Here is an 80,956-nt window from a genome sequence, read left to right as displayed (position 1 = left end):
GGGCTGGGGTCGGGGCGGGGCTGGGCTGGGGTCGGGGCGGGGCTGGGCTGGGCTGGGCTGGGCGGTTTCGGGCGCACCTGGTCGAATCGGGCGTACCTGGTCGGATGTTCTGACCCGGTACGCCCGAATCCACCAGGCATCGCACGCGTTCTGGGAAAGAACGGACAGGTTGCTGGGCGCGCCGACTCTGCACCGGGTCAGATCGGGCGTACCTGGTCGAATCGGGCGTACCTGGTCGGATGTTCCGCCCCGGTACGCCCGAATCCACCAGGCATCGCACGCGTTCTGGGAAAGAATGGACAGGCCGAGGCGCCCGCCGACCCTGCGCCGGGTCAGATCGGGCGTACCGGGTCGAATCGGGCGTACCCGGTCGGATGTTCCGCCCCGGTACGCCCGAATCCACCAGGCATCGCACGCGTTCTGGGAAAGAACGGGCAGGCCGCCGGGAGGCCCGGCGTAGCGTCCGGCGCATGACCCGCGCCGTCCTCGTGTCCAGTACAGCCCCGCCCACCGTCACCGACGTCGACCTGCCGGATCCGGCCGAGGGCGAGGCCCTCGTCGACGTCACGTACTCGAGCGTCAACTACAAGGACGGCCTGGCCCTCGCACGGAACCCCGGTGTCGCCCGGCTCGATCCACTCGTGCCGGGGATCGACGTCGTCGGCACGGTGTCGGGGCTCGGGCCGGGCGTGCACGAGGTCGCGATCGGTGACCGGGTGGTGTTGAACGGCGCTGGCCTGGGTGAGACCCGGCACGGGGGCTGGGCAACGCAGGCCGTGGTGCCGTCCGGGTCGCTCGTCGTACTGCCCGAGGCGATCGACGACTCGTTCGCGGCGGCCATCGGCACCGCGGGGTTCACGGCGATGCTCAGTGTGCTGGCGTTGGAGCGCTTCGTCGCGCCGGACGACGGGCCGGTGCTGGTGACCGGGGCATCCGGCGGGGTCGGCACCGTGGCGATCGCGCTCCTCGCGGCGCGCGGGTACCGGGTCACGGCGTCGACCGGTCGCGCAGCCAACACGGACTCGCTCCGCCGACTCGGGGCCACCGAGGTGGTCGACCGCGGCACCCTGTCCGAGCCGGGCAAGCCGATGCAGCGTGCCACCTGGGCCGGAGCGGTGGACAGCGTCGGCGGGGCCACGCTGGCGAACGTCCTGGCATCGACCCGGTGGGGCGGTGCGGTGACCGCGTGCGGGCTGGCGCAGGACTCAGTGCTGCCGACGACCGTGCTGCCGTTCATCCTGCGGTCGGTTTCGCTGCTCGGGATCAACTCCGTCGATGCCCCGCTCGAGCTCCGACGTCGAGCGTGGGACCGGCTCGCGACCGACCTCGACGCGGCGCTCCTGGCTGACGTCACCCGCACGGTCACGCCCGAGCAGGCCATCGAGGTGGGGGCCGAGGTCGTCGCAGGCCGGGTGCACGGCCGGACGGTCGTCGCCGTGGCGGGCTGATCCGGGATGTTTCCCGAGCGGTTGATTTAGCAAACGTTTGCATATTGGCACGCTAGGATTTCGAGTGTCGATTTCGTCCTCGAGGAGATGACATGCCGGTCCCCAAGTCCACCGTGGAGAGCTCTCCCCGGAAGCTCCTGCGCGACGTCGTCTACGACAAGATGCTCGCGGCCCTGCGCGATGGCACGCTGCAGCACGGCGAGCGCCTGAACGACGACGAGCTGGTCCAATGGCTGGGTGTGAGTCGCACCCCGATCCGCGAGGCGATCGCGAAGCTCGTCGACATCGGCCTGGTCGAGATGGAGGCGAACCGGTACACCCGTGTCGCCACCCCGACCTTCGAGGACTGGGTCATCGCGACCCGCGCGACCGCCGGGTTCTTCGAGCTCAGCCTGCGCTGGGGCGTCCCCGAGTACAGCGACGAGGACGTCGAAGCCCTCACCGTGCTGCTCGACAAGGCCGACCGCATGCGCAAGGTGCGGGACTACGGCTTCAGCGGTGCCCTCACCGAGATCATCGAGTTCGCCGTCGAGCACTCCGGGAACCCCCTGGTGCAGAACGCGGCCGTCGGCGCCATGGAGCGGGTCCGCTTCACGCTCAACCCCACGCCGGCGTTCGAGCAGTACGGGTCCGAGGCGTTCTTCTCGATCCTGCGTGAAGCGCTCACCGAGCGCGACGGCGAAGGCGCTGCCGAGGCCGGACGAGCCCTCACCCGCAACTTCGAACAGCACATCGAGGCGGTCCGCGCCGACCGCGGCTGACCCGTGGCCGCCGGCGAGTGGGGTGACCCGTGGGCGTCGGTGAACGACGACGCCTACGCCGCCTTGCTCGCCCACGTCCGATCCGGTCCGGGGGATGCCGTCGTGGTCGACGTCGACCACCTCGCCGTCACGCAGGCGGCGCCTCGAGCACGACTGCGTGCCGCGGCCGTCCGCCTGCAGGACCTCGGGCTGTTCACGCTCCGGAGCGACGGGTCCTGGGAGTACGACGGACTCTCCGACGAGGACATCTCGGACGGGTACGACCTCTGGGTCGCCCTGATGGGTCCGGCGATGCGGGCGACCCTGCCGGTGCTGGCGGACGACCTCCTGCAGCGCCTCGGCACCGCCGTCGCCCGCACACGATCGCTCGCGGCACTCCGGCAGCCCGAGTACCGCGCGGCGTTCGCGACCACGGCCCAGTTCTGGTTCGAGCACTGCCCGAACGGCCTCGTCCGATCGTTGGGCGTCCAGGCGTTCGAACGGCTCCGGTGGGCGAGGTTCCCGAACCAACCCTGGACCGTCCCGCAGCTCGACCCGTGGCTGGCCGCGGTCGAGCGTGTCGCCGCGGGCCGTGGGACCGACGACGTGGACACGGCGGTCGACGAGCTCTCCGCGCTCTTCGAGGTGCAACGCCGAAACGCCGGGATCCCGCGATCCTCCGGCCTCGCCGCATCCGCCACCGGGCACCGTCGGTCGGCTACGGAGCGGTCGCTCCTGCGGGACATCCGCACCGGTGCCCTCCCCGTCGGCTCGACGCACGCGTTCCGGAGCCTGGTCACGCGGACCGGCTCGCCCCCGGCCAGGGTCACCGACGCCCTGAGGAGCCTCGCCGACCTCGCCCTGGTCGAGGACGACCACGGGCTGGTGCGGATCGCCGAACCGTCGCTCACGGCGTGGCGGGACGCGATGGAGCTGCTCGCCGGACTGTTCACCGCAGCTGCTCGCCGACTGCTCCCGGCGCTCGACGGTGAGGCGCTCGAGGAGTTCCACGACCTCGTCGAGCGTGCCCGTACCGACGGCGAGGTCCGAGACCACCGCTACACGGACAGCGCCTTCGCCGTCAGCCGGTTCTTCGCCGAGCGCTCCGGCAACCGGTGGGAACGAGGAGCCCTGCGCCTCGCGATCGGCCGGCTCGTGTACGCGCTGCCCGAGGCCCCCGCGTTCCGGCAGTGGGACGCCGGAGCGCTCTGGTCCGCCCTCGACGCCGCTGCGGGCAGCGGTGAACCGGTGGCCGCCCGGACGGCCGCCGAGCTCTTCGTCGACGTCGCACGGGCGCACGTGGACGACGTCACGGCGCGGTGGGGCACGATGGGGTCATGACCGACGCGCACGACGACGTCCTGATCCACGCCACCGGGGTCCGCGTCACGCGCTCCGGCCGCGACCTGCTGCACGACGTCGACCTGACCGTCCGGCGCGGGGAGCACTGGGCGCTGCTCGGACCGAACGGTGCCGGGAAGTCCACGCTGCTCGCCGTCCTCGGCGCGACCGGACACCCCACCGCCGGCACGGTCGAGGTCCTGGGCCGCCGCCTCGGACGCGTCGACGTCCGCGAACTCCGGGAGCACATCGGCCACGTCGACCCCCGGCACCGGATGCTGTCGCCGCTCGCGGTGCTCGAGACGGTGCTGACCGGGCTGACCGGCACGACGGACCTCATGATGCGGTGGGAGCCCTCGGCCGAGCAGGTCGCGCTGGCCGAGCAGCACATCGCCGACGTCGGGCTCAGCGCACGACGGGACGCCCGCTGGCCGGTGCTGTCGCAGGGTGAGCGGGGACGCGCCCTCATCGCCCGCGCTCTGATGTCCGAACCCCAGCTGCTGCTGCTCGACGAGCCGGCGACCGGCCTCGACGTCGCCGCACGGGAGCACCTGCTCGAGACCGTCGACGCGCTGCGGCACCGGCACCCCGAGCTGGGGAGCGTCATGGTGACCCACCACCTGGAGGACCTGCCGGCCTCGACGTCGCACGCGATGCTGCTCCGTGACGGCGCCGTCGTTGCCCAGGGCACCTCGGACGAGGTCATCACGTCGTCGGCGGTGTCGCACGCGTTCGACTTCCCGCTCGCGATCCTGCGGTCGGAAGGGCGCTGGGCGGCACGCCGATCCGCCTGACGCGTGCTTGAATGGCCGTTCAGTGTCCGCGGCCCGTGTCGGGGAGGGACCCCGGCACCGCACCACGGTGTCACGCCGCGGACCGTCACCAGGGGGAACCATGACGAACACGCCGCCGCCCTACCCGGGGTCCGAGCCGCAGCCGAACGACGGGCAGCCGAACACGGGCCAGCCGACCGGCCAGCAGTACCCGCAGCAGCCCGCCGGCCAGCCCCAGCAGCAGCCCGCCGGCCAGCCCTACGCGCAGCAGCAGCAGCAGCCGCCCGTCGGCCAGCCGTACCAGCAGCAGCAGCCCGCCGGCCAGCCCTACCAGGCCCCGGCCGGAGCCGCTCCCTACGCACCCCCGCCCAAGTCGTCGTCCCGCGGCAAGCGCGTCCTGATCTCGGTGCTCGGCGTCGTCGTGGCCGTGGTGGTGGCGTTCCTCGTCCGCCAGGGCCTCAACGCGGCCTTCAGCGACTCCACGGAGGAGAAGGTCTCGAAGGCCGTCGAGCAGATCCGCGAGCAGAGCGACCTGCCCAAGCAGGTCGACTCCGTCACGACGTGGACCGGGATCGAGGCCGAGGGCGCCGCGATCCACTACGACTACACGGTGTCGTCGAACGTCGACCCGGCCTCGATCACCGAGGGGGCCATCCGCGACGCCGTCGGGCCGAACCTCTGCTCGAACAGCGAGACGAAGAAGCTGCTCGACGAGGACGTCGACATGCGGTACACCTACAAGTTCGAGGGCTCGTCGAAGACCGTCGACACGACCTTCACGAAGGCCGACTGCTCCTGAGCCCCGACGCCCGTCACGCGGTCGCGGCGGCAGCAGCCTCCGCGCCCGTCACGCGGTCGCGGCGGCAGCAGCCCTCGCGGCCGCGGGCAGGGCGTCGAGGATCCGTCCGACCGCGCGGTCGTCGTGTGCGGCCGTGACGAACCACGCCTCGAAGACGCTCGGTGGCAGGGTCACCCCGGCGTCGAGCATCGCGTGGAAGAACGGCGCGTAGCGGAACACGTCCTGCGCCCGCACGTCGTCGTAGTTCCGCGGTGCCTGCTCGGTGAACGCGAACGAGAACAGGTTGCCGGCGCGCTGCACGGTGTGGGCGACGCCCTCGGCCGACAGGGCGTCCGACGTGGCCGCGGAGATGACCGCAGCCGTGCGGTTCAGCGACTCGTACACGGACGGCGTCGCGGCCCGCAGCGTGGCGATGCCGGCGGCGACGGCCAACGGGTTCCCCGACAGGGTTCCCGCCTGGTACACCGGACCGAGTGGGGCGAGGAAGTCCATGACCTCACGCCGACCGCCGAGTGCGGCGAGGGGCATGCCACCGCCGATGACCTTGCCGAACGTGATGAGGTCGGGCTTCCACCCGGCACCGTCCGGCACGACCTTCGACGCCTCGAGGCCCCACCAGCCGGCAGCACCGACGCGGAACCCGGTCAGGACCTCGTCGACGATGAGCAGGGCCCCGTGCGACCGGGTGATCTGCGCCAGGGCACGGTTGAAGCCGCGCTCCGGTGCCAGGACGCCCATGTTCGCGGCGGCGGACTCGACGATGACGGCGGCGATGCGCTCGGAGTGCTCGTCGAAGGCCCGGCGGACGGCGTCGAGGTCGTTGTACGGCAGTACGAGGGTCTGCGCCGCGGTCTCGGCGGTGATGCCCGCACTGCCCGGCATGGCCAGGGTCGCGACGCCCGAGCCGGCCTCGGCCAGCAGGGAGTCCGAGTGCCCGTGGTAATGCCCGGCGAACTTCACGAGCAGGTCGCGACCGGTGTAGCCGCGGGCCAGCCGGATCGCCGTCATCGTGGCCTCGGTGCCGGTCGACACCATCCGGAGCTTCTCGATGGGGCCGTCGCCGTCCACCGACACCCGCTGCTTCACCAGTTCGGCAAGCTCGGTCTCACCGGGGGTCGACGCCCCGAACGACAGCCCGCGCGCGGCGGCCTGCTGCACCGCCTCGACCGTGCCGGGGTGGGCGTGCCCGAGGATCGCGGGGCCCCACGACGCGACGAGGTCGACGTACTCGCGACCCTCGGCGTCGGTGACGTAGGCGCCCTTCGCGGACACCAGGAACCGCGGGGTGCCACCGACCGACCCGTAGGCGCGGACCGGGGAGTTCACACCACCCGGGATCGCGTTCTTGGCACGGCCGAACAGCTGGTCGTTCGTGGTCATTCGGGGGCCTTCCCGGTCGAGGCGATGCCGGCGACGTCCGCGGTGCTGCCCGAGGTGCGGAGGCCCGCTTCCTCGTTGAGCTTCCGCGCGATGTCGACGGCGAAGTAGGTCAGGATCGCGTCGGCACCGGCGCGCTTGATGCCGACGAGCGACTCCATCGCGGCGGCGTCGCGGTCGATCCACCCGTTCTGCGCTGCTGCGGTGATCATCGCGTACTCGCCGGAGATCTGGTACGCCCAGACCGGGACCGGCGAGGTCGCAGCGGTCTCGGCGAGCACGTCGAGGTAGCTCATCGCGGGCTTCACCATCACGATGTCGGCGCCCTCGTCGACGTCGAGCTCGACCTCGCGGAGCCCCTGCCGACCGTTCGCGGCGTCGATCTGGTACGTCCGGCGGTCGCCGACGAGCGACGACGACACGGCCTCGCGGAAGGGCCCGTAGAACGCCGAGGCGTACTTGGCGGCGTAGGCGAGCAGCGCGGTCCCGCTGTGTCCGGCGCCGTCGAGGGCGTCACGTGCGGCGGCAATCTGGCCGTCCATCATGCCGCTCATGCAGACGAGCTCGGCACCGGCTTCGGCCTGCGCGACCGCCATGTCGCGGTAGCGCAGCAGGGTGGCGTCGTTGTCGACGGAGCCGTCGGCTGCCAGCACACCGCAGTGTCCGTGGTCGGTGAACTCGTCGAGGCACAGGTCGGACTGCACCACGAGGGCATCCCCCACCTCTTCCTTGGCCACCCGGATGGCCACGTTGAGGATGCCGTCGGGGTCGGTCGCGCCGGAGCCGGTGGCGTCCTTCGTGGTCGGGACGCCGAACAGGTTCACGCCACCCACACCGACCGACGCGGCGTCGACCAGCGCGCGGCGGAACGAGTCGAGGGAGTGCTGCTGCACCCCCGGCATGCTCGAGATGTCCACGGCGTCGGTCGCGCCTTCGCGGATGAACATCGGCAGCACGAGCTCGGCCGGGTGGAGCCGGGTCTCGGCCACGAGTCGTCGCATCGCGGGGGTGGCGCGGAGCCGACGGGGGCGGACCTGGGGGAAGCGTCCAGTCACGGGTGACCTTCCTGGTGGGGGGTGGTTGGGTTCAGTGCCTCGACGACGGCGTCGAGCAGGGCTTCTGCGGACCTGGTGCCTCCGACCGCGTGCACGGGCAGTCCGGCCGCACGGGCGTCGGTCGCGGTCCCGGGGCCGATGCAGGCCACGATGGTGCGGGGGTCGAGCGGCGTCATCCGGCGGGCGATCTCGCGGGCGACGCTGCCGCTCGTCACGAGCACCGCAGCGGGCGTCGTCTCGAGGGTGATCGGCTCGTCGCCGGTCCCCACGGTACGGTACGCGACCACGTCGTCCACGTCGATGCCGCGGGCACGGAGGCCGTCGACGAGCGTGGGTGCGGCGATCTCGGAGCGGGGGAACAGCACGGTGCCGTCGGTGTCCGGCAACTCCTGCACCAGGCCGGCGGCGGACGTCTCGGTCGGCACCAGGTCGACGACCCAGCCCGCAGCGCGCGCGGCACGGGCGGTCGGCTCGCCGACCGCAGCGACGCGCACCCCGGCCGGGAGGCCCGCCACGCGTTCCGACAGGACCGTCACGGCCGTCGCACTGGTCACCACCACCCATGCGTAACCAGCCACAGGGGTTCGGTTACCGACAGCAACGGGCGATCCGGGCCTCCCGACCGCACCGGAGGCGACCAGGCGGCGGACCGCAGCGTCGAGTGCGGAGGGGTCGGACGGCGGAACGTCCGTGATGAGGGGGACGACGACGGGCGCGAGCCCACGGGCCCGCGCTGCTTCGGCGACCCGGTCCCCCCACGCACCGCCACGCGGGACGAGGACGACCGGGGGTCGCGCCTCGTCCGTCGCGGTGGTGGAGGGTTCCGTGGTGACCGCCTACTCGGCCGGCGTCGCGAGGCCGGGACCCGCGGTGTACGGCCCGTCCGTGGTGTCCTCGGCGACGGTGGTCGCCAGGTCGGCGAGGTCGGCAGCGCCGTTCTCGAGCAGCTCGGTCGCCACGCGGCCGCCGACTGCGAGCGCCTCGTCGAGACGCTCCTGCGCCGACCCGTCGAGCACGGCCGCGTGCGACGCGGTGCGGTACTCGGTGCCGTCGGGGCGGTAGACGGTCGCGGACACGAGCAGCAGTTCGGCGTCCACGACGGCCGTCGCACCGATCGGGGCGGAGCAGCCGGCCTCGAGCTTGGCGAGGACCTCGCGCTCGGCCGTCACCGTCAGGCGGGTGGGCGCGTGCTCGATCTTGCGGAGTGCGGCGAGCAGCCCACGGTCGGTCTCGTCCGAGCGGATCTCCACCGCGAGCGCGCCCTGTCCGGGAGCACTCGGCCAGAAGCCGAGGTCGAGCAGTTCCGTGGCGGCCGACAGGCGGTCGATGCGCCCGAGGCCGGCGGCGGCGAGCACCACCGCGTCGAGGTCGTCGTCCACCCGGCCGAGGCGGGTGTCGATGTTGCCGCGGATGTCGACCACGTCGAGGTCGGGGCGCTGCGCACGGAGCTGCGCGGCACGGCGAGGCGAACCCGTGCCGACCTTCGCGCCCTCGGGCAGGGTGTCGACGGTGGCGCCGTTCCGGGCGACGAGGACGTCACGGGCGTCCGCACGCTTCGGCACGGCACCGATCGTCAGGCCCGGGTACGGCGCGGTCGGCAGGTCCTTGAGCGAGTGCACGAGCACGTCGACCTCGCCCGCGACGAGCGCTTCACGCAGGGCGCTGGCGAAGACACCCGTGCCGCCGAGCGACGCCAGGGAGGCACGGTTCGTGTCGCCCTCGCTCGTGACGGTGACGAGTTCGACGGGCCGACCGGCCGCCTTCGCCAGGCGGTCGGCGACGTCCTGCGACTGCGCGACCGCGAGCCGGCTGGCACGGGTGCCGAGCCGGATCGGGGTCGGGCCGTCGGGCTCGGTGGCGCTGGGGTCGTTCACGGTCGTGTCGGTCACGGAGCGACGCCCGCGGCGGCGGGCTTGAACCCCGCTCGCACGTTCTCGCAGCACCCCGGACGGCACACGTCGTACCAGGGGCCGATGTCGGTCATGTGCGGGCGCTCGGCCTTGGGCGTGCCGTTGACCCGCTCGAGCACCAGGTCGACGAGACCGGACACGTAGGCCGGGTCGATGCCGGGGGTCTGCGTGCGGAGCGACCAGAAGCCGAGCTCACCGGCGGTCTCGGTGGCTTCCTCGTCGAGGTCCCACATGACCTCCATGTGGTCGCTGACGAAGCCGAGCGGGACGATCAGCACGGCACGCGTCGGGCCGCCCTTGAGGTCCTCGTTCATGTAGTCGTTGATGTCGGGCTCGAGCCACGGCTGCGTCGGGGGGCCGGAGCGCGACTGGTAGACGAGCTTCCAGGCGGGCTTCGACGTGCCCTGCAGGTGGGCGTGCTCGGGCTGCTCGAGGAGCTCGGCCCAGGCCTGGTCGAGGACGACCTCGCCGACGGCCAGGTGCTGCGCCTCGTACGCGCCGTGCTCGTCGAACCCACGGTAGTCGGGGCCCGAGCGGGCGGCGTCGGTCGAGGGGATGGAGTGCGTCGAGAAGAGCACCTGCAGCTCGGTCGCGACGTCGAGGCCCTCGTTCTCGGCGATCGCGCGGGCCATGCCGTCACGGACGCCGTCGATGAACGGGCGGACGAAGCCCGGGTGGTCGAAGAACTGACGGATCTTGTCGATCTGGATGGTGTCGATCAGACCGGTCTCGTTGAGCACGCGGGCGTAGTCCTCGCGGTACTGCCGGCAGCTCGAGAACGACGAGTACGCGCTCGTGGCGATGGCGACGAGCTTCGTGTAGCCCTTGTCCGCCGCCTCGGTGAAGGCTTCTTCCAGGTAGGGCTCCCAGTTGCGGTTGCCCCAGAGGACCGGCATGTCGATGCCGCGCGACGCCAGCTCGGCCTCGAGCGCGGCCTTGAGCGCACGGTTCTGCGCGTTGATCGGGCTCACGCCGCCGAAGTGGCGGTAGTGGTGCGCCACCTCTTCGAGACGCTCGTCCGGGATCCCGCGGCCGCGGGTGACGTTGCGCAGGAAGGGGATGACGTCGTCCTGGCCCTCGGGGCCACCGAAACCGGCGAGCAGGATCGCGTCGTAGGCGGTCGGGGTCTCGACGTGCTCGGGACCGGACGCCGCCGCGGGGGTGGCGGCGAGGACCTGGCCGTTCGTGATCATGCTGGTGTCGGTCATGACAGCACCTCCGGGAGTTCGGCGGTCGTCACGCGACGACCCGTGAAGAAGGGGACCTCTTCGCGCACGTGCATGCGCGCTTCGGTGTAGCGGAGATCGCGCATCAGGTCGACCAGGTCGACGAGGTCCGGGCTCTCGAGCGGCAGGATCCACTCGTAGTCGCTCAGGGCGAAGGTCGCGATGGTGTTCGTGAGCACGCGGCGGTACTTCGCGCCGGCGATGCCGTGGTCGCGGAGCATCTTCGAGCGCTCCTCTTCCGGCAGCAGGTACCACTCGTAGGAGCGGACGAACGGGTACACCGTGATCCACGCCTCGGGGTCCTTGCCGCGCAGGAACGCGGGGGTGTGCCGCTTGTTGAACTCGGCCTCGCGGTGCATGGCCATCACGTGCCAGACCGGCTCGGCGTCCTGGAACAAGCCGGTGCGACGGATCTCGCGCAGCACGGCCTGGATGGCCTGCGCGTCGTCGCCGTGCAGCCAGACCATGACGTCGGCGTCGGCACGGAAGGCCGAGACGTCGTAGAAGCCACGGGTCGTGACCCCACGCTCGGCGGCGCTGGCGATCACGGTGTCGAGTTCGGCCACGGCGTCGTCGCCGACGCGGTGGACCGGACCGAGGGGCCGGCGGAACACTGCCCAGAGGGCGTAGGCCGTCAGCAGGTTCGGGTCGATCCCGGAGTCCGGGTGACCGGTCTCGGCGGGTTCCGTGTGTGGGTGGTCGTGCGCGGGCACGGGCCCGGTGTTCGTGGGCGCGTCGGAGCTCATGGATCCATTGTCCTATCGGTTGCCAGGGTGTTGGCCGCCCCGCATCCGGTGGACCGCGCTCGGGCGGTCTACCGCCGTCGGAGCACCATCACGACGATACCCCCGACCACCGCCACGCCGGCTGCGAGACCGGCCAGGTAGGGCACCGGCTTCTCGTCGAGACCACGCTTGAACTTCGACGCCGCGATCCCGATCTGCTTCGGGACGTTGAGCTTGTCCTCGATCGCGTCGAGGGTGTCGAACAGCTGGGCGCGGGTCGCGGCGACGCGAGCAGCGAGATCGTCGTGCGGGTCGGTCACGGTTCCTCCGTCGGTGGTGCGGCTGTCGGGGCTGTCGGCGCTCAGGAGCGGCCGTCGACGTCCGGCTTGCGGCTGCCGTACTGCGTCGGCGGGGTCGGCTTCTTGCCGAGGCCCTTCACCGCGTTGATGTCGTCCTTGACGCTGGCGATCGTGCGCTTCGGCGTGATCGGCAGGCCCTTCTTCAGGCGCTTCCAGCCGACCAGGCCGAGGATCGCGGCGATGATCAGCATCACCACGGCCACCACCAGTGCAGCCAGCCACGCCGGCATCACGGTCGCCAGGCCCATCACGGCTGCGGTCAGCAGGACGCCGATCGCGTAGAGCACGACGACGAGCGCACCGACCAGCAGACCGGCTGCGAGACCGAAGATCTTCGCCTTCGCCAGCATCTCGGCCTTGAGCAGGTCGATCTCGCCCTTGACCAGGCCCTTGACGAGCTTCGGGACGTCACCGACCAGGCCGAACAGCGAACGCGACTTGCGATCGCGGGTGTCGGTCATGAGGTGGTGGTGTCCTTCTTCTGGCCGACCTTGCGGACGGCCTTCTTGGTCGTCTCACCGATGAACTCGGCGACGTCCGGGGTCTTGTCGGCGATGAAGTCCTCGGCGACGTGCACGCCCTTCTGGACGCCGTTGCTGTTCCAGACCTTGCCGCTGACGGTCTTGATCTGCTCGTACCGCGCCCGTCCGGCTCGCGATCCCAGGACGTACCCGAGTGCGGCGCCGGCGACGAACAGGAGCTTTCCGCGCATGTGCGATTCCTCCGTGCATTGGTTGTGCGGTGGTCATGCACCGAACGGAATACGTCCGGCGGTCTGACCAACAGTAGCCCTCGGGGGCTGCGCGGTCCGCTCAGGAACCGAGGATCTCGTCGGCTGCCGTCCGAGCGGCGGCGATGATGCCCGCCAGGCCCCGTCCGGTCGAGGCCTCACCGATGCCGACGACGCCGTCGGCCAGCCCTGCCGCGGTGAGGTCCGGTCCGTACCAGCCGACGCGTGCGGCGCCGCTGACGCGGTCAGCCGTGATCGGCACACCGAGCAGCGTGGACGCGTCCTGCAGCGCGCGGCTGCCGACGGGGTCGGTCGGGTCGACCGGGAGGCTCGTGGCCCCGCCCGCAGAGTCCGTCGCGGTGGTCGCGTAGCTGAGCCGCAGGACGTGGCGTCCGTCCGCCACGTCGGCCAGCCACGGCCACTTCACCGTCGCGTGCGTGAGGGCCTTCGCCGACACCGCCTGGGCGTCGGGGTGCACGAGCATCCCCGTGCCACGCGGGGCGGCGTCGAGCTCCGGCTGGTCGACGACGAGCGTGACGAGCTGGATACCGGTCCGGTCGGGGGCGGCGGTGCGCTCCGGGTCGGCGACGGAGGACAGGGTGTGCTGGGCCGGCAGCCGTTCGGTCGTGCCGTCGGCGCTGACGATCTCGACCGCGTGCGCCTCGATGCGGGTCGCTCGGGTGTGCAGCCGGACGTCCACCCCGTAGGTCTCCATGTCGGCGACGAGCTCGTCCACCAGACGCACCGTCCCACCGCGGATCCCCTGCACCGGGGTGCCGGCGGCCGCGCGTGCCCGCAGCGACAGGACGGCCCGGGCGAGTGAGCCCTCGCGGAGCAGTGCGGCGCGCAGGCCCGGAGCCACCCGGTCGGGGTCGAGCTGGTCGGGGTGCGTGGAGTGGACGCCACCGGCGATCGGCACCACGAGGTCGTCGAGCACCCGCTCCCCCATGCGTCGACGGACGAGTTCGCCGAGCGACGAGGCCTTGGCGCCCACCGGTGCCGGCAGCAGCGAGTCCATCTGGGCGCGCAGCCCGCCCTTCTGCCCGACCACGGCCAGCACGTCGGCGGCCATCGGGGTGCTCGGGATGCCGAGGAGCCCGGTCGCCGGGATCGGGGAGGTCCGGCCGTCGCGGGTCATCAGCCAGGCGCCGCGCGGGTCGGGGGCGACGACGTCGTTGCCGAGCCCGAGCTCGATCGCCAGGCGGCCGACGGCGTCCGTTCGGGTGGCGAAGGAGTCCGCCGCCATGTCCAGGTCGATCCCGCCGACGGTGTGCCGACGGATCATGCCCCCGAGCTCGCCCGAGGACTCGACGAGCACCACGTGGGCACCGCCCTTGGCGAGGTCACGGGCGGTGACGAGCCCGGCGATCCCGCCGCCGACCACGACGACGTCGGTCACGCGTCGGCTCCGTCCTGCGCTGCACCGTCGTCCGCGCGGCCGTCGCCGAGCGAGTGGACCAGTTCGACCACCCGGGTCAGGACGGCCGGGTCGGTCTCGGGCGGGACCCCGTGGCCGAGGTTCACGACGTGGGCCCGTGCGGCACCGCCCCGACGGACGACGTCGCGGACGTGCGCTTCGAGGACATCCCACGGCGCCGAGAGCATCGCCGGGTCGATGTTGCCCTGCACGCTGACGCCGGTGCCGACGCGCTGGACCGCCTGGTCGAGCGGCAGGCGCCAGTCGACCCCGACCGCGTCGACGCCGACGGTGTCCGTGCCGAAGGTCGTCATGTCGGCCAGGACCTCGCCGCTGCCGACGCCGAAGTGGATGCGCGGCACCCCGAGCTCGGCGACGTGCGACATCGCCTGGGCGGAGTGCGGGGCGACGGACCGGACGTAGTCGGCGCGGGACAGCGACCCGACCCACGAGTCGAAGAGCTGCGCGGCCGAGGCCCCGGCGAGCACCTGTGCCCGGAGGAACATCCCGGACACCTCGGCGGCCCAGGCGAGCAGCCGCGACCAGGTCTCGGGGTCGGCGTGCATGAGCGTGCGGGCGCGGATGTGGTCCTTGGACGGGCCGCCCTCGACCAGGTAGGCGGCGAGGGTGAACGGCGCCCCCGCGAAACCGATCAGCGGGGTGTCGCCGAGCTGCTCGACCGTGCGTCGGACGGCCTGCTCGATGGGGGCGAGGGCCGCGGGGTCGAGCTGCTCGAGGGCGTCGACGTCGGCGGGGGTGCGGATCGGCGACGAGAGCACCGGGCCACGACCGGGGACGATCTCGACGTCCACACCGGCGAGCTTGATCGGCACGACGATGTCGCTGAAGAAGATGCCCGCGTCGACCCCGTGCCGACGGACCGGCTGCAGGGTGATCTCCGACGCCATCTCCGGGTCGAGGCACGCGTCGAGCATGGCTGTGCCGATCCGAAGCTCCCGGTACTCCGGAAGGGACCGTCCGGCCTGCCGCATGAACCACACCGGGAGCGTCTCCGGACGGTCACCCCGCAGGGCCCGTACCAGGCGGGAACCACTCGTCCGCCCTGATGCCAGGGGGTGGGAGTCGGGGAGGGATGTGGTCGTCGCTTCGGTCACCGGATGATTCTCCCATCGAGCGCGTTACCATTGACTACGTGCTCATCTGTCTCACGGCGTCGCATCGCAACGCCAGCTTCGATCTCCTGGAGCGACTGAGCATCGGTGCACCCGCGGCAGCCAGCCGACTCGTCACGGATGCCGGCGTCCTGGACGGTGCCGTGGTGCTCGCCACCTGCAACCGCTTCGAGGCGTACCTCGACATCGCGGGCGACGAGAGCGACTCCGCCGTCTCCGCCACCGTGCAGGCCGTGGCCGCCGCGAGCGACCTGGACGCCACCGAGGTCCTGGACTCCGTCAACGTGCTGGACGGCAAGGACGTCGTGCAGCACCTGTTCGCCGTGTCGAGCGGACTCGAGTCCGTCGTCGTCGGCGAGACCGAGATCTCCGGGCAGGTCCGTCGCTCGCTCGAGGACGCCCGGTCGAACGGCACCACCACCTCGGACCTCGAGCGCCTGTTCCAAGAGGCCGCGCACACCTCACGCGGCGTCAAGACCCGCACGCGCATCGGCGCCGCCGGCCGGTCGCTCGTGCGCCTCGGCCTCGAACTCGCCTCGTCGCGGGTCACCGACTGGGCCCGCACCCGCGTGCTGCTCGTCGGCACCGGCAGCTACGCGGCCACCACCATCGCCGCCCTGCGTGACCGCGGCGCCACGAACATCCAGGTGTTCTCGCCCTCGGGCCGGGCGCCCTGGTTCGCCGCCAAGCACGACCTCGTCGCCGCCCGCGACCTGCGCCAGGCCATCGGCGAGAGCGACGTCCTGATCACCTGCACCTCGAGCGAGGTCCCGGTCGTCGCACCGGCCGACCTCGACGACGGGGTCCGCCGCATCGTCATCGACCTCGGGCTCCCCCGCAACGTGGACCCCGCGGCCGCCGGCGTCGACGGCGTCGAACTGCTCGACCTCGAGACGATCAGCATCCACGCCCCGATCTCCGAGCTGAACGCCGAGTCCGAGGCCCGCGCGATGGTCGACGACGCCGTGTCCCGGTTCCGCGCCCAGGCGATGGAGCAGTCGACGACCCCGGCGCTCGTGGCGTTCCGCAAGCACGTGTTCGACATCCTCGACGACGAGATCGAGCGGGCCAAGCGCCGCGCGGACGCCGACGGCGAGTCCGTCGAGCACACCGAGCGGGCGCTCCGGCACCTGGTCGGCGTCCTGCTGCACCGTCCCTCGGTCCGCGCTCGTGAGCTCGGTCGCGCCGGTCGCGGCGAGGAGTTCGTCGGGGCGATCGACTCCCTGTACGGTGTCCGGCCCGCGGCCGAGCCGGAGCTACCGTCGCCGGTCGTCCCGCTGGCCGACCGCACGGCACTGGACCCGACCGCCTCGGATCGCGACGACCAGGCGGACGCGAGCTGAGCCTCCAGTCCGCTCCGCAACCACCCACGCTGCGCGTGAGTGCGCTGCTGCTGGTGCGTGACCGACGTGTCCTGATGGTGCGCGCCCGGGCGCGCGACGTGCTCTACCTGCCCGGCGGCAAGGCGGAGCCGCACGAGACCGACGTCGAGGCCGCGGTGCGCGAGGCGTACGAGGAGACCGGCCTGCGGCTCACCGCCGACGACGTCGACCCGTTCGGCGTCGTGCTCGAGCCCGCCCACGGGCAGGCTCCGGGGACCATGGTCGCGATGACGCTGTTCCTGGTCCGGCCGGGAGGCCCGCTGGACTCCGCCACGCCCGTCGCCTCGGCCGAGGTGGACGAGGTCGAGTGGGTCACCTCCGCCGACGCGGACCGCTGCCCGCCTGCGGGCGTGGAGACGCTCCGCCGTCTGGTGGCGGCGGAGCTCATCGACTGACCGTCACGCCCTGGGCGGAGCTGCCGGCACGTGCCTGGTCGGCGGCACGACGCCGGTGTCACCGGCCGGAGAGGCGAGACGGCGTTCCAGCAGTGCCAGCGCGCCGATCACGGCGTCTGCCTCGAAGACGCGGTTCCGCCGTCCCGCCGATCGTTGGGTCAGGACTCCACGCTCGACGAGGACCCCCAAGGCCGTGTTCGCGGCTTGCTCGCTCCGACCCGTCGCGGCGGCGAACGTCTGCGCGGTGAGCACCGGCATGCGGGGCGCGAGTTCGAGCGCCGACCACGCAGCGGAGTCAGAGCGGACTCCGGCGAGCGCAGATCGCCAGGACTCCTTGATCCGGACAAGCTCGTGCTCGAACTGCGTCATCCGGTCCACGACCTCGGCCATCGCCTCGGCGAAGAGCCGGACGAACTGCCCGACGGCACGCTGCGCTGGCTCCGATGCCGGCGGAGCGGTGGACCGGAACCGCTGAAGCCCCGCTTCGTAGTCGACAGCGCGGGTCGCCAGGACCAGGGACACCGGTGGAGACGACTCGACGGTCAGCCCCCGTGACCGCAGGACGGCGTGGATCAGTGCGCGTCCGATGCGACCGTTGCCGTCGGCGAACGGGTGGATCGTCTCGAACTGTGCGTGTGCAATGGCGGCGATGGCGATCGTCGGCAGCGTGCTCGAGTTCACGAACTCCACCAGGTCGTCGAGGAGCCCTGGCACCCGCTCCGGCACGGGAGGGACGAACGCCGCTGCGGCAGGCGTCGGTCCACCGATCCAGTTCTGGACCGCTCGGACGGTGCCCCCGACCTCGGGGGTCGTCGAGGCCTCCATCAGACGACGGTGCGCCTCGAGGAGCAGGTCGAGGGTCACCGGGTAACCCGGACCGACCGACTCGGTGAGGAAGGTCATGGCGTCGATGTTGCCGAGGACCTCGGTTGCGGTGCTCCACTGCCCGAACGGGCTCCGTCCGCGAGCCTCTTCTTCGAGCAGCTTCCGCGGGGAGACCTCGAGGCCCTCGATCATCGACGACCCGACAGCCTCGGCTCGGAGGAGCATCCGACCCAGTGCGTCTCCGCTGCCGAGCAGCGTGGATCTCGTCTCGGCTTCCGTCACCGCAGCGGTGGCCTCGAGCACGGCCGCTTGTTCGGTCGGTCCGAGCTCAACCGTTCGGCCCTGCAGCGGATCCGGCACGTAAGCGTCGAAGACCATCGGCATCCGGAAGGCGCGTGTCGTAGCTGCCGGGTTGCCCGTGCGCCGGATCGTCTCGTACGAAGCCATACATGGATCATCCCATGATCAAGGATGAGTGCCCATCCTTGATCATGGGATGCGTTCCGCTTGGGTTCGTCAGACCTTGTCGGTGTCGGTGTACTCGCCGACCTCGCCGTTCTGGGCCGGCTCGGCCTCGCCGGGGATGTCCGAGTCGACGTACTCGCCGTCGGGTCCGGTTCCGGTCGGACGCGTCTCACCGGGGATGTCGCTCGAGACGAACTCGCCGACGGGCTCCGTCGACTCGACGTGCTCCTCGCCCGGGATCTCGCTGTCCGTGAAGGCTCCGGCGCGGGGTTCGACCCCGTCCGCGCGACCCTCGTCGCCTCGTGCCTGTTCGTGCTTGCCCGTCATGTCCGACCTCCGCTGCTCGGGTTGCTTGCCTCGGAGTGTGCCCGTGGTCCCTGGACGCCGACCGAGCCGGATGCGGCGAGCGCCCTCAGCGACGAGCCGGGGCGTGCACGGCCTCGAGCACCTCGGTGCCCATGGTCCGCAGCGCCTCGACGACGGCCAACCGCCGCTGCAACGAGGCGTCGTCGAAGGTCACCGTCACGGCGTAGCTGACCGACGACCCGGGCCCCCGCAGGATCCCCGCCTCGGCCCGCACGCCGGTGCTCGACCCGGTGACCGCGACGACCTGCAGCCCGTGGTCGAGCGCACGGTGCGCCAGGGGGTCGAGCCCGAAGGACCCGGCGACCAGGTTCAGGTCACTCGCCAGGGACAACCAGCCGAGCACGCGGTTGGACACCGCCTCGTCGACGACCTCGCCGAGCGCCAGTCCGCGCATCACCCACGACAGCTCCCCGGTCGGTGCGACGGAGGCGTCGGGGGCGTCATCCGGGCCGCGGCGGTCCCGCACGCGGTCGATCAACGCCGTGCGCTCGATGCCCAGGGACTCCGCACGCTCCCGGACGGCGTCGATGCCCACGGTCGACAGCAGTGCGTTCATGGCCCAGGCGTCGGCGGTGGCCCCGACCAGGGTCGCCAGGTCGGGCACCTGCATGGTCGGCTCCTGCAGGAACTGCCACAGGCCGGCACCGGTCGCGGTGTCGCGGGCCATGCGCTGCAGGCGGTCACCGTGCAGGCGGCCGTCCTCGAGCTGGGCGGCGACCTCGATGAGCAGCAGGACACGGCCCAGGCTCGCGACCGGCTGCACCAGGGTGTCGTCGATCGCGAGCAGGGCCTTGCCGCTGGAGGTGTCGATCACCGAGGCGCTGACCCCGGCGCCCTCGAGCGCGAGGGCGCCGAGTGCCTCGGTGGTGGCGGTGAAGCGGTCGTCGGACCGGCCGCTGTGCCGCCCACGACCGCGGCCGCCACCTGCTGGGCGGTCGTCCGGTCGCCGGCGGCGCGACGACCGGGCCGCGTCCGGCTCCGTCATCACCAGATCGCGACGCGCTCGGCGGGGTCGAGGTACATCGCGTCCTGCTCGGTCACGCCGAAGGTGTCGTACCAGACGTCGATGTTCCGCACGACCTGGTTGCAGCGGAACTCGTTGGGCGAGTGCGGGTCGATGCTCAGCAGACGAGCCGCCTCTTCCGGGCGGATCGCCATGCGCCAGGCCTGTGCCCAGCTCAGGAAGAAGCGCTCGGCACCGGTGAGGCCGTCGACGACCGGGGGCTCCTGGCCGTCGAGCGACAGCAGGTACGCCTTCCACGCGATCGACAGGCCACCGAGGTCACCGATGTTCTCGCCGATCGTCAGGGCACCGTTCACGTGGCTGTCGGGCACCTCGGTCGGCACCAGGGCGTCGTACTGGGCGATGAGGGCCTTCGTGCGCTCCTCGAACGCCGCGCGGTCGGCCTCGGTCCACCAGTTCTCGAGCTTGCCGTCGCCGTCGTACTGCGACCCCTGGTCGTCGAAGCCGTGGCCGATCTCGTGGCCGATGACGGCCCCGATCGCGCCGTAGTTCGCGGCGGCGTCGCGGTTCGCGTCGAAGAACGGGAACTGCAGGATGGCGGCCGGGAACACGATCTCGTTGAAGCCGGGGTTGTAGTACGCGTTGATCGTCTGCGGGGTCATGAACCACTCGTCACGGTCGATCGGCTTGCCGATCTTGCCGAGCTCGCGGTCGACCTGGAACGAGGCGACCGCGCGGACGTTCGCGACCAGGTCGTCGGCACGGACGGGCAGCGCCGAGTAGTCGCGCCACTTCACCGGGTAGCCGATCTTCGGCGTGAACTTGTCGAGCTTGTCGAGCGCACGGGCACGGGTCTCGTCGGTCATCCAGTCGAGCGCGGTGATGCTCTGCCGGTACGCCTCGACCAGGTTGGCGACGAGGTCGTCCATCTTGGCCTTCGAGGTCTCGTCGAAGTGCTCCTGCACGTAGATGCGGCCGACGGCCTCGCCCATCGCGCCCTCGACCAGCGAGACGCCGCGCTTCCAGCGGTCGCGCTGCTTGGGCGCACCGGTGAGTGCGGTGCCGTAGAACGAGAAGTTCGTGGCCGAGAACGCGCTCGTCAGGTACGCGGCGGAGCCACGGATGACCTGCCAGCGCAGCCAGTCCTTCCAGACCTCGAGCGGCTGGTCGTTCAGCAGGTCGGCCAGGCCGGTGATGAACGAGGGCTCGCGCACCACGACGGTCTCGAACGCGCCGGCCGGGGCGTCGATGGCCTGCCACCAGGTCTGCAGGTCGACGCCCTTCGCGAGCGCGGCGACCTCGGCCCAGGGCAGCTTGTTGTAGGTCTTCTGGCTGTCGCGGGTCGTGACGTTGTCCCAGTGCTGGGCGGCGAGCGCCGTCTCGAGCGCGATGACGTGCTCGGTGCGAGCGCCGCCGTCGTCGAGGCCGGCGAGCGGGAACATCGCTGCGACGAACTCGCGGTACTTCTCGCGGATGTCGGCGAAGCGCTCTTCGCGGTAGTACGACTCGTCGGGCAGCCCGAGGCCGGACTGCTCCAGGAACACGACGTAGGACTCGGGGTCGCCCGGGTCGTTGTCGACGAAGAGCTGCAGGAAGCTCGGCAGGCCGATGCGCTCGAAGCGGCCGACGGCGGCGATGACCTCGGGCACGGACTGGATCTCGGTGATCTCGGCGAGCAGGTGCTCGATCGGTGCGGTGCCGAGCTCCTCGAGCCGGGCTTCGTCGGTGAACGAGGTGAAGAGGTCACCGACCTTGCGCTCCTCGGTGCCGGGGGCGGCCTGCTGCGAGCGCTCGATGATGTCGCGCACAGCGATCTCGGCGGCTTCGGCCAGCACCGTGAAGGAGCCGTACCGGGCCTTGTCGTCGGGGATCGGCGTCGCCTCGATCCAGGTCCCGTTCACGTGGCGGTACAGGTCGTCCTGGGGGCGCACCGCGGGGTCGAGTTCGTCAGTGTGGATGCCGGAGGCACGTGCGACGTCGGTCATGCGGTCCACGATAGCCACCGACCCCATGGGGCAGGTCGATCCGGGTCGTCACCGGCGCACGGCTGCCGGTACGGTCATCGCATGGGACTTCCGTGGAAGCTGCACGGAGACGGCAAGACCGTCTCCGCGACGACGATCGTGGCACCCGACGAACGGCTCACCTGGCCCCGGACGATCGGCCTCGGGGTGCAGCACGTCGTCGCGATGTTCGGCGCCACGTTCCTGGTGCCGCTGCTGACCGGGTTCCCACCGTCGACCACGCTGCTGTTCAGCGGCATCGGCACGATCCTGTTCCTGCTCATCACGGGCAACCGCCTGCCGAGCTACCTCGGCTCGTCGTTCGCGTTCATCGCCCCGATCGGTGCGGCGACCAAGATCGGCGGCATCCCGCTCGCCCTGTCCGGCATCATCGTCGTCGGTGCGCTGCTCGCGATCGTCGGGCTCGTCGTGCACCTGGCCGGTGCCGGCTGGATCGACCGGCTGATGCCCCCGGTGGTCTCCGGCGCGATCGTCGCCCTGATCGGCTTCAACCTGGCTCCGGCGGCCCGCGACAACTTCACGGCGGCCCCGGTCATCGCGCTCATCACCCTGGCGGCGATCATCCTGGTCACCGTCCTGTTCAAGGGCCTGATCGGCCGGCTGTCGATCGTCATCGGTGTGCTCGTCGGCTACGTCGCGGCGCTCATCGGCGGCCAGGTCGACTTCTCGAAGGTCGACGCAGCACCGTGGATCGGTCTGCCGGAGTTCACCGCTCCCGCCTTCGACCCGTCGCAGCTCGCGATCTACCTGGCGTTCGTGCCGGTCGTCCTGGCACTGGTCGCCGAGAACGTCGGCCACGTCAAGGGCGTCGGGCAGCTGACCGGCCGTGACCTCACGCCGCTCACCGGTCGCGCGCTCTTCGCCGACGGCATCTCGACCGTCCTGGCGGGCGTCGGCGGCGGCTCCGCCACCACCACCTACGGCGAGAACATCGGCGTCATGGCCGCCACCCGCGTCTTCTCGACCGCCGCCTACTGGGTCGCCGCCATCGCGGCCGTCCTGCTCGGTCTGTCACCGAAGATCGGCGCCGTCATCTCCTCGGTGCCGGCCGGCGTGCTCGGCGGCGCCACCACCGCGCTCTACGGCCTGATCGGCGTCATCGGCATCCGGATCTGGGTCGAGAACCGCGTCGACTTCTCGAAGCCGAAGAACCAGCTGACGGCCGGCATCGCCCTGATCATCGGCATCGCCGACTTCACGTTCCGCTTCGGCCAGGCGAGCTTCGGCGGCATCATCGTCGGCACAATCGCCGCGATCGTCGTCTACCACGTGATGGACGTCATCGGCCGGGCCCGTGGCACCGACGAGCCGTCGACCGAGGTCGCCGACCCCGCACACGCCGCCACCGGCGCCGTTCCCGCGGAACCACGCGCCGACTGACGCGAGTGGTCGGCCGGAAAGCGCGTCCGGCCTGACGACGTGGGACCACCGGACTGGAGGCCCGTGGCGGACACGGCCACGGGCCTCCAGTCCGTCGTGGCGTTGCGTCCACCCCGCCCGGCGACGACGACGGGTCGGCATCGCCGACAGAATGGGCCGGTGCACCGACCGACGCCACCCGCTGTGACCGCTGAGCGGCGCGCGGTCGACCGCGACATCGTGCGGCTGGCGGTGCCCGCGCTCGGAGCGCTCGTGGTCGAGCCGCTGTTCCTGCTGACCGACACCGCGCTCGTCGGGCACCTCGGGGCGACACCGCTGGCGGCCGTCGGGCTCGCGAGCGCCGTGCTGTCGACGGTGACCGGGCTGCTGGTGTTCCTGGCGTACTCGACGACCCCGGCCGTGGCACGGGCGCTCGGTGGTGGCGACCGTCGCGGAGCCGTGCACGCGGGCATCGACGGGATGTGGCTCGCGCTCGTGCTGGGGGTGGTGCTGGCGCTGGTCGGGTGGCCGCTCGCCGGGCCGCTCGTCGACCTGTTCGGCGCCTCGGCCGAGGTGTCGGCCGCGGCGACCGCGTACCTGACCATCTCGCTGATCGGGCTGCCGGGCATCCTGGTCGTGACCGCCTCGACCGGGCTGCTGCGTGGGCTGCAGGACACGAAGACCCCGCTCGTCGTCGCGACCATCGGGTTCGTCGCGAACGGGCTGCTCAACGCCGTCCTGATCTACGGCGCCGGCTGGGGTGTCGAGGGATCCGCCGCCGGCACCGTCATCGTGCAGTGGGCGATGGCCGTCGTCTACGTGCGCATCGCGGTGCGGGCCGCTCGGTCGTCGGGGGCGCCGCTGCGACCCGGCGCCTCGGGCGTCGCACGGGCCCTCCGGTCGGGGGCATGGCTGTTCATGCGGACAACGTCGCTGCGGATCGCGATGCTCGCGACCGTCGGGGCCGCTGCCGGGCTGGGGACCACCGGGCTGGCGACGACGCAGGTCGGGCTGACCGTCTTCTCGACGCTGGCGTTCGCGCTCGACGCCCTGGCGATCGCCGGGCAGGCGCTCGTCGGACACGGACTCGGCGGACGCGACCCAGAGCGGGTGCGACTGGTGACGCGACGGCTCGTGCTGCTCGGGATCGCCGGCGGTGTGCTGCTCGGGGTGCTGACCCTGGCGGTGAGCGGCGTGCTCGGGCCGGTGTTCTCGGACTCGCAGGCGGTGCGGGACGCCCTGCCCGTCGTGCTGGTGCTCATCGCCGTCGGGATGCCCGTCGCCGGGTACGTCTTCGTGCTCGACGGGGTGCTGATCGGCGCCGGGGACGCGCGGTACCTGGCCATCGCCGGAGGCCTCAACCTCGTCGTGTACCTGCCGCTGCTCTGGTGGGCCGGTGGGACGCTCGCGGGGTTGTGGGCGGCGTTCGCCCTCGGGTACATCGGGGTCCGGGCGGTGACGCTCGGGGTGCGGGCGCACCGGCGCGGCTGGGTGGAACAGGCGTTGGCGCGGTGAGCGGGTCTTCTCCGGCTGGGCCCGCTTCGTCTCCTGAGCCTGCTGTGTCTGCTTCTCCTGCGGCACCGTCGTCCTCGGTGGCTTCGTCGGCCGTGCTCGCCACGGTCGGCATCGGGGTGCAGGGTGTCGCGAAGCTGCTCGTGACCGTCGTCGTCGGTCGGGTGTTCGGCACCGAGACCCTCGGGCAGACCACGGCGCTGCTGTCGCTCTCGGTGTTCGTCGCGCTGCTCTGGCCGAACGCCGCGGGCAACACCGCGTCGCGGTTCCTGGCGATCGCGCTACGGGGTCGACGGTCGGACGCCGCGGTGAACCGGCTGCTCGGGGTGTCCATGCTGGTGTCGAGCGTGGTGCTCGCGGCGGTCACCGTGCCGATCGCGCTGGCCTGGGGCAACGGCCCCGGCATGGTGCTCGGTGGTGCCGCGGTCGTCGTCGGCTACGGCCTCTACTGCTACGCCCGCGGCGCGCAGCTCGGCTACGACCGGGCCCCGCGGGTCGCGCTCTGGGACTCCGTGACGAGCGTGCTGGCCCTCGGGTTGCTCGTGGTGGCGTGCGTCGCCCGCCTCGAGCCCTTCGTGCTGCTGCCCCTGGCCATCGGGTACACGGTGTTCGCGATCGCGTGCTGGCCCCGGGGCAACGGCTTCTCGCCGACTTCGCACGAACCCGCTGCGGGCGTGCTCGGGTTCGCGGCGTGGAACGTCCTGGCGGTGGTGACCTCGAACGGGTTGCTGCAGTTGACGATGATCTCGGCGCAGGTGACGTCGTCGGCGCACGACGCCGGTGTCTACGCCGCCGCGTTCACCCTGGCGACACCGGCGTCGATGCTCGGGCAGGCGTTGGGGCAGGTGCTCGTGCCGGCGTTCGCGCACCGGACCGATGGTGGATCGCTGCGCTCCCGCGGTGCGCTGCTGCTCGTCGTCGGGTTCGCTGCGGCATCCGCCGTCGTCTTCGGCCTGGTCGCACTGCTCGCCGGGTGGTTCCTGCCGATCGTCTACCCCGCCGAGGGCGCCGCTGCCGTCGCGGACCTGCGGTACCTCATGGTCGCGGTGTGGGTGTTCACCGTCGGGCTCGTGCCCGCCGCGTTGCTGCTCGCCGCTGGACGCTCACGTCAGGTCGCCCTCGCCTCGGTCGCCGGGTTCGTCGTCGGGGCTGGTCTCATGGCGGTGCTCGGACCCGTCGCAGGTGTCGCGGGTGGCACCACGGGGTTCTTGGTCGGGAGTGCGGTGAACCTGGTCGCGGTGGTGGGGCTCGGGGTGCGGCGGCGATCGCGATCTGCGATACCTGACTCCATTGATTGACAGCGTGGCACTCGGGGTGCAGTGTGTGACATGTCAGTCAACGAAGGAGATGTCATGACCGCTTTGTCACCACACGCCACCGCCGCCCGTCTCTCCCTGACGGACGCTTGGCGATCCTCCCACCCGGCCGTCCGGACGAACAGCGTCATCCCGATCATCATCGTGGTCGCGATCGTCGTGCTCCTCGCACTCGGCGCGACCGTGGTCATCGGTGCGGTCGCGCTGTGCGCCGCGAACGGCGGGGTCCTCGACTCGGTCGTCAACCTGTCCTCGTGGGAGGTGCGGGTCACATGCCACAAGCTGTAGCAGCCAAGCGTGCAGGGCTGTACGCGGCGCTCGGGGGCCTCCTCGGTCTCGTCCTCGGCGCTGTCGTCGACGGCGCGATCTGGTTGTGGGCGTTCGCGTCCGCTCTGAACGGCGACGGGCCGACGTCCTTCGGACCGATCGTCGAGGTCTCCGGATCGGCGGATGCGGTCACCGCGGTCGGTGGACCGGGACTGCTCATCCTGCCACTCGGGTTCGCGCTCCTCGGCGCCGTCGGAGCAGGGCTGGCCGCCCGACGACGCGGTGCCCGACGCACTGTCGCTCCGCTCGGGTAGGTGCTCGCAGCACGGTCCGATGCCTGGGTCGCGGCAGTGACCGCCGCGACCCAGGCCTCCTGGCGGTTGGTCGTCGCCGTGTCCGGTGTCGTCCTCCTGCCAGCGACCACGATCTCCATCATCTCCGCGGCGTCCTTCGGCAGCGGGACGGTCATCCCGTTGGTGCTGTCGTTCATGCTGTTCGCGTTGTCGCCCTTCATCCACGAGCTCGCACACGCCGCGGCGCACGTCGCTCTCGCTGACCGGGAGCGGTCGATCGTCGCGGGCGTCGGCCGGTGGGGTTCCGGGCAGATCATCCGGTGGACCCTGCCCCGGACCGACAACGGCCTCGTCGCGATCGCCGGGCCGCTCGCGGCGACGGCATCCGGGTTCTTCGTCCTCGCGCTGCCCCTGCCCTACCTCATCGCCTATCCGATCGCAGCACTGTTCCTGGTGCACCTCCTGAGCCTCACCCGCAGCGCTCCAGACGGGCACCAACTCCGTACCGCACTGCAAGGAGCTCCCGATGCTTGACCTCCAGGCCGTCTCGAAGTCGTACGGGCGGCACGCCGTGCTCAGGGACGTCTCCGGCACTGTGAACGCCGGCGAGGTGGTCGCGCTCGCCGGTCCGAACGGTGCAGGGAAGAGCACGCTCATCCACATCGTCACCGGCTTGACCAGGCCGTCCGCTGGCGTGGTCCTCGTCGGCGGCGTGCCCGTGTCGGCCGGTGGGCACACGGGCATCGGGTTCTGTCCTGACGACTTGCCGATGCCCGAGCTGCTGACCGGACACGAGTACCTGGACTTCGCAGAGGCCCTGCACGGATCCCGCGTGGGTCGACGGCACCGTGAACGACTCCTGGAGTGCTTGCACCTCGAGGACGCTGCGGCTCGCCTCGTGTCCACGTTCAGCCACGGGATGAAGCGGAAGCTCCAACTGCTCGCGGCGCTCCTGCGGGCCCCGAGCCTGCTGGTCCTCGATGAACCGCTGCGCGGTCTGGATCCGGAGTCAGCCGCGCTCCTGCGAGCGTTGATCGGCGAGTTCGCACGCCAAGGAGGCGCGGTCCTGCTCTCGACCCACGACCTGGCCTCTGCAGAGTCGATCGCCTCCCGGATGCTGATCCTCCAGCAGGGCCGGCTCCGGATGGACGAGCGCGTCGACGCCATGACACAGCACGGCAGATCGGTCGAGGACGTGTTCCTCGAGATGACCGGGATCCAGGAGTCCGTTGCCCGGTCGAGCAGGCTCTTCATCGACACGCTCGCCCGCGCGGAGCGGTCGCGGCGATGAAGGCGACCGTCGCGGTCGCGCGTACGACCGTCCTGGTCCTGCGGCGACACCTGGTGCAGAGCGTCGGCGGGCGACTGGCGGCCTGGTTGCTGGCGTCGTTGCTGGGCATCGCCGTGGTTTCGTACAACTTCTTCGCCTACGAATTCCTCACCCGGTTCCTGCCCGCGGACCTGCCGACGTCCTCCCTGATCAGCGGTGACGTCCTGGTCGACGCGTTCACCGCGGCACAGGTCACCACGGCGGGCGGCATCGCGGTCCTCGTCCTCATCGTGGCACCTGGCCACTCGGAGCTCCGGACCGCCGCGCAGGTGCTCTCGGCGAGACGGTTCCATGCACGGGTCGGGGAGTCGCTGCCGTTCACGCTCCTCGTCGTCCTCGCATCGCTGCTGCTCGCCATCGGACCGGCCGCGTACCTGACGTCCCTGGTCGGCAAGGGCACACTGTCGTTCGCCATCCTGCTCGGGGTGAACGCGGCCACCGCCGTCGCGGTGGTGCTCGTCGGTGAACTGGTGCGGCTGCTCTGCACGGGCGCCCGGCTCGCCGCCGCGACGTCGCAACTCGGGGTGGTGCTCGCGGCCGTCACCCTGGTGGCCCTCGCCGTGTACGACTCGACCGCGTCTGCCCGCGAGAACCGCACGCCGTCCACAGCGTCCTGGGTCGACGCGGTCACCGGCGGCCACGGTGTCGATGGGTCCGCAGCTGCGACGGCGTTCGCGGGCCTCTCCGTCGCGGTCCTGACGGCGAGCGTCCTCGGCACCCGGTTCGCGCAACCGACAGAACCGATCAGTCAGCCGCACCGGCTCGTCACGCTGCGGCACGCGCTGCCGACGCACGTGGGGTGGCTCGGCCGGGAAACCGCGATGGCCCTCAGGCAGCCCCTCGCGCAGATCTCCGGGACTGTGTCGTTGGCGGCGATCGTCCTCCTGGGCATCGCGGTACGCGGAGGGGCGCTGCCGCTCGCGACCGCCGTCGTCGCTGCCGGCATGGTCGCTGCCGCACCGCTGGAACTGGCATGGGCACGGGTCGCGCGGTGGGCGTGGATGTACCGGAGTACCGGGATCAGCGCGACGCACATCGTCGCGACCCAGCTCGGGGCCGGCGCGCTGCCGGCGCTGCTGCTCTCGGCCGTCTTCTACACGGCGGTCGGGGCGCCTCCGACGGCAGCGGTGCTCGTGCACCACCTCGCGGTCCTGGCAGCGGCCACCGCGATCGCGTACCTCGCCGGGGTCCTCGTCCCCGCCGACAGCACTGTGCCGGCCGCCGTCGTGGTGACGTCGACGGTCGCCGTCACGGCGGAATCCGTCCTCATCTGGGTCGGCGGGCAAGGGGACGGCGCAGGGCCGTGGTTGCCTTCCCTGCTCTTCTCCGGAGCCGCACTCCTCGCTGCCGTCGCCGCAGTGCTGCGCGTCGCTCGTCGGCTCGACGCCGACGGATGACAGCGGTCCTGCACCCCGCTGGCGGAGCGACACGGTGCCCGTGTCAGCGGGTGTCTGATCCCGGCGGCGGCCCCGTCGTGTCCCCCACCCGCAACTCCGACGTGAACGACGCCGGCTGCGGCTCCGCGCCTTCGAGCATGGCCAGGGCGGCACGGGCTGCGGCTTGGCCCTTCTGCACGAACGGCTGCACCAGGGTGGTCAGGTGCCGGATGGGCGTGCGGTGGAGCAGGCTGTCGTCCACCGTGATGCCGTCGAAGCCGACGACGCTGACGTCCTCGGGGACACGGAGTCCGGCGTCGAGTGCGGCCGAGATCACCCCGACGGCGATCAGGTCACTCTGCGCGATGACTGCGGTGGGGCGGGGGCCGTCCGGCGCGAAGAGCTCGGTGCCGGCGAGACGTCCCTCTTCCACCGAGCTGCCGGCGGTCTCGATCGCGACGGCGTCCGGGTAGACCTGGCGCACACCACGCAGGCGTTCGAGCGTGGTGAAGGCGATGCCCTCGGCCTGCCGGGCTGCGTCGATCGGGCCACGGCGGCGTGCGGCGTCGAGGGGCAGGGTCACGACGGTCACGTCCTGGTGGCCGAGCCCCTGCAGGTACTCCGCAGCACGGCGTGAGGCATCGCGGTTGTCGAGCTGGACGGGGACAGCGCCCTCGATCTCGTCCGCCTCGATCGCGACGACGGGGATCTGCCGACGGCGCAGCACCGCGACGGCGGGGTCGATCCGGACGTTGCACCCGACGAGCACGACGGCGTCCATCGGGGCATCCACCAGCGGGCCGGCGCCCTGCTCGTCGTCGAGCGGACTCCGGACGAGCAACAGAGAGGCACCGGCGGCACCGGCGACCTCGGCGATGCCGTCGAGCGTCAGGACGTTGACCGGGTCACGGAAGGCATCGCTCAGGCGCTCGTCCATCACGACGCCGATGACGCCGGAGCGACCGCGGCGCAGCGAACGGGCACGGGGATCGGGGCCGCCGTAACCGAGGTCGGCGGCGGCGGCGAGCACGCGGGCCTTGGCGTCCTCGGACACCGGGCCGAGACCGCTGAAGGCGAGCGAGGCCGTCGACGGCGCGACCCCGGCAGCACGGGCGACCGCTGCCAGCGTCGGGCGCGACGGACGGGTGGCGCCGCCGCGGGAAGGCGACGCGCCGGGTCCTGTTGCCGGTTCGTCCATCGCCCGTTAGCGTAGCCGGAACGAGCAGTCGAATCGATTCGACAGCTGTAAGACCAGCACCGACACGCACCAGAACGCGCAGCACCCCGCGCGCCGCAGCACGATGGGAACCACCATGACGACGCCGTCCACCCGCACCGTCCCGACCACCAAGGCCTGGATCATCGCGGTGTTCGTGGTGTTCACCCTGTCCGGGCTCGACATCGCGACGTGGCTGGGGCGGATCCCGAGCGTCCGGGACTCCCTGGGGGCGAGCACGTTCGAGATGGGTCTGCTCGTGCTCGGCATGGCCGTCGGCTCCATCGGCGGTCTGACGTTCGCCGGGCACATCGTCGCGAAGCTCGGTGCGAGGCGGGGCGTGCAGGTGGCCGCGGCGTGCCTGGCGGTCGGGATGATCTTCGCCGGGGTCGCGGTCACGCTCGGGTGGGGCTTCGCCGCCATCTGGATCGCGCTCATCGCGTTCGGATTCGGCAACGGCCTGTGCGACGTGTCGATGAACGTCTCCGGTGCCGCCGCAGAGAAGGCCGGCGGACGCACGATCATGCCGCTGTTCCACGCCGCGTTCAGCCTCGGCACGCTCGCTGGTGCAGGCCTCGGTGCGCTGGCCGAGCGGTTCGAGATCCCGGTGTCGTGGCACTTCATCGTGCTCGTCGTCATCACGAGCGCCGCCATGCTCGTCGCCGTCACGAAGTTCCAGGACGAGCACCGCTTCGAGCAGCCGGTGTCCACCGACACCAGCCCGGTCGCGACCCCGCTCACCCGCTGGCAGGTCTGGGCACAGCCCTCGACGCTGCTCATCGGCGTGATCGTGCTCGGCATGGCGCTGGCCGAGGGGTCCGCGAACGACTGGCTGCCCCTCGCGATGATCGACGGCCACGGGCTCGATAACGCTGGCGGTGCTGCCGTGCTGACGGTGTTCCTCGCCGCGATGACCGCCGGCCGCGTCGCCGGCAGCCCGCTGATCGACAAGTTCGGCCGCGTGCCGATCCTGCGCATCAGCGCCGCTGTCGCGGTGGTCGGCCTCGGCATGCTCATCTTCATCGACAACGTGCCGCTCGCGATCGTCGGCGTCGTGCTCTGGGGCCTCGGCGCCAGCCTCGGCTTCCCGATGGGCATGTCCGCCGCGGCCGACGACCCCCGCACCGCGGCCGCCAAGGTCAGCGCGGTCGCGACGATCGGCTACGTGGCGTTCCTGGCCGGGCCGCCGCTGATCGGGTTCCTCGGTGAGGAGATCGGCCTGCTCGGCGCGCTGCTGATCGTCTTCGTGTTCATCATCGCGGCAGGCCTGGCCTCGGGTGCGGCCCGCGAGACCGGCGCCGCCGCCCGGCCCGCCCGCGGGACCGACAAGACGAGCGGGACCACGAAGAGCGAGACCGAGAAGGCCAGCCAGACCGACAAGACGAGCGAGACCAGCCGCAGCTGACGCACCCCGGCCTCAGCCGCCGTCCCCCGCCCGCGCCCGCGTCGCCAGGTGCAGGGCGAGCCGGGTCTCCGGGTCGGACAGGTCCACCCCGAGCAGCCGCTCCACCCGCGCGATGCGGTCGGACACGGTGTTGCGGTGGACCCCGAGCACCGCGGCGGTCTCGGCGATCGACGACTCCGCGTCCAGGTAGGCGGCGAGCGTCGTCAGGAGCGCGCCGCCACCGCGCTCGAGCGGTGCGAGCAACTGCCGTGAGGCCGGCAGGAACGTGTCCGTCTGCGTCCACGCGAGCAGCAGCTGCGCGAGCCCGAGCCGGTCGACGTGCACGAAGTGCCCGGACTCCGGACGGCTCGAGGCCAGACGGGCGGCGTCGCCCGCCTCGCCGAGCGTCCGGACCAGCCCGGCAGGGCCCGCCTGCAGACTGCCGACGCCCACGTTGGTCTCCACGGTGGTGCGGAGCGTGTTCTGCGCGCGCCGCAGCCGACCGGCGATGTCGGCCACTGCCTCCCGGCCGGGTTCGTCGGGTTCCGACAGCCACAGCACCCAGCCGTCCGCCTGTTCGACGACGACCGCGTCGAGTCCCTCGGCGCGCACCGCGGCGTCGACCTGCTGGCGGAGCGCGACCAGGTCGACGCCCTGCCGCGCGACCACGCGCGCGCCGACGTGCCAGGCGTCCAGCCGCCACCCGGCGGCGATCGTCCGCTGCACGAGCTGCGGGGCGGGCGCCCCGTCGGCCGCGCGGAGTTCGTCGAGCATCGCCATTCGGTAGCGGGCGTCGCGCTCGTCGTCGAGCCGGGTGAGCAGCAGCCGGTGCCCGACGGCGACGGCGGCCACCTGCAGGGCACTCGCGACCACCTGCTGTTCGGCGGTGATCGGGACGGACAGGCCGACGGCCAGCCAGGCGCGCGGTCCGATGCCGGTGCCGACCGGGATCGCCACGAGCGTCTCGTCGACGCCCTCGGCGGTCAGCACGTCGCTGTTGCCGGCGCGGCGGCCGTGACCGTCGTGGTCGGGCCGACGAAGACCGACAGCTGGTCGATGCGCGGGACCGCGCGGCCGACCAGGTCCGCGTCGACGAGCGGCAGTCCGGCGGCGTGTGCGGTGAGGGCAGCGGCCGGTCCGGTCACGCCGCCGATCTGCGCGGCGACGACGGCGTCGGCACGGGTGTCGGTCCAGCGTTCGACCGCCGCGAGCGCGGCCGGCAGCTCCTCGCCGCTCGGCATCTTCTCCTCGAGCACGGTCGTCGACCCGATCAGCCCGACCGCCACCACCGATCGGATCGCGGGATCGTCGAGGTCGACGACCGGCACGCTGCGGTCGCCGAGCGCGAAGCGGAGCGCGCTGACCATGTGGTCGACGCGGCCGCCACCGCCGCAGCCGAGCAGGGCGGTACCGCGTCCGAAGACGGTCGCGTCGTCGGCCTGGAGGCCCGCCACACCGCCGCCCCGCCGCTCACCCTGGTCCATGGGTCCATTCTGCTGCCGTGGTCGCGTCTCGGGGCCGGGGCCGGCCGCCGGGGTCGGCGCGCGGCCCGTTCGTCAGCCGACCGCCGGGGCAGCCGGGCGGACGTGCTCGTGCAGGTCCTCGACCGGGACGAACGGTTCGTCGAGCCCGAAGCACGACGGCCCGAACACGGCGAGCGCCTCCGGGGTCCGCATCAGGTCGGGCGTCGAGATGCCGATCACCCGGACGCGCTGCCCGAACCGCAGGCGCTCGGTGGTGATCGGCTCGGCGGTCTCGGCGTCGAGGACGCAGATCAGGTCGGGCACGACGGCGACGAGCTGACCGTCCCGCCGGGCGACCAGGTTCTCGTTCTGGAACCGGAGTTCGAGCTCGGACCCGTCGGTCCCCTGCACGGTGGCACGACCGCGGGCGAACCCGTCGACCGTGCGGCGTTCGACGTCGACGACCTTGCCGTCGAACAGCTCGCGCAGGTGCGTGTAGATCGTCGTGCCGAGGGCCTCGGCGAGCGCGTCGATGGGGTCGCGGTGGGCTTCACGGGCAACTCGGATGGCCCGACCGACGGCGAGCGCCAGGGAGAGCGTGCGTGGGACGGCGGTCTCCTGCACCTGGCGGCCGGACATGGCGTACTCGGCGATGTAGGCGACGCCGCCGAGCCGGATGGTGACCCCGCGGGCGAGCCACTCCATCTTCTTGTTGTCCGTGCCGGTCTCGATGATGACGCCGTGACCGTTCTCGTCACTGATCGCCAGTGGACTACCGGGTACCCCGTAGACCGAGAACGTCTCCATCTGCAGCTCGGGGAACGCGCGGCCCATGCCGTCCGCGTCGACCACGGGCAAGCCGCCGGTGGCACCGACGAGCAGCGGGATCATCGAGTTGATGCCACCGCACTCGATGGGCATCGTCGCGGTCGCCGTCCGGCCCAGGTGGGCCTCGAGCCGACGGAGGGCGCCGAGGGGTTCCGGTCCGGCGGGGATGCGTTCGAGCACCACTGTCGGTGCGCCCATCTGCGCGGTGGGGATGACGAGGGCGTCGTCGGGCACCTCGGACGGGTCGAGGATCGTGACGGGGCCGTGCTGTTCGATCGCGGCACGGACCAGGAGCATCCCGATGGTGGGGTCGCCTCCGCCGCCGGTGCCGAGCAGCGCGGCACCGCGGGCCAGGTCGGGCAGGTCGTCGACGTCGAGGATCCAGCTCATCGGTGCGCTCCCGTGTTCGTCTCGCCCGCGCTCGTGGTGCCGTCGTGGCGGACCGCGGGGGTGTCGTAGCCGAAGTACCGCGGGCCGGCCAGGCGCAGGCCGTCCGGGGAGTGCCAGCGCTCGTCGGCCGGTGCCGTGACGATCCGGATGCGGGCGCCGAACCGCAGGGCCTCGGTGGTGATCGGCTCGCCGGTCTCGGCGTCCAACGTGATGATGAGGTCGGGAGCCGTGGTGCGGACCTGGCCGGCCACCTCGACCAGCAGGTGCTCGTTCTGGAACCGGAGCACCGCCTCCAGGCCGGTGTCGCTGCCGGAACCGGCGATGCGGGCCGTGCCGCGGGCGAACCCGGTGACGGTCTTGCGCTCGATGTCGGCGACCTTGCCCTCGAACACGACCGTGCCGCCGAGCACCTCGGTGACCGCCGTGACGGGGTCGGCGTTCTCGCTGCGTGCACGGACCAGCGTCTCGCCGAGCCGGACGCTCAGCGACAGGCTGCCGCGGACGAACGACTCCTTCACCTGCGCGCCGGACATGGCGTACTGCGCCGTGATCGCGGAGCAGCCCATCTCGACCGTCGCCGTGCGGGCGAGCCGTTCCGCCCACCGGTTGTCGACCGTGTCGAAGACGACCGTGTTGCCCTTCTCGTCGGCCAGGGCCATCGGTGTCGCGCTGACCCCGGACAGGGTCGGCAGCACCATCTGCACCTCGGGGAAGGCGCGGCCCATGCCGTCGCCGTCGACCAGGGGCAGGCCGAGCTCGGCAGCGGCGACGATCGGGGTCGTCGAGTTCACGCCACCGACCTCGATGCAGGCCAGGTGGGTGGGGGTGACCCCGAGGAACGCCGACAGGCTGCGGATGGCCTCGGCGAACTGGCCGGCGGACGGCAGCTTCTCGACCATCACCGTGGGAGCGCCGATCATCGCGACCGAGAGCACCACGGCGTCGTCGGGCAGGTCCTCGACCTGGACGATCTCGACCGGGCCGTGGGCGCGGACGGCGGCCTCGGCGAGCAGGCGTCCGATGTAGGGGTCACCGCCGCCGCCGGTGCCGAGGATCGCGGCGCCGCGGGCGAGGGCGGAGCAGTCGGCGTCGATGGCGGTGAGGACGGGTGCTGTGGGCGCGGCTTGCGCGGCTGCGGCGGCGGCTTGCGCGGCTGCGGCGCGGGGCGCGGCTTGCGTGGCGCTCATCGGACCAGCGCCCCGAGTGCCAGGTCGCCGACGGCCTTGGCGCGGATCCGTGTCGCGTTGCCCGGCAGGTACGGGATCGGGACCTCGTCGAAGTCGACGATGTCCACCGAGCCGGGGTCGGCGCCGGCCGCGATGGCACGGTCGACTGCCTCTTGCCGGGCCTCGTCGACCACGGCGGACCGGCGGCCGTCGCTGATCGCGTAGACCTTGTCGACCTCGCCGCTCACCTGCGCGATCGCCGCGCCGATGGCGTTGGCGACCGAGTAGTGCTCCGGGCGGTGCACGGTGCCGAGTCCGGACAGGGTGTCCGGCAGCAGCACCGAGCCGCCGCCGACCGCCACGACGGGCAGCGGGTCGGACGAGGTGCGCATCCGCTCGACGATGTCGGCGACGCGCTCCGCGATGACGTCGAGCGCGCGGGCGGCGACCTCGGCCGGCACCCCGGCGACGAGCGACGGGTCCCCGATCGCGCCGCGGCCACCGCGGACGGCCACGTCGGTGGCGGTCAGGGTGGTACCGCCGAAGACCAGGCCCTCCTCGGTCAGGCGGTACCCGACGGAGTCCGGGCCGACGACGCTGCCGTCCTCGCGGATGCGGGAGCCGCCGCCGATGCCGACGGACAGGACGTCGGGCATCCGGAAGTTCGTGCGGATGCCGGCGACGGCGACCTCGCCCGTGGCCTCACGCGGGAAACCCGCGGTCAGGACGCCGACGTCGCTCGTCGTGCCGCCGACGTCGACGACCGCGCAGGTGTCGAAGCCCGACAGCACCGCTGCGCCACGCATCGAGTTCGTCGGGCCCGAGGCGAACGTCGCGACTGGGTAGCGACGGGCGTACTCGACGTCCATCAGGGTGCCGTCGTTCTGGCTCAGGAAGAGCGGTGCGTCGATGCCGCTGCCCGTGATCGACCCGGACAGCCCGTCGACGATGCGGTCGGCGAGCTCACGGAGCGCCGCGTTGATGATCGTCGCGTTCTCGCGCTCGAGCAGGCCGATGCGACCGATCTCGGACGACAGCGAGAACGCCACGTCCGGCCCGAGCTCGGCAGCCATGATCTCCTGCGCGCGCTGCTCGAACTCGTCGTTGATCGGGGAGAACACCGACGAGATCGCGACGGAACGGATGCCCGCGGCTGCGATGGCGCCGGCGTGCCGCTTGAGTTCCTCGGGGTCGAGCTCCGAGATGACGCGGCCGTCGAACTCGTGGCCGCCATGGGCCAGGAACGGCTGCGCGTGCACGGCCGACACCAGGTGCCCGGGCCAGTCCGTGAACGGGGGCAGTGACGCCGTCGCAGGCAGGCCCAGTCGGACCGCGGCGGTCGGGGCGAGGCCGCGCGCCTCGACCAGGGCGTTGATGAAGTGGGTGGTGCCGATCATCACGCCGTCGATGTCCGTGGGGCCGAAGGCGTGCTGCTCACGCAGGCCGTCGAGTGCGGCGACGATGCCCGAGGTGACGTCGGGGGTGGTGGACCGCTTGACCGCCGCACGGACGGTGCTGCCGTCCATCAGGACGGCGTCCGTGTTGGTGCCGCCGACGTCGATGCCGATGCGCATGGGGTTCCCTTCGGTGGTGCGGGTGCGGTGTGCGGTGGTGCGGGCGTGGGGTGGTGCTGGGTCGCGGGGTGGTGCTTGTTCGTGGGGACCGGCCGCGCCGTCGCGCGGATCAGGGGTGCGGCGACGCGACCGGCCGTTCGGGGAGCGCTCGGGTCAGGCGGCCGGGGTGGCCGGTGCGGCGGGCGCTGCGGCGACCGGGGCGGTCGATGCAGCCGGCGCGGCCTCGGTCCGACTGACACCGACGCCGCGGATCAGCCCGACCTTGCCGGCGACCACGTAGAGCACGAAGGCGATGACCACGGAGTTGATCGACGGGATGCCGACGGCGACGAAGTACCCGATGAGCGAGGCGATCGCCCAGATGACCAGGGTGGCCGGCACCCAGGTGGGCGAGGTCGCCGGGATGTTCTCGGCGTCGCTCAGCTCGCGGCGCCAGCGCTTCACGACGAAGTACTCCGCCACCATGATCCCGGCGATGGGCGGGAAGACGACCCCGAGCACCGACAGGAACGGTGTCAGGGCCCCGAGGAACCCGACCGCGGCGAGCACCGAGCCGACGACGCCCATCACGAGCGTCACGAGCCCGCGGTTCACCTGCTTGCCGAACACCGCGTCGATGAAGTTCGTGACGCCGAGGCTCGAGCTGTAGATGTTCCAGTCGTTGATCTTGAACGTGCCGAGCAGGATCACGAGGATGCCGACCCAGCCGACGCTCGACGTGATCACGCGGGTGATGTCCGCGGAGCCGACGGCGTGGGCGAGCAGGACACCGGCCAGGCCGATGACGTACTCACCGAGGGTCACGCCGAGCAGCGTCTGCTTCACGACGTCGCCGACCGACCGGTTGAAGCGGGTCATGTCCGGCGTGATCACCGCACCGACGATGAACCCGCCGGCCACCAGGGTGGTCCCGGCCACGAAGCTCAGCTCCGGACCGGCCGGGGCACGCGCGGCGAGCTCGGCGATCGAGTGCCGGCTCAGCTCGACGATGACCGCCCAGCCGACGAGCACCAGGAACAGCGGCACGGTCACGTTCGCCAGCCACTGCATCGAGTGGAACCCGCGCAGGACGATCGCGGTGACGAGCAGCCCGAACACGAGCGACCACGCCCAGGCGGGCAGGATCGGCAGGATCGAGACCAGGCCGGCCGCCGAGACGCCCGACTGGATGCCGAACCAGCCGATCAGGCTCAGCCCGATCGCCAGCCCGACCAGCGCGGAGCCGGCCTTGCCGAACCCCGTCCAGCGGGCGATGACCGAGGTGTTCAGGCCCTCCTTGACGCCGACGACGCCGACGAGCACCGAGACGATCTCCAGGATCACGGCGCCCAGGGTGATCGCCCAGAAGGCGTCCCAGAAGCTCATGCCGAAGCCGAGCGTCGCACCGAGCAGGAACTGGGACAGGGCCGAGATCTGCCCGAAGCGCTGCACGGCGACCTGGAACCAGCCGTAGCGTGCGGACATCGGGACTCGGCTGAGCGAGTAGTCGTCGACGGCGACCGACTCGGAACGGGGGGTTCGTGGTGCTGACACTGCGGTCTCGCTGGCCATCGTGGCTCCTCGGGGAGGGGTGTCGGCGTGGGCCGATCGGGGTGTCAGCCACGGTAGGACGGCATCGGTTTGCGGTACATGTGCAGAACGTCGTTACGGGCATGTGAATCCGTGCACGGTGCACGGGCCGCGCGCCTCGTCCGGTCGACGACACCACGCCGGTTAGGCTTCCGGGGTGCGTCTCGTCATCGCCCGGTGCTCCGTCGACTACGCGGGCCGGCTCTCAGCCCACCTGCCGCTCGCGACCCGCCTGCTCATGCTCAAGGCGGACGGCTCCCTGCTCGTGCACTCCGACGGCGGCAGCTACAAGCCACTGAACTGGATGAGCCCGCCCTGCTCGATCGAGATCACCGAGCCGGACGACGAGCAGTCGAGCGCCGGCATCACGCAGGTGTGGACGGTCACTCAGAAGAAGACGCAGGACAAGCTCATCGTCTCGCTGTACGAGGTCGTGTCCGACGAGACCCACGACCTGGGCGTCGACCCGGGCCTGGTGAAGGACGGGGTCGAGGCGCACCTGCAGCAGCTCCTGGCCGAGCAGATCGAGCTCCTCGGTGACGGCCACACCCTGGTCCGCCGCGAGTACATGACGGCGATCGGCCCGGTCGACATTCTGGCCCGCGACGACGCGGGAGCGAGCGTCGCGGTCGAGATGAAGCGCAACGCCAACATCGACGCGGTCGAGCAGCTCACCCGGTACCTCGAGCTCATGAACCGCGACCCGCACCTGCGTCCGGTGCAGGGCGTGCTGGCGGCACAGACGGTGGCACCGCAGGCACGGACCCTCGCCGAGGACCGCGGTATCCGCGTCCTCGTGCTCGACTACGACGCGATGCGCGGCATCGAGGGCGGCCACACCCGCCTGTTCTGATCCGCGTCGGACCGTCCGGCCTGGAGGCACGGCACACCCCCGCCCCGCCGCCGACGGATCCCGGATGGTCGCCGCCACGGCCCGGCTAGGGTGGACAGGACATGACCAGCCCGTTCTCCGCCATCCTGTTCGACCTCGACGGCACCATCAGCGACTCCGCGCCGGGCATCCTCGAGAGCCTGACACACACCTTCCGCACCGTCGGCGTCCCGGTGCCGGACCACGACACCCTGATGTCGTTCGTGGGCCCGCCGATCATGGACACGTTCCGGGTCGCGATGGGCATGGACGAGGAGCTCGCCGACCGCACCCTCGCCGTCTACCGCGAGCACTACTTCTCGCACGGGGCGCTCGACTCCGAGATGTTCCCGGACATCGACGTCGTGCTGCGCACCCTGCACCAGGCGGGGCTGCCGATCTCGACGGCGACGAGCAAGCCGGAGACCCCGGCGACCTACATCCTCGAGCACTACGGGCTCACCGGGGACATCGACATCATCACGGGCGCGAGCGACGACGAGGTGCGGTCGAGCAAGGCCGACGTCGTCGAAGAGGCACTGCGACGACTCGAGGCCCACGGCTTCGACACCAGCCGCCCGGTGCTGATCGGCGACCGGAAGCACGACGTCGAGGGCGCGACCGTGCACGGCGTCCCGGTCGTCTTCGCCGAGTGGGGCTACGGCTCCCCCGACGAGGCCGAGGGCACCATCGCCCGCGCCGCCACCCCGCTCGACCTGCTGCCGATCCTGCTGCCGTCCGCGACGCCGTCCGCATGAGCGGCGACGTCGTCCGGCGGGGGCTCCGCGGTGCCGCCTGGCTTCTGCCGGCGGCCATCGTCCTGATCGCACTGAACTTCCGCGGCCCGATCGTCGCGACCGCCCCGGTCATCAGCGACGTCCGCGCCGACCTCGGCCTGACCGCGACGATCGCCGGGCTGCTGACGACGATCCCGGTGCTGTGCTTCGCCCTCGCGACGCCGTTCGCCAGCTGGGTCATCGCGAAGGCGGACCCCGAGCGCGCGGTCTCGCTGTCGCTCGTCATCGTGCTCGCCGGCACCGTCGTGCGCTCGATGCCCTCGTCGGCGGCGCTGCTGATCGGCACCGCGGTCATCGGCATCGGCATCACGATCGGCAACGTGGTGATCCCGGTGGTCATCCGGCGGGACACCTCGCCGGAACGCGTCGGCCTGGTCACCGGCGTGTACACGTCGGCGCTCAACGTCGGGTCGATGATCACGTCGCTCGGCACCGCTCCCCTGGCCGCCCTGTGGGGCTGGCCGGTCGCGATCGCGATCTGGGCGGTCTTCGCACTCATCGCCGCCGCCGCCTGGACCTACGCGGTCGGCGCTCGGGCCGCCTGGCGCCGCCCGCTGCCGTCCGAGCGGGACGAACCGCTGCCCGTCACCGGCCCCATCGACCAGGTGCTCGACACCGGGGCGATCCGGACCGCCCGCGCCGCCGAGGCCGCACGGGTCGCCGCCGCCGAGCCCATCCGACCGGCACGACGGCTCATCACCTGGGGCCTGACGCTCGCCTTCGGCGGTCAGGCGTTCTCGTACTACGCCCTCACCGCGTGGATCCCGACGCTGCTGCACGACGAGATCGGCTTCTCGAAGGCGTCGTCGGGCGCGAGCTCGTCGGTGTTCCAGATCCTGGCCGTCGTCGGGGCGCTCGGTGTCCCGCTGCTCGCGACCCGGTGGCGTCCGGCGGCGATCATCGCCCTGGTCGGCACGCTGTGGCTGGCGATGCCGCTCGGGCTGCTGTTCGCCCCGCAGCTCTGGTTGCTGTGGTCGGTGCTCGGCGGTGCGGCCCAGGGTGGCGGCATCACCGTGATCTTCATCGTGATCGTGCGGATCGTCTCGAGCGACGCCGACGCCCGCCGGATGTCCGCGTTCGTGCAGGGCGGCGGGTACCTGCTCGGGTCGGCCGGGCCGCTCGTCGCCGGTGCCCTGCACGGTGCGACGGGGACCTGGACGGCACCGCTGCTCGTCGTGCTCGTCGCGGTGCTCACCCTCGGCGTCGTCGGGACGTTCGCCGCGCGACGGGTGTCCTGACCGAGGACGTCGGCACGGGCACCGCGCGCGGGTCAGCCCGCGGCGAGCACCTCGCGCAGGGACATCGGCTGACGCCCGGTGATGCGTTCGACGTCGCCGGACACGTGCGCGAGCGCCCCCTCGGCGATGGCCGTGTAGGTGCTCACCCAGGCGTCGGCCTGCCACGGCTCCGGGTTCCACCGCGCACGTGATGCGTACGCCTCGTCCAGGGTCTCCGGGTGGTAGCTGACCGTGCGGCCGCGGACCTCGGACACGATCGCCGCCGCCTGGGCGAGGGTGATCGCCTCGGGGCCGGTCAGCTCGTACGTCTGGTCGCGGTGGGCGTCCGGGTCGTGCAGCACCGCGGTCGCGACACGGGCGACGTCGGCGCGGGCGACCGCGGCCATGGTGCCGTCGCCGGCCGGGCCGCGGATCACGCCGTCCTCGCCGACCAGGTCCTCGACGAAGTCCAGGTAGAAGCTGTCGCGCAGGAACGTGAACGCCATCCCGCTGTCGCGGATCGCCTGCTCCGTCGCCCAGTGGTCGCGTCCGAGCGTGAAGGTCGCGTCGGGAGCCGCGCCGAGGAACGACGTGTAGACGACGTGCCGCACACCCGCGTCGGCCGCCGCCGCGACGAACGCCCGGTGCTGGTCGAGGCGGTCCTGGGCCTCGGCCGCCGAGACCATGAGCAGCGCCTCGACGCCCTGCAGCGCCGCTCGACTTGCGTCGGCGTCGGCGAAGGTCGCGACGGCGACCTCGGTGCCCGGAAGCTCCGGCGCACGCGAGGCGTCGCGCACGAGCATCCGGAACGGCACGGCGTCCGCGGCGAGTGCCGCGCTCACGGCGCCCCCGATGTTGCCGGTCGCTCCGGTGATGGCGATGGTCATGGTCGCTCCTCGTGTCGTGTCGCGTGGTGGTGGTCGGTGGTCACGTCCACACCGTCCTGGAGGCCCGGATCACCGTGGGCGTGACCCTCGCGGCGTTCACGCCGTCCACCTCCACCGCCCACGCTCGGGCGGCGTCGTGGTCGCGGCCGTGCCGCATGTGCCGGCCGACCAGGCGGTCGAGCCGCACGTCGTCGGCGACGGCGCAGAACCAGGTCTCGGTGAAGAGTGCGGGCAGCGCCGACCACGGAGCGGTGTCGTCGAGCAGGTAGTTGCCCTCGGACACCACGAGTCGGGCTGCGCGGGGCACCGCGATGCTGCCGGCGACGGGTTCGTCCACGCGACGGTCGAAGTCCGGTGCCCACACCACGTCCTCGTCGGCGGCGACGAGTCGGCGGACGAGCGCGACGTACCCCTCGGCGTCGAAGGTGTCCGCCGCGCCCTTGCGGTCGTGCCGAGCGAGGGCGTCGAGCGCCGCGTTCGACAGGTGGAAGCCGTCCATCGGGACCTGCACCGCGGTGCCCGCACCCAGGCGTTCGTCGACTGCGGTGACGATGCGGCGGGCGAGCGTGGACTTGCCGGCACCAGGCGCTCCAGCGATCCCGAGCACGGTGCGGCGGTTCGAACGAGCCAGTTCGACGGCGCGCTCGACGGCCTGGTCGACGGTCGTGCCGGAGTCGCTCACGGCTTCATCCTCGCAGAGCGCACCGACGCCGGACCGCAGTGGTTCACTTGCCGCATGGTCGATGCGACGAAGGCGTTCAGCGGGTTCTCGGTGCGCGACGTGCCCGAGGCGAAGGCGTTCTACGAGGACGTCCTGGGGGTCGAGGTCACCGAGGACCACGGCATGCTCTTCCTGCAGCTCGGCGGCGGACACCAGGTGCTCGTCTACCCGAAGGGGCCGGGTCACGAACCGGCGGCCTTCACGGTGCTGAACTTCCCGGTGCCGGACATCGATGCCGCGGTCGACGAGCTCACCGCGAAGGGCGTCGCGTTCCTGCAGTACGAGGGGATGACCGACGACCGGGGTGTGAACCGGAAGGGCGGCCCGCTCATCGCCTGGTTCACCGACCCGTCGGGCAACGTCCTCAGCGTCATCGAGGAGTGAACATGTTGTATTCCGAAAGGTCGCGTCGGCGCTGCTGATCGTCCTACCGTCCTCTCACCGACGAGAGGACGGCCATGACGAAGGTGCTGGGACGGCAATGGACCCGCGAGGAACTCCTCGCCGAGCGCGAACGCGTCCGCGCAGAGTGGAACCTGGACGAGCGGGAGTTCGCGCCGACCGAGCAGTGGCGCGACCTGTTCACCGACGAGTACCTCACGCAGAACTGGCTTGACAGCATCTCCGCCCTGCTGGGTGAGCGATGACCGAGCAGGCCGCGTCGGCGGCGCAGCAACCGGCCGACGTCCCATCGCAGTTCGCCGTCCTGACGGCCGGGTGATGCGATCAGCGGGACAGGGCACCCGCCCAGCCGAGGGCGATCGGCACGAGCAGGCCGTGGCGGTGGTGCGGGAGCTCCGAGACGGGGATCCACCGCGACTCGTCGGTCGAGCCGTCGAGCTCGTGCCGCAGGGCTCCCCCGGTGACGGTCGCCCGGAACACCACCTGCACGGCCTTCATCGGCCGGCCGTTGGCGTGGATGCGGCGTTCCGCGGGGACGATGTGGTGCCGGACCCCGAGCAGGGCACCGGCCTGGGCCTCGTACCCGGTCTCCTCGCGGATCTCCCGCACGACGGCCTGTTCGACGGTCTCGTCGAACTCGACCCCGCCGCCCGGCAGCGTCCACGTGCCCGCATCGGGGTGGCGCAGCTTCGCCAGGAGCACGCGGTCACCGTCCGTGATCACGCCATAGGCGGCGAGCCGGGTGTCGTAGTCCGTGTACTCCATGGGCCGACCATGCCAGGTGGGTGCACCGACGTCTGCCAGCCGCGCCGGGCCTCCAGGCCGTGGACCGGGGTGGCTCGGACGCTCCACCAGCCCGCCGACCGGTCACGACCCCGCGTCCCGCACGCCGAGCGGTCACCGACCGTCGGCCCCGCCGCCCGCGAACGACGGAACGTGACCACGCGAGGCAGCACGTGCGGTGTGTCGCGACCACCCCGCGGGCCGGGAGGCGCGAGTCGCCGCCGCCACGGGCCTCCCGGCCGTCCGGCGTGCCGCCGGGACGTCCACGCCGACGCGCGGTCAGGACACCCCGATCTCTGCCCGCCGAGCGGTCACGAACCGTTCCTTGCGGCACCGCCAGACGCCGCAACACGACCACGCGACGGTGCACGCACGGGGAGTCGTGACCGCTCGCCGCTCGAGGCCCCGGGCCCGCATGGTGCCGACCGGACCCGACGTGGTCGCCCGACCCGGATCAGGCGTCGACGCGTGCCGCTGCCCAGCCCACGCGCATCCGGGCGACCGCCCGGTCGAAGGCGCTGAGCGGCTCCCCGTCGTCGCGGATGACGGACTGCAGCTGGAGCCCCTCGTACAGGGCCATCAGCTGCTCGGCGGCGTGCCGGGGCGAGGCGCCACGGGACTCCCGACCGGCGACGACGTCACGGACCAGGGCGAGGGTGACGTCCTCGAACACCCGCGTGTACTGCGCGCGGAACCACCCGGCGGCGGGGTGGTCGGGGTTCGAGGCGGCACTGAGCACCGCGACCCGGAGCCGCACGAGGGCCGGGTCCTCGACGCCCGCGGCGAGCCGGGCTCGCAGGTAGGCGACCGTGCCGTCCCGCTCCGCGATCGGCCAGAGCTGGCGCCGGCTGCCGTTGTTCCACTTGTCCATGACCGCGACCACCAGGAGTTCCCACGTCGGGTACGCCCGATGGAACTCGTCGGCGGTGACCCCGGCGTGCTCGGCGACCTCGTCGGGCCCGACACGGTGGAAGTCCCCGGCTCGGTAGGCACTGATCGCCCCGGCGACGATGCGTGCGCGGAGGTCGACGTCGGTCGTGGGCATGCTGACGATTGTGCGGGGCCGGTCAGCGGCCCGCGACCGCCAGTTCAGGGGGCGCGGCCACCGTCACCCGCTCTGGGTCAGCCGCGGTCGAACGTCAGCGTCTCGTCGTCGGGGGCCCGGACCTCGCCGGTGCGGGCGAAGTCGGCCCAGATCGCCCGGAAGGCCCGGCCGCGGCGCTCGACCTCGGGCCAGTCGCGTTCGGGGACGAACCGGGTGCCGGCCCAGGCCTCGCGGCCACCGAGCAGCAGCGGCAGGTCGCTCATGTGCACGGCTCCGGTCGGGGCGCTCGTGACACCGCGGTGCAGTCGGTACGAGGTCGCCCGGCCGCCGGCGCGTCGGTGCCGTTCGGTGAACCGTCGGGCGTCGCGCCCGTAGATGACGTCGGACAGCGGACGGACGACCCACCACCGCAGGGCCGACCGCAGCACCCGCGACCGGGTGACCCGACGCAGGCCGGGCACGAGCGGCACGTACATGCCGGCCTCGTCCGAACCGGACCCGATCAGGACGTCGACGTCGGGCGCGACCCGGCTCCACGCGGCGTCGAGGTCACGCTCGGCGGGCAGCGGCGCGAACCCGTACTGGGTGCCGAACGGCATACCGGCGGCGAGCCCGTACGGCGCGGCGGCCCGGGTGCCGAGCGCCTGACGGTCGAGCAGGTCCTCGAGCGGGGTGTCGGCGTGCACGGTGCCGACCGCCCGGACCATCGCGCGGTTCATCCGTGCCCGACGGCGGGACAGCCCGAGCGGAGCGCTCTGGATGATCGCGCGGCGGAAGAGCCCTTCGGCGCCGGCGCTGATCATCAGGTGCGCGGCCGCGTCCCCGCCGGCCGACTGCCCGAAGACGGTGACCAGGTCGGGGTCGCCGCCGAACGAAGCGATGTTCGCGCGCACCCAGCGCAGCGACTCGACCAGGTCGAGGAGCCCGAGGTTGGCCGGGATCGTCTCGCCGTCACCGAGGAACCCGAGCACGCCGAGCCGGAACGTGACCGACACCACGATGACGCGCTGCTCGGTCACCAGGTCGCGCGCGTCGTAGATCGGCAGGTCGCCGCCGCCGATGACGTACGAGCCGCCGTGGATCCAGACCATCACGGGCAGCTGCTCCCCCGGACGGACGTCGGCGGGAAGTGTGATCGAGAGCCGCTGGCAGTGCTCGTCGACCTCGATGCCCTGGATCGGGTTGAGCAGCAGGTCGACGAACTCCTCGTGCGGCTGTGGTGCGACCGGCGACGGGGTCGACGCGTGCAGCTCTCCCGCGAACGGTGGCATCGGTTGCGGCGGAGCGAACCGTTCGGCCTGCGCGTACGGGATCCCGAGCACCCGCACCACGTCGCCGTCGACCGTCCCGACGATGCGGCCGGCGGGGGTGTCGAACGGGGCAGGCGTGGCGTCGAGCATGTGGGTCACGCTATCGGGGCCCGCTGACGCAACCGGGCAGACGGACGGGAGGCCCGTGGCGGGGTCGCCACGGGCCTCCAGACCGTCCGTTTTGTCGCGTTGCGCGACGGGCGCTACCGCACCCGCTTGATGGGGATCACGACGAGTGCGCCGATGATGGCGATCGCGCCGGCGGCCCAGCACATGAGCGTGTAGTTGTCGGCGGCGTCCCCGGACCCGATCTTCAGGAAGAACAGGGCGACGGCCGGGGCGAGCGACTGCGGCAGCGCGTTGGCGATGTTGATGACGCCGAGGTCCTTGCCGGGACGGTCGGCGTTCGGCAGGACGTCGACGACGAGTGCGGTGTCGATCGCGGAGTAGATGCCGTAGGCGAAGCCCATGATGACCTCGGCGACGTAGAAGCCGTTGACCGTGTCGGCGTGCGCCAGCACGATGAGTCCGACGGCGAACATCGCCGTGGAGCCACCGACGAACACCTTGCGGCGACCGAGCTTGTCCGAGGCCCAGCCGGACAGCGCCGCACTGACCAGCAGCGCGATCGTGTAGAGCAGCACACCGAAGGCGACGGCGGCCGTCGCCTCCTTCGCGCTCTCGATGCCGAGGTGCTGCTCCATGTACAGCAGGCGGTACGTCGTGAACATGAAGGTCGCGAAGATGATGAGGAAGCGCGACCACCACGCGAACGCGAAGTCCGGGTTCTTGACCGGGTTCGTCCAGAACGACGCGATGAGGTTCAGGAACGTGAACTTCTTGAGCTTGTAGGTGGGCAGGTCGTCCCGCGCGACGACGGCGTACACGGCGACCAGGATGATCGCCAGGATGCCGGGCGCGATGAACAGCACGGGCAGGTTCGCGACGAAGAAGACCGACAGGTAGGTGCCGGCGAGCACGGCGATGTTCTGCGCGAGCGCGATGATGCTCGAGGACCGGCCACGCTGCAGCTGCGGCACGTTGTCGGCGAAGCTCGCGAGCAGGGTGGCGAGCGTGGCGTTCGCGGCGAGCTGGGCGAGCAGCCAGGCCAGCGTCAGGTTGAGGACGTCGGGCGAGTAGGCGATCCACGCGAGGGCGATCGCGAAGACCACGACACCGCTGAGCAGCCAGGGGCGACGACGGCCCCAGCGCGTGCGGGTGCGGTCGGACAGGGCACCCGCGAGGGGGTTCATGATGAGCGCACCGAATGCGCCGATCGGCAGCACCGAGCCGATGACGTTCGCAGCGTCGTCGCCGACCAGGGCCTGCGCCTTGAGCTGCATGCTCACGTAGACGGGCGCCATGAGCGCGACGAAGAGGCCGAACTGCCCGAGGAACAGGGCGATCTGGTAGCCGATGCCCACCTTGACCGTGCTGACGGGCTGGGTGATGCCCTCTTCCAGGTTGAGCAGTGCCGGGCTGCCGGGTTCGGGTGTGCTCATGACGCCTCCTTGAGTCGATGAAAACCTTGCCTGACAAGGTTTTTCCGACGCGAGCATACATCGACACGTGTTGCCTGCAACACCAGGGTCGTCACACGGGGCAGCAAAAACTACACACCGGGTGGTTTTTGGGGTAGCGTCGTCATCGATCTCGCCGCGGAGCATCGCTCCTCGACGGGCCGCGACACCCAGACAGGATCGAAGGAGCCTCTGCAATGCCCACCACTTCTGTGCAGCTGTACTCGCTGCGCGACGCCATCGCCGAAGACCTCGACAAGGCCATCGCCCGTGTCGCCGAGATCGGGTACGAGAACGTCGAGCCCTACGCGTTCGTCGAGCGCGTCACCGACCTCGAGCGTGCGTTCGCGGCCACCGGCCTCAAGGCTCCGTCCGGCCACGTCGCCGTGATCGACGCCGAGGACACCGCGCCGATCTGGGACGCCGCCGAGCGCCTCGGCATCCGCACCGTCATCGACCCGTTCATCCCGACCGACCGCTGGCAGACCGCCGACGACGTCGCGAAGATCGCCGAGCGCGTCAACGAGCTGACCGCCGAGGCCGCCGGCCGCGGCCTGCAGTTCGGGTACCACAACCACCAGTGGGAGTTCACGAACAAGGTCGACGGCCGCACCGTCTACGACCTGTTCGTGTCGCAGCTGTCGCCGGAGACCGTCCTCGAGGTCGACACCTTCTGGGCGACCGTCGGTGGCGCCGACGCCCCCGCCGTGCTCAAGGGCCTGGGCGACCGCGTCGTCGCGATCCACGTCAAGGACGGCAAGGTCGACGGTGACATCCGCACCGCGCTGCCCTCGTCCGAGAGCGCCCTCATCGTGCCCGAGGCGCTGCAGCGCGCCTTCGAGAACCAGACGCCGGCCGGTCAGGGCGACGTCGACGTGACCGCGATCCTCGCCGCCGCACCGCAGGCGATCCGCGTGGTCGAGTTCGACGCGTACAAGGGCGACGTCTTCGAGGGCATCACCGAGTCCCTCACCTGGCTCAAGGACAACGACAAGTGAGCCGTGTCGGGATCGGCATCATCGGTGCCGGCAACATCTCCACCCAGTACCTCGAGAACCTGACCAAGTTCGCCGACGTCGAGGTCCGCTTCGTCGCCGACGTGCTGCTCGAGCGTGCCGCTGAGCAGGCGGCCACGTACGGGGTCGCTTCGTCGGGATCGGTCGAGGAGCTCCTCGCCCGCGACGACATCTCGATCGTGATCAACCTGACGATCCCGGCCGCACACGCCGAGGTCGACCAGCAGATCATCGACGCCGGCAAGCACGTCTGGAGCGAGAAGCCGATCGCGACCGACCACGCGTCGGCCGCCGCGGTGCTCGAGTCGGCGAAGGCCAAGGGCCTGCGTGTCGCGACCGCTCCGGACACCGTGCTCGGCGCGGGCATCCAGACGGCGCTCCGGGCCATCGCCCGCGGTGACATCGGCGAGCCGCTGTCCGCGACGACGCTGTTCCACGTGCCCGGACCCGAGGCGTGGCACCCGAACCCGGACTTCCTGTTCGCCACCGGTGCCGGCCCGCTGTTCGACATGGGCCCGTACTACGTGACGACCCTGGTGCACGCGTTCGGCACCGCCTCGCGCGTGCAGGCCGTCTCGTCGAAGTCGCTCGACCGTCGCACGATCGCGTCCGGCCCCCGCGCCGGCGAGACGTTCCCGGTCGAGGTCCCGACGCACCACGCGGCCCTGATCGAGTTCGCTGGCGGGCAGTCCGCCCAGTCGACGTTCTCGTTCCAGCACGCCCTGCCGCGCATGGGCTTCGTCGAGATCAACGGCACGCTCGGCACGATCTCGCTGCCGGACCCGAACACGTTCGAGGGCTCGTCGCAGCTCTGGCGCTACGGGCAGGACGAGCCCGAGACGCTCGAGGCGGTCGGCTCCACCTGGGGTCGTGGCACCGGTGTCGTCGAGCTCGCCCGCGCCATCGCCGAGGACCGCCCCGAGCGTGCCTCCGGCGCCGTCGCGCTGCACGTGCTCGACGTGCTGCTCGGCATCCGTGACGCGGCCGAGTCGGGTTCCGCCGTCGACATCACGTCGACCGTGGACGCGATCCCGCCACTGCCCGAGGACTTCGACCCCGCGGCAGCCGTGCTGACCGCGGGCGCGAACGCCTAGGAGCGCCCAGGAGCGCCACGCGCACCACTTCGTGAGCAGAAATGGTCGGGTCCCGAACGGGGACCCGACCATTTCTGCTCACCAAGCGACGATCACGACACGAGCGACGCGAGCGACGCCCCCGCGCGAGCCCGCGCCCGTCAGACCAGCGCGGTGAAGGACGCGTCGCGCACGAGGAGCGTCGCCGCGTCGCCCACCACGGCCTGGTCGGGGTCGCTCGACAGCCCGAGGGACCAGCTGCCCCCACCCGGACGCTCCGGCAGCGTGAACTCCACCGTGGTGTCCGACGCGTTCAGCAGCACGGCCACGGTGTCGTCGCCCTGGTGCAGCACGAGCGTCACGGCCCGGTTGCCGCCGTCCGCCCAGTCGCCGTCCTCGAACCCGGCGGCGTCGGCACGGAGCACGGTCACCGTCGACTCCGAGTCACCCGGCGCGGTGCGGAACCACTCCGGACGCAGCGCCTGGTGCTGCCGACGGAACGCGATGGCCGCCGTGGTGAACGCGAGCAGGTCATGGTCGGCGGCGGCCCAGTCGAACCACGAGATCTCGTCGTCCTGGCAGTACGCGTTGTTGTTGCCGCCCTGTGACCGGGCGAGCTCGTCACCACCCAGGATCATCGGCACGCCGGCGGAGAGCAGCAGGGTGCCGAGGAAGTTGCGGCGCTGCCGGTCGCGGTAGTCGTTCACCGCGCCGTCGTCGGTCGGCCCCTCGATACCACCGTTGAACGAGGTGTTGTCGCTCTCGCCGTCGTTGTTGTCCTCGCCGTTCGCCTCGTTGTGCTTGTCGGCGTACATCGTCAGGTCGGCGAGGGTGAAACCGTCGTGGGCGGTCACGAAGTCGATCGAGCACAGCGGGGAGCGCCGCGAGCCCTCGTAGACGTCGGGGCTGCCCAGGACCCGCTGCACGGCGTCGCCGAGGGCGCCCTCGTCGCCGCGCCAGAAGGCCCGCAGGTCGTCGCGGTACTTGCCGTTCCACTCGGACCAGTCGGCCGGGAACCCGCCGACCTGGTAGCCGGCGGTGTCCCACGGCTCGGCGATCATCTTGACCTCGCGCAGCACGGGGTCCTGGTGGATGATGTCGAGGAACGCGGAGTGCTTCTCGGCCTCGCCGTCCTGGCGGGTGAGCGTCGTGGCCAGGTCGAACCGGAAGCCGTCGACGTGCATCTCCTCGACCCAGTAGCGGAGCGAGTCCATGATGAGTCCGAGGGCCGCCGGGTGCCCGACGTTCAGGCTGTTGCCGGTGCCGGTGGTGTCGAAGTAGTTCGCCTCGTTACCCTCGACCAGCCGGTAGTACGACTGGTTGTCGATCCCCTTGAACGACAGCGTCGGGCCCATGTGGTTGCCCTCGGCGGTGTGGTTGTAGACGACGTCCATGATGACCTCGAGCCCCGCGGCGTGCAGGGCCTTCACCATCTCCTTGAACTCGGCGACCTGCTGCCCGGCGGTGCCGGACGAGTACTCGTCGTGCGGCGCGAAGAAGCCGATGCTGTTGTAGCCCCAGTAGTTGCGGAGGCCCTTGTCTAGGAGCGTCGAGTCCTGCACGAACTGGTGCGTCGGCAGCAGCTCGACCGCGGTGACGCCGAGGTCGGTGAGGTGCTTGATCGCTGCCGGGTGGGCCATGCCGGCGTAGGTGCCGCGGATCTCCTCGGGGACGTCCGGGTGCTGCTTCGTGAAGCCCTTGACGTGCACCTCGTACACGACGGTGTCGGCGAGCGGGGTCCGCAGCAGGGTGTCACCGTCCCAGTCGAAGGACCGGTCGGCGACGACCGACTTGGGCATCGCGCTGGCCGAGTCGGTCTCGTCGATCTGCTCGGGCTCGTTCATGTCGTGACCGAAGAGCGCCTGGCCCCACTCGTACTCGCCGTCGATCGCGGTGGCGTAGGGGTCGAGCAGGAGCTTCGCGCCGTTGTGGCGGAGGCCGTTCGCCGGGTCCCACGCACCGTGCACGCGGAAGCCGTAGCGGGTGCCGACCCTCACCCCGGGGACGACGTCGTGGAAGGTGTAGCCGGTGCGGTTGCGGAGCTCGGTGCGGTGCTCGGTGCCGTCGTCGTCGAAGGTGCAGAACTCGACCCGCTCGGCGGTGCTCGAGAACAGGGCGACGTTGGCGCCCCCGTCGACGAGCGTGACGCCGAGCGGGGTGCGCGTGGAAGTGGTCATGCTGCCCTTCTACCGGCCGGTCGCTGTGCCACCGGCAGCGAGGCGTACCCCGTGGCCGCTCAGCGCACCGGCGGGACCAGTTGCTCGAGCAGCCGCAGCACCCGCTCGCCGTCGACGGCGTCCGGGTCGAGCAGCCACTGGACCTGCAGCCCGTCGGATGCCGCGATGCTCAGGCTCGCCAGGTCGACCGGGTCCAGGTCGGCGCGGATCCGGCCACTCGCCTGGTCCGCCTCGATCAGTGCGGCGAGTTCGGCGCGCAGCCGGGCGAAGCGTTCACGCATGAAGTCGCGTGTGGCCGGGTGGCCCTCCTGCACGGCGTCGGCCGCGAGGGTCGTGTACAGCTGCACCAGCCCCGGCACGGCCCGGTTGCGCGATGCGCTCTCGCGCATGTCGCCGATCGCGGACTTCATCCGGTCGGGCGCGCCCTGCTCGCGGACCTCGTGCTCCCGGTAGACGGCGAGCAGCAGTTCGTCGCGGCTCGGGAAGTAGTGGCGGAGTGCCGCGTGCGTGATCCCGAGGGCTTCGGCCACCGAGCGGAGCGACGATGCGTCGACCCCCTGCTCCGCGACCATGCGGATCATCTCGTCGAGGATCTGCGTGCGCCGCTCGGCGCCCTTGCGGTACCCGCCGCGGCGCGGCTGGGCCGCGTCGGCGTCGTCCGCGGGGTGGGTCATGCACCCAACTTACCGCTGGAAGGTTTTCTCGCCACCGTCCGGCCTGGAGGCCCGTGGCGGGCGCACCACGGGCCTCCAGTCCGTATCGGGATCGCGTCGCACCCGCCGGGTCGCGTCAGCCGGGTGCGCTCGCGTCAGTCCTGGTCGTCGACCGTGTACTCGTCGACCGGCGCGGGCGTGCCCGCAGCGAGCGCGTCGACGATCTTCGTGAGCGAGTCGGCGAGGACGGCGTTGTCCGCGTCGGGGAGTTGCTCGAGCACCTCGACGACGGCAGCATGGAAGCGCGCGTACGAGGCGTCGATCTTCTCGGCGGCCTGGTCGGTCGGGGCGAGTACCTGCGCACGACGGTCGGTGGGGTGCGCCGTGCGCGACAGCAGGCCCTTCTGCACGAGCCCGTCGACGATCTTGGTGACCGAGGCGTTCGAGACGGCGAGCATCACGGCGAGGTCCTTCGGGCCCATCGTCCGGCCGTCCCGGTGCGCCTGGAGCATGTACCGGACGGCGAGGAACTCGTTCTTCGACAGGCCGCTCTCGATGCGGGCGGACTCGATCTGCTGGTCCTCGGCGTGCTGCAGGCGCAGCAGCGCGTCGACGGCGGTCTTCGCGACCCCGGACTCGGGTTCGCGGGCGTAGAGGTGGACGTGCTCTCGACGGACGACGGTCAACGGCATGGGGTCATGCGCTCCTTGCTAAACGGCAGGCGTGCTGAAGAAGTCCGCGTAGGACGGTTCGGAACGACCGGCGAGCAGCGAGGGGTCCTGGATGCGACGCTCGACGTACGCGTCGATGATCGCCGGGTCGGTGAGACCGACGCGCGTGTGGCTGCCACCGATCCGTGCCGTCCGAGGCATCCCGGAGTACGTGCTGTGCATGTCGTGTCCCGCCCTTCTCGCTTGCCGTGTGTCCCCTGCGGACGCCTGAACTCTTTCACAAAGTGAACGATCAGTTCAACGAACCATTCGCAGTGTGTACGTTTTGCGCGCCGAACGGTTCGGCGGCATCCATCAGGGTCGTCAGGAGCTGCAGGAGCGCCGCCCGTCGCGGCTCGTCGAGCGGCGCGAACAGGGAGTCGAGCACCCCCTCGGCGATGCGGTGCCCCTCGTCGAGCACCCGCCGTCCGTCCTCGGTGACGGTGTGCTCGATCCGGCGCCCGCGCCCGGCGGTCCGGGTGATGAGACCACGGTCGAGCATCCGGTTCGCGAGCGTGCCGAAGGCCTGGTCGCTCTGGAACGTCGCGACCGCGAGGTCGTGCCCGGAGGCGCGGGGCATCCGGTCGATCGCGCGCAGGGCGTCCCACTGCACGAGCGTCACGCCGAGGTCGCGCAGGGCGGCGTCCATCGTGCGGTGGTTGCGGTACTGCGCCCGCTTGACGGCGTGGCCCAGGGCTTCGAGGTCGGTCGGCATGGTGCTACGGTATCAACACTCGTACATAAACATGTTGATACGGAGAACCCATGACCCACACCCGCACCCGCACCGCGCTCGTCCTGCACGGCGGCGGTGGCCCCCGGACCGTCGCACCGATCGTCGCGCACCTCGCACCCGCCTTCCACGTCGTCGCCCCCACGCACCCGGGCTGGGACGGCACCCCGCGCCCGGACGGGATCGACTCCGTCCCGGCCCTGGCGACCGCGTACCTCGAGCAGCTCCTCGCCGCCGGGGAGCAGGACGTCGTGGTGGTCGGGTCCTCCATCGGCGGCTGGATCGCCCTCGAGATGGCCGTGCAGGCAGCTGCCGACGACCGGTTCGCCGGGGTCGTCGGCACCGTCGTCGACATCGACGGCGTGGGTGCGGTGGTCGAGGGCGAACCGATCGCCGACTTCTTCGCCCTCGATGCCCGCGGGCTGGCCGAGGTCGCCTGGCACGATCCCGAGCGGGGGTACCAGGACCCGGCGTCCGTCACCGAGGAACAGCGCGCGGTGCAGCGGTCGAACGGGCAGACCATGGCGGTCGTCGCCGGCCGCTCGATGAGCGACCCGACGCTGGTCGGTCGGCTCGGTGCCGTGCGGGTGCCGACGCTCGTCGTGTTCGGCGCGAGCGACCGGGTCGTGACCCCGGCGTACGGTCGCGCGGTGGCGGCGGCCGTGCCGGGGGCGGTGTTCGCCGAGGTCCCCGCGGCCGGGCACCTGCCCCACCTCGAGGCCCCCGACGCGACGTGGGCGGTCATCGACCCGTTCCTGGCGCCCCTGCTCGGATGAGTTCTCGGCGTCCTCTGAGCGATCTCTTGGCACTCGCCAGGGTCGAGTGCTAAAACGGTGGCAGTTGAGTCGAGGGGACTCAACGAGAACCACGAAGGAGTTGATTTCGATGACGATGAACTTCGATCCGTTCCGCGAGCTCGACCGACTCGCGGGTTCGCTCCTCGGCACCGCAGCCGGTCCGCGCTCGATGCCGATGGACCTGTACCGCACCGGGGACCACTACGTCCTCGACGTCGACCTGCCCGGCATCGACCCGGGCTCCGTCGACATCGACGTGGACGGCTCCGTCCTGACCATCCGCGCCGAGCGCACCCTGGGCGCCCCCGAGGGCTCGCAGTGGCTCACGCGTGAGCGCCAGCCCGGCACGTTCGTCCGGCAGCTGACGCTCGGCGACGGCCTGGACGCCGAGCGCATCACCGCCGGGTACGACAACGGCGTGCTGAGCGTCACGATCCCCGTCAAGGAGTCCGCGAAGCCGCGCAAGATCGCCGTCACCGTCGGTGGCGCGTCCGAGCAGCTCGCGGTCGGTTCCGGCGCCGCCGGTTCCGGCGCCGCCGAGTGAGGAGCTGAGCGATGACGTCCGTCCTGCTGAACGCGGTGGTCGCGGTCCTCGTCGTCACCGCGGCGCTCGCGCTGACGAGCCTGGACCGGCGCACCGCCGTGCTCCTCGGGGCCACCGGCAGCCTGACCGGCACGTTCCTGACCTGGGTCGCCGCGCCCCGGCTGTTCGAGCAGTCGCTCCTGGCCCCTTGGGTCGCGGCGGTCCTCGGCACGGCCCTGCTGATCGCGGGGTGGAGCGCGGTGCGCGCCTACTCGGGCATCTTCGAGGCACCACGCGACGAAGAACCCGAGACGGGGGCGCTGATGACCGTGGGCGGGTCCGCCCCGTCGGTGCGGTGACCACCTGACGGACAGGAGGCCCGGTGCACGTCGTGCGCCGGGCCTCCTGTCGTCCGTGGGTCGCGTGGGCGACCGTCGGGACTACTCCTTGTTCAGCTTGTCCTGCACCAGGCCGGCCGTCTTCTCGACGACGTTCGGCAGCTCGGTGGTGCCGTAGAGCCGGACGTCGGGGTGCGTGGGCGGGGGCATCGGGACCGAGGTGGTCGGGCCGTCGTGGTACGAGTACTCGCCCTTGCCGTCGAACGAGGGGCCGCTCGCCCAGGGACCGTTCTTCGCCTCGGCACCGTCGGAGAAGTTGAGGTACTGGTAGTTGACCTCCTGGTTCTCCTTCGACTGCGGGAAGTTGCTCGGGACGGGGAAGCCCTCGACGCCCTTCTCGCGCAGCTCGGCGGCAGCGGTCGCCCACATGTTCTGGTGCATGGTGTCGCGGGCGATGAGGAAGGACAGCAGGTCCCGCACGCCGTGGTCGTCGGTCATGTGGTAGAGCCGGGCGGCCTGCACACGACCCTGCATCTCGGCGTTCTCGTTCGCCGTGAAGTCGGCGAGCAGGTTGCCGCTGGCGGTGATGTACGAGCCCTGCCAGGGGTTGCCGTTGCTGTCCACCGGACGGGCACCCGCACCGGCGACGATCGCGTGCTGGACGTCGGTGCCGCCGACGATCGCGGCGACCGTGGGGTCGTCCTGCAGCGCGTCCTCGGTGATGCCGAGCGGGGACTTCTCGAGCAGCTGCGCGATCATCGTCGCGAGCATCTCGACGTGGCCCATCTCCTCGGCGCCGATGCCGAACACCATGTCGCGGTACTTGCCGGGGATGTGCATGTTCCACGCCTGGAACTGGTACTGCAGCGCGACGGAGATCTCTCCGTACTGGCCGCCGAGCACCTCCTGCAGCTTGCGGGCGTAGATCGCGTCGGGCTTGTCGGGCGTTGCCGTGAACTGGAGTTCCTGCTTGTGGAAGTACAAATCGTGCTCCTTCGTGTCGATCGAGCGATTGCACGGCCGATGGTTCGCCGGGGGCACTGAGCAGCCGTCCAAGGTGGCCGGATCACGCAGAGGGTGTCCCGGATGCGCCGTTCGACGGATCGGGGTCCACCGTCGGCTTCACCCGGCAGGACGAGTCCCTTCGGTCGACCGCCCGATGCCCTCGGCCGTCCGGTTGCGCAGGCTGGGAGCATGCAGACCTCGACCAAGCACACGATCGCCACCCTGCTGCTCTGCGCGGCGATCGTGGTCGCCACCGTCATCGCACTCATGGCCATGACCCCGCCCGCGTGACGCCGGTACGGCATGGGAGGATCGCTCTCGTGACCGAACGGGGCAGGTTCCTCCGGCCGCTCGCCACCCGGTCGATCGCCGTCGACGTGGCCTGGGCGGCCCTGGCGGCGTTCGTCTTCCTGCTGCCCATCGACCTCGAGCTCGAGCACGCGAGCCTCGCCGCGGTGCTGTCGGCCTCGGTGGCGATCGCCCTGCGCCGCATCTCCCCGTCCGCCGCGATGGCGATGGTCGTCGTCCTCGGGGTGATCCAGGTCGGCGGCGGCGAGCGCCCGTCGCTGGTGGACCTCGCGCTCTTCGTCGTGATCGGCACGGCCGCCGTCGTGGGCACCCGCACCGAGGTCGTCGTCTCGGGCGTACTCGCGGTCGTCGCCGGGGCGGGTGCCACGGTCTACCTGGCGTCGACCGGCTTCCGGTTCCTCGTGCTCATCAACGGCCCGCGCGACCAGGCCTTCCTGGCGATGGCCGCCCCGGTGACCGCGCTGCTCGGGGTCTGGGCGGGCGGGGTCGCCGTCCGGGCCTTCCGCTCCCGCGACCGCGAGTCGGAGCGCCGTGCCGACGCCGAGGCCGCAGCATCGCGTGCCGAAGCCGTCGCCACCGAGGCCGAGGCCACCGCCACCCGCGCGATCGACGTCGCCGAGTCCGAACGCATCCGCGCGGACATCGCCCGCGACGTGCACGACGTCGTCGGCCACTCGCTCGCGGTCATCATCGCGCAGGCCGACTCGGTGCCGTTCCTCGACGACGAGGCGCGCATCCGCGCGGTCAGCGCCACCATCGCGAGCACCGCCCGGAGCTCCCTGGTCGAGGTCCGACAGGTCCTCGGGCACATCGACGGCTCCGCCGAGGCGACCGGCCCGGGCTCGCTCGAGGAGATCGTGCAGGGCATCCGCGACGCCGGGGTCGACGTCGACCGCACGGTGCGCGGGGTCCCGCTGGCCCTGCGCCCGGACACCGGGACGGCCGCCCGCCGCGTGCTGCAGGAGATGCTCACGAACGCCCTGCGCCACGGCGCCCCCGGCAACCCGGTCGTCGTGCGGGAGACCTGGCGGAACGCCGACCTGGTGCTCGAGGTCGAGAACGTCGCCGGCGACGGCACCACCGCCGGCTCGGGCCGCGGGATCGACGGCATGGACTCGCGCCTCGGCGCCCTCGGTGGGTCGTTCGACGCCGCCGTGCTGGACGACGTGTTCACGGCACGCGCCCGCATCCCGTTCGACGTCCAAGGGGGACCCGTCCGATGACCGAACCGATCAGGATCCTGCTCACCGACGACCAGGCGCTGTTCCGCGCCGGGCTCCGGGTGGTGCTCGACGCCCAGGACGACATGCGCGTGGTCGGTGAGGCCTCCGACGGCGCCGAAGCGCTCGCGCTCATCCCCGAGGTGCGCCCCGACGTGGTGCTGCTCGACATGCGGATGGCCGGAATGGACGGCGTCGAGACCGTCCGGCAGCTCTACTCCGGCGCCGTCCCGGGCCCACTGCCCCGCGTCGTCGTGCTCACCACCTTCGGGCTCGACCCGGCGGCGGCGACGGCGATCCGGCTCGGCGCCAGCGGGTTCCTGCTCAAGGACACCACGCCGCCGTTCCTGTTCGCCGCGGTGCGGGCCGTGCACGAGGGCAGCTCGGTCATCGCACCGAACGACCTCGCGCAGCTGTTCGGCACCGACGTGGCGCGGGCCCCCGCACCGCAGCCGCCGGAGTTCGCGACCCTGACCGAGCGGGAGCGCGTCGTGTTCGGGTGGGCGTCCCGCGGCCTGTCGAACGCCGAGATCGCCACCAGGGAGTACGTGACCGAGTCGACGGTGAAGACCCAGATCTCGAGCATCCTGGGCAAGTTGTCGCTGCGCGACCGGGTGCAGCTCGTCGTCTACGCACACGACCACGGGCTGGCGGGCGCCCGCGAGGACTAGTCCGCGGCGATCCGGTCGAGCCACTCCGTGAGCATCGTCCGCTCGGCTGCCGACAGTCGATCGAGCCGGGGCGCTGCGGCACGGAGCGTGATCGCGGCGCTCGTCACGGCGTCAGTCTCCCGACCGCGACCACCCGGGGCCGCGCCGCCGTCGTCCCTGGTCGGCCCGCTCGGCACGAGGATCCGCCCGAGCACCGCGTCGAGGACGTCATCGGCGAGTGACGGGTCCCGCTCGTCCGCCGGAGCGGCCAGGATCGCGAGCACCGCACCGGTGCCGGCCGCGTGCACGAGCTCGACCGCGCGGTGTTCCGGCACGGCCAGTCGTCCGGCCTCGGCCACCCGCCGGATGCGTTCGGCGAGCAGCGCGGTACCGGCGCGGGCGGCTGCCGACCGACGGCCGCGCTCCGGGTCGCTCAACAGCACGAACAGGTCGGGGTTCGCCAGCCCGAAGCCGATCGTCATCGACCACCCGGTGCGCAGGTCCTCGACGGGGTCGGTCGCCTCGTCACGAGCAGCCCGGACGGCGTCGGCCTTCATCGCCGAGAACGTCGCCATCGCGTGCTCGGCGACCGCTTCCAGCAGACCGTCCTTGTCGCCGAACAGCCGGTAGATGGTCGGGGCCTGGACGCCTGCGCCGTCCGCGACCGCCCGCGTGGTCACCGCCGCAGCACCGCGTTCGCGCAACATGGTGCCGGCGACCTCGACGATGCGCGAACGCGTCTCGTCGCGCTGGCTTCCCTGCTCGCTCACGGAACAACGATAACGGATCTGTGCTATCACTGTGTTACCAGCGATATTCATTCGCTGTTTCCACCGATACGGAGAAGTCATGATCGTCATCACCGGGGCCACCGGAGCCCTCAACGGCGCGACCGCCGACCACCTGCTCGAGCACCTCGCGCCGTCCGACCTGGCGGTGGTGGCCCGTGATCCGGCCCGAGCACAGCGGTTCGCCGACCGCGGCGTCGAGGTCCGCCGCGGCGACTACGCCGAACCGGAGACCCTGCCGGCAGCCTTCGCGGGCGCCGATCAGCTCCTGCTCGTCTCGTCGAGCGACCCGGCCGCCGACGCCGTCGCGCTGCACCGTGCCGCGGTCGACGCAGCCGTGGACGCCGGCGTCGGCCGGGTCCTGTACACGAGCCACCAGGGCGCCGCGCACGGTTCACCCTTCGTGCCCGCAGCGCACCACGCCGCCACCGAGGACCTGCTCCGCAACTCCGGGCTGCCGTGGACGAGCCTGCGGAACGGCTTCTACGCGCACAGCGCCGCCTGGATGACGGGCCCGTGGCAGGAGACCGGCACGGTGTCCGTCCCCGTCGACGGCCCGGTGTCGTGGACCGCCCGCGAGGACGCCGCCGAGGCAGCCGCCGCGATCCTGCTCGCCGACCAGCCGTTCGACGGGCCGGTGACGCTCACCGCTCCGGAAGCGCCGACCTTCGCCGACCTGGCTCGGCAGGCGTCCGCGGTGTCCGGTCGGACGATCGGGTTCGAGGCCCTGGGCGAGGACGAGTGGCGTGCCCGTGCGCTGGCAGCGGGGCAGGACCCGCACATGGTCGCGTTCCTACTCGGCATGTACCAGGCCGCCGAGCGGGGCCTGTTCGCCGGCACCGATCCGCTGCTCGGCGAACTGCTCGGTCGCGCCCCACGGCCGGTCCGCGACCAGCTCAGCTGAGCGCCGCGACCTCGTCGAGGATCGCGTCGACCGCTGCGGGGTCGTGGGCGAACCGTCCGAGGAACAGCCCGCCGATCCGGCCCTGCCCCCGGGTCAGCAGGCCTGGTCCGGCACTGCCGCCGTAGAGGACGGTGCTGCCGTGCAGCTCAGGCCGGGTGCCGAGGTGCTGCTCGACCCCGGCGAGCACCGCCACGATGTGGTCGTCCGGTGCGGGTGCCGGTGCGCCGATCGCCCACACCGGTTCGTAGGCGACGGTCAGGGGTCCGGCGAGACCGTCCGCGACGGCGGTCGAGACGGCCCGGTCGAGCTGCGCGGTCACCGCCGCCACCGCTTCCGTCGGATCGGAGGCCCGGTCCGGCTCCCCGACGCAGACCAGCGGACGCAGGTGGTTCCGGAAGGCCGCGTGCACCTTCCCCGCGATCGTCGCGTCGTCCTCGTGGAACAGGGAGCGCCGTTCGGCGTGCCCGATCTCGACCAGGTCGACACCGATCTCCCGCAGTTCGGCGCCGGAGACCTCGCCGGTGAACGCGCCCGCGTCGGCCCACGACAGGTCCTGCGCGGCGAGCTGCACACCGGTGCCTTCGAGCAGGTCACGCACCGGGACGAGGGCCGGGAACGTCGGCGCCACGAAGAGCGACGCTGCACCCGAGCGCACCGCGGGGTGTCGCCGGGCGATGTCGGCGACCTCGGCCGCCCACGACAGCGTCCGGGCGTGCGAGAAGTACGTCTTCAGCGACACCCCGACGGTGATCACGGGGCGACCGTCTCCACGACGAGGGCGAAGGACAGCGCACCGGGGTCCGCGGTGCCGACGGCCTGGTCGGCGTGGGTCCGTGCCCGGCCCATCTTCGGCACCAGGGACTCCGTGGCGTCCGCTGCCTGTCGGGCGGCGCGGACGGCGTCGCCCCAGGCCTCGGCGAGCGCCGCCCCGGCGTCGAGCCGGGTGCGGAGCACCTCGTCGAACGGCACCAGGGCGTCCACCATCGTCTTGTCACCGACGGTGGCGCCGAACGCGAGCACGGCCTCGGTGGCCGCGCGGACCCCCTGCGCGACGGTGGCACCCGACGGACGCGAGTCGTCCCCGACCACGCGACCCAGTGCCTCCAGGGCGGCACCCCAGATCGCACCGGACGTGCCGCCGGCCTTGTCGGACCAGGCGTCCGCGGCGACCAGCAGGACGGTGCCGGCACCGGCACCGCGGCTGACCGCGTCGGCGGCTGCGACGTCGGCGGCGTGCGATCCGCGCTGCATCCCGATGCCGTGGTCGCCGTCACCGGCCACGGCGTCGATGCGCCCGAGTTCGTCGGCGTGCTCGTCGAGGACGGCGCGGACCGCGGCGAACCCGGCGGCGACCTGCTCGGCGACCGCGCGGGACTCGTCGGTCGCCGGGCCGATGCCGACGCCCTCGGCGTCCGCCGCCACGGTGGACGGGTCGACCCGCTGTTCGGCGACCGCACCGCCCTTGCGGTAGGCGGGCGTGTCCGCGGGTGCTGCCCAGAGTTCCTCGAGCTCGTCGTCGAGCCAGAACAGCGTCAGGGAGACCCCGGCCATGTCGAAGCTCGTGACGAGTTCGCCGACCTCGGGCTCCACGATGACGACCCCGGCGTCCGTCAGGCGCCGCTGCACCGAGCGGTAGACGACGAAGAGCTCCTCGTACTTGACCGAGCCCAGGCCGTTCAGGATCGGGACCACACGCTGGCCCTCGAGTGCCACGCCGTCGGGCAGTTCGTCGAGCAGACGGGACACCAGCAGCTCGGCCAGCCCGTCGGCGGTGGGCACGTCCGTCTCGTCGATGCCACGCTCGCCGTGGATGCCCATGCCGACCGCCATCCGGCCCTCGGGCACCGTGAACAGGGGTTCCTCGGCGCCGGGCAGGGAGCACCCGGAGAACGCGACGCCGAAGCTGCGCGTCCGGTCGTTCGCCCGTTCGGCGACGGCGGTGACCGTGTCGAGGTCGTCCCCGCGCTCGGCGGCGGCGCCGGCCACCTTGAAGACGCAGAGGTCACCCGCGATGCCGCGGCGCTTCGCGCGGTCGTCGGCCGGGGCGCTCGTCACGTCGTCGGTGACGCGGACCGTCCGGACCGGGATGCCGTCGGCCTCGAGCGTGCGCGCCGCGGCGTCGAAGTTCAGGACGTCACCGGCGTAGTTGCCGTAGCTGAGCAGCACACCGCCACCGTGCTCCGCGGCCTTCGCGACCCCGGTGACCTGCTGGGCGCTGGGGCTGGCGAACAGGTTGCCCATCGCGGCACCGGCGGCCAGTCCGTGTCCGACCAGCCCGCCGAACGCGGGGTAGTGGCCCGAGCCCCCGCCGATCACGACCGCGACCGTGCCGTCGGCACTCGTGGTGGAGCGGGCGACCCCGCCGTGCACCCCGCGCACCCACCGCTCGTTCGCGGCGACGAAGCCGTCGGTCGCCTCGTCGGCGAAGTCCGCCGGGTCGTTGAACAGTCTGGTCATCGCTTGCTGCCCTTCGGGTCGGTGGTGCGGACGTGCGAGGTGTCGAGCAGTTCGTCGGCCTTGGCCCCGCGGAAGAACTTGGTGCAGAAGATCATCACCGCGGCGACGAACGCCAGGACGCCGAGCGAGACGATGCCGAACGCACCGCTGTCGGTGGGTACCACCTCGTTGATCGCGGTGCGCATGATCGGGGCGACGAACCCGCCGAGGTTGCCGAGCGAGTTGATCAGGCCGATACCCGCGGCGGCTGCGGCACCGGTCAGGAAGGCCGTCGGGTACGCCCAGGTGATCGGGCCGACGGCCAGGAAGCTCGCGACGGCCAGGGTGATGAACAGGATGCCGAGCACGGGCTGCCCGTTCGCACCCGCCCACGCCGAGCCGAGGATCGACAGACCGGTCGTGACGTAGAACAGGGTGCCCCAGCGACGACGGCGTCCGACGGAGTCCGCACGCGACCCGATCAGGTAGCAGGCGACGAGTCCGACGAGCCACGGGATCGCGGACACCAGACCGACCTGCCAGCCGACGTCCTGCCCGAGCAGCGAGGACACCTGCTGCGGCAGGTAGAACGTCGTGCCGTACACGGCGACCTGCAGGCAGAAGTAGATGATCGTGAAGTACCAGACGCGCCCGCTCGCCATCGCGCGCCAGATGCCCTTCGGGCCGTCCTCGCTGCGGGCGGTGTCCTCGCGCTCCATGGCCGCGGTGAGCGACGCCTTCTCACCCGGTTCGAGCCACTTCGCCTGCTGCGGACTGTTCGTCAGGAACACCAGGGCCGCGATGCCCGCCAGCACCGCGAGGATCCCCTCGCCGGCGAACATGACCTGCCAGCCGTGGAACGGCGTGACCTGGTCACCGACGCTGATGAGGCCGCCGGACAGCGGGGCGCCGATCATCTGCGAGAACGGCTGCGCCAGGTAGAAGATCGCGAACATGCGCACGCGCACCTTGTTCGGGAACCACTCGGACAGGTACATGATCACGCCCGGGAACAACCCGGCCTCGGTCACACCCAGGATGAACCGCAGGATGATGAACATCGTGTCGTTCGTCGTGAAGGCGAACAGTGCGGCGACGATGCCCCACGTGACGGCGATGCGGGCGAGCCAGAAGCGCGCACCGAACCGCTTGAGCAGCAGGTTCGACGGGATCTCGAAGATCGCGTAGCCGATGAAGAAGATGCCGGCGCCCAGGGCGAAGGCGGCGTCGGAGATGCCACGGTCGACGCGCAGGGCCTCTTCGGCGAAGCCGACGTTCGTGCGGTCGAGGAACGCGACGAAGTACAGGATGACGAGCATCGGCATGAGGTGCTTCGTCGCCTTGCCGATGGCTAACTTCAGGCCGGGGTCGTTCGTCGACCCGAGCGCGGGGGCAGGGGGTAGTGACACGGGTTCGCTCCTTTGCGAGCACGGTGCGGTCGTTCTGGCGTCCGGCGGTCGTTTCGGTCGTCCGGACGGGAGGCACGGATCGCGTCGCCCGGTCGGCGCGCGTTCCGTGGGCGGCTGGCCCTAGTGCATGTACAGGCCGCCGTCGACGTTGAGCGTCTGGCCCGTGACGAACCCGGCGTCCTCGCTGATCAGGTACGCGACGGCCGCGGCGATGTCCCGCGGGGTACCGATGCGCGGCAGCACGCCGTCGTCGGCCATCTCGGCCTTCCGCTCCTCGGACAGGGTGCCGCCCATGATGTCGGTGTCGATCGGACCGGGGGCGATCGCGTTGACCGTGACGCCGCGCGGGCCGAGCTCGCGCGCCAGGCCGCGGGTCAGGCCGATCACGCCGGCCTTCGCCACCGTGTACGGGGTCTTGCTGAAGGTGCCGCCGCCGCGCTGGGCGGAGACCGACGACAGGTTCACGATGCGCCCGTAGCCGGAGCGCACCATCGACTCCGCCGCCCGCAGGCTGGCGAAGTGCACACCGTCGAGGTTGATCGACAGCACCCGGTGCCACTCCCCCTCGGGCAGGTCGAGGTAGGCGTGCGCGGACGAGACCCCGGCCAGGTTCACCAGTGCGGTGATCGGCCGGAGTTCGGCCTCGATCGAGTCGAAGGCCGCACGGACGGCGGACTCGTCGGCGACGTTCGCACCGACACCGACGGCCCGCACGCCGTGCTGTTCGCGGATCTCGGCGGCGACCTGCTCACTCGCCGTCTGGTCGAGGTCGATGATCCCGACGTCCCACCCGGCCTCGGCCAGGTGGTGGGCCGTGGCGCGGCCGATGCCCCGTGGTGAGGCGGCCCCGGTGAGGACGACGGTGCGGTCCCGGTGCTGACCGGCTGACTGGTTCTGGTCGCTCATGGTGTCCCTCCCGCCTCAGTGGATCGGTGCCGGGCCGAGCTCGTCGAGGAGCTTCTGCATCGCGACGTACGCCTTGTTCCGGTAGGCGACGAGTTCGGGCGTGCGGTCGGCGGGGACCTCGAGGTACCCGGCGCCGGACTTCGTGCCGAGCTCACCGGCGTCGACGTGCTGCTGCAGCGACGGCGGGGTGGCGAAGCGCTCGGGCCAGCGGGTCTGCAGCGACTCGAAGCAGAACGCGTAGACGTCGAGACCGGCCATGTCGGCGATCGCGAACGGGCCGAAGAACGGCAGGCGGAACCCGAACGTGGTCCGCACGATGGTGTCGATGTCGTCGGGGCTCGCGATGCCCTCGTCGGCGATCTTCGCGGCCTCCTCGAACAGCGCGTACTGTAGGCGGTTCAGGACGAACCCCGTCGAGTCCTTCACCCGCGCCGACTGCTTGCCGGTCGCGGCGACGACGGTCTCGCCGACCTCGATCGCGTGCTCGTTGGTGGTCGGGTGCGGGATGAGCTCGACGCCGGGGATGAACGGTGCCGGGTTCGAGAAGTGCACGCCGAGGAACCGCTCCGGACCCACGACAGCCTCGGCCAGCGACTCGATCAGGATCGTCGAGGTGTTCGAGCCGATCACGGCGTCGGGGCGGGCGGCCTCGCTGATCCGGCGGAGCGTGGCGTGCTTGATCTCGAGCTTCTCGGGCACGGCCTCCTCGATGAAGTCCGCCGTGGCGACCGCTTCCTCGATGGAGGCGGCTGCGCTGAGGTGGGCCTCGACGCGTGCCACGGCGTCCGTGGGGAACAGGCCGTCCGCGACGAACTGCTCGGTCTCTGCGATGAGCCGGGCTCGGTTGGACGCGGCGATCTCGGCCGAGACGTCGGCGATCCGGACGGTGTGGCCGGCGAGGGCGAGGACCTGGGCGATCCCACCGCCCATGTAGCCGGACCCGACGACGGCGATGTCGAGGGTGCTCATCGGATTGCTCCTTCGGTGCTGGTTGCTGCGGTCGGGGTCGCCGTCGCGTCGAGCTTCGTCGTCGCGAGGACGGATCGGATGTACTGCTGGTTGGTCGCGCAGACGCCGAGGCTGTCCCCGCCGTACTGCTCGGTCATGACGATCCCGCGGAACCCGTCGGCGACGGCGTCGCGCAGGACCTGGCGGTAGTTGATGAGGCCCGTCTCCATGGTGCTCGGCGCACTCGTCGCCCAGCTGCCGTCGCCGGCCTCGTCACGCGTGTAGTTCTTCACGTGCAGGTAGTTCGTGTAGGGCATGGTCTTCGCGAAGAGCTCCCGCCAGTCCTCGACCGGACGGTGCAGACGGATGAGGTTCGCGACGTCCGCGTTCAACCCGACGTTGTCGAGACCGATCTCCTCGACCAGGCGGACCGCGCTGTCGGCGGTGCCGAGGTAGGTGTCCTCGTACAGCTCGAGCGCCATCGGCAGCCCGACGCTCGCAGCGTGCTCGCCGAGCTCCCGCAGTCGCTTGACCGCGGCGTTCCAGACCTCGGGGTCGTCGGGGTCCTTCGGGCCCGCTGCCGTCCAGAACCACAGCGCGCGCTTCTGGGCGTCGGTGAACGGCTGGTGCAGCCCGGTCGAGAAGACCTGCATGCCCCACTCGGCCGCCGCGTCGATGGTGCGGTGGGCGTAGGCGAGGTTCTCGTCCTCGTGCCCGGGCTGGATGACGCTCTTGCGCTGCAGGTGCACGGACGGGATCCCGATGCCGTGCGACTTCGCGACGGCGAACAGCTCGTCGCGGCGCGAGGCTTCGAGGTCAGCGGGGCGGATGTGGCTGTCAGCGAGTTCGGCGAGCGAGAAGCCGACGGCCTCGATCTGCCCGAACACCTCGTCCCACACCTCGGCGGGGGCGTCGTGGAAGGCCGTCCCGTCACGGGTGACCTGCGCGAACCCGTGCAGGCAGGCGGCGATCGGCCAGGTCTTCGATGTCCAGGTGGTGGGGTCCCAATCCTGGTCGACCCAGTCCTGTGGAGTGGTCACGGAATGCTCCCTTGCATGTCGTGGTGGTTCGGCGGTGAACCTCTTTCCTATAGGAAAGATACTCGCACGCCGCCGGAACGCAACCCCGCTGCCTCAGCTGGTGTGGGACGCGTCCGCGCGCGAACGCAACCGGACGGCGTCGATGTGGAGCCGCATCGCGGCGACGGCCGACGTCGGGTCCGCAGCCAGCGCCTCCAGAATGGCCCGGTGTTCCTGGACCGCACGATCCGTGTCGTCCCCGCCACCCTCGACGATCTGCCGCATGCGGTGCACGCGCGTCGTGATGATCTCGGACATCTCCTCGAGGAACGGGTTCCGTGTCGCATCGAAGATCAGCTGGTGGAACTGCCAGTCACTGCGGAAGAAGCGGGCCATCAGCTCCTCCGGGGCGTGCGCAGCCCCGACCGACGCGACCTCGGCGGCCACCGCAGCCTGCTCGTCGAGCGCTGCCGCCAGTCGCTCGCGCAGGCCGTCGACGTCACCGCGGGCCGCGAGCTCGACGGCGCCGCTCTCCACGATGAGCCGGGCGTCGAACAGGGCCTCGAGCTGGTCGCCGGCCAGGGGCGGGGAGACTCGGTACCCCTTGTTCGCTTCACGGGTGACGAGGCCGGTGCGTTCGAGTTGCACCAGCGCCTCGCGCACCGGGGTCGGCGAGACCCCGAGCGAGCGAGCGAGGCCGTCGATCGACAGCCGCATGCCCGGTTCGACGTCGTGGCCCATCAGGACCTCGAGCACCCGGTCGTAGACGCGGTCACGCAGACCGAGCTGCGTGATGCGCTCCGTCCCGAAGCCGGGCATGGTCGTGGACATGAGTCGATCCTAGAGAATCCACGAAGGCGTCCCGATCAGTAGATCGCGTCGATCCCCAGCAGGTCGCCGAGGCCGAGGCCGCGCTGACTCGTCTCGCACGTCGACACCGACGGCTTCATCACCAGGCCGCTGTTCGCGGCCGTGTGCCCGAGCCCGTAGGCGTGACCCCACTCGTGCGTGGCGACGCCACGCAGGTCGAACCGTGCCCCGGAGCAGGTCGCGGCGGCGGACCAGTTGACCGACGTCGAGTACCGCTGGTCCGTCTCGACGGCCGTGCCGGAGCGCGACCACACGCAGGTCACGCCGAGGGTGTCCTTCGGCAGCGACCCCCACCCGACCACGCTCGACGCGTTCGCGGCTCCGCAGCCTCCGGTCGCGGTGACGCCCATCGCCTGCTTGAGCACCCCGAGGTGCTTCTGGTCGGCGGTCGAGGTGATCGTCCGGCCGCACGACGAGACCGGCCCGGTCCAGGCGTCGGCTCCGGCCCCGATCGCCGACGGACCGGTGACCTTCTGGTTGTTCGGGTTGTAGCTCCAGTTCACCGGGCCCGCCCAGCGGAACCCGAGCCGGGTGTACGAGGTGTTGGTGCAGCTCGTGGCCGCCTTCGTGGCCGACGTGGTGGCCGCTCCGCGCGTCACGACGGCGGCGGCCACCCGGTCGCGCAGCGCCTGGCGTTCCTGCCGGACGGCGGCCGCCGACCCGGACCACGCGTCGTCGACGCGCACCGCGACACCCGCGCGGCCGGTGTTCGTGATCGACACGTCCCCGCCGTCGTCGACGCCCGACGCGGCCACCGGCAGCGCGGAGACCGTGGTGCCCGGTTCCGGCACGACGAACTGCCGGCCGTCGGGCAGCACGATCGTCGGCGTGGCCACGGCGCACCCGCTCGCGAGCTGCTCGAGGGTGACACGGTCCCCGTTGCACGCCGGCGCTGCGACCGCCGGCGAACCCGGGCCGGTCGAGACGACGACCGCGGCCAGCGCGATACCGAGGGTGACCGCACCTGCGGTCCACGACGACGTCCTCACGATGATGGTTCTCCTGTCATGACGCGCCGAGGTCCCCCGGCGACCAAGACAGTGTGCGGAGCGCCACTCGGGGCAGTCAACCCCCCCGAACTGCCGCTCCCGGTCGGCCGATCGCTCCCGTCCGGCACCCGCACGAACCGCGGCGCCCCGCGGTCCCGCAGTCGGAAGCCGAGGTGCTGGTACAGCCCGATCGCCCCGGTGTTCCCGGCGGCCGCGTGCATGAGCGGGGTCTCGCCTCGCTCCCGGATCCCGTGCGCGACGGCGAGCACCAACCGACGCCCGAACCCCTGCCCCCGGTACGCCTCGTCCGTGCACACCGCGCTGATCTCGGTCCACCCCGGCGGGTGCAACCGCTCCCCCGCCATGGCGACGAGCCGCCCGTCCCGCCGGATGCCCAGGTACGTGCCGAGCTCGATCGTGCGCGGGAGGAACGGCCCCGGCTTCGTCCGCTCCACCAGGGCGGTCATCTCCGGCACGTCGTCGGGCGTCAGCACGACGGCTTCGTCGTCCGGCGCACCCTCGATCGCCTCACCGATCAACTGCACGCCGCCCGCGCCCTCGACGAGCTCCCACCCCTCGGGCAGGACGGCAGCCGCACCGACGCCGAGCATCCCGCCCGACCCGAGCAGCGCCCGGACGTCCTCCCAGTCCTGCGCGGTGGGTTGCTCGGGGATCCCCGTCCACACCGACACGTCGGTCTGGTAGCGGACCACGTCGCCGCGCCGCTCGGCGAACCGCGCGTGGTGGCTGTTCAGTGCGGCCATCGCGGGTGCGTCGAGCATGCGCGTCGGGGTTCCGTCGTCGGCGATCGTCAGGTCGAGGGTCCGGAGCGCCTCGCCGCGGGCATCACCACCACGGAACCCGAGGTCCTCGATCCGCCGACGATCGCCGTCCGCCCACCCGGCGGTGTCCGCGACGACGCCGGAGGCGTACTGGTTCGTGGCACGGTGGACGACCTGCTCGACCTCCGCTGCCGAGGCCACGAGGACCTCTCCGGGTCGGGGCAGCGCGGTCGAGGTCGGCGCAGTCGTCGTCATCCCTCCATTCTCCGCCCGCGGCGAGCGCCGCCGACGCATCGTTGCACCCGGTGACGCCGTGCCGCGGCTCGCACGGTGCGAGGGGGCCCACGCCCCGTGCGAGGTTCCGTACTCGGTGCGAGGGCACGTGCGCCGCACGGAGTACGGAACCTCGCACCAGACCGAGCACCAGACCGAGCGCCCCGCCCCGCCAGGCCTCACCCCAGCCGGGCCGCCACGAACTCCACCATCCGCCGCACGAGCAGCGCCTGCGACGACGCCCGCCGGTACTCGTGCCCCTCGCCCTCGAGCTCCAGGTACTCCACGTCGTGCGCCCGCTCCCGCAGCGCCGCGGCCACCTGGTGCGCCTCACCGATCGGCACGTTCGTGTCGAGCTCACCGTGCACGACGAGCAGCGGCGCCGTGACGTCGTCGATCGCACGCATCGGCGACAGTGCCGCGAGCAGGGCCTCGTCCTCGACGGGGTGGCCGTACTTCGTGGCGGCAGCGGCCGCGATCCACGGTTCGGTGTCCCGGTAGAAGGTCGCGAAGTCGCTCATCCCGCACACCGCGACCCCGGCCGCGAACACGTCGGGCGTGAAGGCCAACGACGCGAGCGTCGCGTACCCGCCGTACGAGCGTCCCTCGACGGCGACCCGGGAACGCTCGGCGTACCCGTTGGTCACCAGGAACCGAGCGCAGTCGACGACGTCGGCGAGCGCGTTCCACCGCAGCGCCAGGTCGTCGGCGTGCACGAACTCGTGGCCGTACCCGGAGGACCCGCGGATGTTCGGTGCGAACACGGTCACCCCGGCGGCGGCGAGCGCCTGGTGCTGCGGCGAGAACGTGGGTCGTTCCTGCGACTCCGGTCCGCCGTGCAGGTGGACGAGCGCTGCGCGGCCGGGAGGCACGGCACCAGCACCAGGGTCGGCCTCCGCCCCCGACGCGGTCGGCTCCACGGCCCGGTACAGCCACCCGGTCAGCTCCAGTCCGTCGCGGGCGGCGAACCGCTCGAGCGTCGGCTCGACCAGCTGCACGTCCGGCAGCACCGGTACGTCGGTGACCCGGCTCCAGGTCAGCGCGTTCGTGTCGAGTCGCCACAGTTCGCGCGGCCGGGTCGGTCCCTCGACGGCGAGCAGCACGCTCCGGCCGTCACGGCTGAGCACGGGGTCGGTGACGACGTACCCGGGCAGGTCCGGCACGGGGGTGCGCGAGGCGTCGTGGGTGTTGATGAGGTCGAGCTCACTGCGGCCGTCGACGTTCCAGACGAGCAGCAGCGTGCGGCCGGCGTCGTCGGCGTCCAGGTACTCGAGCTCGGCGTCGTCGCGCTCGACGATCCGCCGCGGTGTGCCGCGCCAGCCGTGCGGCCCGACCGGCTGCGCGACGAGTCCGCGGCGGGGCAGTCCGGCCTCGGTGGCGACGTAGGCGACGAGCGGGCTGGTCTCGCTCGCGGGCGAGGGCCGCAGGAACGCGATCTCGGCGGACCCGTCGGGGTCGTCGGCGAACAGGGCGTGGCTCTCGTCGGTCAGCCGGTCGACGACGACCACGAACTCCTGGCCGCGCTGGCCGTCGCTCAGCACGACGAGCCGTTCCTCCACCGACAGGTCGAGGATGTGGATGAGTTCCCCCACGGCCAGGTCGTCGCGATCACCGGTGACCGGGTCGACCAGGTACGCACGGGCCGGCTGCTCGGGCTCGGTCGAGGGCAGCGTGATGACGACCCGGTGCCCGCTGCGGCTCCACGGTCCGAGTTCGGCGTGCTGGTACCGCGAGCCGGCGATCTGCGCGGCGCCGGAGCCGTCCGGCCGCACCACCCAGACCTGTTGCTTCACGCCGCCGTCGGTTGCGATGGCGACGGCGAGCCACTCCCCGTCGGAGGACCACGACACCCGGATCACCGGGTCGTCGGACAGCGCGATCCGCACCGGTTCCGGCAACTCGCCGTCGACGACGACGTCCTGCACGAAGACCTCGGGGGTGCCGTGCCGGTCGCTCACGAACGCCACCCGCCGGGCGTTCCGGGTCATGGTCGGTCCCCACGACCCCCAGGCGGCGGTGAGGCGCGCACCCAGGTCGGCCGCGGCCCTGGTGGTGACCGACGGCTCGACGGTGGCCGACGACGCGACGCCCTGCGCGCCTCCAGTCCGGACGGAACCCACGGTCACCGCACCCCCTGCTGCTGCAGCCACATCTCGATCAGGCCGAGCTGCCAGAGCGCGTTCGCGCCGATCGCGGTCCTGGTGCTGTTCGGGTCCTGCAGCATCCGCTCGACGGTGGCGGGGTCGAAGAGCCCGCGCTCCCGCGCCTCGGGTGCGTGCAGCGCGTCGCGGACGCGCTCCAGGTACGGGCCCTCGAGCTGCCGGATGGCGGGGACCGGGAACGAGCCCTTGCTGCGGTCGATCACGGCGTCGGGCACGATCCCGCGCGAGGCGCGCTTCATCACGCCCTTGCCGCCGTCGGTGAGCTTCATCGACGGCGGGATCGCGGCGGCGAGCTCGACGAACTCGTGGTCCAGGAACGGCACGCGGGCCTCGAGCCCCCACGCCATCGTCATGTTGTCGACGCGCTTCACCGGGTCGTCGACGAGCATGATCGTGGTGTCGCTGCGGAGCGCGGCATCCACGCTCGTCTCCGCGCCCGGCCGTGCGAACTGGCGGTCCACGAAGGCCGACGGGGTGTCGTCGTCGCTCTTCCAACGCTCCCCGAGCAGGCCCTGCAGCGCGGGCCACCGGCGGTCCATGAAGACGGAGCGGTACGCCTCGGCGGCCTGGTCGCGCGGGACGTCGGCGAGCGGCGGGTACCAGTCGTACCCGGCGAGCACCTCGTCGGCGCCCTGGCCGGACTGCACCACCTTGACGTGCTGCGAGACCTCCTGCGACAGCAGGTAGAAGGCGACGCAGTCGTGGCTGACCATCGGCTCGCTCATGGCGGCGACCGCACCGTCGATGCCGTCGAGCAGGCGCGACGAGGGGATGTGGATGCGGTGGTGGTCGGTGCCGAAGTGCGCAGCGACCTGGTCGGAGTACTCGAACTCGTCGCCGGACTCACCGCCCGCCGCCTCGAACCCGATGCTGAACGTGGCGAGGTCCTGCTGCCCGGCCTCGGCGAGCAGCCCGACCACGAGCGAGGAGTCGATCCCGCCGGAGAGCAGCACCCCGACGGGGACGTCGGCCACCATCCGGCGCTCGACGGCGGTGCGGAGCGAGCCGATGAACGCCTGCTCCCAGTCCCGCTCGGACCAGTCGGCCCGGGCTGGGTCGCGCTCGAAGCGGGGCTCCCAGGAGACGGTGTCGTGCGCGGTGCCGTCGGGCTCGATCACCCGGACGGTCGCCGGCGGGAGCTTGCCGACGCCGGCCAGGATCGTGCGGGGCGCGGGGACGATCGAGTGGAAGCTCATGTACGAGGCGAAGGCGACGGGGTCGATGGACGTGTCGACTTCCTTGGTGCCGGTGCCGCTCGCGCCGCCGTCCCCCGCCAGGATCGCGGGCAGGGAGCTCGCGAACCGGAGCCCGCCGGGTACGGGCGCGACGTAGAGCGGCTTGATGCCGAGCCGGTCCCGCGCGAGCACGAGTCGGCCGCTGCCGTGCTCCCAGATGGCGATGGCGAACATCCCGATCAGGTGGTCGACGAACGCGGTGCCCCACTCGGCGTACGCCAGGGCGATGACCTCGGTGTCCGACGTCGACGCGAACCGGTGCCCCTTGCCGTGCAGCTCGTCGCGGAGCTGCCGGTAGTTGTAGACCATCCCGTTGTAGGCGATCGTCAGCCCGGCCTCGGCCAGCACCATCGGCTGCGCGCCCGCGGTGGACAGGTCGACGATGGACAGCCGTCGGTGCCCGAGCGCGACCGGGCCGCGAGCCCACAGACCGTCGCCGTCCGGGCCGCGGTGCGTCATGCAGCCGGTCATCCGGGCGACCGCCCCGACGTCCGGCGCTCGGCCGTCGAACCGGATCTCGCCCGCGAGTCCACACATCAGCGCTCTCCCTCGGTGTCCGCCGGGGCGTTCCCCACGATCCACGTGTCCTTCGCGCCGCCGCCCTGCGACGAGTTGACGACCATGCTGCCCTCGGGCGCGACGCGCGTCAGGGCGACGTCGGCCAGGTGCACGTCGTCCGGTCCGGTGCCCGTCGCGTAGACGAAGGCCCGCAGGTCCACGTGCCGCGGGTCGAGACCGGCGGGTCCGATCGTCGGGTGCGAGGACAGCTGCACCACCTCCTGCCCCACCCACCCGGCGGGGTCCGCGGCGATCTCGCGCCGTCGCTCGGCCACCTCGGGGGCGCTCGCGCTCGGTCCGATCAGGACCCCGCGGCCGCCCTCGCCGTCGACCGGCTTCGTCACGAGTTCCCCGACGCGGTCCAGGACCGACAGCCGTTCGACCTCGATGCTCGTGCGGTACGTCGGCACCGATGCCAGCAGGGGTTTCTCGTCCAGGTAGTACCAGATCAGGTCCGGCACGGTGACGTACATCGCCTTGTCGTCGACCAGCGCGTTGCCCGGCGCGTTCGCCAGGTAGACGCGTCCTGCCTCCGCCGCGTCGAGGATCCGCGCACCCAGGTCGGGAGCGTGCTCCGCGGTCAGCGCACTGACGTCGCGGTCGATCCGCAGGTACAGCCCGTCGAGCACGTCGCCCGTCGTCGCGTCGACCACGCGTCCGTCACGGACGTCCAGGTCCGACCCGGACAGGAGGCGCAACCCGGCCCCGTCGGCAAGCCTGCGGTGCTCGAACCACGCGCCGGCGGCGGGGCCGTCGCTGACCAGCGCGATCACGGGGTCGGTCGCGCCCGTCACCGCGGTGGTGTTCGCGCAGAGGGTCCGGCGGAGCCGGTCGGTCACGCCGTGCGGGTCGCGCAGGTGCGCCGGCCGCGGGGCGTCCGGCACGACGTCGTCCATCAGCTCGCGCAGGGCGATGCCGTACGCGACGCCCGAGGGCGAGCGGACGTTGTCCTCGAGCACCCGCCAGCCGCCGAACTCGTTGCGCACCAGGTCGAACCCGAGCACCGGCGCACGGACGGCGGTCGCCGGCAGCCGGGTGGCGTCCGGGTCCCAGCCGTTCGCGCCGACGAAGTGGTCCGCGTCCAGCACGCCGTCGGCCACGATCCGCCGGTCGCCGTACGCGTCACGCAGGAACAGCTCGATCGCGCGGGCACGCTGCCCCAGGCCACGCTCGAGCTGCGACCACTCGTACGCGCTGATCGTCCGGGGCACCAGGTCGCAGCCGAACGCCTGCGCCCCGCCGTCCACCACGAAGCCGACGTGGTGCTCGCGGGTCCAGACGTCGCGGGCGGTGCAGCGCTCGATCGCGGTCTCGGCGTCCCAGCCGTCGAAGAACGCCGCCAGGTCACGGAACGCCGGACGAGGGCGTGCCCCGGGGCCGACCGCCTCGTCGCCGGCGCGGACACGGTACCCGTGGATCGGGACCACGGGGTCCTCATCGCGTCCGGACGGGAGCCCCGCGGTGTCCTCCACCACCAGGGCGACGACGTCGTCCATCTCCCCGCGCTCGGCGTACGCGGTGCGCTGCCGGTCGGTGGAGTTGCCGCGGGCCAGGGTCGCGTCGAGCAGCTCCGTCACCGTTCCCCAGTCGCCGAGCTCCTCGAGCTCCGGGCGCAGGCGGGACACGAGCTGGCGCACCGCGACCTCGGCGGGCAGGCGTTCGGGGTGCTGTCCGAGGCCGACGAGTTCCCCGCTCAACCCGGAGCGGGCAGCCTGCCACATCGCCGCACGGTGCAGGGGTTCGCTGCGCGGGTGCCACTCGGCGCCCGACACGACCGACTTCTCGGCCTTGCGCACGGCGGCGCGGAAGAGTCCGGCGATGAGCACGGCGTCGTCCACCACCGGGGTCGCGTCGCAAACCCGGAGTTCGAGCGTCGGTGCGTGCGACGACGGCCGCACGTCGAAGTAGGCCATCTTCTTGTCGGCGATCACGCCCGAGGCGATCAGGTCGTCGAGCACCCGGTCGTACTCGGCGGCGTCCTCCACCGGACCGAAGCTGCCGGCCGACGGCCACCGCTGCCAGATGATGCTCCGGAACGAGGCGTACCCGGTGTCCTGCCCGTTCCAGAACGGACTCGACGCGCTCAGGGCGAGCAGCACCGGGAGCACCGGCGCCACCCGCTGGGCGATCAGCACCGCCAGGTCGCGGTCGCTCACCCCGACGTGCACCTGCAGGCCGCAGATGAGCTGTTCGTCGACGAGCATCCGGTACTGCTCCTGCATCCGGCCGTACCGACCGCCGGAGCTCAGCTCGAAGTCGGCGTACTCCGACCTCGGCGCGGTGCCGACGGCCGCGATGGTGACGCCGGCCGGGGCGATCGCGGCGCTGAGCTCACTGCGCAGGTCGACGATCACCCGCCGCAGGTCGTCGAGGGTCCGCACCACCGGGGTGTTCGTCTCGATCGTCGTGCGCTGCAGCTCGGCGCCGAAGCGGTCGGTGGGCAGTTTGGGCAGAAGGCGCGGGGCCTTCGCGGAAAGTCGGCCGGACTCGAGGTCGATGAGGTGCAGCTCTTCCTCGGCGCCGAGCGTCAGCTCTGCACTCATGGCTGGAACCTACGCGTGTGCCCTGTGGCGTGTCCGCCGCCGCTCCGCCCGACTCACGCTCGTAACATATGTCATATATTGGCTTGATGAACTCTCTCATCTCCGCCGTCGGGTTGTCCCGCTCGTTCCGCGGCCCCGGCGAACGGGAAGCCATCGTCCTCGACGACATCACGGTGTCCGTCCCCCGTGGCGAGTTCGTCACCATCGTCGGACCCAGCGGGTCGGGCAAGTCCACCCTGCTGCAGTGCCTGTCCGGACTGGACTCCCCCAGCTCCGGCTCGGTCCACATCGACGGCACTGACCTGGCGACGCTCCGCGGGGACGCCCTTGCACGGTTCCGACGCGACCACCTCGGGTTCGTGTTCCAGTCGTACAACCTCATCCCGGCACTGACGGCGTTCGACAACGTCGCCCTGCCGCTGCGCCTGGCGTCCGGCTCACTCGATCGGTCGGCCGTCCAGGACGCCCTCGCCGCCGTCGGCCTGTCCGACGTGGCCCGGCAGCGACCGGGGCAGCTCTCCGGCGGGCAGCAGCAGCGGGTGGCGATCGCGCGCACGATCGTCACGGCCCCCGACGTGGTCTTCGCCGACGAGCCGACCGGTGCCCTCGACTCCGAGTCCGGCGCGAGGGTGCTCGCCTTGCTGCAGGGCGCTGCCACGGGATCGCGCTCCGTGGTGATGGTCACGCACGACCTCGAGGCGGCGGCCCGTGGCGACCGGGTGCTCGTCCTGCGTGACGGCCGCCTGCACCGCGAACTCGTCGCACCGACCGCGGCCGACGTGCTGCAGGCGGTGTCCCGGTGATCGCCCGACTCGTCCTCTCCGAGGTGGCGCGGTCGTGGCGTCTGTGGACCGCCGCCTTCGTCGTGATGGTGCTCGCGGCCCTCGTCGCCCTGGTCTGCGCCGGGGACGTCTCGACCGCCGCCGCCGTCACCGACCCCGTCGACGCAGCCGGACTCCGGAACCACGCTCTGGTGTTCGGGGCGATGAACGCGATCGTGGTGATCGGTGCCCTGAACGTGCTCGTCGGCTTCTCGATCCGGACGCAGCGTCAGGACCACGCACGCTGGCAGCTGGCGGGGATCGGTCCCGGACTCATCGAGCGCGTGGTGCTCGCCCAGGCCGCGACGCTGGCCCTCGTCGCGTTCGCCACGGCCCTCGCACTCGTGCCGCTCGTGCTCGGCGCCCTGATGGCGTTCCTGTCGGCACCGCTGCGGAACCCGGGTGCAGCGGCACTCCAGCCGCGACTCGGGGGCGTCGAGACCATGGTCGCGCTCGTGGTGTTCGTCCTCGTGGTCCTGCTGAGCGCCATCGGGGCGGCACGCGCGGCCTCGAGGACCCCCGCACTCCTCGCCGTCCGGGAGCCCGAGCTCGAGCCGACGCGCCCCGGTCGCGCTCGACTCGTCACCGCGTACGCCCTCGGCGGCATCTCCCTGGCGATGTACGCCGCGACGCTGCTCGGCGAACGCGGGATGTCGATGCTCTTCCTCGTCCCGGCGATGGGCCTGGTCATCACATCGGCACCGTGGCTGTGTGGTTGGCTGGTCTCGGCGTGGACCACAGCAGTGCCCGCGGCGACGGCCCCCTGGTTCCTCGCCCGCGAGTCACTGCGCTTCCACGCTGCACGGAGCCACGCGGCGATCGCACTGCTCGCCGTGGCCGTGATGCTCGCCGCGCTCACCGGTCTGGCCGGCGTCTGGGACTCCCCGGCGTACTACCTGGGCGGCCTGGCGATCTTCGGCGGGCCGGTCCTGATCGTCCTGTTCACCGGGGCCGCGACCGTCGTGATGACCACGTCGGGTCGGCGGCGCGATGTCGCCCTGCTCGTCGTCGCCGGCGGGACGTTCCGGACCGCACTCGTCGGAGCCGTCCTCGAGGCCGTCGCGCTCGTCGTGACCTCGGTGCTCATCGCGCTGCCGTTCGCACTCGCGAGCATCCCCACCGCCCTGACGAGCTGGACCGACCCGCTCCGACCGGTGCCGTTCGTGATCGCGATCGGCCTGCTGATCATGCTCGTCGCGACCGTCAACCCCGTGCTGCAGGCCCGACGCCGGGCACTCGGCCCGCAGCTCGCCGGCACCGCCCCCTGATCACGGCGAAGGTCTGAAATACCACATAGGCTTGCCGAACGGGTCGCGTCTCCGCCGGGAAGCGACCCCAGGGCAACGATGAAGCCCACCACCGGTAGGACGGTGATGGGCTTCGAGTTGCTCTCCGAGTGGAAAGCCGGGACGGGCAACAGCCGTTCCCGAGTCGTAACGCTCGGGTCCAGTGTAATCGCGCTCCGGCTCGATTGCACGCCCGTCCCGGTCCACCGCTCCTCGTGTCCGCCGGCGCTGACGCCGGAGGTGGTCTCGATGTCGAACGACACCGATCCCAAGCCCAGGCGTCGGGTGTTCTGGCTGGGGGTCGCGGGCTTGCTCGTGAACCTCACCAGGCTCCTGGTCGACCTGGCCCGGAAGGACTGAGACAAGGACGTGCCGCACCGATCGCGATCGGTGCGGCACGTTCAGGGACGATGGCTCAGCCGCGGGTCCGGGCCAGCCGCCGGTTGAGCGCCCCGTTCAGCAGCGCGACGAGCAGCCCCACCGCGAACACCAGCGTCCCGAAGCACAGCACCTGCGGCGGCATCCCGGCCTTCGCGGCGCCGTAGACGAACAGCGGGAAGGTGACCGCGGGCCCGGCGACGAACGAGGTGATCACGTAGTCGTCGATCGACATCGCCAGCGCCAGCAGCCCGGCGGCGAGCATGCCCGGCGCCAGCAGCGGCAGGGTGACGAGCCGGAAGGCCTGGAACGGTGTCGCCCCGAGGTCACCCGCGGCCTCCTCGAGCGCCCTCGAGGTCCCCGCGATCCGAGCCCGCAGCACCACGACCACGTAGGCGACGTCGAACGCCACGTGCGTGATGAGCACGGTCAGGAACCCGGTGCCGAGCCCCACCGACAGGAAGAACGAGAGCGACGCGGAACCGACGACGATCGACGGCGCAGCGATGTCGGCGAACACGACGGTGTTCACGACACCGCGACCCGGGAACCGGTACCGCTCCAGCGCCAGCGCGAGGGGCAGCCCGATCGCGACGGAGACGATGGCGGCGAGGAACGCGACGAGCACCGAGGTGACGAACGCCGCCCCGAGCCCGGACACGTTCACCAGGTTCGCGTACCAGTAGGTCGTGAAACCGTTCCAGGCGAACGACAGCCGGTTGGTGGGGGCGTCGTTGAACGAGTACACGATCATGTAGACGATCGGCACCAGGGTGATCGCGATCGTCACCCAGTACACGATGGCGAGCCAGGGCCCACGACGGTTCACCCCGTGACGACGCGGACGGCCGGCGACGGAACCGGTCACGGGCGAGGCCGGAGCGGCGGCGGATCGGGACGGTGCGACGGCGGTCATACGAGGTCCTCGAGGTCGTCGGTTCCGGAGACGCGGGCGTAGATGAACAGGCTGATGCCGAGCACGACCATGAGCACGGTCGACAGGGCTGCAGCGACGTTGTACTGCTGGTTGCCGGAGTAGGCGTCCTGGATCGCCTGACCGATCGTGTACGTGTTCGTGCCGCCGAGCAGGGCCGAGTTCACCGGGTCGCCGACGCTGTCGATGAAGACGAGCAGCACCCCGGCGAAGATGCCCGAGCGGGACAGCGGCAGCGTGGTGTGCCAGAACGCCCGGAACTTGCCGGCGTACAGGTCGTTCGCGGCCTCGCCGAGTCGTGGGTCGATGCGCTCGAGGGCGGCGTAGATCGGCAGCACCATGAAGGCCAGGTCGTTGTAGGCGTCGCCGAAGATCACCGCGCCGCCGGTGCCGAGGATGTGGAAGTCCTTGCCGGCCAGCCCGAGCGCCTGCAGCGTCGTGACGACCGGGCCCTGCGACGC

Annotated in this window: 81 protein-coding genes (1 of these 81 cut by a window edge); 32 read left to right on the top strand and 49 right to left on the bottom strand. The window is 71.8% G+C overall.

Translation table 11 applies throughout. From position 1 onward, the window contains the following. Positions 1–470: 470 nt before the first annotated feature. The 5 genes from BIU89_RS17585 (at position 471) to BIU89_RS17565 (ending at position 5,101) form a co-directional block, all read left to right on the top strand. Positions 471–1,448: an MDR family oxidoreductase gene (locus BIU89_RS17585; RefSeq protein WP_071248895.1), complete on the top strand. Its 978-nt coding sequence runs from the start codon at positions 471–473 to the stop codon at positions 1,446–1,448. A gap of 92 nt (positions 1,449–1,540) precedes the next feature. After that, positions 1,541–2,209 carry a GntR family transcriptional regulator gene (locus BIU89_RS17580; protein ID WP_071248894.1) on the top strand — a complete coding sequence of 223 codons (669 nt, stop codon included), beginning with the start codon at positions 1,541–1,543 and terminating at the stop codon, positions 2,207–2,209. A gap of 3 nt (positions 2,210–2,212) precedes the next feature. Then, complete coding sequence (locus BIU89_RS17575) at positions 2,213–3,529, top strand: hypothetical protein (RefSeq protein WP_071248891.1); 1,317 nt, start codon at positions 2,213–2,215, stop codon at positions 3,527–3,529. Next, entirely contained in the window at positions 3,526–4,323 is a 798-nt protein-coding gene (locus BIU89_RS17570; RefSeq protein WP_071248888.1) for an ABC transporter ATP-binding protein, read from the top strand. The genes BIU89_RS17575 and BIU89_RS17570 overlap by 4 nt, the downstream gene beginning before the upstream one ends. Positions 4,324–4,423: 100 nt before the next feature. Beyond that, positions 4,424–5,101: a hypothetical protein gene (locus tag BIU89_RS17565; protein WP_071248885.1), complete on the top strand. Its 678-nt coding sequence runs from the start codon at positions 4,424–4,426 to the stop codon at positions 5,099–5,101. Between the two features lie 48 nt (positions 5,102–5,149). On the opposite strand, the gene hemL is transcribed toward BIU89_RS17565, so the two are convergent. The 11 genes from hemL to hemE form a co-directional block, all read right to left on the bottom strand. After that, a complete protein-coding gene (gene hemL, locus BIU89_RS17560; RefSeq protein ID WP_027467030.1) occupies positions 5,150–6,481 on the bottom strand; it encodes a glutamate-1-semialdehyde 2,1-aminomutase in 1,332 nt (443 codons plus the stop codon). Continuing rightward, entirely contained in the window at positions 6,478–7,533 is a 1,056-nt protein-coding gene (gene hemB, locus BIU89_RS17555) for a porphobilinogen synthase (protein WP_269780227.1), read from the bottom strand. Before hemB ends, hemL begins: the two co-directional genes overlap by 4 nt. Continuing rightward, positions 7,530–8,111, bottom strand: a complete 582-nt coding sequence (locus BIU89_RS17550) for a uroporphyrinogen-III synthase (RefSeq protein ID WP_301580941.1) — start codon at positions 8,109–8,111, stop codon at positions 7,530–7,532. The genes hemB and BIU89_RS17550 overlap by 4 nt, the downstream gene beginning before the upstream one ends. A gap of 258 nt (positions 8,112–8,369) precedes the next feature. Beyond that, positions 8,370–9,422 carry a hydroxymethylbilane synthase gene (gene hemC / locus BIU89_RS17545; RefSeq protein WP_083404466.1) on the bottom strand — a complete coding sequence of 351 codons (1,053 nt, stop codon included), beginning with the start codon at positions 9,420–9,422 and terminating at the stop codon, positions 8,370–8,372. Further along, positions 9,419–10,651: a ferrochelatase gene (locus BIU89_RS17540; protein WP_027467028.1), complete on the bottom strand. Its 1,233-nt coding sequence runs from the start codon at positions 10,649–10,651 to the stop codon at positions 9,419–9,421. Before BIU89_RS17540 ends, hemC begins: the two co-directional genes overlap by 4 nt. Further along, the gene (gene hemQ / locus BIU89_RS17535) at positions 10,648–11,415 is read right to left on the bottom strand and encodes a hydrogen peroxide-dependent heme synthase (RefSeq protein WP_254791701.1); all 768 of its coding nucleotides are present in this window, start codon (positions 11,413–11,415) and stop codon (positions 10,648–10,650) included. Before hemQ ends, BIU89_RS17540 begins: the two co-directional genes overlap by 4 nt. A 68-nt stretch (positions 11,416–11,483) precedes the next feature. Then, a complete protein-coding gene (locus BIU89_RS17530) occupies positions 11,484–11,714 on the bottom strand; it encodes a DUF3618 domain-containing protein (protein ID WP_027467026.1) in 231 nt (76 codons plus the stop codon). 41 nt (positions 11,715–11,755) lie between these two features. Further along, a complete protein-coding gene (locus BIU89_RS17525) occupies positions 11,756–12,214 on the bottom strand; it encodes a phage holin family protein (RefSeq protein WP_071248880.1) in 459 nt (152 codons plus the stop codon). After that, positions 12,211–12,465, bottom strand: coding sequence for a hypothetical protein (locus BIU89_RS17520; protein ID WP_017887727.1), 255 nt, complete (start codon positions 12,463–12,465; stop codon positions 12,211–12,213). Before BIU89_RS17520 ends, BIU89_RS17525 begins: the two co-directional genes overlap by 4 nt. 100 nt (positions 12,466–12,565) lie before the next feature. Continuing rightward, positions 12,566–13,882, bottom strand: coding sequence for a protoporphyrinogen/coproporphyrinogen oxidase (locus tag BIU89_RS17515; RefSeq protein ID WP_083404465.1), 1,317 nt, complete (start codon positions 13,880–13,882; stop codon positions 12,566–12,568). Further along, positions 13,879–15,015, bottom strand: a complete 1,137-nt coding sequence (hemE, locus tag BIU89_RS17510; protein WP_071248877.1) for a uroporphyrinogen decarboxylase — start codon at positions 15,013–15,015, stop codon at positions 13,879–13,881. The genes BIU89_RS17515 and hemE overlap by 4 nt, the downstream gene beginning before the upstream one ends. 38 nt (positions 15,016–15,053) lie before the next feature. On the opposite strand from hemE, the gene BIU89_RS17505 reads away from it, so the two are divergent. Together BIU89_RS17505 and BIU89_RS17500 are read left to right on the top strand one after the other, a co-directional pair. Further along, positions 15,054–16,376, top strand: coding sequence for a glutamyl-tRNA reductase (locus BIU89_RS17505; RefSeq protein WP_027467024.1), 1,323 nt, complete (start codon positions 15,054–15,056; stop codon positions 16,374–16,376). 35 nt (positions 16,377–16,411) lie between these two features. Continuing rightward, positions 16,412–16,810: an NUDIX hydrolase gene (locus tag BIU89_RS17500; protein WP_083404464.1), complete on the top strand. Its 399-nt coding sequence runs from the start codon at positions 16,412–16,414 to the stop codon at positions 16,808–16,810. A 3-nt stretch (positions 16,811–16,813) separates the two neighbouring features. Here the strand turns inward: BIU89_RS17500 and BIU89_RS17495 are convergent, their stop codons facing one another. The 4 genes from BIU89_RS17495 to BIU89_RS17480 form a co-directional block, all read right to left on the bottom strand. After that, on the bottom strand, positions 16,814–18,082 hold the full coding sequence (locus tag BIU89_RS17495) for a Fic family protein (RefSeq protein ID WP_217642853.1): 1,269 nt from the start codon (positions 18,080–18,082) through the stop codon (positions 16,814–16,816). Between the two features lie 69 nt (positions 18,083–18,151). Beyond that, positions 18,152–18,427, bottom strand: coding sequence for a hypothetical protein (locus BIU89_RS17490; protein ID WP_071248871.1), 276 nt, complete (start codon positions 18,425–18,427; stop codon positions 18,152–18,154). 85 nt (positions 18,428–18,512) lie between these two features. Next, the gene (locus tag BIU89_RS17485; RefSeq protein ID WP_071248868.1) at positions 18,513–19,451 is read right to left on the bottom strand and encodes a serine hydrolase; all 939 of its coding nucleotides are present in this window, start codon (positions 19,449–19,451) and stop codon (positions 18,513–18,515) included. Then, complete coding sequence (locus BIU89_RS17480) at positions 19,451–21,415, bottom strand: M13 family metallopeptidase (protein ID WP_071248919.1); 1,965 nt, start codon at positions 21,413–21,415, stop codon at positions 19,451–19,453. Before BIU89_RS17480 ends, BIU89_RS17485 begins: the two co-directional genes overlap by 1 nt. An 81-nt stretch (positions 21,416–21,496) precedes the next feature. On the opposite strand from BIU89_RS17480, the gene BIU89_RS17475 reads away from it, so the two are divergent. The 8 genes from BIU89_RS17475 to BIU89_RS17440 all read left to right on the top strand — a co-directional run bounded on the left by BIU89_RS17475 (position 21,497) and on the right by BIU89_RS17440 (position 28,928). Continuing rightward, positions 21,497–22,834, top strand: coding sequence for a uracil-xanthine permease family protein (locus tag BIU89_RS17475; protein WP_071248865.1), 1,338 nt, complete (start codon positions 21,497–21,499; stop codon positions 22,832–22,834). A gap of 183 nt (positions 22,835–23,017) precedes the next feature. Continuing rightward, positions 23,018–24,328: an MATE family efflux transporter gene (locus tag BIU89_RS17470; protein ID WP_071248863.1), complete on the top strand. Its 1,311-nt coding sequence runs from the start codon at positions 23,018–23,020 to the stop codon at positions 24,326–24,328. Between the two features lie 77 nt (positions 24,329–24,405). Then, positions 24,406–25,623 (top strand): lipopolysaccharide biosynthesis protein, encoded by a 1,218-nt coding sequence (locus tag BIU89_RS17465; RefSeq protein WP_071248861.1) that lies wholly within the window; start codon positions 24,406–24,408, stop codon positions 25,621–25,623. A 54-nt stretch (positions 25,624–25,677) separates the two neighbouring features. Next, positions 25,678–25,929 carry a hypothetical protein gene (locus tag BIU89_RS17460; protein WP_071248852.1) on the top strand — a complete coding sequence of 84 codons (252 nt, stop codon included), beginning with the start codon at positions 25,678–25,680 and terminating at the stop codon, positions 25,927–25,929. Further along, positions 25,914–26,222: a hypothetical protein gene (locus BIU89_RS17455; protein WP_071248849.1), complete on the top strand. Its 309-nt coding sequence runs from the start codon at positions 25,914–25,916 to the stop codon at positions 26,220–26,222. Before BIU89_RS17460 ends, BIU89_RS17455 begins: the two co-directional genes overlap by 16 nt. Then, the gene (locus BIU89_RS17450) at positions 26,223–26,735 is read left to right on the top strand and encodes a hypothetical protein (RefSeq protein WP_071248848.1); all 513 of its coding nucleotides are present in this window, start codon (positions 26,223–26,225) and stop codon (positions 26,733–26,735) included. Continuing rightward, on the top strand, positions 26,728–27,492 hold the full coding sequence (locus BIU89_RS17445) for an ABC transporter ATP-binding protein (RefSeq protein WP_071248845.1): 765 nt from the start codon (positions 26,728–26,730) through the stop codon (positions 27,490–27,492). The genes BIU89_RS17450 and BIU89_RS17445 overlap by 8 nt, the downstream gene beginning before the upstream one ends. After that, positions 27,489–28,928, top strand: coding sequence for a hypothetical protein (locus BIU89_RS17440; RefSeq protein ID WP_071248842.1), 1,440 nt, complete (start codon positions 27,489–27,491; stop codon positions 28,926–28,928). Before BIU89_RS17445 ends, BIU89_RS17440 begins: the two co-directional genes overlap by 4 nt. 43 nt (positions 28,929–28,971) lie before the next feature. Here BIU89_RS17440 and BIU89_RS17435 read toward each other — a convergent pair whose 3' ends face one another. Continuing rightward, a complete protein-coding gene (locus BIU89_RS17435; RefSeq protein ID WP_071248839.1) occupies positions 28,972–30,105 on the bottom strand; it encodes a substrate-binding domain-containing protein in 1,134 nt (377 codons plus the stop codon). A gap of 115 nt (positions 30,106–30,220) precedes the next feature. Between BIU89_RS17435 and BIU89_RS17430 the strand changes: the two genes are divergently transcribed. Beyond that, the gene (locus BIU89_RS17430) at positions 30,221–31,528 is read left to right on the top strand and encodes an MFS transporter (RefSeq protein ID WP_071248835.1); all 1,308 of its coding nucleotides are present in this window, start codon (positions 30,221–30,223) and stop codon (positions 31,526–31,528) included. Between the two features lie 12 nt (positions 31,529–31,540). Here BIU89_RS17430 and BIU89_RS18825 read toward each other — a convergent pair whose 3' ends face one another. From BIU89_RS18825 to BIU89_RS17400, 6 genes are all read right to left on the bottom strand, one after another. Then, positions 31,541–32,497: a PucR family transcriptional regulator gene (locus tag BIU89_RS18825; RefSeq protein WP_071248832.1), complete on the bottom strand. Its 957-nt coding sequence runs from the start codon at positions 32,495–32,497 to the stop codon at positions 31,541–31,543. Continuing rightward, positions 32,491–32,991, bottom strand: coding sequence for an S-methyl thiohydantoin desulfurase domain-containing protein (locus tag BIU89_RS17420; RefSeq protein ID WP_071248829.1), 501 nt, complete (start codon positions 32,989–32,991; stop codon positions 32,491–32,493). Before BIU89_RS17420 ends, BIU89_RS18825 begins: the two co-directional genes overlap by 7 nt. 72 nt (positions 32,992–33,063) lie before the next feature. Continuing rightward, positions 33,064–34,188, bottom strand: coding sequence for a DUF917 domain-containing protein (locus tag BIU89_RS17415; RefSeq protein WP_071248827.1), 1,125 nt, complete (start codon positions 34,186–34,188; stop codon positions 33,064–33,066). Beyond that, positions 34,185–35,375 (bottom strand): DUF917 domain-containing protein, encoded by a 1,191-nt coding sequence (locus BIU89_RS17410; RefSeq protein ID WP_254791699.1) that lies wholly within the window; start codon positions 35,373–35,375, stop codon positions 34,185–34,187. The genes BIU89_RS17415 and BIU89_RS17410 overlap by 4 nt, the downstream gene beginning before the upstream one ends. Further along, a complete protein-coding gene (locus BIU89_RS17405; RefSeq protein ID WP_071248824.1) occupies positions 35,372–36,928 on the bottom strand; it encodes a hydantoinase/oxoprolinase N-terminal domain-containing protein in 1,557 nt (518 codons plus the stop codon). Before BIU89_RS17405 ends, BIU89_RS17410 begins: the two co-directional genes overlap by 4 nt. Before the next feature lie 153 nt (positions 36,929–37,081). Beyond that, on the bottom strand, positions 37,082–38,479 hold the full coding sequence (locus BIU89_RS17400; RefSeq protein ID WP_071248821.1) for a purine-cytosine permease family protein: 1,398 nt from the start codon (positions 38,477–38,479) through the stop codon (positions 37,082–37,084). Between the two features lie 175 nt (positions 38,480–38,654). On the opposite strand from BIU89_RS17400, the gene nucS reads away from it, so the two are divergent. The 3 genes from nucS (at position 38,655) to BIU89_RS17385 (ending at position 41,403) form a co-directional block, all read left to right on the top strand. Further along, positions 38,655–39,350: an endonuclease NucS gene (gene nucS, locus BIU89_RS17395; protein WP_027466993.1), complete on the top strand. Its 696-nt coding sequence runs from the start codon at positions 38,655–38,657 to the stop codon at positions 39,348–39,350. A gap of 101 nt (positions 39,351–39,451) precedes the next feature. After that, positions 39,452–40,126, top strand: a complete 675-nt coding sequence (locus BIU89_RS17390) for an HAD hydrolase-like protein (protein ID WP_027466992.1) — start codon at positions 39,452–39,454, stop codon at positions 40,124–40,126. After that, positions 40,123–41,403 carry an MFS transporter gene (locus BIU89_RS17385; RefSeq protein WP_071248818.1) on the top strand — a complete coding sequence of 427 codons (1,281 nt, stop codon included), beginning with the start codon at positions 40,123–40,125 and terminating at the stop codon, positions 41,401–41,403. The genes BIU89_RS17390 and BIU89_RS17385 overlap by 4 nt, the downstream gene beginning before the upstream one ends. Positions 41,404–41,435: 32 nt before the next feature. Here the strand turns inward: BIU89_RS17385 and BIU89_RS17380 are convergent, their stop codons facing one another. Together BIU89_RS17380 and BIU89_RS17375 are read right to left on the bottom strand one after the other, a co-directional pair. Beyond that, positions 41,436–42,269, bottom strand: coding sequence for an SDR family oxidoreductase (locus BIU89_RS17380; RefSeq protein ID WP_071248816.1), 834 nt, complete (start codon positions 42,267–42,269; stop codon positions 41,436–41,438). A 40-nt stretch (positions 42,270–42,309) separates the two neighbouring features. Beyond that, positions 42,310–42,951, bottom strand: coding sequence for a nucleoside/nucleotide kinase family protein (locus tag BIU89_RS17375; RefSeq protein ID WP_071248812.1), 642 nt, complete (start codon positions 42,949–42,951; stop codon positions 42,310–42,312). Positions 42,952–43,005: 54 nt separating this feature from the next. Here BIU89_RS17375 and BIU89_RS17370 point away from each other — a divergent pair, with 54 nt between their 5' ends. Next, positions 43,006–43,374, top strand: a complete 369-nt coding sequence (locus tag BIU89_RS17370; RefSeq protein ID WP_071248809.1) for a VOC family protein — start codon at positions 43,006–43,008, stop codon at positions 43,372–43,374. A gap of 74 nt (positions 43,375–43,448) precedes the next feature. Beyond that, positions 43,449–43,637 (top strand): hypothetical protein, encoded by a 189-nt coding sequence (locus BIU89_RS17365; protein WP_071248808.1) that lies wholly within the window; start codon positions 43,449–43,451, stop codon positions 43,635–43,637. 79 nt (positions 43,638–43,716) lie between these two features. Here the strand turns inward: BIU89_RS17365 and BIU89_RS17360 are convergent, their stop codons facing one another. The 4 genes from BIU89_RS17360 to BIU89_RS17345 all read right to left on the bottom strand — a co-directional run bounded on the left by BIU89_RS17360 (position 43,717) and on the right by BIU89_RS17345 (position 48,032). Further along, positions 43,717–44,157, bottom strand: coding sequence for an NUDIX hydrolase (locus BIU89_RS17360; RefSeq protein WP_071248807.1), 441 nt, complete (start codon positions 44,155–44,157; stop codon positions 43,717–43,719). Between the two features lie 472 nt (positions 44,158–44,629). Further along, the gene (locus BIU89_RS17355) at positions 44,630–45,220 is read right to left on the bottom strand and encodes a TetR/AcrR family transcriptional regulator (protein ID WP_071248798.1); all 591 of its coding nucleotides are present in this window, start codon (positions 45,218–45,220) and stop codon (positions 44,630–44,632) included. A gap of 77 nt (positions 45,221–45,297) precedes the next feature. Continuing rightward, positions 45,298–46,620, bottom strand: a complete 1,323-nt coding sequence (locus tag BIU89_RS17350) for a carboxylesterase family protein (RefSeq protein WP_071248793.1) — start codon at positions 46,618–46,620, stop codon at positions 45,298–45,300. A 113-nt stretch (positions 46,621–46,733) separates the two neighbouring features. After that, positions 46,734–48,032 (bottom strand): MFS transporter, encoded by a 1,299-nt coding sequence (locus BIU89_RS17345; RefSeq protein WP_071248790.1) that lies wholly within the window; start codon positions 48,030–48,032, stop codon positions 46,734–46,736. Positions 48,033–48,247: 215 nt separating this feature from the next. Here BIU89_RS17345 and BIU89_RS17340 point away from each other — a divergent pair, with 215 nt between their 5' ends. Then, positions 48,248–49,048 carry a sugar phosphate isomerase/epimerase family protein gene (locus BIU89_RS17340; RefSeq protein ID WP_175475048.1) on the top strand — a complete coding sequence of 267 codons (801 nt, stop codon included), beginning with the start codon at positions 48,248–48,250 and terminating at the stop codon, positions 49,046–49,048. Then, positions 49,045–50,160 (top strand): Gfo/Idh/MocA family protein, encoded by a 1,116-nt coding sequence (locus BIU89_RS17335; RefSeq protein WP_071248781.1) that lies wholly within the window; start codon positions 49,045–49,047, stop codon positions 50,158–50,160. Before BIU89_RS17340 ends, BIU89_RS17335 begins: the two co-directional genes overlap by 4 nt. A gap of 140 nt (positions 50,161–50,300) precedes the next feature. Here BIU89_RS17335 and glgX read toward each other — a convergent pair whose 3' ends face one another. The 5 genes from glgX to BIU89_RS17310 form a co-directional block, all read right to left on the bottom strand. Continuing rightward, positions 50,301–52,316, bottom strand: a complete 2,016-nt coding sequence (gene glgX, locus BIU89_RS17330; protein WP_071248779.1) for a glycogen debranching protein GlgX — start codon at positions 52,314–52,316, stop codon at positions 50,301–50,303. Positions 52,317–52,375: 59 nt separating this feature from the next. Next, positions 52,376–52,990: a TetR/AcrR family transcriptional regulator gene (locus tag BIU89_RS17325; protein WP_071248778.1), complete on the bottom strand. Its 615-nt coding sequence runs from the start codon at positions 52,988–52,990 to the stop codon at positions 52,376–52,378. 134 nt (positions 52,991–53,124) lie between these two features. Continuing rightward, complete coding sequence (locus BIU89_RS17320; RefSeq protein ID WP_071248777.1) at positions 53,125–53,661, bottom strand: MarR family winged helix-turn-helix transcriptional regulator; 537 nt, start codon at positions 53,659–53,661, stop codon at positions 53,125–53,127. Between the two features lie 18 nt (positions 53,662–53,679). After that, on the bottom strand, positions 53,680–53,862 hold the full coding sequence (locus BIU89_RS17315; protein ID WP_071248776.1) for a hypothetical protein: 183 nt from the start codon (positions 53,860–53,862) through the stop codon (positions 53,680–53,682). A 70-nt stretch (positions 53,863–53,932) separates the two neighbouring features. Further along, a complete protein-coding gene (locus tag BIU89_RS17310) occupies positions 53,933–54,394 on the bottom strand; it encodes a MarR family winged helix-turn-helix transcriptional regulator (RefSeq protein WP_071248773.1) in 462 nt (153 codons plus the stop codon). A 50-nt stretch (positions 54,395–54,444) separates the two neighbouring features. Between BIU89_RS17310 and BIU89_RS17305 the strand changes: the two genes are divergently transcribed. The 3 genes from BIU89_RS17305 (at position 54,445) to BIU89_RS17295 (ending at position 56,091) form a co-directional block, all read left to right on the top strand. Further along, on the top strand, positions 54,445–55,188 hold the full coding sequence (locus BIU89_RS17305) for an alpha/beta fold hydrolase (protein WP_071248769.1): 744 nt from the start codon (positions 54,445–54,447) through the stop codon (positions 55,186–55,188). Positions 55,189–55,297: 109 nt separating this feature from the next. Further along, positions 55,298–55,753: an Hsp20/alpha crystallin family protein gene (locus tag BIU89_RS17300; protein WP_071248766.1), complete on the top strand. Its 456-nt coding sequence runs from the start codon at positions 55,298–55,300 to the stop codon at positions 55,751–55,753. Positions 55,754–55,764: 11 nt separating this feature from the next. Next, complete coding sequence (locus BIU89_RS17295; protein WP_071248763.1) at positions 55,765–56,091, top strand: hypothetical protein; 327 nt, start codon at positions 55,765–55,767, stop codon at positions 56,089–56,091. Positions 56,092–56,172: 81 nt separating this feature from the next. On the opposite strand, the gene BIU89_RS17290 is transcribed toward BIU89_RS17295, so the two are convergent. Then, positions 56,173–57,054, bottom strand: coding sequence for a manganese catalase family protein (locus BIU89_RS17290; RefSeq protein ID WP_027466970.1), 882 nt, complete (start codon positions 57,052–57,054; stop codon positions 56,173–56,175). A 341-nt stretch (positions 57,055–57,395) separates the two neighbouring features. Here BIU89_RS17290 and BIU89_RS17285 point away from each other — a divergent pair, with 341 nt between their 5' ends. After that, positions 57,396–58,607 (top strand): sensor histidine kinase, encoded by a 1,212-nt coding sequence (locus BIU89_RS17285; protein ID WP_232536553.1) that lies wholly within the window; start codon positions 57,396–57,398, stop codon positions 58,605–58,607. Next, complete coding sequence (locus tag BIU89_RS17280; protein ID WP_071248761.1) at positions 58,604–59,275, top strand: response regulator; 672 nt, start codon at positions 58,604–58,606, stop codon at positions 59,273–59,275. Before BIU89_RS17285 ends, BIU89_RS17280 begins: the two co-directional genes overlap by 4 nt. On the opposite strand, the gene BIU89_RS17275 is transcribed toward BIU89_RS17280, so the two are convergent. Continuing rightward, a complete protein-coding gene (locus tag BIU89_RS17275; protein ID WP_071248758.1) occupies positions 59,272–60,024 on the bottom strand; it encodes a TetR/AcrR family transcriptional regulator in 753 nt (250 codons plus the stop codon). The genes BIU89_RS17280 and BIU89_RS17275 overlap by 4 nt on opposite strands. Positions 60,025–60,103: 79 nt before the next feature. On the opposite strand from BIU89_RS17275, the gene BIU89_RS17270 reads away from it, so the two are divergent. Then, complete coding sequence (locus BIU89_RS17270; RefSeq protein WP_071248755.1) at positions 60,104–60,946, top strand: NmrA family NAD(P)-binding protein; 843 nt, start codon at positions 60,104–60,106, stop codon at positions 60,944–60,946. Here BIU89_RS17270 and BIU89_RS17265 read toward each other — a convergent pair. The 12 genes from BIU89_RS17265 to BIU89_RS17210 form a co-directional block, all read right to left on the bottom strand. Beyond that, positions 60,939–61,700, bottom strand: a complete 762-nt coding sequence (locus tag BIU89_RS17265) for a triose-phosphate isomerase family protein (RefSeq protein ID WP_071248752.1) — start codon at positions 61,698–61,700, stop codon at positions 60,939–60,941. The genes BIU89_RS17270 and BIU89_RS17265 overlap by 8 nt on opposite strands. After that, positions 61,697–63,403 (bottom strand): dihydroxyacetone kinase family protein, encoded by a 1,707-nt coding sequence (locus BIU89_RS17260; protein WP_071248749.1) that lies wholly within the window; start codon positions 63,401–63,403, stop codon positions 61,697–61,699. The genes BIU89_RS17265 and BIU89_RS17260 overlap by 4 nt, the downstream gene beginning before the upstream one ends. Continuing rightward, a complete protein-coding gene (locus tag BIU89_RS17255) occupies positions 63,400–64,791 on the bottom strand; it encodes an MFS transporter (protein ID WP_071248746.1) in 1,392 nt (463 codons plus the stop codon). Before BIU89_RS17255 ends, BIU89_RS17260 begins: the two co-directional genes overlap by 4 nt. A 120-nt stretch (positions 64,792–64,911) precedes the next feature. After that, on the bottom strand, positions 64,912–65,697 hold the full coding sequence (locus BIU89_RS17250) for an SDR family NAD(P)-dependent oxidoreductase (protein WP_071248743.1): 786 nt from the start codon (positions 65,695–65,697) through the stop codon (positions 64,912–64,914). A gap of 15 nt (positions 65,698–65,712) precedes the next feature. Beyond that, entirely contained in the window at positions 65,713–66,666 is a 954-nt protein-coding gene (locus BIU89_RS17245; protein WP_071248740.1) for a 3-hydroxyacyl-CoA dehydrogenase family protein, read from the bottom strand. After that, positions 66,663–67,685 (bottom strand): sugar phosphate isomerase/epimerase family protein, encoded by a 1,023-nt coding sequence (locus BIU89_RS17240; RefSeq protein WP_071248737.1) that lies wholly within the window; start codon positions 67,683–67,685, stop codon positions 66,663–66,665. Before BIU89_RS17240 ends, BIU89_RS17245 begins: the two co-directional genes overlap by 4 nt. Positions 67,686–67,778: 93 nt before the next feature. Then, entirely contained in the window at positions 67,779–68,495 is a 717-nt protein-coding gene (locus BIU89_RS17235; protein ID WP_017887786.1) for a GntR family transcriptional regulator, read from the bottom strand. Between the two features lie 35 nt (positions 68,496–68,530). Then, a complete protein-coding gene (locus BIU89_RS17915; protein ID WP_083404461.1) occupies positions 68,531–69,523 on the bottom strand; it encodes a matrixin family metalloprotease in 993 nt (330 codons plus the stop codon). Beyond that, complete coding sequence (locus BIU89_RS17225) at positions 69,520–70,560, bottom strand: GNAT family N-acetyltransferase (RefSeq protein ID WP_254791697.1); 1,041 nt, start codon at positions 70,558–70,560, stop codon at positions 69,520–69,522. Before BIU89_RS17225 ends, BIU89_RS17915 begins: the two co-directional genes overlap by 4 nt. Positions 70,561–70,757: 197 nt before the next feature. Then, positions 70,758–72,704: a S9 family peptidase gene (locus BIU89_RS17220; RefSeq protein ID WP_071248735.1), complete on the bottom strand. Its 1,947-nt coding sequence runs from the start codon at positions 72,702–72,704 to the stop codon at positions 70,758–70,760. Continuing rightward, on the bottom strand, positions 72,701–74,512 hold the full coding sequence (locus tag BIU89_RS17215) for an N-acetylglutaminylglutamine amidotransferase (protein WP_071248732.1): 1,812 nt from the start codon (positions 74,510–74,512) through the stop codon (positions 72,701–72,703). The genes BIU89_RS17220 and BIU89_RS17215 overlap by 4 nt, the downstream gene beginning before the upstream one ends. Continuing rightward, a complete protein-coding gene (locus tag BIU89_RS17210) occupies positions 74,512–77,076 on the bottom strand; it encodes a carboxylate--amine ligase/circularly permuted type 2 ATP-grasp protein (protein WP_071248729.1) in 2,565 nt (854 codons plus the stop codon). The genes BIU89_RS17215 and BIU89_RS17210 overlap by 1 nt, the downstream gene beginning before the upstream one ends. A gap of 86 nt (positions 77,077–77,162) precedes the next feature. Between BIU89_RS17210 and BIU89_RS17205 the strand changes: the two genes are divergently transcribed. From BIU89_RS17205 to BIU89_RS18820, 3 genes are all read left to right on the top strand, one after another. Next, on the top strand, positions 77,163–77,879 hold the full coding sequence (locus BIU89_RS17205) for an ABC transporter ATP-binding protein (RefSeq protein ID WP_071248727.1): 717 nt from the start codon (positions 77,163–77,165) through the stop codon (positions 77,877–77,879). Then, a complete protein-coding gene (locus BIU89_RS17200; RefSeq protein WP_071248725.1) occupies positions 77,876–79,165 on the top strand; it encodes a hypothetical protein in 1,290 nt (429 codons plus the stop codon). The genes BIU89_RS17205 and BIU89_RS17200 overlap by 4 nt, the downstream gene beginning before the upstream one ends. A gap of 78 nt (positions 79,166–79,243) precedes the next feature. Next, a complete protein-coding gene (locus BIU89_RS18820; RefSeq protein WP_217642850.1) occupies positions 79,244–79,543 on the top strand; it encodes a hypothetical protein in 300 nt (99 codons plus the stop codon). 55 nt (positions 79,544–79,598) lie between these two features. Here BIU89_RS18820 and BIU89_RS17190 read toward each other — a convergent pair whose 3' ends face one another. Then, positions 79,599–80,477 carry an ABC transporter permease gene (locus tag BIU89_RS17190; RefSeq protein WP_071248721.1) on the bottom strand — a complete coding sequence of 293 codons (879 nt, stop codon included), beginning with the start codon at positions 80,475–80,477 and terminating at the stop codon, positions 79,599–79,601. Further along, a protein-coding gene (locus BIU89_RS17185) for an ABC transporter permease (protein ID WP_139179333.1) crosses the window boundary here: on the bottom strand, positions 80,474–80,956 show its 3' portion. The gene runs 450 nt beyond the window's last position; 483 of the gene's 933 nt are visible here — the last part of the coding sequence; its start codon lies beyond the right edge, outside the window — the gene reads right to left on this strand; it ends in the stop codon at positions 80,474–80,476. Before BIU89_RS17185 ends, BIU89_RS17190 begins: the two co-directional genes overlap by 4 nt.

The sequence above is a fragment of the Curtobacterium sp. MCBA15_005 genome (assembly GCF_001864855.1).
Classification (GTDB): domain Bacteria; phylum Actinomycetota; class Actinomycetes; order Actinomycetales; family Microbacteriaceae; genus Curtobacterium; species Curtobacterium flaccumfaciens.
The sequence above is the reverse complement of the archived record's forward strand: the minus strand, read 5'-3'. Positions and strand labels throughout refer to the sequence as shown.

What these genes read in the sequence shown, in the direction of transcription:
- BIU89_RS17585 (WP_071248895.1), top strand. Translation starts at nt 471, where the DNA reads ATGACCCGCGCCGTCCTCGTGTCCAGTACAGCCCCGCCCACCGTCACC.
- BIU89_RS17580 (WP_071248894.1), top strand. Translation starts at nt 1,541, where the DNA reads ATGCCGGTCCCCAAGTCCACCGTGGAGAGCTCTCCCCGGAAGCTCCTG.
- BIU89_RS17570 (WP_071248888.1), top strand. Translation starts at nt 3,526, where the DNA reads ATGACCGACGCGCACGACGACGTCCTGATCCACGCCACCGGGGTCCGC.
- BIU89_RS17565 (WP_071248885.1), top strand. Translation starts at nt 4,424, where the DNA reads ATGACGAACACGCCGCCGCCCTACCCGGGGTCCGAGCCGCAGCCGAAC.
- hemL (WP_027467030.1), bottom strand. Translation starts at nt 6,481, where the DNA reads ATGACCACGAACGACCAGCTGTTCGGCCGTGCCAAGAACGCGATCCCG.
- BIU89_RS17540 (WP_027467028.1), bottom strand. Translation starts at nt 10,651, where the DNA reads ATGACCGACACCAGCATGATCACGAACGGCCAGGTCCTCGCCGCCACC.
- hemQ (WP_254791701.1), bottom strand. Translation starts at nt 11,415, where the DNA reads ATGAGCTCCGACGCGCCCACGAACACCGGGCCCGTGCCCGCGCACGAC.
- BIU89_RS17525 (WP_071248880.1), bottom strand. Translation starts at nt 12,214, where the DNA reads ATGACCGACACCCGCGATCGCAAGTCGCGTTCGCTGTTCGGCCTGGTC.
- BIU89_RS17520 (WP_017887727.1), bottom strand. Translation starts at nt 12,465, where the DNA reads ATGCGCGGAAAGCTCCTGTTCGTCGCCGGCGCCGCACTCGGGTACGTC.
- BIU89_RS17495 (WP_217642853.1), bottom strand. Translation starts at nt 18,082, where the DNA reads ATGGCTTCGTACGAGACGATCCGGCGCACGGGCAACCCGGCAGCTACG.
- BIU89_RS17490 (WP_071248871.1), bottom strand. Translation starts at nt 18,427, where the DNA reads ATGACGGGCAAGCACGAACAGGCACGAGGCGACGAGGGTCGCGCGGAC.
- BIU89_RS17485 (WP_071248868.1), bottom strand. Translation starts at nt 19,451, where the DNA reads ATGACGGAGCCGGACGCGGCCCGGTCGTCGCGCCGCCGGCGACCGGAC.
- BIU89_RS17480 (WP_071248919.1), bottom strand. Translation starts at nt 21,415, where the DNA reads ATGACCGACGTCGCACGTGCCTCCGGCATCCACACTGACGAACTCGAC.
- BIU89_RS17475 (WP_071248865.1), top strand. Translation starts at nt 21,497, where the DNA reads ATGGGACTTCCGTGGAAGCTGCACGGAGACGGCAAGACCGTCTCCGCG.
- BIU89_RS17460 (WP_071248852.1), top strand. Translation starts at nt 25,678, where the DNA reads ATGACCGCTTTGTCACCACACGCCACCGCCGCCCGTCTCTCCCTGACG.
- BIU89_RS17455 (WP_071248849.1), top strand. Translation starts at nt 25,914, where the DNA reads ATGCCACAAGCTGTAGCAGCCAAGCGTGCAGGGCTGTACGCGGCGCTC.
- BIU89_RS17445 (WP_071248845.1), top strand. Translation starts at nt 26,728, where the DNA reads ATGCTTGACCTCCAGGCCGTCTCGAAGTCGTACGGGCGGCACGCCGTG.
- BIU89_RS17440 (WP_071248842.1), top strand. Translation starts at nt 27,489, where the DNA reads ATGAAGGCGACCGTCGCGGTCGCGCGTACGACCGTCCTGGTCCTGCGG.
- BIU89_RS17435 (WP_071248839.1), bottom strand. Translation starts at nt 30,105, where the DNA reads ATGGACGAACCGGCAACAGGACCCGGCGCGTCGCCTTCCCGCGGCGGC.
- BIU89_RS17430 (WP_071248835.1), top strand. Translation starts at nt 30,221, where the DNA reads ATGACGACGCCGTCCACCCGCACCGTCCCGACCACCAAGGCCTGGATC.
- BIU89_RS17420 (WP_071248829.1), bottom strand. Translation starts at nt 32,991, where the DNA reads ATGGACCAGGGTGAGCGGCGGGGCGGCGGTGTGGCGGGCCTCCAGGCC.
- BIU89_RS17415 (WP_071248827.1), bottom strand. Translation starts at nt 34,188, where the DNA reads ATGAGCTGGATCCTCGACGTCGACGACCTGCCCGACCTGGCCCGCGGT.
- BIU89_RS17410 (WP_254791699.1), bottom strand. Translation starts at nt 35,375, where the DNA reads ATGAGCGCCACGCAAGCCGCGCCCCGCGCCGCAGCCGCGCAAGCCGCC.
- BIU89_RS17405 (WP_071248824.1), bottom strand. Translation starts at nt 36,928, where the DNA reads ATGCGCATCGGCATCGACGTCGGCGGCACCAACACGGACGCCGTCCTG.
- BIU89_RS17400 (WP_071248821.1), bottom strand. Translation starts at nt 38,479, where the DNA reads ATGGCCAGCGAGACCGCAGTGTCAGCACCACGAACCCCCCGTTCCGAG.
- BIU89_RS17390 (WP_027466992.1), top strand. Translation starts at nt 39,452, where the DNA reads ATGACCAGCCCGTTCTCCGCCATCCTGTTCGACCTCGACGGCACCATC.
- BIU89_RS17385 (WP_071248818.1), top strand. Translation starts at nt 40,123, where the DNA reads ATGAGCGGCGACGTCGTCCGGCGGGGGCTCCGCGGTGCCGCCTGGCTT.
- BIU89_RS17380 (WP_071248816.1), bottom strand. Translation starts at nt 42,269, where the DNA reads ATGACCATCGCCATCACCGGAGCGACCGGCAACATCGGGGGCGCCGTG.
- BIU89_RS17370 (WP_071248809.1), top strand. Translation starts at nt 43,006, where the DNA reads ATGGTCGATGCGACGAAGGCGTTCAGCGGGTTCTCGGTGCGCGACGTG.
- BIU89_RS17365 (WP_071248808.1), top strand. Translation starts at nt 43,449, where the DNA reads ATGACGAAGGTGCTGGGACGGCAATGGACCCGCGAGGAACTCCTCGCC.
- BIU89_RS17360 (WP_071248807.1), bottom strand. Translation starts at nt 44,157, where the DNA reads ATGGAGTACACGGACTACGACACCCGGCTCGCCGCCTATGGCGTGATC.
- BIU89_RS17355 (WP_071248798.1), bottom strand. Translation starts at nt 45,220, where the DNA reads ATGCCCACGACCGACGTCGACCTCCGCGCACGCATCGTCGCCGGGGCG.
- BIU89_RS17350 (WP_071248793.1), bottom strand. Translation starts at nt 46,620, where the DNA reads ATGCTCGACGCCACGCCTGCCCCGTTCGACACCCCCGCCGGCCGCATC.
- BIU89_RS17345 (WP_071248790.1), bottom strand. Translation starts at nt 48,032, where the DNA reads ATGAGCACACCCGAACCCGGCAGCCCGGCACTGCTCAACCTGGAAGAG.
- BIU89_RS17340 (WP_175475048.1), top strand. Translation starts at nt 48,248, where the DNA reads ATGCCCACCACTTCTGTGCAGCTGTACTCGCTGCGCGACGCCATCGCC.
- glgX (WP_071248779.1), bottom strand. Translation starts at nt 52,316, where the DNA reads ATGACCACTTCCACGCGCACCCCGCTCGGCGTCACGCTCGTCGACGGG.
- BIU89_RS17325 (WP_071248778.1), bottom strand. Translation starts at nt 52,990, where the DNA reads ATGACCCACCCCGCGGACGACGCCGACGCGGCCCAGCCGCGCCGCGGC.
- BIU89_RS17320 (WP_071248777.1), bottom strand. Translation starts at nt 53,661, where the DNA reads ATGCCGTTGACCGTCGTCCGTCGAGAGCACGTCCACCTCTACGCCCGC.
- BIU89_RS17315 (WP_071248776.1), bottom strand. Translation starts at nt 53,862, where the DNA reads ATGCACAGCACGTACTCCGGGATGCCTCGGACGGCACGGATCGGTGGC.
- BIU89_RS17310 (WP_071248773.1), bottom strand. Translation starts at nt 54,394, where the DNA reads ATGCCGACCGACCTCGAAGCCCTGGGCCACGCCGTCAAGCGGGCGCAG.
- BIU89_RS17305 (WP_071248769.1), top strand. Translation starts at nt 54,445, where the DNA reads ATGACCCACACCCGCACCCGCACCGCGCTCGTCCTGCACGGCGGCGGT.
- BIU89_RS17300 (WP_071248766.1), top strand. Translation starts at nt 55,298, where the DNA reads ATGACGATGAACTTCGATCCGTTCCGCGAGCTCGACCGACTCGCGGGT.
- BIU89_RS17295 (WP_071248763.1), top strand. Translation starts at nt 55,765, where the DNA reads ATGACGTCCGTCCTGCTGAACGCGGTGGTCGCGGTCCTCGTCGTCACC.
- BIU89_RS17280 (WP_071248761.1), top strand. Translation starts at nt 58,604, where the DNA reads ATGACCGAACCGATCAGGATCCTGCTCACCGACGACCAGGCGCTGTTC.
- BIU89_RS17270 (WP_071248755.1), top strand. Translation starts at nt 60,104, where the DNA reads ATGATCGTCATCACCGGGGCCACCGGAGCCCTCAACGGCGCGACCGCC.
- BIU89_RS17260 (WP_071248749.1), bottom strand. Translation starts at nt 63,403, where the DNA reads ATGACCAGACTGTTCAACGACCCGGCGGACTTCGCCGACGAGGCGACC.
- BIU89_RS17250 (WP_071248743.1), bottom strand. Translation starts at nt 65,697, where the DNA reads ATGAGCGACCAGAACCAGTCAGCCGGTCAGCACCGGGACCGCACCGTC.
- BIU89_RS17245 (WP_071248740.1), bottom strand. Translation starts at nt 66,666, where the DNA reads ATGAGCACCCTCGACATCGCCGTCGTCGGGTCCGGCTACATGGGCGGT.
- BIU89_RS17235 (WP_017887786.1), bottom strand. Translation starts at nt 68,495, where the DNA reads ATGTCCACGACCATGCCCGGCTTCGGGACGGAGCGCATCACGCAGCTC.
- BIU89_RS17225 (WP_254791697.1), bottom strand. Translation starts at nt 70,560, where the DNA reads ATGACGACGACTGCGCCGACCTCGACCGCGCTGCCCCGACCCGGAGAG.
- BIU89_RS17215 (WP_071248732.1), bottom strand. Translation starts at nt 74,512, where the DNA reads ATGTGTGGACTCGCGGGCGAGATCCGGTTCGACGGCCGAGCGCCGGAC.
- BIU89_RS17210 (WP_071248729.1), bottom strand. Translation starts at nt 77,076, where the DNA reads ATGAGTGCAGAGCTGACGCTCGGCGCCGAGGAAGAGCTGCACCTCATC.
- BIU89_RS17205 (WP_071248727.1), top strand. Translation starts at nt 77,163, where the DNA reads ATGAACTCTCTCATCTCCGCCGTCGGGTTGTCCCGCTCGTTCCGCGGC.
- BIU89_RS18820 (WP_217642850.1), top strand. Translation starts at nt 79,244, where the DNA reads ATGAAGCCCACCACCGGTAGGACGGTGATGGGCTTCGAGTTGCTCTCC.
- BIU89_RS17190 (WP_071248721.1), bottom strand. Translation starts at nt 80,477, where the DNA reads ATGACCGCCGTCGCACCGTCCCGATCCGCCGCCGCTCCGGCCTCGCCC.